Raw genomic sequence first — 112,183 nt, 5'->3', positions numbered from 1 at the left:
GGACGACGACGATCTGGTACGCCAGCACTCCCGCCTGATGTCGCCGCTGGTGTGGGACCTGGCCCACATCGGTAACCAGGAGGAGCTGTGGCTGGTCCGCGACGTGGGCGGCCGCGAGCCGGTACGCCGCGACATCGACGAGCTGTACGACGCGTTCCAGCACGCCCGCGCCGACCGTCCCGCGCTGCCGCTGCTGGGCCCCGCCGAGGCCCGTGCGTACGTGTCCACGGTGCGCGACAAGGCGCTCGACGTGCTCGGCGCGGTACGCCTGGACGGCCGCCCGCTGGTGGCGGACGGGTTCGCGTTCGGGATGATCGTCCAGCACGAGCAGCAGCACGACGAGACGATGCTGGCCACCCATCAGTTGCGCGTGGGCGCGCCGGTGCTGCAGGCCGATCCGCCGCCGCCCGCGCGGGTCAGCGCCGCCGGTGAGGTGTTCATCCCGGGCGGGCCGTTCACGATGGGCACGGACACCGAGGCGTGGGCGCTGGACAACGAGCGTCCCGCGCACGTGGTGGACGTGCCCGCGTTCCACCTCGACGTCGCCCCGGTCACCAACGCCCGGTATGCGGAGTTCATCGACGCGGGCGGTTACGACGACGCCCGGTGGTGGAGCGAGGAGGGCTGGGCGTACCGGCACAAGGCCGGGCTGGGGGCGCCGTTGCACTGGCGCCGCGACGGCGGCGACTGGGTGTACACCCGGTTCGGCCGGACCGCGCGGGTGGCGGGCGACGAGCCGGTGGTGCATGTGTGTTTCCACGAGGCGCAGGCGTTCGCGAGCTGGGCGGGGCGGCGGCTGCCCACGGAGGCCGAGTGGGAGAAGGCGGCCCGCCACGACCCGGTGTCCGGCCGGTCGCGCCGCTACCCGTGGGGTGACGAGGATCCGCAGGAGCGGCACGCGAACCTGGGCCAGCGGCACCTGTCGCCGGCCGCGGCCGGTGCCTACCCGGACGGGGTGTCCCCGCACGGCGTGCACCAGCTGATCGGCGACGTCTGGGAGTGGACCAGCACGGACTTCCACGGCTATCCCGGGTTCCGGGCGTTCCCGTACCGGGAGTACTCGGAGGTGTTCTTCGGCCCGGAGTACAAGGTGCTGCGTGGTGGCTCGTTCGGCACGGACCGCTCGGCGTGCCGGGGCACGTTCCGCAACTGGGACTATCCGATCCGGCGGCAGATCTTCGCCGGCTTCCGGTGTGCCCGTGACGCGGAGCCGGGCGAGTCCGCCTGATGTGCCGGCACCTGGCCTACCTGGGGCCGCCGCTGCCGCTGTCGCGGCTGCTGTTCGAGGCGCCGCACGCGCTGGCACGCCAGTCGTGGGCGCCGAAGGACATGCGCGGCGGCGGCACGATCAACGCGGACGGCTTCGGCGTGGGCTGGTATCCGGCGGACGGGCCGCCCGTACGGTTCCGGTCCGAGCGGCCGATGTGGTCGGATCCGTCCCTGCCCGGCCTGGCCGCGGTCACCGCCGCGGGTGCGGTGCTGGCCGCGGTGCGTTCGGCCACCGAGTCGATGCCGGTGACCTCGGCCGCTGCCGCCCCGTTCGCGGAGGGGCCGTGGCTGTTCAGCCACAACGGCGTGGTGGCGGGCTGGCCGGACGCGGTGACCGCCCTGGCCGCCCGGCTGCCCACCCGTGACCTGCTCACCTTGGACGCGCCCACGGATTCCGCGCTGCTGTGGGCGCTCGTGCGGCACCGCCTGCGCGCGGGCGAGCCGCCGGAGCAGGCCGTGGCGGCCACGGTCGCCGAGGTGGGCGCCGCCGCGCCCGGCTCCCGGCTGAATCTGCTGCTGACCGACGGCGCACGCATCGTCGCCAGCACCGGGGGCCACGCCCTGTCGGTGCGCGGCGGCGACGGGTGCGTGCTGGTCAGCTCCGAACCGTTGGACGACGACCCCGGCTGGCGGGCGGTCCCGGACGGGCACCTGCTCGTCGCCGACGCCGCCGGGCCCCACCTCACACCACTAGGGAGAGCGTGAGCGTGTTCGATCTGGAAATCCATCTCGATGAGCAGGATCTGTCGCGGGCGCTGCGCGCCGACGCCGCCGCCGGGCTGAGCGCGAGCCCGAAGTGGCTGCCGCCGAAGTGGTTCTACGACGCGCGGGGCAGTGACCTGTTCGAGCAGATCACCCGGCTGCCGGAGTACTACCCGACGCGGACCGAACGGCACATCCTGGCCGCGCACGCGGCCGACGTCGCCCGCCTGACCGGCGCGAAGACGCTGGTGGAGCTGGGTTCGGGTTCGTCGGAGAAGACCCGGCTGCTGCTGGACGCGCTCACCGCTCACGGCACGCTGGGCGGGTTCGTGGCTCTGGACGTCTCCCCGGCCGCGTTGCGCGACGCCGCGGCGAAGCTGAACGCGGAGTACCCGGGCCTGAGCGTGCGCGGTCTGGTCGCCGACTTCTCCCGGCATCTGGGCGTGGTGCCGCGCGGCGGGGACCGGCTGGTCGCGTTCCTGGGCGGCACGATCGGCAACCTGCTGCCCGCCGAGCGCGCCGACTTCCTGCGTGACCTGCGTGCGGTCCTGGACGAGGGGGAGTACCTGCTGCTCGGGACGGATCTGGTGAAGGATCCGGCGGTCCTGGTGCCGGCGTACGACGACGCGGCCGGGGTGACCGCCGCGTTCAACCGCAATGTGTTGCGGGTGCTGAACCGGGAGTTGCACGCCGGGTTCGACGAGGACGATTTCACGCATGTCGCGCTGTGGGACCCGGTGAACGAGTGGATCGAGATGCGGTTGCAGGCCCGCCGCGACCTTCAGGTGCCGGTTCGGGACCTGGACCTGGTGGTCGATTTCGCCGCGGGTGAGCAGATGCGTACGGAGGTGTCCGCGAAGTTCCGCCGCGCCGGGGTGGAACGGGAGCTGGCCGCGGCCGGTTTCGCGCTGCAGCACTGGTGGACCGACCCGCAGGAGCGTTTCGCGCTGTCACTGGCCCGCGCCACGGCGAAGCCTTAACGGCTGGCATGCCCATGACGGCGGGTCGCCGGGATTCGCCCGGCTGGGGCTGGACCGGGCGACCCGCCCGTTTCGCGAATGTTTCTTGCGTAAGGCGCTGGCGTTACCTGACAGTTATTGCAAACTCTTGCACATATCGATGACACGGGATTAGCGTGCGTCCACACCAGCCCACAGGAAGGCTCCGATGTGGATGCAGCGCACCGTCGCGACCTCGTCCCAGGCCCCGACACCCTCCCGCGCCGGCCTGTGAACCGGCGCCGCATCGCTCGCCTCGCGCTGGCCGCAGCGCTGGTCACGAGCCTGATCGCCCCGCCCGCCGGCGCCGTTGCGGCCCCGGTGCAGCGCCTCGCCGCCGAGCCGAGCGCCGCGGTCGTGGCCCAGTGGGGCTCCGACAAGGCCGCGCCTTCCGAGCAGTACTACTTCGTCCTGCCGGACCGCTTCGCCAATGGCGACACCCGCAACGACAAGGGCAAACTGTCCGGTGACCGGCTGAGCACCGGGTACGACCCCACGGACAAGGGCTTCTACCACGGCGGCGACATCCAGGGCATCATCGACCGGCTCGACTACATCCAGGGGCTGGGCACCACCGCGATCTGGCTCGCCCCGGTGTTCAAGAACCGCCCGGTGCAGATCAACGGCGCCGACACTTCGGCGGGCTACCACGGCTACTGGATCACCGACTTCACCCAGGTCGACCCGCACTTCGGCACGAACGCCGACCTCAAGCGGCTGGTCGGGCTCGCGCACAAGCGCGGCATGAAGATCTTCCTGGACATCATCGTCAACCACACCGCGGACGTCATCAAGTACTCCGGCGCCAAGTACGACTACGTCGACAAGGCCACCACCCCGTACCGCGACGCGCAGGGGCGCGCGTTCGAGGACCGCAACTACACCGACGGCGGATTCCCGGCGGTGAACCTGAAGTCGTTCCCGTACACCCCGGTGTTCGCGAACCCCCAGGACGCGAACGTCAAGGTCCCGGCCTGGCTGAACGACCCGACGATGTACCACAATCGGGGCAACTCCAGCTTCACCGGCGAGAACAGCGAGTACGGCGACTTCGGCGGCCTCGACGACCTGTGGACCGAGCGTCCCGAGGTGGTCCGCGGCATGACGAAGATCTACGCCGACTGGATCTCCGAGGCGGGCATCGACGGGTACCGCATCGACACGGTCAAGCACACCGACCTGCCGTTCTGGACGCAGTTCTCGCGCAGCATCACGCAGGCCGCGCAGAAGGCAGGCAAGCCCGGCTTCTTCATGTTCGGCGAGGTGTACAGCGGCGACCAGGAGGTCGAGTCCACGTACGTGCGCCGCGGCGGGCTGCCCGCGACCCTGGACTTCTCGTTCCAGTCCGCGGCGTCCGGTTTCGCCAAGGGCGACGGCTCCGCCAAGGCCCTCGCCGACGTGTACGCCAAGGACGACCTGTACACCGCACGCGACACCGGAGCCGACCGGCTGCCCACCTTCCTCGGCAACCACGACATGGGCCGCATCGGCTCGTTCATCGAGAAGAGCGGCGCCGACCCGTCCACCTACCTGCGCCGCGACGAGCTCGCCCACGAGCTGATGTTCCTCACCCGCGGCCAGCCGGTGGTGTACTCCGGCGACGAGCAGGGCTTCACCGGCCCCGGCGGGGACAAGGACGCCCGGCAGGACATGTTCGCCAGCAAGACCAAGGACTACCTGGACGACGACCTGATCGGCACGGACCGCACCCACGCGGTCGACAACTACGACACCAACCACCCGCTGTACAAGACGATCGCCGCGCTGGCCGCGCTGCGCAAGGCCAACCCCGCGCTGCGCGACGGCGTCCAGATCCCCCGGTACGCCGCCGACGGCCCCGGAATCTTCGCCACCTCCCGCATCGACCGCGGCACCCGCACCGAGTACGTGGTGGCGGCGAACAACGCCACCACCGCGCAGACCGTCACCGTGGACACCTGGACCCCGTCCGCGAGCTTCGCCGCCGTGTACGGCGCGACCGGCACGCTCGCCTCGGCGGCCGACGGCAAACTCACCGTCACGGTCCCCGCGCTGTCCACGGTGGTGTACAAGGCCGGCACCCCGGTCGCGGTCCCCACGGCCGGGCCCACGGTCGCCTTCACCGCCCCGGCCGCCGACGCGCTCGTGCCCTCGCGTACCGAGCTGGTGGCGCAGACCACCGGCGACCCCGACGCGACGGTGACGTTCGCCGCGCAGGCGGGCACCGGCCCGTGGCAGCTGCTCGGCACCGCCCGGCGGGCCCCGTACCGGGCGTACCACGACCTGACCGGCCTGGCCGGCGGGACACCGCTGCGTTACAAGGCGGTCGTGCGCGACAGCAAGGGCCGCACCGCGTCCACGACGACGACCGCCCGGGTCGGCACCCCGGTCACCACGGCCGGTCCCGGCTACGCGCTGGTGCACTACCAGCGCCCCGCCGGCGGCTACGACAACTACGGCCTGTACGCCTTCGGCGACATCGACGCGTCCGCGCAGACCACCTGGCCGGCCGGGCAGCCGTTCGCGGGCGAGGACTCGTACGGCCGGTTCGCGTGGGTGAAGCTCAAGCCCGGCGGCACCAAGGTCGGGTTCATCGTGGTCAGCAAGGACGGCCAGAAGGACGTCGAGCAGGATCGCTTCCTCGACCCCACCAAGGACGCCGAGGTGTGGCTGAAGCAGGGCGACGCCACGGTGTACGCGACCCGGCAGGCCGCCACCGGCAAGCCCGACCCGGCGCAGGAGGAGAACACCGCGATCCTGCACTACCGGCGCGCCGACGGCGACTACTCCGGCTGGGGCCTGCACGTGTGGGACGGCGCGGCCACCGGCACCGACTGGGGCAGCCCGCTGCAGCCGTCCGGCACGGACGCGTTCGGCGCGGTGTTCCGGGTGCCGCTGGCCGCCGGTGCCAAGGGGCTCAGCTACATCCTGCATAAAGGCGACACCAAGGACCTGCCCGCCGACCAGCGCCTCGACTTCGGCACGGCCGGGCGTGAGGTGTGGCTGCTCGCGGGTGAGGCGCACCGGCTGCTGCCGCAGGAGGCGGTCGCCGGTGGCGGCGAGATCGACCTGACCAAGAGCCGGGCGGTGTGGCTGGACCGGTCCACGATCGCGTGGAAGACCGGCACGGCCGGTTCCCTCGATACGATCGGCGCGGGCACCGACGGCCGCGTCTACGACCTCGTGTACGCCCCCGCGGGCGGTCTGGGCGTCACCGACGGCGACCTGACCGGCGCCCGCCAGAGCCTGCGGCTGACCGCGGTCCGCACCGGGCTCACCGAGGCGCAACGCGCGAAGTTCCCGCACCTGTGGCAGTACACCGCGTTCCACCTCGGCCAGCGCGACCAGCGGCGCGTCGCCGAGGCGCTGCGCGGGCAGGTCGCGGTCACCGAACGCGACGCGGACGGCAGACTGCGCTCCGCCACCGGCGTCCAGGTCGCGGGCGCGCTCGACGACCTGTACGCCGACGCCACGGCCGCCCGCCTCGGTCCCACGTTCGACGGCGGCCGTCCCACCCTCGCGGTGTGGGCGCCCACCGCGCAGGACGTGACGCTGGAACTGTCCGGCACCCTGGCCGCCGCCCCGCGTACGGTCGCGATGATCCGCGACGACCGCACCGGTGTGTGGTCGGCGACCGGCGGACGGGACTGGATCGGCAAGTACTACCGGTACCGGGTGACGGCGTGGCAGCCCGCCGCGCAGAAGGTGGTCACCGCGACGGTCACCGATCCGTACTCGCTGGCGCTGTCGACGGACTCCACGTACAGCCAGGTCGCCGACCTCGCCGACCCGAAGCTCGCTCCCGCGGGCTGGCCGGGGCTGCGCAAGCCGGCCGCGGTGCCGCCCGCACGGATCCAGGTGTCGGAGCTGAGCGTGCGGGACTTCTCGATCGCCGACGGCACCGTGCCGGAGGCCGAGCGCGGCACGTACGAGGCGTTCACCCACCCGGACGCCGCGGGCATGACCCACCTGAAGCAGCTGGCCCAGGCGGGCACGACCCACGTGCACCTGCTGCCGGTGTTCGACTTCGCGTCCACGCCTGAGAAGCGGGCCGACCAGAAGCAGCCCGCGTGTGACCTGCCGAAACTGCCCGCCGACTCGGACGAGCAGCAGAAGTGCGTCACCGCGGTCGCGGACGCCGACGGCTACAACTGGGGCTACGACCCGCTGCACTACACGACCCCCGAGGGCGGGTACGCGACGGACCCGTCCGCGCGGACCCGGGAGTTCCGCCAGATGGTGGCCGGGCTCAACGGGGCCGGGCTACGCGTGGTCATGGACGTGGTCTACAACCACACCGCGGCCGCGGGCACCGACCCGCACTCCGTGCTGGACCAGATCGTGCCCGGCTACTACCAGCGCCTGCTGGACGACGGCTCCATCGCCAACTCCACCTGCTGCGCGAACACCGCCCCGGAGAACGCGATGATGAGCAAGCTCGTCGTCGACTCCATCGTCACCTGGGCCAAGGCGTACAAGGTGGACGGCTTCCGGTTCGACCTGATGGGTCACCACCCCAAGGCGAACATCCTCGCGGTGCGCGCCGCCCTGGACCGGCTCACCCCGGCCAAGGACGGCGTCGACGGCCGGAGCATCTACCTGTACGGCGAGGGCTGGAACTTCGGCGAGGTCGCCAACGACGCCCGTTTCGTACAGGCCACCCAGGCCAACATGGCGGGCACCGGGGTCGGCACGTTCAACGACCGGCTGCGTGACGCGGTCCGCGGCGGCGGCCCGTTCGACGGCAACCCGCGGATCCAGGGCTTCGCCTCCGGCCTGTTCACCGCACCGAACGGGGACCCGGTCAACGGCAGCGCGGCGGACCAGAAGGCCCGGCTGCTGCACTACCAGGATCTCATCAAGGTCGGCTTGACCGGCAACCTGGCCGGATACCGGTTCACCGATACCGCGGGCAACCAGGTGACCGGCGCGCAGGTCGACTACAACGGCGCCCCGGCCGGCTACACCGCAGCGCCGGGCGAGGCGATCACGTACGTCGACGCGCACGACAACGAGATCCTGTACGACGCCCTGGCGTACAAGCTGCCGCAGGGCACCTCGGCGGCGGACCGGGCCCGGATGCAGACCGTGGCGCTGGCCACCACCGCGCTCGGGCAGGGGGTCGGGTTCGTCACCGCGGGCAGTGAGCGGCTGCGTTCCAAGTCGCTGGACCGCAACTCGTTCAATTCCGGCGACTGGTTCAACGAGATCCTGTGGGACTGCCCGAGCGGCAACGGCTTCCGCAAGGGCCTGCCACCGGCCAAGGACAATCAGGACAAGTGGCCGTACGCCCGGCCTTTGCTGGCCGACGCGAAGCTGGTGCCGGACTGCGCCGCGATCCAGCTCGCCGACGCCCGCTACGCGGAGCTGCTGAAGATCCGGCAGTCGTCGCCGGTCTTCGGGCTACCGACCGCGGCCGAGGTGAGCCAGCGGCTGTCGTTCCCGCTGTCGGGCACCGCGGAGACCCCGGGCGTCCTGGTCATGCGGCTCGACGGGCGCGGCCTGGACAAGCACTGGTCGTCGGTGACCGTGGTGTTCAACGCCACCGCGGCAACCACGACCCAGACCGTGCCCGGTCTCAAGGGTGCCGCCGTCTCGCTGCACCCGGTGCTGCGCAACTCCGCCGATCCGACGTTGCGCACGGCGTCGTTCGACAAGGCGACGGGTACGTTCAGTGTCCCGGCCCGCGGGGTCGCGGTGTTCGTCCAGAACTGACCCGCGGCACGACGTGAAGCACCCCGGCAGCCCCCCGCCGGGGTGCTTCGCCTTTCCGGCGGCTCCGCGGTCAGCCCGGGTGTGGCAGCCACGTGTCGCCGAGCGCGCCGCGCAGCAGCACCACCGCCACGCTGATCACGAGCGCGGACAGGAGGCCGACGCCGAGGCCGAGGAAGCCGCGGTCGCGCCGCGGCGTCCCGTCGGGCGCCAATTCCACGGCGGCCGAACGTGACCACGGGTGTTCCCGGGCCACCCAGACCAGCAGCCCGAGCCCGTACGGCACGACGGTGATCACCCAGAACCAGTACCACCGGGTGCCCAGCCGCGGGGCCGGCCCGGCGATGAGCACGCCGAGCAACAGCAGCCCGAGAACGGTCGCGATCGCGACGACGGCCGTCGGAAGCACCACGTCGCTGTCGGCGTCGTCCAGCCCCGCGGCCTTCAGTTCCCGCGTCAGGGCGGCGGCACCGGGCCCGGCGTACTGCTGGTCGTCGGCGGCGTCCGTGGCGTCGACCGGGACGACGACACCGCCGGTGTCCGTCCAGTGCCATCGCGCATCCGGGGTGCGCCACGCGAAAATCGGACCGGGCGTGCCGGAGGACTGCAGGCTGTAGTCACCGAACCATCGCTGTGCGCTGCCGTCGTCCCAGTGGTCGCCCCACTGGTATGCGGTCACGCGGCCGGCGGTCACGGCCGCGGTGGCCTGCTCGTAGCTCTGCTGGCGCGGTGCCGTCCACCAGGCGGTCGCCGCGGCCAGCAGCCACAGCAGGACAACGGCGATCCGCAGCACGGCCCACACCGGCCGGGCCGAGCCGGCTGGTGCGGCAGCGAAAGCCGTCAATCGACGCGCGAACGAACGCACACGGTCCTCCCCGGGGTGTGCCGACAGTGATCACTGTCGGCGGATGGGGATCTTACTGTCGGGTACGCCGGTCTCGCCTGCCTGTCGCGGCCGCCCCCGAGTTCGTGCGGGCACGAAGCGGGCACGCGCGGTGAACCGAATTCGTGCAGAAGACGTATCACCGGACGTGCGCCGCTCCGGGCGCCACCGCATCGCCCGCTCCGCGCGGAACTTTCCGTGCGCCGGACAAAGGATCTTCGGGTTGTCGCTGCTCACGCGCCTTCGTCCCCGGCTCGACCAGGAACACGCGACCCCCGAGGCTTCGCCGGCCACGCGCCCGTGGCGCACCGTCGCCGGCCGCTCGCTCACGGTGGCCGCGGCGGTGCTGGTGTTTCTCGCCCTGGTCGTGCCGGAGGGGATTCTGCGGCACCGCCCGGACGTGTGGTTGCCGGGCGCGTTCCTGCGCATCCCGATCGAGGGCATCCTCGGGGCCGCGTTGCTGATCGCGGCCCCGCAGCGGGCGCGACGGCCCTTGGCGGCCGTCATCGGTGCCGGTCTCGGCGTGCTCACGGTCCTGAAGCTGGCCAACATCGGCTTCCTGGCGGTGCTCGGGCGCCGCTTCAACCTTGTGCTGGACTGGCCGCTGTTCGGTGACGGCTACCGGGCGCTGGCTGAGACCTCGGGCCGCACCGGCGCGATCGGCGCTGCGGTCGCTGCGGTGCTCGCCGCCGTCGGCCTGCTCGCCGGGCTCACCCTGGCGGTCCTGCGGCTGTCCCGGCTCGCCGCCCGGCACCGCAACCGGGCGCGGGTGACGACCACCGCCCTGCTCGCCGCGTGGATGGTGTTCGCCCTGACCGGCACGGAGCTGTTCCCGGCTTCGCCGGTCGCCTCCGACAGCACTGCGGAGCTGGCCAAACGGGCCGTGGTCACGGTGCCCGCCGCGCTGCACGACCGCGCCGCGTTCGCCGCCGAGGCCAAGGTCGACGCGTTCGCGAACACGCCGCCCAGCGAGCTGCTCGCCGGGCTGCGCGGCAAGGACGTCGTGGTCGGGGTGGTGGAGAGCTACGGCCGGTCCGCGCTGTCCGACCCGCTGATGGCCGGCATCGTCGGGCCTGCGCTCGCCGACGGCGACCGGCAGCTCGCGGCGGCGGGTTTCGCCGCCCGCAGCGGCTACCTCACCTCATCGACGTACGGCGGGGGAAGCTGGCTTGCGCACGCGTCGTTCCAGTCCGGCCTGTGGATCAACAACCAGGGGCGGTACCGGCAGCTCGTCTCCACCAAGCGGCTCACCCTGACCAACGCGTTCCAGCGGGCGGGCTGGCGTACCGTCGGCGTCGAGCCCGGCAACACGGTCGCCTGGCCGGAGGCCAAGTTCTACGGGTACGACGAGGTCTGGGACTCCCGTAACCTCGGCTACCGCGGCCCCCGTTTCGGCTGGTCCCGGATGCCGGACCAGTTCACGCTGGCCTCCTTCCAGCAGCAGGTGTACGGCCGCCGGCACGCCCCGATGATGGCCGAGGTCACGCTCACCTCCAGCCACGAGCCGTGGACGCCGGTCCCGGACATGGTCGACTGGAACGCGGTCGGCGACGGCACGATCTACGGCCCGATGGCCGAGCGCGGCGAGGAGCGTTCCGTGCTGTGGCAGAACTCGAAGCAGGTGCGCACCGAGTACGCCCGGTCGATCAAGTACTCGGTGGGCAGCCTCGTGTCGTGGGCCCAGCGGTACGGCGACAAGGACCTGGTGCTGGTCATCTTCGGCGACCATCAGCCGATTTCACTGGTCAGCGGCCACGGCGCCAGCCACGACGTGCCGGTCACCATCGTCGCCAAGGACCCGGCGGTGCTCGACCGCATCGCGGGCTGGGGATGGAGCACCGGACTCAACCCGGGCCCGTCCGCGCCGGTGTGGAAGATGAGCGACTTCCGCGACCGGTTCCTGACCGCGTACGGTTCGCGCGACGAGCCGACCCGCTCGCCGCACTGATCACGCGAACGCGCCGCCGTGCTCGGCTGAGCACGGCGGCGTCGTCGCGATCGGACTGATCAGTCCACGAAGATGATGTGCTCGTCGATTCCCCTGCCGGTGCCGACCTGCTCGCAGGCCCGGGCGGCGATCAGCCGGATGGGCTCGTCGAACAGCGCCTGCGCGCCCGCGTCGTCGCCGATCGGCCGCGTCCCGAGCAGGCGCTCGCCGCGGGCCGCGATGTCCTCGGCGAGCCCGGGGAAGTCGCAGTAGGTGGCGCGGTTCTCCGCCGATCCGAGGTACGCGAACGGGCCGGAGCCGGCCAGCGGCTGCAGGTTGATGCCGAGCATCGCCATGTTGCGGTACGCGCGGCGGTCCAGCATGGTCACCACGTGCCGGACCCCGGCGCGTGCACCGGCGACCAGGAACGTGCGGTGCATCAGGGAGCTGACCGTGAGCTGCGACTGGCCGCCGCGGTACTGCGGCAGCACCGCGACCGTGGTGTAGTCCCACGCCTTCGCGCCGGTCATGCCGTGTGCGGCGAGGATGGCCTCGGCGTCGACGCCGATGTGTGCCGGGGCGTCATCGACGGTCTTCAGGCCGATGCCGGTGCCCTCGATGATCCGCCCGGCGCCCGCCGGGACGCCTTCGTCGCCGTCGATGATGACGAAGAACAGGCTGCGGTCCTCGTACCGTCGGTACTCGGCGACCATCACGGACACGTCGTTGCCGAACGCCTCCTCGAAGATCAGCCGTTCGACCGTGCGGCCGACGTTGGCCAGCGGGTGGTCGTTGCCGACGACCGCGGAGATGAACCGGCCGGTGCGGCCCGGGTGGGCGGCGAGGAACGCGGCGACACGGCGCTGCACCTCGGCGTGGTCGAGGTCGTAGCGGGCTTCGGTGGTCGTCGGCACGGCTCAGAACTCCTTGGCCACGATCTCGGTGGTGCGGAAGTACTCCCGGGTGAACTCGATGACGGCCTCGGGGTCGAAGGCCTTGCAGGTGTAGATGTCGACGCTGAAGAACTGGATCGGGCGCTCCCACGAGTAGAAGTGCGCGCCGGAGGTCTCCCAGTGGATCCAGCCGGCCCAGCCGTACAGGTCGCTGATGTGGGTGACCGGCTCGATGAGCGTGATCATGTCGGTCACGACCGAGAGCTTCTGCAGGTACTCCTTGATGTGCTCATCGGTGATCACGAATGTCGGGTACCCCTCGACGACCAGCCGCTGGCGGGTGATGGACGGGGCGAGGTCCTTGAACTCGAGCACGGGGGAGCCTTTCGGGTGGGGGAGCGCGAGCTCCGGCGAAGCCATCTGCATCACCTCACGTGACGGCAAGCCATCACCGAAAGTGGCGGCCTGGCGCGCGGAGGGGGTCATCTGAATTCCCTGGGAGCTTATCGAATCTGGTGTAAAGCCGCGTAGCTGGCTTATGCACCAAATCTAGCAAACCACTACGCAACGTCAACCTGCTCCGAAAGGCGACTACGAAGAGTGATTGCGGCATTGCGATGACCCGGCCGGTGGGAGGGTGCACAGAAGTCCCACCGGTCCCGGCCCCTCACGGGTTCCACACCGGTTTAGGGTTACCCGCCAGTAACCGAGCAAACCGTGCAGGATCGGATTAAGGAACATGTAACGGTACGAACCTGCAGGAAATTTGGTGCCGAGTTACCGGGATCACCAACGTGCGACATCACGGAGCGCTGCGCCACCGCGGTTTCCGCGGGTCCGGTCAGCAGGCGACGGGACCGGGACGGCCGCGGGAGAGGGCCCGGCGGGACGACGATGCGTCAGGTCACGGCAGGACCGGGTGATGCACGTACGGTGCTGAAGCGCGGGTCAGCCCGCGCGGTCGACCGTGACGGTGCCCAGGCCCGCCGCCGCGTCGATGTCCACCCGGTTCCCGGCCGCCGCGAAGTCGGTCGTGCTGACCGCCTCGCCGCGGGGCACACCGTCGACGGTCCGCCCGTCGATGACGATGCGGTTCGCGCCGCCGCCCGCCCGAATGCGCAGCGGCACTGCAGCCGGGGCGTGCACGCGCAGCTCGTTGACGCCCGCGCCGATGCGGATCGGCAGGGTGCCGTTCGGGCGGGGCAGGGTCAGCTCGACGCGGGCCGCGCCGCCGGCCAGGTCGACCGCGGACACGCGCGCCGCACTCAGGTCGAGCACGCCCTCGGTGATCCCGGAGGTGGTCCGTACCGTCCACCGGACCTCGGCGTTGAGCGTGACCTCCACCGCCGCGACGCCGGGGTCGGGCGCCAGCCGCACTGCGGTGCCCGTGGCGTCGGTACGGGCCTGCCCGCCGCGGACGCGCACCAGGTCGCGCCCGGTGTCGCCGGCCCGGATCCGGAGGGAGGTCGTGGAGTCGAGCAGTTCGAGCCGGGCCGCGCGGGCCGGGGCGGTGGTGGCGGAGGGTGAGGCGGTGGCGGAGGGCGTGGCCGGCGTCGTGGTCGGGGCGGCGGCCGTGGCCGTGGCCGGCGACGCCGGGGGATCGCCGGGACCGACCGCGATAGGGGGCAGGTCGGGTTCGGTGTTGCTGGTCAGCGCCGCGAGCACGACCGCGCTGCCGACCAGCAGGGCCAGAGCCAGGGCGCCGCCGAGCAGCACGACGATGCGCCGCGGCTTGGGTGGCGCCGCGATGATCCGCGGCCCCTCGTCGTCCGCCGCGCCGCCGTCGGACCGTCCCGCCGCCGCGGCCGTGTCCGCCGCGACCTCCGCCGGACGCTCGACGGTCGAGGTGGGCGCGGGCTCACCCGGGCCGGGGCCGGTCGGGGCGGAACTGTCCACGGATTCTCCTGGCGTGCGGCGGGGCGCGGCGGCCCGCCACGCTCACCCGCAGAGTACGGACCACGCGGACGGATGGATCACCGTGCTCCGCCGGTGCTGCCGCCACGGCTCCAGGCGGACAGCGTTCTCGCAGGTGGAGGGAACCCTCGATATTTCGTTCCGGCCCGCCGGGCCGGGTAATGGTTGGTGCATGCCCGCATCTGCGTCGCCGGCCCCGCCGTCCTGGCGGGCGCGCCGGTTCGACCGGGACGCCTCCGACGGGCTGCGGCTCACCCTGGCCGGCGTGGCGGCGTTCCTGGCCTTGGGCCCGTTCGCGGTGCTCGCGGCGCTGGTGGTCGGCGGGTGGGGGCCGCTGCGGTCCGCCGACGTGTCGGTCACCGGCGCGCTGCACACCTACGCTGCCGGGCACCCGGGCTGGGTACGTCTGATGGCCGGGGTCAGCGCGGCGTTCGCGCCGAACCCGCTGCGCGCCGCGACCGCCCTGCTCGCGGTATGGCTGCTGGCACGCGGGCGCCGCCGCGCGGCGCTGTGGGTGGCCGTCACGATGACAGCCGGGGGGCTGCTCGGGGGGTTGCTCAAGCTGCTCGCCCAGCGTCGCCGTCCCGACCTGCCCCACCCGGTGGCGCATGCCGGCGGGTACGCGTTCCCGTCCGGGCACGCGCTCACCGCCGGGCTCGCAGCCGGGGTTTTTCTGGTCGTCCTGCTGCCGGCCACGCGGGGGCGGCCGGTGCGGCGGGCGCTGCTGTGCACCGCGGCGGTCACGCTCGCAGCCGTCACCGGGGTGAGCCGGGTCGCGCTCGGCGTGCACTGGAGCAGCGACGTGGTGGCCGGATGGCTGCTGGCGGTCGCGGCGCTGGCGGGCACCGCGGCCGCCTGCGCGTTCTGGCGCCCCACGGCCGTCACATGTACAGGTCGACGCCCTGACCGTCGCTGAGCGTGGCCTGCACCATCCTCATCGGCAGGTTGTTCGTGCTCAGCACCGCCTGCAGCAGGTCGGCCTGGGCGTTGACCTGGGCCTGTTGCTGGTACGGGTCACGTTGCTGGCCGGCCGCGACGACCGCGAACGGCGTGGATCCGATGGCACCGACCGACATGACAACACCTCCGCGACGGGAACAAGGTGATCTCAGTTATCGCCCGGGGCCGGGCGTTCTTGAAGAAAACCTGAGGTCGTTTTGCGGGGCCGGGAGCGGCGCAGCTCACGCGGGGTCATCCCGAACCAGCGCCGGGCGGCCCGGCTCAGCGCGGACTGCTCGGTCAGGCTGACCATCGCGGTCACCTGCGACAGCGGCAGGTCCGTGCGCGCGATGAGCTGGTACGCGGCGCTGCGCCGTACGTCGTCGAGCAGCCCGGCGAACGTGGAGCCCTCCACGGCCAGGCGCCGCTGCAGGGTGCGCGGGTGGGTCTGCATCGACCGGGCGATCGTCGCGATGTCGACTCCGGCGGTGCCCAGCGACTGGGCCAGCAGGTGCTGCACCCGGGCGCTGACGGTCTGGTCCGGGGCGGGGAAGTGGTGGGTGAGGTAGTCCAGGGCGATGTCGCGCAGCACCTGGTCGCCGCCGGGCACCGGGGTCGCGGCCAGGTGCGCGGGCACCCGCAGGACCGCGGCGGGCTTGCCGAAACGCACGTCGGCGCCGAAGAACCCGGTGTAGCGGGCCACCGGCGCGAGCGGCGGGTGCGGCAGGTGCACCGAGCGCAGCCCGTACGGGCCGCCGTGCAGCAGCACGATGATCCGGTGGAACAGGCCCACGCCCAGGTCGAGTGCCTGCGGTGGCAGGTGTTCCGGGTCGGTGCCGGCGTACCGCAGGCCGATCACGCCGGGCTGGCCGGCGGGGTCGGGGACCTGGGAGACCGCCAGGGCGGGGCTGTGCACGAACAGGTAGCGCGACGCGCAGTCGAGTGCGTCGCCGAACGTGGGGGAGTTCTCGATCGCGACCGCGAGCGGTCCCAGCACGGTCACGTCCTGCTGCCCGGCCAGCCGCAGGCCCAGGTCGGGACAGGACAGTTCGGCGGCCGCGGTCTCCAGCATCCGATCGGCCGTGGCGGCGCCGATCACCGTGTCGTCGCTGTCGAGGGCGGCCCGGGCCACCCGGAACCGGGCCAGCAGTGCGCCGCCGTCGCCGCCGAGGTCGTCCACGAGCTCGGGCAGCCCGCGCAGGCCGGCGGCGCGAACCATCGACTTCATGTCGCCTAAGGTTAAATGAGTGTCGCGCAAAGGCAAGTTCCGCGCGGGCGGGTGCCCGAGACTGAGCGGAACCCAGGATCGAAGGAGCCCGATGTGGTGACGCAACACGTCGACGTCCTCGTCATCGGCGCCGGCCTGTCCGGGATCGGTGCGGCGTGGCGGCTGCAGCAGGCACGCCCCGGAATCCGGTACGCAATCCTCGAGGCCCGCGCCGCGATCGGCGGCACCTGGGACCTGTTCCGGTACCCGGGCGTGCGCTCCGACTCGGACATGTACACGCTCAGCTATCCGTTCCGGCCGTGGCATGGCAGCGAGAGCCTGGCCTCGGGCCCCAGCATCCGCCAGTACATCCGCGACACCGCGGACGAGGCGGGCATCACCGGCCACATCAGGTTCCACACCCGCGTCGTGGCCGCCGAGTGGTCCTCGGACACGGCCCGCTGGACCGTCCACGCGGTCACCGGCGACGACGCGCAGCCGCAGACGTACACGTGCAACTTCCTGTACGCCTGCGCCGGCTACTACAACTACGCGCACGGCCACGAGCCGGACTTTCCCGGCCTGTCCGCCTTCACCGGCCGGTTCGTGCACCCGCAGTTCTGGCCGGAAGATCTCGACCACACCGGCAAGCGGGTCGTGGTCATCGGCAGCGGCGCGACCGCGGTCACGATCGTGCCGGCGATGGCCCCGTCCGCCGCGCACGTGACGATGCTGCAGCGCTCCCCGTCGTACCTGACCCCGCTGCCCGGTACGGACGTGGTGGCCAACGGCCTGCGCCGGGTACTGCCGGCCGGGGCCGCGCACCGCGCCGCCCGGGCCAAGAACATCCTGCTGTCGCAGGGTTTCTACCAGCTCGCCCGCCGCCGTCCGGACCGGGTCCGACGGATCCTGCGCCGCTTCGCGCTGCGCCACCTCGACGACCCCGCGTACGTCGACGAGCACTTCACCCCCACCTACCAGCCATGGGACCAGCGGCTGTGCATCGTGCCCGACGGTGACCTGTTCGAGGAGGTCCGCAAGGGCCGCGCGTCCGTGGTCACCGACCACATCGACCGGTTCGTCCCCGAGGGGATCCGCCTGGTGTCGGGCCGGGTGCTGGAAGCCGACATCGTCGTGTCCGCCACCGGGCTGTCGCTGCTGGCGATCGGCGGCATCACGCTCACGGTCGACGGCGATCCCGTCGACATCGGCGCGGGCCTGACCTACCGGGGCGTGATGCTCGGCGGGGTGCCGAACTTCGCCTACTGCATCGGCTACACCAACGCCTCCTGGACGCTGCGCGCCGACCTGTCCTCCCGCTTCGTCTGCCGGCTGCTCACCCACCTGGACCGGCACGGGTACGCCAGCGCCACCCCGGTCGCGCCGCGCGGCGGTGCCCGCCGCCCGCTGCTGGACCTCACGTCCGGCTACGTGCGGCGCGACGTGCACCGGTTCCCGTCCCAGGGTGAGCGTGACCCGTGGGTCGTGCGGCAGAACCACCTGCGCGAGGCGTTCACCACGCCGCGCGCCGACCTGACCCGCGACATGAGGTTCACCCGGCGCGCCGCTCCCGCCGCCAGGCCCGACTCCACGCTGGAGGACATCGCCACATGACCCGCCTCAGCCCGTACCGTTTCGCCGGGCGCACCGCCGTGCTCACCGGCGCCGCCAGCGGCATCGGCGAGCAGCTCGCCCACGGCCTGGCCACCCGCGGCAGCAACCTGGTCCTGCTGGACCGCGACTCGCTGCGCCTCGACGCGGTCGCCGAGACGCTGCGCACCGCGTACCCCGGCATCACGGTGCAGGCGCACGTCGTGGACCTGGCCGACCGGGCCGCCGCGGTGGCCGCCGCCGACCGCATCCGCGCCGAGCATCCCGCTATCCACCTGCTCGTCAACAACGCGGGTGTGGCGCTGGGCGGCCGGTTCGAGCAGCTCACCCTCGAGGAGTTCGAGTGGGTGATGGCGGTCAACTTCAGCGCCCCGCTCGTGCTCACCCACCACCTGCTGCCCGCGCTGGCCGCCGCCCCGGGCAGCCACCTGGTCAACGTCTCCAGCCTGTACGGCCTGATCGCCCCGGCCGGGCAGTCCGCGTACAGCTCCAGCAAGTTCGCACTGCGCGGGCTCAGCGAGGTCCTGCGCAGTGAGCTGCGCGAGCGGGGGATCGGCGTGACCACGGTGCATCCCGGCGGCATCCGCACCCGGATCGCCGAGTCCGCGAGGATCGGGGTGAACGTGTCCGCCGAGGAGTCCGAGCAGGGCAAGCGGGCGTTCGGGGCGTTGCTGACCTACCCGCCGGAGAAGGCGGCCGAGCAGATCCTCGACGGGGTGCAGCGCCGCCGGGCGCGGGTGCTCATCGGTGCCAGCGCGAAACTGCCCGACATCCTGGCCCGCATCACCCCGGCACACCACATGCGGGTCATCCAGGCGGTCGCCGCGGTGGCGGTCCGGGCCGCCGCCCGCCGGGCCCCCCGCCCGGCCGGCCAGGCCACGGCCGGACAGGAGATCGCCCGATGACCGCGACCGTCGACGCCCCCGGCACCAGCTTCGTCACCGTCCGCGGGGTCCGCATCCGCGTCCGGGAGACCGGCGACCCGGCCGGCCGTCCCGTCGTGCTGTTGCACGGCATCGGGCGCAGCCTGGAGGACTGGGCTCCCCAGCACGACCGCTTCGCCGGCGACCTGCGGGTGTTGAGTGTGGACCTGCCCGGCTACGGGCTGTCCCAGCGGATGCCCGAGACCACCACCCTGGCCACGCTCGCCGACGGTGTCGCCGCCACGCTGGACGAGCTCGGCGAGCACCGGCCGATCCACCTGATGGGCAACTCGCTCGGCGGCGCGGTCGCGTTGCAGATGCTGGCCCGAGACCCCGCCCGGGTGGCGACGCTGGCGCTGGTGAACAGCGCCGGGTTCGGCCGCGGCGTCACCACCATGCTGCGGGTGCTGGCCGTGCCCGGGCTCGGCAAGGTGCTGCTGAGCCGCACCGACCACCGTACGGCCCGGCACGTCGAGCGCCAGCAGTTCCACGACCGCGCGTTCGCCACCGAGGCGCGTATCGCGCACGCCCTGCGGGTCGCCGCCCAGCCCGACCGGGTGCCGGTGTTCCTGGAGACCGCCCGCGCCCTGGGCACGTTCCGCGGCGTACGGCCGGCCTGGCGCACGACGCTGCTGCGGCAGGTGGCCGCGCATCCGCGTCCCACCCTGATCGTGTGGGGGGACCGCGACCTCATCCTGCCCGCCACCCAGCTCGCCGCGGCGCGTACGGCGCTGCCGCACGCGCGTTCACACATGTTCGCCGACACCGGGCACATGCCCCAGATCGAGCGGGCCGACGAGTTCGCCGAGCTGGCGCAGCGGTTCCTCGCCGAGGCAGAGACGCAGACGCCGGCCTGAGCCTGCGCCCTCGGGGCGCTGGCACGACATCGTTAACATCGACCCGTGTCAAGATCTTTGACCGGTGAGGACGCCGGGCCGACCGCAGCCGCGGACGAGCGTGCGGCGCGGCTGCGGCAGTTCCTGCGGTGGCTCGGGTCGGTGCTCGACCAGGTACGGCTCCCCGGGGCCGCACTCGCGGTGTTCATCGCCGCCCTGATCGTGCCCGCCATCTACCACGACATGACCAGCACCGTCCTGCTGGAGTATCAGGAGGACGGCCGCCCGATGAAGCTGCGTGCCGACGACGGCTGCCTGGAGTTGCAGCGCAGCCGCCGGGAGCGGGTGACGTACTGCCCGGCGCTCATGCCGGTGGGTGCGGACGGCTGGGCACCGCAGCTGATGGACTACTACGCGGTCGACGCCGCCCAGCGCAGCGCGACCGAGGTGGTGCAGTTCGGCATCGTGCCGGACCAGGTGGTGCGGGTCCGGTCCACGTTGCCCGGCGGGCACGCGCTCGAGGCGGACGCCCGCCGCGTTCCCGGCATCGACCACCCCGTGGTGCTGCTGCACCTGAGCGGCGTCGCGTACCCGGTCGACATGGCGCAGACCGAGGGCCGCCGTGTGTTCGTCCGGCAGCAGATGTTCGACGCCGCCGGCCGGGAGGTGCCCCTTGTCTGAGTCGGAGCCCGGCGTCACCGCCGACGGTCCGCCACGGCCGTGGTGGCGGCTCACCTTGCGCGACGCCATCCTGCTGCCGCTGTTGGCCCTGGTCATCGCGTTCTGGTACTGGCCGCTCCCGCCGGCCGCCCCGGTCGAGGTGCTCCAGCAGGGCACCGTCGGCGGCGCCTCGTGGAGTGTCCTGGTGCAGCGGGCCGACGCGCGAACCGCCTGCTTGCAGGTCCGCGTCGGCGGTGCCCGCCGCGCGCGCATGTGCGACCAGCACTGGGACCGCGACGTGCACCGGCTCTGGCACGGCGCGCGGCCGTCGTCGGCCGGCGCGGAGATCGGGCCGCCGTCGCTGCTGCGCGTCGCGTTCCCCGGCACCGACCGCATGCTGGTCGTCTCGGTCCTGTACGGCGAGATCGCCACGCTGAGCCCCCCGCCGCGGGACGGGTCCGGGCCGGTGGTGCTGCACACGGTGCCGCTGCTCGACACCGAGTTTCACTACGTCGTCGCGGTGATCGCCGCCGCCGACGCCAAGGATCTGGAGGCGTACGCCGCGGACGGCGAGGAGCTGTTCTACCACTACGTGGAAGGCCCGCCACCGGGCTGAGGCTCCCCGGGCCGTTCGGGCGGCCGGTGACGCGCAGGCCGGATGCGATCGACCGCCGCGCCTAACGACCGTTAAGCTAGGGTCGTGACGGTCGATCGCATACTTCCCACGGACGAGGCGTACGAGCTGCTCGGGCTGGCCCAGGAGATCGCCGATGGCGAGCTGGCGCCCCGGGTCGACGACTTCGAGGCGCGCGGCGAGTTTCCGCGCGACGTGCTGCGTACGGTGGGGCGCGCCGGGCTGCTGGGCCTGCCGTACCCGGAGGCCGACGGCGGCGCCGCCCAGCCGTACGAGGTGTATCTGCAGGTCCTTGAGGTGCTGGCCGGCTCCTGGACGGCGATCGCCGAGGCGGTCAGCGTGCACACCCTGTCGTGCTTCCCGGTCGCCGCGTACGGCAGCGAACGGCAGCGCAAGATGCTGCCGGACATGCTGGGCGGCGACCTGCTCGGCGCGTACTGCCTATCGGAGCCGCACGGCGGTTCCGATGCGGCGGGCCTGGCCACCCGCGCGGAGCGCGACGGCGATCAGTGGGTGCTGACCGGTACCAAGGCGTGGATCACCCACGGCGGCCACGCGGACTTCTACAACATCTTCTGCCGTACGGGCGGGCCGGGCGCCGCGGGCATCTCCTGCGTGCTGGCCGACTCGGACACCCCGGGCCTGCTGCCGCAGAAGCCGGAACGGACGATGGGCCTGCGTTCCTCGCCGCCGGCGCAGATCGTCCTGGAGGGTGCCCGGGTGCCTGCGGACCGCCTCGTCGGCGTCGAGAACGGCGGCTTCCGGATCGCGATGGAGGCCCTCGACGCGGGACGGCTGGGGATCGCGGCCTGCTCGGTGGGGCTGGCCCAGGCGGCGGTGGACTACGCGGCCTCGTACGCCCGCGAGCGTGAGCAGTTCGGCCGCCCGATCGCGCATTTCCAGGGGCTGAGCTTCATGCTGGCGGACATGGCCACCCAGGTGTCGGCGGCGCGGGCACTGATGTTGGCGGCGGCGCGGCTCAAGGACGCGGGCCGGCCGTACTCGGTGGAGGCGGCCAAGGCGAAGCTGTTCGCCACGGACGTCGCGATGCGCGTGACCACGGACGCGGTGCAGGTGCTCGGCGGGTACGGGTTCGTCGCTGATCATCCGGTGGAGCGGTGGTTCCGCGAGGCCAAGGTGATGCAGATCGTCGAGGGCACCAACCAGATCCAGCGGCTCGTGATCGGACGGGCCCTGACGCGCGGGTGACGTCCGACGTTCCAGCTTCGACCGGTATCTTGACGCCGTGGAAGAGATCGACCGAGCGATCGTCGCGGCACTGACCGTAGACGGGCGGCTGTCCTACACAGACCTGGCCGAGCGGGTGGGCCTGAGCGTGTCTGCGGTGCACCAGCGTGTGCGGCGGCTGGAGCAGCGCGGCGTCATCGACGGGTACACGGCCCGCGTGTCGTACGAGGCGCTGGACCTGCCATTGACCGCCTTCGTGGCGATCCGGCCCTTCGATCCGTCGCAGCCGGACGATGCGCCGGAGCGGCTGGCCCACCTGGCGGAGATCGACTCGTGTTACTCGGTGGCGGGGGAGGACTTCTACCTGCTGCTGGTGCGGGTGGCCAGCCCGGCAGACCTGGAGCGGCTGCTGCAGGAGATCCGTACGGCGGCGAACGTCACCACGCGCACCACAGTGGTGCTGTCCACGCCGTACGAGAACCGGCCGCCGAAGATCTCCCCCAGCGGCCCACCTTCCACCTAGCCTCCTAGGACGACCTACGGGTCGTGCCCGCCCTCACCCGGGGACGATCCCGTTCACGGCAGGTCCGCCCGGGCACAGAACGTGACGTACGGCAGTTCGACAGTGTCCCGCCCGGCCAGCGCCGGATGGGTGCGGAGCAAATCGCGCACCTGATCCAGCAGGGAACGCCGCTCGTCGTCCGGCATGAGGATGACCGCGCTGCGGGAGGCGACCAGGTCGAGCAGGGTTTCCGACCGCAACCGGTGGGTCCAGGGCACGCTGTGTGTCTCGACCGGTCCGAACGGCGGCCCGATGACGTGCGGCCGGTTCTGTTCGGGGGCGCGGATGATCTGGCCGAGGCTCCTCACCCAGTCCTCGGTCTCGTCGCGGAGATTCCACACCAGGCCGAGCCGGCCTCCGGGGGCGAGGACCCGGGCGATCTCGGGTACGGCGGCGTGCGGGTCGACCCAGTGCCAGGCCTGGGCGACGACGACGACGTCCACGGCCCGGTCGGGCAGGGGGATGTGTTCGGCGCTGCCGTGGTGTGCCGGGATCTCGGGAAGGACGCGGCGCAGTTCGGACAGCATGCCGTCTGCCGGGTCGACCGCGGTGACCGGCAGGCGGCGGGCGTGCAGTTGGCGGGTGAGCTTTCCGGTGCCCGCGCCCAGGTCGAGGACGTTCGGCTGCCCGGTGGGCAGGAGCCAGTCGAGGGCGGCCTCGGGATAGGGCGGCCGTCCTCGCTCGTACGTGGCGGCGGCCTGCCCGAAGCTGGTCGACTCATGATCGGCATGGCTGTCCATGCCGATCATTCTCCTATCGCAGGATCCTAGGACGCCGTTACGGGCAGTGCCCCCGGTCACCCCGCTCATCCGGTCCCGGTTTCAAGTCGGAGCCCTTCGGGCACTGAATCTCCTCGAAAGGCACCAATTTCCGTTCGAGTCGCCACTGGAGGTCGACGATGAGCGCCACCGACAAGATGAAGAACAAGGCCGAGGAGCTCACCGGCAAGGCGAAGCAGGGGATCGGTGACGCCACGGACAACGAGCGCCTGCAGGCGGAGGGCCAGGCTCAGGAGAGTGCCGCGCACGCGAAGCAGGCCGGCGAGCACGTGAAGGATGCTGGCCGGGATGTGCGGGACGCGTTCAGCTAGGCCCCGCTGACGACGAACGGCCCCCGGGATTCCCGGGGGCCGTTCGTCGTGCGCTCACCTCAGGCGGTCGGGGTGCCGTCCTCCTGCTGCTTACGCCACCACTGCTGGCCGGATTCGGGCAGCGTGTCGATCGGGTCGTAGTACGCGTACAGCTTGCTGAGTGCCTCGGAGTCCTCGGCCTCGATCGAGGTCCGGTAGTTCTTGGTCCAGTACGAGATGCCGTGCTCGCGGTCGTACTCGGCGACCATGTGCACCCAGCGCTTGCCGACGAACGGCACGTCGCAGACGATCCGCGGGGTGGCGTAGCCGGGGAGGTAGCCCATCATGTCGTGCTGCAGCTGCTGGGCGTACCAGACCGGGACGCGCCAGTGCTCCGCGTTGGGGATCATGTCGCACATGTAGAAGTAGTACGGCAGGATGCCGGCCTCGCCCTGCAGCCCGAAGCACAGGTCGAGCAGGTCCTCGGTGGTGGCGTTGACGCCGCGCATGAGCACGCCCTGGTTGCGCACGTCGCGGACGCCGATCTCGATCAGCGTACGGGCGGCCTGGGCGACCAGCGGGGTCAGCGAGTTGACGTGGTTGACGTGGGTGTGCACCGCGAGGTTGACGCCGCGGCGTTCCGCGGTGATCGCGACGCGGTGCAGGCCCTCGACGACGTCGGACTGCAGCCAGTGCTGGGGCAGGCCCATGAGGGCCTTGGTGGCGAGCCGGATGTCGCGGACGGTGGGCACGGACAGCAGGCCCATGAGGTAGGTCTCGAGCTGCTTCCAGGGCACGTTGGCGACGTCGCCGCCGGAGACGACCACGTCACGGACGCCGGGGTGGGCCTTGAGGTAGGCGAGGTGGGCGTCGTAGCGGTCGACGGGCTTGAGGGTGAGCTTGAGCTTGTCGACCGTGGGGGTGCTGTTGCCGACCAGGTCCATGCGGGTGCAGTGGCCGCAGTACTGGGGGCAGGTGGAGAGCAGCTCGGCCAGGACCTTGGTGGGGTAGCGGTGGGTGAGGCCCTCGGCGACCCACATGTCGTGCTCGTGCAGGGAGTCACGGGTGGCGTGGGGGTGTGACGGCCAGTCGAGGTGCCGGTCGGTGGCGACGGGGATCATGTAGCGCCGGATGGGGTCGGCGTAGAACGACTCCGTGTCGGGGGTCTTGTCCGGCACCATGGTGTTGAGCATCTGCGGCGGCACCAGCATGGACATGGTGGCCAGGCGCGTCATGTCGGTTTCGAGGTCGGTGTAGAAGCGCTCGTCGAGCAGGTCGCCCATGACCGCGCGCAGCTGCTTGATGTTCTTGACGCAGTTGACGCGCTGCCATTGGGCGTTTTCCCACTGGGCGGCGGTGACGTCGCGCCAGCCGGGGAAGCGGGTCCAGTCCGGTTCGACCAGGGTGCGGCGCTGGTACTCGTAGGGCTGCCCGGTGTTGGGGGTGGCAGCGCCCGTGGGGAGCTGAGTCAACGGGTCCTCCTGGGTCGGGTGTTCGGACGGCTCGACCATACTGGAGAATCTTCGGTCTAGAAACCGTCGGTCCGTAGGATTTACGGTAGTGCAGTCTTCCAGCGGGTTTGTTTCAGGTGAGGGTGGTGGGAATGTCGTTTCCAGTGGGTTTGTCGCGGGTTGTCGAGCCGGCCGGTGTGCTGCCCCAGGCGGCGTGGCGGCTGGATCCCCGCCCGGAGCTGGGCGCCGATGAGGTGCGTATCCGGGTGGAGCGGCTGAATCTGGACGCGGCGAGCTTCCGGCAGCTGGCGGAAAAGCACGGCGGTGACGGGTCGGCGGTCCGGGCCGAGGTGCTGGAGATCGTCGGTACGCGCGGGAAGATGCACAACCCGGTGACCGGTTCGGGCGGGATGCTGATCGGCACGGTCGACGAGGTGGGTCCGGAGTCGCAGTTACCGGTGAAGGTGGGTGACCGGGTGGCGACGTTGGTGTCGCTGACTCTGACCCCGTTGGCGATCACGGACGGGCTGGCGTCCTGGGACGGGCGCAGTGAGCAGGTGCCGGCGCAGGGGCACGCGATTTTGTTCGGGCGTTCCGTGGTGGCGGTGCTGCCCGACGACATGCCCGGGGAGCTGGCGTTGGCGGTGTTCGACGTGTGTGGCGCTCCGGCGTTGACCGACCGGGTGGTGCGGGGGCATGCGGCGAGTGGCCCGGTGACGGTGGCGGTGCTGGGTGGGGCGGGTAAGAGCGGGTCGCTGGCGTTGACGGCGGCGCGGCTGGCGGGTGCCCGTACGGTCGGGGTGGTCGTGTCGGAGGCGGAGCGGGCGACGCTTTCGGAGGCCGGTCTGGCGGACGAGGTGGCGATCGCGGACGCGCGGAATCCGGTGGCGGTGTCGTCGGCGGTGGCGCAGGCGCTGGGTGGCCCGGCGACGGTGACCGTGGTGTGCGTGGACGTGCCGGGTTGTGAGCACGGGGCGATCTTGGCCACGGCGAACGGCGGCACGGTGATCTTCTTCTCGATGGCGACGAGTTTCTCGGCGGCGGCGTTGGGCGCGGAGGGGCTGGCGGCGGACGTGACGATGCTGGTGGGCAACGGGTACGTGCCGGGTCATGCGGAGTTTGCGGTGGATCTGGTGCGGCGTACCCCGGCGGTCCGTGCCTTGTTCGAGGCGCGGGTCGCGGGACACTGACATCCATGACTGATTCCCCCTCGGTGCGGTATGTCAACGGCAGGTTCTATTCGGCGGCGGAGCCGCGGGCCACGGCGATGTTGGTGCGTGATGGCCGGGTCGTGTGGCTGGGTGCGGCGGAGCAGGCTCCGGTGGCGGACGTGACGGTGGAGTTGGGCGGGGCGCTGGTGACGCCGGCGTTCGTGGATGCGCATCAGCACGCCACGGACACGGGGCTGGTGGCGGGCGGTCTGGACTTGTCCGGGGTGCGTTCGGCGGGTGAGTTGCTGGATGCGGTGGCGGTGTTCGCGGGGTCGCGTCCGGGTGATGCGGTGGTGCACGGGCATGGCTGGGACGAGTCGACGTGGGCGGAGCAGGTTCCGCCGTCGGCGGCGGAGCTGGATCGGGCCGCGGGTGGGCGGCGGGTGTATCTGTCGCAGGCGTCGGTGCATTCGGCGTTGTGTTCGTCGGCGTTGTTGGTGTTGGCGCAGGGTGTGGCTGGGTTCGACCCGTCCGGGTGGGTGCGGGAGCAGGCGCATCACGCGGTGCGGGCGGTGGCGTTGGGGTCGTTGAGTGCGGCGCAGCGTTCGGCGGCGCAGCGGGCTGCGTTGGTGCAGGCGGCGTCGCGGGGGGTGGCGGCGGTGCACGAGTGTGGTGGGCCGGGCACGTCCAGTGAGGCGGATTTCTTGTCGGTGCTGGCGTTGTCGGGTGCCGGGTTGCCGCTGGTGTTCGGGTATTGGGGTGAGTTGGGCGGAGCTGCGCGGGCGCGGGAGTTGGGTGCGCTGGGGGCGGCGGGTGATCTGTACGCGGATGGTGCGTTGGGGTCGCGGACGGCGTCGTTGCGGGCGCCGTACGTGGATGGGCCGGGGTGTGGTGAGGCGTTTGTCTCCGCGGAGCAGGCCGGGGAGCACATCCTGGATTGTGTGCGGGTGGGGGTGCAGGCGGGGTTCCATGCGATCGGGGATGCGGCGATCGAGGCGGTGTTGGACGGTTTCGCGCTGGCGGCGAAGCAGGTCGGGGTGGACCGGTTGCGGGAGGGCCGCCATCGGGTGGAGCACGTGGAGCTGGCGGACAAGGCGATGATCGCCCGGTTCGTGGAGTTCGGTCTGGTGGCGAGTGTGCAGCCGTCGTTCGATGCGTTGTGGGGTGGCCCGGATCGGATGTATGCGCAGCGGTTGGGGGTGGCGCGGGCGATGGCGTCGAATCCGATCGGGGCGATGCATGCGACGGGGGTGGCGTTGGCGTTCGGGTCGGATGCGCCGGTGACGGTGCCGGATCCGTGGGCGATGGTGGCGGCTGCGGCGGCGCCGCGTAATCCGGTGTTCCGGATGGGGGTGCGTTCGGCGTTCGCGGCCAGTACCCGGGGCGGGTGGCGGGCGGCCGGGGTGGATGACGCGGGGGTGCTGGTGCCGGGTGCGGCGGCGACGTTCGCGGTGTGGGACACCCCGGGTGGGGTGGACGGTGGTCTGCCGGCGGTGCTGGCGGACGCCGAGGGTGTGGTGCCGGCGCGGCCGGTGTGCCGGCGCACGGTGTTGCGCGGCGAGACGATCTTCGAAGGTTGACGGGCGTGCCCCGCAATGTGGCGGGGTGAGACAAGGAGTACGGGCGTGGCCGGGAAGTTGAAGCTGGATCCGCGGGTGGTGCGCCGGGCGCGTGCGCTGGCGGCGCGGGCGGGGCAGCCGGTGGTGGATCTGGCGCGTTCGCACACGACGGTGTCGGTGGAGCGTGCGGTGCTGCGGCTGGCCGGGGTGCACGGGGCGGATTCCGATGGGATTCCGTGGGTGAACCGGCTGGTGGACGCGGTGGTCGCGGATGTGGGGTTGGGGCACGGGGTGGCGGTTCCCGTGTTCCATGCCCTGGCCGCTGAGGGCATCGACGATGTGACGGTGCTGGCGCAGAAGGCGGCTGCGGGGTCGGTGCGGTTCGCCGTTCCGGAGACGAAGGCCGCGGTGGGTGCGGCGCGGCGGGCGGCGAAGCGGGCGACCGGTGCCGGGGTGAAGTTGATCGACAAGCGTCGCGTGGAGCGGGATCGGCTGGTGCGGCGGTTCGGGGATCCGAAGCAGCGGCCGTGGATTTATCTGATTGTGGCGACCGGTGACATCTACGAGGACATTCCGCAGGCGCAGGCGGCGGCGCGGGCGGGTGCGGATGTGATCGCGGTGATCCGGTCGACGGGTCAGTCGTTGCTGGACTATGTGCCGGAGGGGGCGACCCGGGAGGGTTTCGCGGGCACGTATGCGACGCAGGAGAATTTCCGGTTGATGCGGGCGGCGTTGGATGAGACGTCGCGGGAGCTGGGCCGGTATGTGCGGTTGACAAATTATGCGAGCGGGTTGTGTATGCCGGAGATCGCGGCTTTGGCCGGGATGGAACGGCTGGACATGATGCTCAACGATTCGATGTACGGGATCCTGTTCCGCGACATCAATCCGATCCGGACGTTCGTGGACCAGCGGTTCAGCCGGCAGGTGCATGCGCGGGCCGGGATCATCATCAACACCGGTGAGGACAACTATCTGACCACCGCGGATGCGGTGGAGGCGGCGCACACGGTGACGGTGTCGCAGTTGTTGAACGAGTTCTTCGCGCATGAGGCGGGTCTGGAGAACTGGCAGCTGGGGCTGGGGCACGCGTTCGAGATCAATCCGGATCTGCCGGATTCGTTCCGGATGGAGCTGGCGCATGCGTTGCTGGCGCGGGAGTTGTTCCCGGATGCGCCGTTGAAGTGGATGCCGCCGACCAAGCACATGACCGGTGACGTGTTCCGCGGCAATTTGCTGGACGGTTTCTTCAATCTGGTGGGTGCGCTGACCGGGCAGGGGATTCTGCTGGTGGGGATGATGACCGAGGCGGTGGTGACGCCGTGGCTGTCCGACCGCGACATCGCGTTGCAGAACGTGCGGTACGTGCTGAACGGTGCCGGGAATCTGCATGAGGATTTCGTGCCGGCGCCGGGCGGGTTCATTCAGCAGCGGGGCCGGCAGGTTCTCGCGGAGGCGGTGGAGCTGCTGGAGGAGATCGTGGACGACACGTTGTTGAACGCGATCGCGGACGGCACTTTCGGGATCATGAAGCGGCCCGCGGACCGGGGTAAGGGCCTGGACGGGGTGGCGAAGCACGAGGACGACTACTACAACCCGGTGACCGAGGCGCTGGAGTCCGCGCCGGTTTCCGAGGGCAAGGGGGCCCGGCGGTGACGATCATCCGGCCGTATGGGGACACGACCGGTGACGGGATGGTGCAGTTGTCGTTCACGCTGCCGATCCCGCACGACAAGCGGGCCGAGGGCGCCGCGATTCAGTTGGCGAACAAGATGGGCATGGATCCGGCGCTGCTGGTGCACGCGAAGCAGATGGGTGACGGGTTCACGTTCTTCGTCGTGTATGGGCGGGTGCATCACCTGGTGGACACCGAGAAGGTGCAGGTGGTGGAGCGTGACTTCCCGTTGCTGTCCGCCAAGGAGGTCAACGCGACGATCAAGCGGCGGCTGCGGCGGCGCCTGAACGTGGTGGGCGCGTGCATCGGTACGGATGCGCACACGGTGGGCATCGACGCGATCCTCAATGTCAAGGGGATCGCGGGGGAGAAGGGCCTGGAGTACTACCGGGAACTGTCGGTGACGAACATGGGTGCGCAGGTGAGCGTGCCGGATCTGGTGGAGACGGCGCGGGCCAACAAGGCGGATGCGGTGCTGGTGTCGCAGGTGGTGACGCAGCGGGATGCGCATCTGCACAACACGCGGGCGATGTCGGCGGCGTTCCGGGAGGCGTTGCCGGCGGGGAAACGGCCGTTGCTGATCGTGGGTGGGCCGCGTTTCGACGAGTTGATGACGGATGAGCTGGGCGTCGACCGGATTTTCGGCCGGGGCACGACGCCCGGTGAGGTGGCGTCGTATCTCGTGCATGCCCTGTTGTCGCGCAAGGAGAAGGAGACCGCCCAGTGATCACTGTGGTGCACCGCCGGTATGTCCCGTACGCGCACGCTCACTACGCCGGGAATCTGGTGGATGGGGCGTATTCGCTGGGGTTGTTCGGGGATGTGGCGACGGAGGTGTGCATCCAGCTGGACGGGGACGAGGGGTTGTTCGCGTCGTACTCGGATGTGCAGTTCAAGGCGCCGGTGCAGGCGGGTGACGTGTTGGAGGTGACCGCGACGGTGACCCGGATGGGTACCCGGTCGCGGACGATCGAGTTCGCGTCGACGGTGGTGTGCCGGGGCACGGGTGGTTCGGGTGCGCGGGTGCTGGCGGAGCCGATCGTGGCGGTGACGGCGACGGGCACCGTGGTCGTTCCCGCGAAGGCGTGAGTACGGGGGCGGTCTGCGTCGACGTGGGGTCGACGTACACGAAGGCGTGTCTGGTGGATGTGGACTCGGGCACGCTGGTGCGTCGGGTGGAGGTGCCGACGACCGCGGATTCGGATGTGCTGGTCGGCCTGGACGCGGCCGTGGCGCAGCTGGGTGCGGATGCGCCGTTGTACGTGTGTTCGTCGGCCGGTGGCGGGCTGCGCCTGGCGGTGGTCGGGTACGAGTCGCTGGTCACGGCGGAGGCCGGGCACCGCGTGGGGTTGTCGGCGGGTGCGCAGGTGGTGCATGTGGCGGCCGGGCCGTTGGACGGGCGTGCGGTGGCGGCGCTGCGTGCGGCCCGCCCGGACGTGATCCTGCTGGTGGGTGGCACCGACGGCGGTGACGCGTCGGTGCTGTTGCACAACGCGGGCCGGTTGGCGACTTCCCGGGTGCGGGTGCCGGTGGTGGTGGCGGGCAACGCGGACGCGCGCGAGGAGGCGGCCGTGGTGCTGTCGGCGCGCGGTGTGCCGGTGACCGTGACGGGCAACGTGTTGCCGCGGATCGGGGTGCTGGATCCGGGGCCGGCGCGGGCGGCGATCCGGCAGATGTTCCTCCAGCATGTGATCGGCGGCAAGCGGTTGTCGCGGGGCGCCCGGTTCGCGTCGCTGGTGCAGGCGGCGACGCCGGATGCGGTGCTGGCGGCGGTGGAGTTGCTGGCGGACCGCACCGGTGCCGGGGTGCTGGTGGTGGACGTGGGCGGGGCGACGACGGACGTGTATTCGGCGTTGCTGCCGGATGCGGAGGCGGAGTCGGGGCCGCGACGGGATGTGGCGGGCACGTTGTGGCGTTCGCGGACGGTCGAGGGTGACCTGGGGGTGCGTGCGGGCGCGGCGGGGGTGGTAGCGGCCGCGGCGGTGGAGAAGCTGGAGGCGCCGGACATCACGGGTGGGCCGCCGTTCGACACGGCCACGGATCGGGGTTTGGCGGCGGTGGCGGCGATGGTGGCGTTGCGCCGGCATGCGCGGGGGCACGCGCCGGGGCCGGGGCTGCCGCGTACGGGCGGGCGGGACCTGCGGGACGTGCGGCTGGTGGTGGGTTCGGGCGGGGTGTTGCGGCACGGCGGTGGCCCGGCGGTGCTGGATGCGGTGCTGGGGGACACGGCCGGGGGGTGGGCGGCGCCGGCCGGGGCGCGGCGCACGGTCGATTCGGCGTACGTGCTGGCGGCGGCGGGGCTGCTGGCGACGGAGCATCCGCGGGCGGCAGCCGGGCTGCTGGACACGCTGTCGTGAGGGTGGGCGCGTTCGCCGGCCGCGACGGTTCCGTGACCGGGTGCGGTTAGCATTCCGCGGGTGGAGATGACCCTGCAGAGCCCCGCGCCGCCGGTGAGGGCCGCGGCGGTGGTGCCGGCGGGGCCGGTGCGGCTGCCGGTGGCGGTGCTGCTGTCGGTGCTGGCCGGTGCGGCGTTGCTGGGGTCGTTCCCGCCGTACGGGTGGTGGTGGCTGGCCCCGGTGGGGGTGGGGTTGCTGGCGGTGGCGGCGCATCGGCGGCGGCTGCGCTCGGGCGCCGGGGTGGGGATGCTCGCCGGGCTGGTGTTCTTCCTGCCGCTGTTGGCGTGGACGAATCTGAACACGGGCTGGCTGCCGTGGGTGCTGTTGTCGGTGGCGCAGGCGGCGTTCCTGGCGTTGCTGGGCTGGGCGAGTGCGTGGTGTTCGCCGCTGCTGGACCGGTGGCCGGCGTGGTGGCCGCTGGTGTGCGGGTTGTTGTGGACGGCGCAGGAGGCGTTGCGGGACCGGCAGCCGTTCGGCGGGTTCCCGTGGGGGCGGCTGGCGTTCAGTCAGGCGGACGGGCCGGTGCTGCGGCTGGCGGTGCTCGGCGGGGCGCCGCTGGTGACGTTCGCGGTGGCCGCGGCGGGCGGTGCCCTCGCAGGGGTGTGGTGGTGCCGGGGCCGCGGGTGGCGGCGGGTGCCGGTGGCCGCGGGTTTCGTGGCGGTGGCGGCGCTGGCGGTGGTGGGCCCGGCCGCGGTGCCGGTCGCGGCGGCGGGTTCGCAGCGGGCGACGGTGGCGATCGTGCAGGGCAACGTGCCGCGGCTGGGGTTGGACTTCAACGCGCAGCGGCGGGCGGTGCTGGACAATCACGTGCGCGGCACGCTGCAGCTGGCGCAGCAGGTGGCGGCGGGCCGGGTGGCGCGCCCGGATCTGGTGGTGTGGCCGGAGAATTCCTCCGACATCGACCCGTTGCGCAATGCGGATGCCGGGCAGCAGATCACGTTGGCGGCGCAGGCGATCGGTGTGCCGATCCTGGTGGGGGCGGTGCTGCACGGTGACGTGCCGGGGCAGATCCGCAATGCGGGGATTCTGTGGCGGCCGGGTACGGGCCCGGACATGGATCAGCTGTACGTCAAGCGGCACCCCGTCCCGTTTGCGGAGTTCATGCCGTTGCGGCCGGTGGCGCGGCTGGTCAGCGACAAGGTGGACCTGGTGAAGAACATGGTCGCCGGCCGGTCCCCGGGGGTGGTGCGGACCGGTGCGGTGACGGTGGGTGACGTCATCTGTTTCGAGGTGGCGTACGACCCGATCGTGCGGGACACGGTGACCGGCGGGGCGCAGATCCTGGCGGTGCAGACGAACAACGCGACCTTCGATGTGGCCGAGGCCCGTCAGCAGCTGGCGATGGTGCGGTTGCGGGCGGTGGAGCACGGCCGGCAGGCGTTGATGATCTCGACGGTCGGTGTGTCCGGTTTCGTGGACACCGCCGGTGGGGTGCACCAGCCGACCGGGTTCAACACGGCCGCGGTGGTGGTGGGTGAGATGCGATTGGGTGGACCGGCTACGCTGGCCACTCGCCTGGGCCGGTGGCCGGAGCTGGCGGCCTCGGCGGCCGCGCTCGCGGTGCTGGTGTGGGCGGTGCCGGGGCGGCTGCGCCGTCGGCGTGCAGCGGCGATCGACGACAGTGTGGCGACGGAGGAACGGTGAGCGAGGCGGTGCAGGAGTACCCGGGGGTGGGCCGGGTCCTCGTGGTCATTCCGACCTACGACGAGGCCGACAACATCCGGCAGATCACCGGGCGGGTGCGCAAGGCGGTGCCGTCCGTGGACATCCTGGTCGCCGATGACAACTCCCCGGACGGTACGGGCGCGATCGCCGATGAGCTGAGCGTGGCCGACGACCACATCTTCGTGTTGCACCGGCCCGGCAAGCAGGGGCTGGGCGCCGCGTACGTGGCGGGGTTCGCGTGGGCCAAGGACAAGGGTTACGACGCGGTCGTGGAGATGGACGCGGACGGCTCGCACGCTCCGGAGGAGTTGCCGAAGCTGCTCGATGCGCTGCGTGACCACGATGCGGTGCTCGGTACCCGGTACATTCCGGGCGGCAGTGTGCACAACTGGCCGCTGCACCGGCTGCTGCTGTCGCGGGGCGGCAACATCTACATCAAGATGGCGTTGGGGATGCCGTTCCGGGACGCGACCGGCGGCTACCGGGCGTACCGGATGCCGGTGCTGGACCGCATCGACGTGGGCACGGTCGCGTCGCAGGGGTATTCGTTCCAGGTCGAGCTGGCGTGGCGGACGTTCCGGCACGGGTTCCGGATGACCGAGGTACCGATCACGTTCACCGAGCGTGAGCGCGGTAAGAGCAAGATGAGCGGGAACATCTTCAAGGAGCAGCTGCTGCGGGTGACCCGGTGGGGGGTGCAGGCGCGTACGGACGCGCTGAGGCACCGGCTGGGCCGGTCCCCGAAACCGGATTCGACCTGGCCGTGATCGTGCGCCTGCGTGTCATGCTGGAACGGTCAGCGTGGACACCGCAGGGTGGGGGTGCGTGATGCGCCGAGGCTGGGCGCTGCTGCCGGTGGCGATGCTGCTGCTGGCGGTCGCGGAGATCGTCGTGTTCGTGGCGGTGGCACACGCGCTGGGTGCCGGCTGGGCGGTGGTCCTGCTCGCCGCGGCCAGCGCCGCCGGTGTGGTGCTGCTGCGCCGTGAGGGCGTACGCGGGTGGCGGGTGTTGCGTACCGCGGGGGCGGACGGGCCCGCCGGGGCGCAGATGTCGCATGCCCTGATCGGTGTGTTGGGGGCGTTGCTGCTGGCGGTGCCGGGTTTCCTGACGGCGGTGGCGGGCCTGGTGCTGATCCTGCCGCCGGGACGGGGACTGGCCCGGCGCGCGGTGCGGCACGCCACGGAGCGGCGGGTGTCGTCCGCGATGGCGGGGGATCTGTTCGGGCCGCGGCGGGTACGGGTGCGCCGTGGCCAGCCCACGACCGCGCAGGCGGAGCCTGCCGCCGGCGGTGAGGCCGTGGACGGCGGGGTCGTCGAGGGCGAAGTGGTCGAGGGCGAGATCGTCCGCTGAGCGCAGCGAAACGCCGCCCCCACCGGTGGGGGCGGCGTTTCGGGTGGCCGGGTGCGGGGCTCAGCGACCCCGGCGGGTACGGACCTCCTGGAGCCGCTCGTTGAGGATGTCCTCCAGCTCCGAGATGGAACGGCGTTCCAGCAGCATGTCCCAGTGGGTGCGCGGCGGCTTGGCCTTCTTCTGCTCGGGCTCGTTGCCGTCGACCAGCCGGGCGACGCTGCCGTCGAACTTGCACTCCCAGGTGATCGGGACCTCGGCGTCGACGGCGAACGGCACCTCGAACTGGTGGCCCTTGACGCACAGGTACTCGCGGGTCTGCCGGGGGGCCAGCTCGGTGTTGCGGTCGGACTCGTAGCTGACTGCGCCAAGACGGCTGCCGCGCAGCATGCGTTCGCCCATGATCGGCTTCCCCTCGCTCGTGGTGCTCTCGTTGGTGTAACGAAAGGGTCGGTCGTCAGATTCCTGCCGGACCGCCGCATGTGTCGGCGGTGTTAACGCTACGAGCGTAGCGGCCTGCGGCCCTTACCGTTCGGCACGCTCGGACCCTCAACTGGACCTTGGTCCGGTTTACGGCCGTTTGGCCATTCTGCGCCGGTGCGATGTACGTCACCGTCGCGCCGTCACGGGCGCCTCACCGTCCGCTTGTGCCCCGGCACGCGCACCGCCCAGCGCCGCCAGCGCCGACGCCAGGTCACTGACCTGCGCCGACAACTGTGCGATGCGGCCCTGAGCGGTCTGGGCGTCGGCCTGGGACGCGTCGAGCCGGCGTCGCAGCTGCGCAAGCTCATCGTCGGCCGCGGCCCGCGCCTGCTCGGCCGCCCGCTGCGCCTGGTCGCGTTCGAACGCTAGGGCCTGCCGGTCCCCGTGGGCCTGTTCGGCCGACGCCGCCGCCTGCTCCGCCTGCTCGCGGGCGGCCACCAGCTCCGTCCGCGCCTGGTCCGCCTCACCGCGCGCGGCCTGCGCGTCCTGCCGTGTCTGCGCGGCGTCGGCGCGGGCCCGTTGCGCCTCGCCGCGTGCCGCCTGGGTGTCGTGCTCCGCCCGGGCCTGGGCGGCCTGCGCCGCGTCGACGGCCTGTGTGGCCTCACGCCGCGCCAGCTGGGCCTGCTGGGCAGCGTCGGCGGCGGCCCGCTCCGCGTCGGCGCGGGCCCGCTGCGCCTGCTGCAGGTCGCGGTGAAGCTGCTCGGCGTCCGCGCGGGCCTGCGCCGCGTCGCGGCGGGCCGCGTCCCGGTCGGTTTCGGCCTGCTCCTGCCGGGCGGTGGCCGCGCCGGTCGCCTGCCGGGCCTCGTCACACGCCGCCTGCGCGGTGCGGGCCTGCGCGGACGCGGTCTGCGTCGCACGCCGGGCCGTGTCGGCGTCTGCGCGCGCGGCGTCGCGTTCAGCGACCGCCGCGGCGGCCTCCTGCACGGCGTGCGCCGCGGCGGCGGCGGCCCGCTCCGCGTCACGGCGGGCCTCGTCACGTTCGGTGTGCGCGGCGGCGACCTGCCGGGACGTCTCGGCCCGCACCTCGGCGACCTGACGGTCCACCCCGGCCGGGCTGAGCTCGGCGTGCAGGGCCTCGCTGAGCGTGCCGACGAGCTGGTCGAGGCGGTCGACCGCCTCCCACGTGCGGGCGACCTGCCCGGCCAGGCCGGGCGCGGCCCGCTGCCGCATCCGCACGGTCCGCGAGGCCCGCTGGCACTCGCCGTCGTTGTCGCGGCAGTACCGGAACGGACGGCCGGCCGCGGCCCGCTGCGGCACGGGCCGGCCACAGTGCCCGCACGGGCGGGTCTCGGCGTTCGTTTCCATCGCCGCGGATTCTATCGACGCCGGGGTGCTCCGCTCGACACAGCGCGCCGATCTCGCGGGCATCCTGGGTGCCCAGCGGGCCATCCCCCTTGGTTGCGTCGGTGTGGACACTCAGCCGGCGGCGGGCAGGTGCAGATGCCATCGGCCCGCCCGCCAGGTCAGCCGGGCCAGGGCCAGCGGCGCCACGTCGAGACGCCACACCGCGGCGGCGGGCAGCCCCAGTGCGTGGGCCAGCGCGGCCCGGACCACGACCGGGTGGGCGACCGCGACCACCGGCAGGTCCGGGTGAACGTCCAGCCATGCACCGACCCGGGTGGACACTGCGGACAGTGACTCGCCGCCGTGCGGGGCGGCTGCGGGGTCGGTCAGCCACGCCTGCACGGCGGCGGGTTCGCGTTGCGCGACGTGGTGCAGCGCGGCCCCGGACCAGCGCCCGAAGTCGGGGTCGGCCAGGTCGGGTACGGCGGTGGCCGAGCGGCCCAGCGCGCGGGCGGTGGCGGTGGCGGCCCGGGAGCCGCCGCTGACCCACGGTACGGCCGCGCGCAGGCCACGCCGCCCGGTCAGCGACGAGGCGGCGCGCAGGCCTGCCTCGTCGGGTTCGTCGTCGCCGCCGAACGCAGCGGCCCGCAGCGCCGGGGTGGGCGCGCAGGCCAGCAGCCGCACCCCGCTCACCCGGCTGCCCCGCCGCCGGGGCCCGCGTCGTTTCGGTCGCCGGTTCTCACGGCCGGGCGGCCGAATTCGCGCGCGGTACCGGCGCCGGGGCATCGGCTCACGCGGTGACGGCCGCCCGGTCCGCCCGGCGGGCGGCGAGGCGGGCCAGCAGCGTCGCGAAGCCGAGGCCGAGCGTCACCCACAGGACCGCCTGGGTGCCCAGCGACGCGAGCCGGAAGTTCCACAGCAGGCTCGCCGGGAACGTCGCCGGGACCTCGTCGATGCGGGGCAGCATCACATACCCCACCGTCACCACGGCGACGAAGCCGAGCACGGCGGTGGCCGCCCGCAGCGACTCCGGTGCGGCGGCGCGCGGGGCCCGGTAGGCGACCACGCCCGCCCACACCGCGACGAGCCCGATCACCACGACCGCCAAGTAGCTGATCGTGCGCTGATCGATCGTCGCGGGATCGCCCACCGCGGGCGGATTGGGTGGATACTTCACGAACGGTACGAGGACGACACCGAGCAGTGCGGCGCCGGCCAGCCCGAGTGCCGCCCGGGTGTCGGACGTGGTGCGCAGCCGGCGCCGCAGCAGCGTGTACGCGGTCGCCAGCAGCCCACCCATCGCCGCGCCGAACAGGGCCGTGGCCAGGAACAGCCCGCCCTTCTGCCCGGTGCGGCTGACCAGTTCCTCGTCGTGGTGGCCGGCGTCGGCCGGCTCGCCCGCCGCGTGCGCGGACTGCTCCTCGATCGTGATCGCGGCGTCGACCCGCGGCTCGCCCGCCACGTAGCCGAACACGCCGGCCAGCAGACCGGCGATCAGGCCCGCGAGCAGGCCGCGCAGCAGGACAGCGGAGTAGCCGGGGGCGCCGTCGGCCGTCAGTGGCACGGGACGCCGAGCAGGTGCCGCCCGTCGTGCATGAGCTCGTGCAGGTACATGCCGCTGCGCGACACCGCACCCTGGTCGAACGCGACCAGGTACGCCATGAGCAGCAGCAGCGCGACGACCGCGAGTGCGGTCCACAGCACCCGGGTGGACACTGCGGGTGAGATCGCGGGGTGAACAGACTGGACCTTCGGCATGGCGGGCCAGAACCTCCTACTCGGGATGACGCGTCCCGGACGTGGGGCTGCAGCGCGTGAGCGTCCTGACTCACCGACACCACCAGGCAGTGCCGGGGGGTGTCCGTTCACAGTGGCGCGACCGTACCGGAATCTCACCGGTTTCCCTCGCGACGCCGCAGATCGGTGCTCATAACCTAACGGCACGGCCATGAACAGGTCAATTCGGGTGCCCCGGCGCGCCTCGGTACCATGGCCGCGAACCGGGGGGAGGCGGTGTGCGCGCGGCGGTGTCGGCGGTGGCCGTGATGCTCGGTGCGCTGGCGGCCGCTCCCGCCCCGGCGTACGCGGTGGCCTGCGCGGGGGCGGGGCGCCCGAGCCGTGCGCTGCCGTACGAGGAGCGGCTGTACGACCTGGACCGGCTGCGCCCGCTGGCCGACGGCTCCGGGGTGCGCGTCGCGGTGCTCGACTCCGGTGTCGACAGCACGAACCCGCAACTGCGCGGGCGGGTCAGCGCCGGACGCGACCTGCTGGGCGGCGGTCCCGACGGCCGGCACGACTGCGTCGGGCACGGTACCGGCGTGGCCAGCATCATCGCCGCCCGCCCGGTCGACGGGGTGGCGTTCCGCGGCCTTGCGCCCGGCGCCACGGTCGTGCCGGTACGGGTCAGCGAGCCGGAGACGATCGGTGGGCGCTCCGCCGCGCCGCAGCAGTTCGCGCAGGCCATCGACTGGGCTGCCGACCCGGCCGGTGGCGGCGCGCAGGTGCTCAACCTGTCGCTGGTGATGACCGCCGACGACCCGCGGGTGCGCCGGGCCGTGGCGCGGGCGCTGCAGCGCGGGGTGGTGGTGGTCGCCGCGGTCGGCAACGCCGCCACCGACGGCAACCCGACCCCGTATCCGGCGGCGTACCCGGGGGTCATCGGGGTCGGCGCGATCGGCGTGGACGGTCAGCGGGCCGGCTACTCGCAGCACGGCGCGTACGTCGATGTCATGGCCGCCGGTGAGGCCGTCACCGTGGCGGCGCCCGGCGGAGGGCACGTCACCGGGCGCGGCACCAGTTACGCGGTGCCGTTCGTGGCGGCCACGGCGGTCCTGCTGCGGCAGCGGTTCCCCGCGATGACCCCGGCGCAGGTGAGCCGGCAGATCCTCGGCACCGCCGACCCCGCCCCGGGCGGGGTGCGCAGCGACGAGTACGGCTACGGCCTGCTCAACCCGTACCGTGCCCTGACCGAGACGCTGCCGGGGCAGCGGCCGCCACCGCCGCCGCCGGCGCCGGCGGCCCGTGCCGACCCGGCGGTGGCCGCCCGGCTGGCCCGCCGCTGGCAGGCGCAGGACCGGGCGCTGCGGGTGGCCGCCGCCGGTGCCGCGGCGGCGGTGCTGCTGGGCGCCGGCGCGGCCGTGGTGCGCCGGGGGCGGCGCCGCGGCTGGCGCCCGGGCACCGGCTGAGCGCCCGGTCCGCCCCGCGCGGGGGCCGGCGCAGGCGCGGTGGCCGGCCTTCGGGTACGGCCCGGGGCGGGCGGCCCGGTGTCAGCCGAACAGGGCCGTGCCGTACTTGCCGACGATGATCAGGATCAGGATCAGCAGCCAGATCGTCACGACGATGACGTCGTAGTCCGCGTCGATGAACCGGGCCGCGGCCTGCTGCGCCCGCGCGGGCAGGAACAGGTTGTCGTCGCGGATGTTGACGTGGGTCAGCGTCGCGAACACCAGCGTCGTGGAGACCGTGACCAGCAGGCACCACGGGCACAACGCGCCGATGTTGACCAGCGCCTCGTAGAACAGCCAGTACGCGAAGACGACGCCGATGGTGTAGACGACCTGGGCGGCGAACATGAACCCGCGGGGGAAACGCACTCCGGCCAGGCTCGCCACCGCGATGGTGATCACGACGGGTTCGGCGACCAGGCCGAGGAACGCGTTCGGGAAGCCGAACAGCTGCGCCTGCCAGCTCTGCGCGACCGTGCCGCAGCTGATCACGGCGTTGATGTCGCAGGACAGTTCGAGGTTCGGGTTCGCGGCGATCTTCACGGCGTCGATCGACAGCACGAACGAGGCGAGCAGGCTCAGGCACGCCGAGAACAGCATCGTGCCGTAGATCCAGGCGTCGGCGTGGCGCAGCCGGCGGAACCACCCCAGGGGGTTGGCCATTACTTGGCCGCCGCGGTGATGGCGTCGGTGAGCGGGCCGACCGTGTACAGGTCACCATGGAAGGGCACACCGTTGATCTTGACGGTGGGGGTGCCCTGCAGGCCGGCCGCGAACGCCGCCTGGGTCGAGGAGGTGACCCACGGTTCGAAGATGCGCTTGGTGAAGGTTTCCACGACCGCCTGCGGCACCCCCGCCTGGCGGGCCAGGTCGGCGATCTGGGCGTCGGACAGGCCGCTGCTGCCCTCGGCGGGCTGGTGCGCGAACAGCGCGGTGTTGAACGGGGCCAGCTTGTCCGGGGCCCGGTCGTACACGGTCGCGGCGGCGTTCGCGGCGCGGGTCGAGTACCGGGTGCCGTCGGACATCTGGTCGAGGAACGCCAGCGGGTACAGGTACTGGCGGGCGGTGCCGTCGCTGACCAGGCGGGTGATCTCCGCCCCGTTGGCGCGTTCGAACCGGCCGCAGTACGGGCACATGTAGTCCGCGTAGATCTCCAATTTGACCGGGGCGTCGGCTTTGCCGCTGACCAGTGCCCCGCCGTCCGCGCCGCTGGGCGGCACCACCGGGCCGGACGCGGTCGGCTGCGCGGTGGAGTCGTGGCCGGCGGCCTTCACGATCGTGAACACGATCGCGATGAGCAGGCCCACGATGACCACCATGCCCGCGATCGCCGGCCACCGCGATCGGTGCCCCGCCTGCGCGGCGACCGCCGCCTTGCCTTTGCGGAGCTGACGGGACTCCTCGCGTGCCTGCTTGCCCACCGTTTTCCCCCGCGCTCACGCGCCTGTTGATCTGAGCTTCTCCCAGGCTAGGAGCATTCGGCGGGCCAGACGGGCGGAACGCCCGCTGATCACGAATCGGATACGCCGGAACTTTGCGCCGCACGGCGGCGACTAACCCGCCGCAATCCCCTCACCGAAAGGCACCCTGATGCTGCGTTCTGTCCTGGCCCGCGCGACCGTTGTCGCCGGCGTCGCCGCCGTCACCACCCTCGCCCTTGCGGGTCCGGCGTCCGCGCACGTCACGGTCAACCCCAACAGCGCCACCCAGGGCGGCTACACGAAGGTCGCGTTCCGCGTGCCCAACGAGAAGGACACCGCGAACACCACCGCGGTCGAGGTCAACCTGCCCGTGGAGACCCCGATCGCGTCGGTGTCGCTCAAGCCGCTGCCCGGCTGGACCGCCGCGACCGTCAAGACCAAGCTGGCCACCCCGATCAAGAAGCACGACCGGGAGATCACCGAAGCCGTCACGAAGATCACCTGGACGGCGGTGGACGCGAACAGCCAGGTCAAGCCGGGCCAGTTCCAGGAGTTCGAGGTGTCGCTGGGCCCGCTGCCCGAGACCGGCCAGATCGTGTTCAAGGCCCTGCAGACGTACTCCGACGGCGACATCGTGCGCTGGATCGACGTGCCGGCCCCGGGCCAGGAGGAGCCGGAGCACCCGGCGCCGGTCCTCAAGCTCGCCGCCGGTTCCGGCGACGCCCACGGCGCGGCCGCCCCGGCCGCCTCCTCGGCCGGGCACAAGGACGAGGACGGCAGCACCGACTGGCTGGGGCTGGCCGGCGTCGTGCTCGGCCTGGCCGGGCTGGCCGCGGGGCTGCTCGCGTACCGGCGGGCCACGCCGCGGGCCTGACCGCGGACGTTCCCGGCTGCCGCACCGCAGCCGGGAACGACCGAGGGCTCAGCGCTGCAGCGTCCGGTGGGCCAGATCGACCGTACGCAGGGCGGCGCCGCCCGATTCGGCCGCCAGCGTGGTGGCCGGCTGCGGCCCGCACAGCGCCGTGATGACGAACCGGGTGATGGCCTCGTCGATCGGGTTCGGCGCGGTCGGCGACGTCTGGTAGAACGCCGTGCTGTGCGCGTACGTCATCTGACGCCGGCCGTCCGCGCTGTGCAGGCTCAGCGTCTGGTGACCGATCGTGCCGCCGTCGTGGCCCCAGAACACGCCGCACGGCAGCGGAATCGCGAAGATCCCGAGCCCGTACCGGCCGGCGCCGGGATTCTGCGGGTCCTGCGGCACGGTGGTCTGCATCTGGGCGAGCAGCGCTCTGGTCAGCAGCCTGCCGCCGAGCAGGGCGCGGAAGAACGTGTTCACGTCGTGGGCGGTGGAGACGATCTCCCCGGCCCCGTATGCCCATGACATGTTGTAGCTGGTGAAGTCGCGCAGCCTCCCGTACGTCCACGGCACGTACGCGTGCATGTGCGGTCCGCGGATCTGCGGGTCGCTGCCCTCGAAGTAGGTGTCGCGCAGCCCGAGCGGGCGCAGGACGCGGCGGCTGATCTCGGCCCGGTAGCTGTGCCCGGTGACCCGCTCGACGATCAGCGCGGCCAGCACGTAGTTGGTGTTGGAGTACGAGAACGCCGCACCCGGGGCGTTGGTGGGCGCCGCCGCCAGCCCGATGCGGGCCAGCTGCTCGGGGCGGTAGACGGTCATGCCCAGCTTGACGAGGTCCTGCCGCGTCTTGATGATCTCGGTGTCGTAGTCGCCGATCCCGCTGGTGTGGTTCAGCAGCATCCGTACGGTGACCTGGCGGCCCAGCGCGGCCGGCACCAGTGCCGGCAGGTAGCGCCCGATCGGGGTGTCCAGTCCGATCTTGTGCTCGCCGGTCAGTTGCAACACGGTGGTGGCCAGGAACGTCTTGCTGATGCTGCCGATGCGGTGCCGCAGCCCCGGACGGACCGGCTCACCGGTGGCGATGTCGATCACCCCGGCGGCCGGGGTCCAGGTGCGGCTGCCGTCGCGGACCTCGGCGAACGCGCCGGGCATCCCCGCCGCGTGCACCGCGTCGAGCTGTTCCTGCAGCAACTGGCCGAATGGGTCGGTGCCGGTCCGGGCGGCGCTGGCGGCGCCTGCCGGGACGGTCACGACAGCGGCGGCGATCAGGGCGACGAATGCCCGACGTAGCACGGTGCCTCCTTCATTGGTGACGGCATCGCCCATCTTGGTCCATTTGCGGCAGTCGTGGGCCTGATTCCGATGTGTCCCCCGGACGGGTGCGCGCAATCCCTCGTGGAGGGTCACCCTGCGCCTTCCGCGAGCGTCGCCCCGCTCAGCTCGGGACGGCACCCGTGCCCGCATCGTGGGGTGCCGGCGGCTGTTTGACCGCCAGCACGATGCCCTGCGGTGTCTTGTCGATGCCCTCGGGCTGCTTGACCAGCGTGGACCACAACCCGAAATCGGCAGCGGTCAGCAGCGCGGCCACGTCGTCGGGCTGCTGACGGTGGAAGACGAGGTCGACGGACTTGCCGAACGCCTCGTCGCGGTGCAGCCGCTCGTCGCCGATCTGGAACGCCACCATCAACTGCCCGCCCGGCGCGAGCACCCGATGGAACTCGGCGAACACGTCGCGACGCTGCTCCCACGGCACGTGAATGATCGAGTAGTAGGACAGCACACCGCCCAGGCTCTCGTCGGGCAGCGGCAGGCCCAGCATGGAACCCACCTCGAAGTCCAGGCCCGGATACGTACGGCGGGCCAGCGCGACCATGCCCGGGGACAGGTCGATGCCGAACGCGTCCAACCCCAGGCGTTCCAGCAGGACGGTCACCCGGCCGGGGCCGCAGCCCACGTCGGCGACGCGCGGATTGCCGGTGCCGCGGACCCGCTCGGCGAACGCGCCCAGCAGCGCCCGGTCCAGTGGCCGCTCGTCCATGTCCGTGCGCAGCCAGTCGGCGTAGTCGGCGGCGATGGCGTCGTAGGAGTCCCGGGTGGCGGCGAGGAACGAACGTTGCGACATGGCGTCGCAGCCTAACGGGGTTTTGCCGGCCGACGGCCCGGGTAAGGTCAGCGGCGTGCAGCCCGCCGACAACCGTACGGTCGCCCGCCACACGATGATCGTCATCGGCCTCGTGCTCGCGACGACACTGCTGTTGCTGCTGGCGTACCAGACCCGTCAGGTGCTGACGTGGATCCTCATCGCGGTCTTCTTCGCCGTGGCGCTGCACCCGACGGTGAGCTGGCTGGAGCGCCGCATCCCGTGGTGCCGGCGCTGGCTCGCCACGCTGATCGTGTTCCTGTTCGCGTTCGCGTTCATCAGCGCGCTGATCGCGGTGTTCGTCGTCCCGCTGGCCCACGAGGGCGCCCAGCTGGCCGCGGACCTGCCGAAACTGATCGCGGACATCCGGGCCGGGAAGGGCCCGATCGGTGAGGTGGCGCTGCGCTTCCATGTGTTGGACTACCTGCAGAGCCACGCCGCGCAGCTGCGCGGCTACGCCGCCGGGCTCGGCGCGCCCACCCTGGCGGTGCTGCGCGGCGTCGCCACCAGCGCGGCAGCCGCCGTCACGATCTTCGTCCTCGCGTACCTGATGGTGCTGGAGGCTCCGAAGGTCGTCGACGGGTTTCTGGCCCTGTTCCCGGCGCCGCGTGCCGCGCGGATCCACCGGGTCGGTCAGGACTGCGCCAAGACGGTGACCGGCTACCTCACCGGCAACCTGCTCATCAGCGTCATCTGCGGCCTGCTCACCTACCTCGTCCTGAGGATCATCGGGGTTCCGTTCGCCGGGCTGATCGCCCTGTTCGTCGGGCTCGCAGACCTGATCCCGCTGGTCGGTGCGACGCTGGGGGCCGTGGTGGGTATCGTCGCGGCGTTCACCCAGTCGGTGACCGCCGGCATCGTGGTCATCGTCTTCTTCGTGGTCTACCAGCAGCTGGAGAACCACCTGCTGCAGCCGCTGATCTTCGCCCGTACGGTGAAACTGAACCCGCTGACGGTGCTGCTCGCCATCCTGATCGCGGTGAATCTGGCGGGCATCCTGGGTGCGCTGCTGGCCATCCCCGCCGCCGGGATCATCCAGATCATCGTCCGGGACATCCGCAGCGGCCGGGCCCGGCCGGCACCGAGCGAACCGCCCGCCGACGCGCCGGTCTCGCCGCCTCCCGCAACGTCGTGACGCCCACGGTGGCGGGCCGGCCGTAGGGTGCGTACCCATGACGGATCGGATCTTGATCACCGGAGCCACCGGTCACCTCGGGTCGCGGCTCGCCCAGCGGGCAGCAGAGGCGGGCTGGTCGGTCGTCGGTACCTACCTGCGCGCGGCCGGCCCGACGGCCGACGAGCGGGTGGACATCCGCGACGCCGCGGCCGTCCGTGAGCTGGTGCGGCGGGTACGCCCGCAGGTGGTGGTGCACACCGCCGCCGGGCGCGACGACTGGCGGGTCATCGCCGATGGCGCCGCGCACGTCGCCGCGGCCGCCGCCGCGCAGGGCAGCCGACTGGTCCACGTCTCGACCGACGCGGTGTTCTCCGGGCGGGAGGTCGACTACGACGAGTCCGCGCCGCCCGACCCGCTCTACCGGTACGGCGCGGCGAAGGCGGCAGCGGAGACCGCGGTCGCCGCGGTCGACCCTGGCGCCGCCGTGGTGCGGACCTCTCTGATCCTCGGTCACGGTCGAGGGCAGCACGAGACCCTCACCCGCGACCTGATTGCCGGCCGGGTGCAGGGTGCACTGTTCACCGACATGATCCGCAAGCCGGTGCACGTCGACGATCTGGCCGACGCGCTGCTCGAACTGGCAGTGAACGACTACCGGGGTGTCCTCAACGTCGCCGGCCCCGAAGCGATCAGCCGCTACGACCTCGGCGTGCTGGTCGCGCGCCGCGAGGGCCTTGACGCGGATCGGGTACCCGCGGCGGCGATCGCGGATTCGGGCCTGCGCATGGCGGCGGACGTGCGGCTGAGCACCGACCGGGCCGTGGCGATCCTGAGTACGCGGCTCCGGGGCGTTCACCAGTTCATGGCTGGCTAGGTGGATGTCGCACCTTGACGCCGGCCATGAGTGGCCGGCGACTACGCGGCGAAGAAACGGCATCAGTCGTGCAGCCCCGCCGCCGCACGGCAAACCATCGAGACGTACCGACTTATTGGTGAATCAGTCGGCTTCGGTCATCAGTGAAGGGTGGAGCGTCGGGTGGGGCAGAGGCGGAGGTTGTCGGTCTTCACCACTTGCGTGGGGACGTCTGCCTGCAGGGGTGATCGGCTGAGCAAGACCAGCGCGTGTTCATCGCGGACGGGTAGTTGCGGGAAGTCGTTCTCGGCGTACTCGGTGCGTAGCACGGCCAGGGTCTCGTCCGCGCTCGGAACGGAATCGGGGAAAGGGCAGGCCGAGTACCAGATCGTCGCGTGCAGGACCGTTGCCGGGTGGGCCGCGCCGCGGTCGAATACCGGCAGCGGGACGATCTCGCGGAGCAGCAGGACATCGTCGGAGTCGAGCATTGTCGCGTTCGCCGCGGGCCCGTGCTTCGCCCAGACGCGGCCGGAATAGAAGGCCGTCAGGCCGGCCCGGCGTGACGACATGTCGGTGAATCCGCGCAGCCACACGAATTGGTCGGGCCGGTCGAGGTCGCGGAACTGGCCCAGCACGGCCATCCCCAGCGCTTCCTGGGTTTCCACGAACTCGCGGTCGAAAAGGTCGATCAACTCGTCGCGGCGTCCGTCGCGCAGGGTGTAACGGCGTAGTTCGACGATCATGCCAGGATCCTTTCCAGAACGTCGCTGACGGTCCGGCGCGCCAGCGTCGTCTGGAATGCGTCGGTTGCCTCGTCGTACACGTCGGTGAGCACTGGACGGATTCCGCGGCCGACCGGGCACTCCAGGTTCGGCTCGGAGTGGTGCAGGGCGAGCAGCGGCTCGGGCGAGACGGCCAGCCAGATGTCCAGCAATGTGATCTCTGTTGCCGGTCGCCCGAGGGAGAAGCCGGCGCCGTTGCCGCGGCGCGCCGTCACCAGACCGGCCCGCTGTAAATCACCCAGGCTGCGCCGCACGATGACCGCGTTCGTCTTGACGCTGGCGGCCACCTCCTCGGAGGTCAGCACCTCGCGGCCGCCCCGCCTTGCCAACTCCAGCCACGCCAAGGCGTGCGCCGCAATCGTCACCCTCTGTTGGCCGCCACTGCGACAGTCTCGCGGACATCAACCTCAGAAGCAACAGTTTTTGTTACGTTCAACCGCGTACGCCGACGGTTCGGGCAGGCCGTTGCGACGTCACACGGGACACTCATCGGCATGATCGAATGCGCTGTCATGCGGGCAGGGGCCGTCGAGCTATCACCGGGCGTAGTGAAGCATTGAGGGTTGGCACGCCCGCACGTGGCAGGTGAGTCTCGGACGATCAGCGGTTCGATGGAAGAACGGAGAACACCAACGCGTCCGCGGGCCGGCGGCCGTCGGTGAGGAAATTTCGGAGACGTCCCTCCAGCTGGAATCCCACGCTGGTAAGGACATGTTGCGAAGCCAGGTTGTCAGGCTCGACCCAGGCCTCCAGGCGCTGCAGGTCCAGTGTCTCCAGTGCCCATGGGACAGCCAGGCGGACCGCGGCCGTCGCCACGCCCTGTCGCCGCGCGGAGGGGATGACCCAGTAGCCCAGCCCACAGACGCGAGGTTGCGGCCGCAGTGCCACCCAGAGCAGTCCCACGGCACGATCGTCATCAACGTCGACGATGGCCTGCGACACGCCCTCACCGTTCTCCAGGCGTGCCCACTGTCGATGGATGAACGCGAGGCCCCCGGCTTGTGTGAAGTTGGCCGGGACTGTCGTGCCTTTCGGTATCCGAGGATCTGTACCGGCAAGGCGGATGCAGTCGATGTCGGCCTCGCGCCACATCCGGAGGCCGATGCGCCTGTCGCTCAGGGCCGGATCCGGGTATGACAGCGGCCTGACCAGCACAGACCCATTCTGTCACGGTGACGACCCGGCCAGGCAAGCCTCGATGACTCACACGCGGACTGGAGTGACTTCGAAATCACAGGCACCGAATTCGAGCGGACCTGGCGCTCGGGTGCCGGTTGACACCTCTTCCGGTCAGCGACGCCCGGAAAGCGCATAAGCTGACGCAGGGCCAGCAAGGGGGAGCAGCACCCGGCCCCGAAACTGACTAGCGCTTTGGCCCGTCGGCACCGAGAGTAGGCGCGAGGATCGGCACGAAGGTCGAGGTGTGCACGCGTGCAAGACGAACAGCCGGGAGGACATTTCCAGATCCCGCTCTCGGAGCATGACGACTCCCCGCGTGCCTTCATCGAGCCAACGGAGCACATCGCACGTCTCGACGCCCCGGAGGCCTGCGTCGTTACGTTCTTCGGGGACGTGGCTGAGCGTTTGATGAGCCGCCGAGATGCCCGCGTGCTGAGTGAGAACCGATGGGAAGACGGCCCCCATCCCCTTCTGGAGATCGAGCATGAGGGCCAGCGATTGGCGGTCCTACGCTCTGGAGTGGGGGCGCCGCTGGCGGGGGCTCTCCTGGAGGAAACCATCGCTATGGGATGCACGCACTTCGTCGTCTGCGGAGGTGCCGGAGCATTGCGTCGCGATCTGACTCTCGGACATCTTGTGGTCTTGTCCGCGGCGATCCGAGATGAGGGGACCTCGTTTCACTACCTACCGCCGGCGCGACGCATCGAGTTCCACCCTGGAGCTCGCCAGGTTCTTCAAGACGCCCTGGAGAAGCGCGGCGCGCCGTACGTGGTCGGCAAGACCTGGACCACTGATGCGCCGTATCGGGAAACACCGCGGAAGATCGCGGCCCGCAGGGACGAGGGTTGCCTGACCGTCGAGATGGAGGCATCGGCTCTGGCTGCCGTCGCGGCATTCCGAGGGGTTCCCCTTGCCCAGGTTGTCTACTGCGGAGACGACCTGGCAGGCGAGTCCTGGGATCACCGGTCGTGGCAGAGCCTCGCCGACGTCCGGGAGGATCTTTTCGACCTTGCCGCGACCGCAGCGTTGGCGCTCGCCCAGATCGACCAGGTGGCGGATTCCGTATCCCTGAGGACGACCAGATGAGCCGTTAGCGATGACGGACCCAAACGTTGGGTTCAACATAGGTTCCCAGGTCGGCATCCCGGTCTAATCGCAGGACGCTCATGCCCTGCGGAATGACGTACTCTCCGGATGCGGGCATCGCCAATCCCGCCCATTTCTCCCACTCGCCGACCGTCGCTGTCATCGTCTGAGCTTCGGGCGCCATGGCGATGACGTTGGCACCCAATCGAGCGTGCAGTCGTAGCCATGGGTCGAACGGCAGTCCGTCCGGGCGCGACCATGAGGCGTACTCCTCTATGGAGAACAGCGGATACTGATGTTTGCGGGTCGGGCGCACCGGGGCCAGGACCCGTAAGAGACCGTGCGTCTCCGCGGTGCCGCACAAGGATGTGATGAGTTCCTCGGCCACACCAGTGCCCTTGCGCCCGGGATGAACGATGCCGCCGCAAATGACGAACGTGTCCGCCCCGGAGCCGGTCTGGTGAACCTCCACGGCACGGCGCAGCACATCAGCGAAGGAAACCGGCAGATTCTCGACCTCGCCGGACCATGAGATGGGCACTCCCCAGCCTGTGGCGACCGGCTCGCCCTTCTCGTCATCCACCAGCATCACGTCGAGGTGCGGGAAGTACTCCCGCACGAGTCCGATGTACTTTTTTACCTCCTGATCCGCGGTGATGAACGCTGGAAAGCCTTCCGCAAAGAGAGCATCCAACTGCGCGTCCGACCACGAATGAGCCTTTGATGCTTCAACTCGGTATGACACTGCGCGCCGCCCTCCACACGCCGTCACCTCGGTGGCTGCGTTGCAGCCACGACGGAGATTATGCCTGCCGACGATCACCATCAAGCGCAACGCACCATGGCGTCCGGATAGGGGTTCCGCCAGCGGAACGACACGCGGAACACCGTTACAGAACACCGCTGGGCTTGGCCGGCGTCGTCGTTGGCGGTGTTCCGCTGACCGATCCCCTAACGGAACATCAACGATGCTGTGCTGGGCCCGGGGGCCGGCCTCAACGGCCGGCCCGACTATGCCGGGCAGTCCGCGATCGAGGCCGCAGCCTGATGGTGGAGTGGTTAAGCGACAGCCGGCAACAGCGAGGGATGATGGCCGGATGATCGTCGAACTGCGGTCGGTGCCGGATTGCCCGAACCTGGACGCTACCCGGAGCACGTTGGCGGCTTGCCTGGCCGAGGCTGGCCTGACGGTGCCGATCATCGAACGCGTCGGGGACTACCGGTCGCCGTCGATCCTGATCAACGGCGCCGATGTCACTGGTGCCGATCCGAGCGGCCCGCCCGCCTGTGTGCTGCGGCCGCCCACTGCCCCGCAGATCCGAGCCGCGTTGCACAGCGCCATTCGATCCGCGCCCGCGTCCTAGGGTGCGTCTCTCGGATCAGGATCGTTCGTTGACCGTACGTGCCGGTTCGTCGATGGATCTCTGATGACATGTGGGCTCGGGTGGAGCCGTATCTGCCGGACCGGTCGCCGCAGCGCGGCGGCCGGTGGTCCGATCACCGTGAGGTGATCGAGGCGATCGCGTGGAAGTACCGCACCGGCTCGCCCTGGCGTGATCTGCCCGATGAGCTGGGTTCGTGGAAGGGCGCATACTCCAGGTTTCGCCGCTGGACCCTCGATGGCACCTGGCAGAAGGTGTTGACCGCGGTGCAGGCCGACGCCGACGCGGCCGGTGAGCTCGACTGGCTGGCGGTGGCGGTGGACTCGACCGTGGTGCGGGCGCATCAGCACGCTGCCGGGCTGCGACCGGGAAAAGACCACGACGGTACGAGCCGGCCGACCATTGCCTCGGCCGGTCCCGTGGCGGCCTGAGCACCAAGGTTCACCTCGCGGCGGAGTCGCGTTGCCGGCCGATGAGCCTGCTCGTCACCGCCGGGCAGGTCGGTGACGCACCCCAGTTCACCGCGGTCATGGACGCGATTGCGGTGCCCCGCCGCGGACCTGGCCGGCCTCGGCGACGCCCGGAGCGGGTACTCGCGGATAAGGCGTACTCGTCTCGGGCGATCCGCGCATGGCTGCGCCGGCGCGGGATTCGGGCCACGATCCCGCAGCCGTGCGATCAGAAGGCCCACCGCCTGCGGCGCGGCAGCCGTGGTGGCCGCCCACCCGCGTTCGACAAGCAGGGCTACCGGCAGCGCAACGTCGCGGAACGCTGCATCAACCGGCTCAAACAATGGCGTGGCCTGGCCATGCGCACCGACAAACTCGCCGTGCATTACCAGGCCGCGCTCACCCTTGCCGGGATCCTGCTCTGGACCAAACCATGATCCGAGAGACGCTTCCTAGCCGGGGCGCGCGCGACGGCCTTCCAGAGAACTTCAGCCGTTGTGCTGGGCGCGTTTCCAGTCCGCCGAGCCGGCCGATGTGTGCGGTAGGCCGAACCACCGGCCCGGGAACCACCACCGCATCGCCCGGCCGAGCGCGGTGCGCCGGCACCAGCACTGCGGATCACAGCCGCAGGTCCGGTTGCGCGGATTGTGGATCCGCTGCAACACCGTGCGTTCCATTAGCCGAGCGTACGTCTTCTAGCTGGTGACGGCCCGATGCCGGCTTCGCCATGCGTGGCGGTCACGCCGGCGGCGGTTCAAGGGTGAGTTGCGCCCGGTGGAAGTCGTAGTGCTGGGTGCCGTTGTGGTAGATGTCGGCGACGGTCATCGTGTCGGCGAAGAAGGGGTCCCAGTCGACGGGGAAATGCATCTGCCTGGCCAGGGATTCTTCGGTCTCCGCGTCGAGACGGCGGTGGAGTCGGTTCATGATCCGGTCGAGTTGGCGGGTCAGGCGGGGGCCGTGGAACACGAGCGCGCCGCCGCGACCACCGAGATAGTTGATCAGGTGGAAGGGGCGTGTGCTGGCGTTCAGCGCTGCGGCGAAGCGACGGCTGTACCCGTCGGGTAGCCGCCCGCACAGGCGGACGCCGGGGAGAAGTCGCCACACGATGAGGTAGCCGAAGACCATGTGCCAGAGCATCTGTCCATTGGTCCACTTGGTCCCGTCGGTACGGCGGCGAAGCTGCGATGCCGTCGCCCGTTCCACAAGCTGGTGGAGGTCGAGTCGGACGCGTTCCAGATCGTCGTGAATCGGTTGCCGGTCGAACCCCTGCGACACCAGCACATTGTCGCAGGGTACGACCGGCAGGCCCGTGGTGATCAGCGGGTTGGCCGCTGGTCGCAAGATCGTTTACTAAACCCCGACGGACGGACCCGGGTCGATCCACACGCCGGGGCCGCGGGCCGCGTCACGCGACTGTTCGCGGCCTTGGAACCACGGTTCTTTCGCACGCGGCCCATCTGGACGTCGAACGGCCGGCGCCGGGGCGCTCCGATGACGCTCAGGCCCGATCCAGCACCGCGCACACGGCTGGCGGTCGGCGGCAGCGCGAACCAGTAGTTCACCACCGGTCCCTGCCTGCGAGCCCCGCTCCCATGGCTTCGTAGAGACGCTGGGCGGGCGAGTTGTCCCGCGCGGTCGTGAGGAGCATCGTGCCCTGAACCTCGTGCCGCGCGCGGCGACGAACGCGATCGTGACACGTCTCCTGCCAGCGCCCCGAGTGGCGAACGCCGGAGCGACGTCCGGGCCCGGCCGGCATCTCGCCAATTATCGTATTGCCATTACCGGTAATCCGATAATCGAGATCGCGCTACACCATAATGACAGTTATGGTGTAGCGCGCAGCGTCCGTCACCATGACGCCCCCCGATCGGCGGCCCCGCCGCAGGACCGGCGCGATCTACAGTCGTCCCATGAGCGACGAAGACGACACCCCCTGGGAGCCTCCCCTCGCGGGCACCGAGGCGGAACACCTGCTCGGTGCTCTCGACCGGCTGCGCACGACCTTCCGGTGGAAGGCCGACGACCTTGATGCTGCCGGGCTGCAGACCCGCCTCGGCGTCTCCTCCCTGACGCTGGGCGGGCTGCTCAAGCACCTCGCGCTGGTCGAGGAGCACACGTGCGGCACCAAGCTCGACGGGACGCCGCTGGGCGCGCCGTGGGACAGCGCGGACTGGGACGCCGATCCGGATTGGGAATTCACCTCGGCGGCCGCCGACACCTCGGAACAGCTCTACCTGCTGTGGGACGACGCCGTCGAACGTTCCCGCGCGCGGCTCGGCGCGGCCCTGGCCGCCGCGGGACCGGACCAAAGCGTCCACATCGCCGGGTCCGACGGCCGTCATCCGAACCTGCGCCGGCTGCTCTGCGACCTGATCGAGGAGTACGGCCGGCATACCGGCCACGCCGACCTGCTCCGCGAGGCCGTCGACGGGCTGACCGGTGAGGACCCCCCGCCCGGATGGCACGCGAGATCAGGGCGGTTCCTCGGCGGCTGACCGCCGCCCGCCAGGTCGGGTGTCGAACGCTGGCCCGCCAACTACTCCCTTGTGCCCGGCGCGGCCTGCGCGGCGAGAAGCCGGCCCTTGAGGAACATCGGAACGGAAACCTGCGTTAATGATGATCTTGGTGAGCCGCGCTTCCCGCACGGGCATGGAGGAGCGACTACTCGAGCCGGTCGAGGGGCGCTCCTGGATTCGCGCGGCCAGCTCGGGGTTGGGGTCGAGCACGCGGGCAGGCCGGGGGCGCACGATCGCGGGGAGGTCGTCGCCAACGCGCTGCGCTTGACAGCTTGATCACGGGAGGTTTTCACCGTGCCCGGCCATCACGCCGCGGGGCTCAGGGAGTGAAGATCTCGTTGATGGAGACGGCGGCGCCGTTGTGGACCACGAGGTCGGCTTTGCGCTGGTACTGCTTGGTCATGGCCGCGAACTGGGTGATCGTGCGGACGCAGCTGGGCCGCGGTGCGGTTCTGTCGCATACGCCGGTGTCGTCCATGGCGGCGGTGAAGGTGGCGCCGGAAGCGATCGGCAGCGTCGTCCTACCCGCGAGAATCTTGATCCGGTAGTCGTCCGTGCAGGTGGGCTGCCCGGCACAGGAAACCATCTTTATGGGCTTGAGCGTGGCGATGCGGTGCGCCGGGTCGATCGAGATGACGAACGCCTGGGACTTGCCGTCCAGGATGCGGCCGGCCGGCGCCGTGGAGTGCGGCACGCTCGGCGGCGCCGAAGCGGGTCGGGTCGTGGGCGCGGTCGCCGACGCCCCGGGAGCCGGGTCCGCGGTAGTGGCGGACGGCGACGGGTGCGCGGTAGTGGCGGACGGCGACGGGTGCGCGGCAGCGGCGGGCTTGCCGGCGCCGGACTGGCAGGCCGCCAGGGCGAGCGCGGGCGCCACGACGAGCGCGACGCCGAACGCGCGAAGGATCTGAGGGCCGGTGGGGACCTGCATTGCGAACTCCTGAAGCGTGCGGCGATCTGGTGCTCGAGAGTCTGCCCGTGCCGGACCTCTGCGACGGTCGTCGGTGGAACCGTGGCACGAAGCCATGACCGTCGTGGGTGATCGAGAGCTGGGCCAACTACGTCCCTGGCGATCACGGACCGTGAGAATCCGACTCGATCCTCGTGCCTTGCGGGGAGAACTGGCGACGGTTGAACAAGCGATCTCACCAGTACCAAGCGCCCAGCCGCAGCCATGTGTCGGGATTGGTCACCGGTCGCCGCGGATGCGGGCGTGCAGGTGCATGTCGTGGCGGCCGTCGGAGTGGATGGCGTCGCTGCGTTTGGTGCCCTCCAGCCGGAATCCGGCCTTGACGGCGACCCGGCAGGAGGCCGGGTTGCGGGTCGAGTGGTCCAGGTGCAGGCGGTGGAAACCGGCCGCGCCGAGCGCCCACGTGCTCACCGCCGCCAGCGCGCGCGACGCCACCCCGGCGCCCCGGGCGGCCGGGAGCACCCAGTACCCGCACCCCGCGACGCCGTCGTCGAGGTTCAGGCTGCCCATCGCCATGCGCCCGAGGACCTGATCGCCGCCGCGGGTCACCGCCCAGCTCGCGCCCGTTTCCTGCGCCCAGTCCTGCTGATATTGCGCGAACCATTGCCGGACCTGGTCCTCGGATGCGGGCTGGCGGGTGTGCCAGTGCCGGATCGCCGGGTCCTGATAGGCGGCGTGGAAGGCCGGGGCGTCCGCAGGGTCCCAGGGCCGCAGGACCAGGTCGCCCGCCGCGGTCAGGACCGGTTGCGCAGCGGCGGCAAGGGCTCCGGCGGGGATGGCGGGCGGGGTGGACAGCGGTGATCGCATCCCCCCATTCTTCCTTGTCGGGCGGCACCGGCAGGCGTCACGGACCCGGGCGGACAGTGTGACTGATCGAGCACACGGCGCCGCATGTTCATCGGCGCGCCGGGCCCGCGTTCAGCTGGGGATGCAGGCCGTCGAGCAGGCGGGCAAGACCGAACTCGACCAGCGCGTCCACGTCCAGGTCGAAGCCGCTGCGCAGGACCGTGTGCAGCGGCGACTGCGGTGGCAGCAGCTCACCCAGCCGGGCCTGTTGGGCCTGCATCCACTCGTCGCTGGTGAGCCCGGTCTCGCGCCGCGCCTCGGCCTCCAGGTCCAGGCCCGCGGCCACGCCGCGGATGAAACTGAACAGGCTCAGATGTACGTGCATCTGCTCGTGGGGGCTCAGCCGGGTGCCGGCCAGCGCGCCCAGGACGTCGTCGGCGATGGACAGGGTGTGGGGCGAGAGCTGGGGCCGGGTCAGTGACATGGCGGGCGCCAGCCACGGGTGGCGGCGGAACACCTGCCAGACGGTGCGGCCCAGGTGCATCAGCCGGGCCCGGCGGTCGCCGCGCGGTCCTGGCCGGTCGCGTTCGGCCAGGACCGCGTCGACCATGTGCAGGACGAGGTCTTCCTTGCCGGGCAGGTGCCGGTAGAGCGACATGGTCGCCACGCCCAGCTCGGCGGCGATGCGTCGCATCGACACTTCGGCGAGGCCTTCGGTGTCGGCGATGTGCACCGCGGTGCGCACGATCCGGGCCCGGTCGATGTCCGCGGCCGGGGGGCGGGGCCGGTCCCCGTGCGCGGAAACCGGCTCTCCGGGCGGCGCGCCGCCCGGAGAGGGGCTGCGCCGCGCAGTGGGTGCCGGGGGTCCGGCCACCACGGTGCCCACCCCGGGTACGGCCCGGGTCAGGCCGTCGCGGCGCAGGGCGGCGTGCACTTTGGTGGCAGTCGCGATGGCCACCCCCCACTGCCGGTGGATCTCGCGGGCCGACGGGACCGGGTCGCCGGCCCGCAGCTCTGCGTCCGCGATACGGCGCCGGATGTCGGCCACGATCCGCAGGTACGGCGGGTCGCTCATCGGCCCGACCGGGGGTGGGGCACACCGCAGCGTACTAGTACGCGCATGTCGCTCACGTCACTCCTTACCCGGGTCGCGTGCTGGTCCACTCGGTCCGCCCGACGCCCGAGTGTACTAGTACGCACGATGTCTTCTTGCCCCGTTCTTCATGGCATGTATACCGTCCCGGCCAACTCGTGTACAGCGTACTCACTTCCGCGGGAGGATCGATGGGCAGCGTTCTGATCTCCGGCGCCGGCATCGCCGGCACGACCCTGGCGTACTGGCTGCACCGGTACGGCTTCACCCCGACCGTCGTGGAGACCGCACCCGGCCCGCGGCCCGGCGGGCAGGCGGTCGACGTACGCGGTGTCGCCCGCCAGGTGATCGAGCTGATGGACCTCATGCCGCAGGTGCGCCGCCACCGGGTCGACGAACGGGGCATGGCCTACGTGGACGCCCGCGGCCGGTACCGGGCCCGCATGCCGGCCGAGATGTTCGGCGGCGAAGGCATCGTCGCCGAGATCGAAATCATGCGCGGTGACCTGGTGTCCATCCTGTACGAGGCCACCCGCGACCACACCGAATACCTGTTCGGCGAACGCATCACCGCGCTGAGCCAGGACACCGGCGGGGTCACCGCGGAACTGGCCGGCGGGGCGACACGCCGCTTCGACCTGGTCGTCGGCGCCGACGGTGTGCACTCCGGGGTGCGCCGGCTGGCGTTCGGCCCCGCCGCGCAGTTCGTGCGGCCGCTCGGGGCGTACACGGCGTACTTCACCGTGCCGGACCCGGGGGATCTGCACGCCTGGTTCCTCATGCACAACGCGCCCGGCGGCCGGGTCGCCGGGCTTCGCCCGGAGCGCGGCGGCACGGCCAAGGCGATGCTCAGCTTCACTTCCGGCCCGCTGCGCCACGACCGCGGCGACGTCACCGCGCAACGGCAGCTGCTGGAACGCACGTTCGCCGGAGTGGGCTGGCGGGTGCCGGCGATGCTGGCGGCGATGCCGGACGCCGACGACTTCTACTTCGACAGCATCTGCCAGGTCCACACCGCGGACTGGTCGCGCGGCCGGGTCACCCTGCTCGGCGACGCCGGCTACTGCGCCTCCCCGCTGTCCGGGCTGGGCACCAGCCTGGCGCTTGTCGGCGCGTACGTCCTGGCCGGCGAGCTGGCCACTACCGGCGGGGAACACGGCCGGGCGTTCGGGCGCTACCAGCAGCTGCTGGGCGGGTACGTCACGCAGTGCCAGCAGTTGCCGCCCGGCGGGGTGAAAGGTTTCGCGCCGCGGACCCGGTTGATGATCGCGGCCCGGAACGCGTCGATGCAGATGATGAACCACTGGCCGATGCGCCAGATCCTGGCAGGCCAGTTCGGCAAGGCCGACGCGATCGACCTGCCCGCGTACGCGGGATGAGCCGCCCCGCGGGCCAAACGGTGGAGCCGCCCCGCGGGCCGGAAAACGGTGGAGCGGCCCCGCGCCCGCCCCTATGGTCGCCTGGTGAGCTCTCGACCTTTACGCATCACCGTCCGCGGCGCCTTCGCCGACCTGACCGACGCCCAGCGCGCCGGACTGCTCGCCGACGCCGCCGCGCACGACGTCCTGCGCGCCGAGCACACCCGCGAGGGGCACCTGACCTACGACGTGGCGGCGCGCCCGTTCTTCACGTTCCGGTTCGCCGACGAGGTGGACGCCGAACAGGACATCCCGGCAGCGACGGAGCGGGCCGTGGCCGCAGCGCAGTCCTGGCTGACCGGACACGGGTACGGCTTCCGGGACCTCACCGCGCAGACCGTGGACCTGTCACAGATCCCCATGGGCAGCCGCGGACGCAAGGAGGAGGCCCGCCGCGCCCGTCAGCCGTAGGCCGGCGCGGCGACGGGGATCATCTGACCGGCGCCGTCGAACACCTGCATGCCGGCGAAGCCGGCCCGCCCGCCGGTCGTCCGCAGGTCGACGGGCAGCTGCACTCCGTCCAGGTGGATCCAGTACGCGGGGTGGTCGAGGTCGTCGCGGTGCTGGGCCGCCGCCTCGACCACTTCACCGCCCGGCAGGATGTACCGGACCCGCTGCGCATCGTCGGGCAGCATCCCGAACGCGACCACTTCCACCGCGTGCTGCTGCTGCGCGTCGAGCCGCAGGAACTCCTTGGTCGCCGGCACCCAGGCGGCCCCGCCCGCGGCGCGGCTCCACCCGCAGTACGAGCGGTAGTCGGAGCGCTTGCGCACGGTGTGGCCCTGCCGGCGTTGCCAGTCCGCCAGGCAGCCGTCGACCGGGTCCACCTCGAACCGGGTCTCGCCGACCCGGTAGCTGATCAGCGGGGGATTGAGCCAGCGGCCGATCTGATCGGAGAAACCCACGCCGACCATCAAGGCGAGCACGGCAGCGGCCCCGAGCCCGGTCTTCACACCCGGCGACAACGGCCACCACGACCACAGCAACCGGCCGGCGAGGCCACCGCGGCCGTCGATGTCGCGCATGCCCCGATCGTAGGGGCGGCCCACCACCGCCCCTGACGAATGTCATGGCCGCATCGTGACGCCCGGGCCACGCCCGGCGAGCGCCCGCCGGTCAGGATGAACCCATGACCCTCACCGCCGCACCCGCGGACACGCCCGCCGTGTCCGCCCAGCGCGCCGTCGAACTCGACGGCGTCGTCAAACGCTTCGGCCCCGTCACCGCCGTCGACGGCATCGACCTGAGCATCCGTCCCGGCGAGGTGGTGGCGCTGCTGGGCCCGAACGGGGCCGGCAAGACCAGCACCGTCGACATGCTGCTCGGGCTGTCGCGCCCCGACGCCGGCACGGTCCGCGTGTACGGCCGGGCCCCGCAGGAAGCGGTCGCGCTGGGCCTGGTGTCCGCGGTCATGCAGACCGGCGGGCTGCTCAAGGACTACACCGTGGCCGAGACGGTACGGCTGGCCGCCGCCCTGTTCGGCCGTTCCCGCGCCGAGGCCGAAGACGCCCTGACACGCGCCGGGATCGCCGACATCGGCGCCCGGCTGGTCGGCAAATGCTCCGGCGGGCAGCAGCAGCGGCTGCGCTTCGCCATGGCGCTGCTGCCCGACCCGGACCTGCTGATCCTCGACGAACCCACCACCGGCATGGACGTGGCCGGCCGCCACGACTTCTGGGCCGCCATCCGCGACGACGCGCGCCGCGGCCGTACGGTCATCTTCGCCACCCACTACCTGGAGGAAGCCGACGCGCACGCCGACCGGGTGGTGTTCGTACGCCGCGGCCGGATCGTCGCCGACGGCACCGCCGCCGAGGTCAAGGCCCTCGCGGCCGGCCGTACCGTGCGCGCCACCTGGCCCGGCGCGGACCGCGACGCCCTGGCCGCGCTGCCCGGTGTGGACCGGGTGGAGGTCCGCGGCGACACCGTGCGGGTGCACGGCCGCGACACCGACGCGGTGGCCCGGCACCTGCTGACCGCCACACCCGCCCGCGACCTGGAGATCACCTCCCGGAACCTGGAGGACGCGTTCCTCGCCCTGACCGCCGACGACACCACCGGGAGCCCCCGATGACCGCCACCACCGTGACCCGCCGGCTGCCCCGCTTCGGCGGGTTCAGCCTGGCCGTACTCGGCCTGGAACTGCGCCGCACCCTGCGCAACAAACGCACCATCATCTTCACGCTGGTCATGCCCGCAGTGTTCTTCCTGCTGTTCGGCACGAACGACAACCTGCGCACCCAGCGCGTCGGCGGCGGAAACGCCACCGGCGTCGTGCTGATCAGCATGGCCGTGTACGGGGCGATGCTCGCCACCACCAGCGGCGGGGCGATGGTCAGCGTGGAACGCGCCGCCGGGTGGAGCCGCCAGCTGCGCCTGACCCCGCTGCGGCCCCTGGCGTACGTGGCGATCAAACTCGTCCTCGCCATGCTGATCGGCGGGGTGTCGGTGGCTGTCGCGTTCACCGTCGGCGCGTTCTCCGGCGCGCAGCTGCCCGCTGCCGTCTGGATCGAAAGCGGCCTGCTCGCCTGGGTGTGCGCCCTGGTGTTCGCCGCGTTCGGGCTGTTCATGGGCTACCTGCTGCCCAGCGAGAACGTCATGCAGATCCTCGGCCCGGTCCTGGCGGTGCTGGCGTTCGCCGGTGGGCTGTTCATGCCCGCCGACATGCTCGGCCACACGTTCGCCACGATCGCGAAATTCACCCCCGCGTACGGCGTCGGCGCGATCGCCCGCTACCCGCTGGTCCATGACGGCAACCTGGCGGTGGCCATCGTCAACGTGGCCGCGTGGACGGCCCTGTTCGCGGCCGGCGCGATGTGGCGGTTCCGCCGCGACACCGCCCGCGTCTGAGCGCGCCGGTAGCGTGAGGGCGATGACGGCGGCGCACCCGGCGGACCGCGGCAGCCGCTACGGCTGGGCCTTCGCCGCGATCTGGATGTTCTACCTCGGCGAGAACCTGCACGCCCTGCTGCACCACCCCGGCGGCTGGGCCCGCACCGTGGGCCTGGCCGCCCTCGCCGGGTTCGCCGTGCTGTACCTGGTCGCCGTGTCCGCCCTGCGGGTGCTGCGCCGCGACATGCCGTCCCGGCTGGTCCAGGACCCGCCCGCCCCGGCGCCGCACCAGAACGCCCGCCTGTGGGCGTACCTGATCGCCCTGCTCGTCCTGGCCGCCCTGCAGATCCCCGGCGCCGGGCACCACGCCCTGACCTGCTCGGTGTACATCGCCGCCGTCGCCATGATGGGGCTGCCCCTGGCCCAGGCCGTCCCGTTCGCCGCGGTCCTCGCCCTGGTCACCGAACTGTCGTCGCGGCTCGTGCCCGGCTGGGAGGACAACGGGTACGGCCTGGCCGTGCTGTTCGCCTGCGTCGCCACCTACGGCATCCGGCTCGCCGCCGAACGCCAGCGGCGGCTGCACGCCGCCCAGCAGGAACTGGCCAACCTCGCGGTCGCCACGGAACGCGCCCGCATCGCCGCCGACCTGCACGACATCCTCGGCCACTCCCTGACCGTCGTGGCGGTCAAAGCGGAACTCGCGCAACGGCTGCTCGACGTCGACCTCGACAAAGCCCGCACCGAACTGCACGACCTCGAAAAGCTGGCCCGCGACGCCCTGTCCGACGTACGGGCCACCGCGCTGGGCGTACGCGGAATCTCCCTGCCCGGCGAGATCGCCGCCGCCCGCCAGGCCCTGGCCGCCGCGCACGTCGCCGCGGACCTGCCCGGCGCCGCCGACGAGGTCCCCAGCAACTACCGCGAACTGTTCGCCTGGACGATCCGCGAAGCGGTCACCAACGTCGTGCGCCACGCCCACGCCGGGCACGTCGAGGTCCGCCTCACCCCGGCCAGCGTCGAGATCCTCGACGACGGCGTCGGCGGCCAGGCCCCGCCCGCCGACGGCCAGGGCCTGCGCGGCCTGCGCCGCCGCGCCGAAGCCCTCGGCGCCACCGTCACCGTCGGCCGGCGCGAAGACACCCCGGGATTCCGGGTACGGGTGGAGGTACCCACGTGATCCGACTGCTGCTCGCCGACGACCAGGCCCTGGTCCGCGGCGCCATGGCCGCCCTGCTGAACATGGAACCCGACCTGGACGTGGTCGCCGAGGTCTGCCGCGGCGACGAAGTCCTCGCCGCCGCCCGCGACCACCACGCCGACGTCGCCCTGCTGGACGTGGAGATGCCCGGCCTCGACGGCGTCGCCGCCGCCCGGGAACTGCACCGGCACCTGCCCGCCTGCCGGGTCCTCATCGTCACCACGTTCGGCCGCGCCGGTTACCTGCGCCAGGCCATGGCCGCCGGCGCCGCCGGGTTCATCGTCAAGGACACCCCGGCCCGGCAGCTCGCCGACGCGGTCCGCCGCGTCCACGAGGGCCTGCGGGTCGTCGACCCGGCGCTGGCCGCCCAGTCGCTGGCGTTCGGCGACTCGCCACTGACCGAACGCGAGACCGACGTGCTGCGCGCCGCCCGTACCGGCGGCACGGTCGCCGACATCGCCCGGGAACTGCACCTGTCCGAAGGCACCGTCCGCAACCACCTGTCGTCCGCGATCGGCAAAACCGGCACCCGCACCCGCGCCGAGGCGGTGCTGATGGCCCAGGACAACGGCTGGCTGCTGAACTGACCCCGGCCCGCCGTGACGCCTCAGCCGCGCAGCACGGCCGCCTCCACCTGCGGGTCCAAACCCACCACCGGCCGGTCCGGGCGCTGCGGCGCCACCCCGCCCACGCCCTGCAGCCACGCCCACGTATCGGCCACCGTCTCCGCGACCGGACGCACCCGCAACCCCGCCGCCACCGCCCGGCGCACATCACTGCCGTGCAGCATCGTGTGCAACGCTCCGGGCGGCAACCACACCGGCAACTGCGTCCACGGCTCGATGCCCGCCGCCACGATCACCTCAGGGTCGGTCCAGCACAGCTCGGCGCGCCCACCGGTGACCGCGTTCGCGGCCTGCAACAACCCCTCCATCGTGGTGTGCCCGGACGGGCTGACCACGTCGTACACCCCGGTACGCCCCTGCGCGGCCGCGTCCAGCACGAACGCCGCCAGATCACGGGCGTCCACGTACTGCAACGGCAGCTCCCGCGGCCCCGGCGCCAGCGTCGGCCCGCCCCGGGCCAGGCGGGCCAGCCACCACGGCAACCGCCCGATGTCCTCGTACGGGCCGAGGATCAGCCCCGGCCGCACCAGCAGCACCCCCGCACCGAAGCGCGACGCACCCAGCTCCCCGCCCCGCTTGAGCGCCGCATAGTCCACGTCACCACCGGCGTCGGCGCTGCCGTCGACCACCGCGGTGTCCTCCGTGAACGGTGCCGCCGCATCCGGGCGGTACACCGAGCGGCTCGACACGTACGTGAAATGCGCGGCCCGGCCGGACAGCGCCTGCGCCGCGTCGCGGACCGCGGCCGGCGCACCCGACCACGTGTCCACCACCGCATCCCACGCCCCGCCCTCCAGCGCCGCCAGCCCACCCGGGCGGGCCCGGTCGCCGGTCAACGCCCGCACCCCCGGCGGCGCGCCGCGGTGACCCCGGTTGAACACGGTGACCTCATGGCCGCGAACGAGGGCGGCCTCCACGACGGCCCGGCCGACGAAACCGGTACCTCCCAGCACGAGCAGTCTCATCCCGCGACCATGCCGGTTGCCGCGGCCCGCGGGAAGATCTGCTCGCTGTCGGCGGAATCGCTGACAGCGAAACCCGCCCGCGGCGCGGCTCAGCCCGCGGCCAGGTGCGCCTCGACCGCCTCCACCACCAGCGCATGATCGTCGGCCTGCGGCAGCCCCGACACCGTGACCACCCCGACCACCCCCACGTCGGGCACCCGCACCGGGAACGCACCACCGTGCGCCGCGAACCGGGCCGCATCGACGCCGTACGCCGCGTCCAACGCCACGCCCTTGGCCGCCAGACGCCGCCCCACCAGGTACGACGAGGCCGCGAACCGGTACACCACCCGCACCTTGCGCCTGATCCACGCATCGTTGTCCGCGCTGCTGCCCGGCAACGCCGCATGGAACAGCTGCTGCGGGCCCCGCCGGATGTCCACCGCCACCGGCAGACCCCGGGCCGTTGCCAGATCGACCAGCCGGCAACCCAGCCGCCACGCGTCGGCGTTGTCGAACCGGGTGAAGACCAGCCGCTGCTCCTGCTCCTGCAACCGGGCCAGCAGCCCGGCGTCGTCGTCGCTCATGGCTGCCATTGTCGCTGCCGCTACCTGCCCCGGCGCCGCCGCACCGCGATCCCCAACGCCCCGAACAGCACGAACACCGTCATCGCGCAGCACACCGCCTTGGCGAACACATCCACCTCCGCCGCCGATTAGGGTCGAGCGCGTGCGCCTGGCCACCTTCAACCTGCTGCACGGCAGAACACTGTCCGACGGCACCGTACACGCCGGGCGCCTCGCCGACGCCGTCGCCGCCCTGCACGCCGACGTGCTCGGCCTGCAGGAGGTCGACCGGGAACAGCCCCGCAGCGGCCACCTCGACCTGACCGCGATCGCCGCCGACGCTCTCGGCGCACATACCCACCGCTTCGCCGCCACCCTCACCGGCACCCCCGGCCGGCACTGGCAGCCGTGGCATCCCGGCACCGACGACACCGCACCCCAGTACGGCATCGCCCTGATCAGCCGCTACCGCGCCCGCCACTGGCGGCTCATCCGGCTGCCCGCCGCACCGATGCGCTCCCCGCTGTGGGTGCCCGGCCCCGGCGGGGGACCGGTACTGGCCCGCGACGAACCCCGCGCGCTGCTCGCCGCCGTACTCGACACCCCCGCCGGGCCGGTCACCGTCGCGACCACCCACCTGTCGTTCGTGCCCGGCTGGAACCTGCGCCAGCTGCGCGTCGCCGTACGGGCGCTGCGCGCACTGCCCGCACCCCGGGTACTGCTGGGCGACCTGAACCTGCCCGCCGCACCCACCCGCGCCCTGTCGAGGTGGCGGCTGCTCGGACGCGCCGCCACCTATCCGAGCCCGGCCCCGCGCATCCAGCTCGACCACGTACTCGCCGACCCGCACGGCGCGGACCGGCTCGGCCCGGTGGTGCAGGTCAGCACCCCCGCGGTGGCGGTGTCGGACCACCGGCCGCTGGTCGTGCACCTCGACCCGCCCCGGTGAGTCGTCAGGCGGGGCGCAGGAACACCAGCTCCAGGCCGTCCTCCTGGTCCCACTGTTCGCCGGCCCGGGTGAACCCGTGGCCCGCCAGCGTCGCCAGCGACGCCGCGTTGTCCGGGCGGATGCTGGCCCGCACGGCCGTCACCGCCGGATCGGCGTCGGCGCGGCGCAGCAACTCCCGCAGGATGGCCCGGCCGTAGCCGCGCCGCCGGTACTCCGGATCCACCGAGTACGCCACCTCGACCACGCCGTCGCAGTCGGGCGGTCCGTGGAACCCGCCGTGGCCCACCACGACCTCCTCACCGACCGCGACCGCGGCGCGGGCGATCCAGTCCGCGCTGGCCGGTTCCGCGAGGATCTGCTCGTGCCGGATCCGCCACAGCCAGGCTTCGCTGACCAGGTAGTCCGACAGCGGGTGCCCGGCGGCGGTGCTCGCCGCGGCCAGGTCACCGTCGATCAGCGCGCTGAGCGCGGCAGGGGAGAGCTGCACAAATCGGATGGCCGCCACCGAGGGATGATCACATGGTGGCGGTGACCCCCGCCACCATTCAGTTGTGCACAACTGAATTGCGTACTAGGTTTCTGGTCATGGGTGAGACCACCGGCCTCGAACGCATGATCTGCTTCAACCTCTACGCCGCCTCCCGCGCCGTCACCTCCCTCTACCGCCCCGCCCTCGACGCCCACGGCATCACCTACCCCCAATACGTCGCCCTCTGCGTCATCTGGCACCGCGGTGACATCACCGTCCGCGACCTCGGCCACGCCCTCGCCCTCGACAGCGGCACCCTCTCACCCCTGCTCAAACGACTCGAAACCCAAGGCCTCATCACCCGCCGCCGCGGCACCGACGACGAACGCACCGTCTGGATCACCCCCACCGACCGCGGCCACGAACTCCACCACCAGCTCACCGACCTCCCCGAACGACTCGCCTGCGCCGTCGACCTCACGCCCGAGGAATTCCGGCAACTGCACCACCTGCTCAGCCGCGTCCGCGGCTCCGCAGCCACCCACACCATCTGAAAGGACCCCCCAACCATGCAGGTCCTCTACACCGCGGCCGCCACCGCCACCGGCGACGGCCGCAGCGGACACGTCCGCTCCAGCGACGGCGTCCTCGACCACAGCCTCACCGTCCCCAAGGAACTCGGCGGACCCGGCGGCGAGCGCACCAACCCCGAACAACTCTTCGCCGCCGGCTACGCCGCCTGCTTCCACAGCGCCCTCAAAACCGTCGCCCGCACCCAGAAAATCATCCTCAGCGACACCGCCATCACCGTCGACATCGGCATCGGCCCCAACGGCGACGGCGGCTACGGCCTGACCGCCACCATCGAAGCCGAACTACCCGGCCTCGACGAAGCCACCGCCCTCGCCCTGCTCACCCAGGCCCACAAGGTCTGCCCCTACTCCAACGCCACCCGCGGCAACGTCGACGTCACCATCAACCTCGCCTGACACCCTGCCCAGCGCGCGGTTCGTGCGGTTCGCCCGCACGGCCGCGCGCTGCTGCGCCGCCGTCACCTCGATGTACGCCTGCGACGTCGTCAACGACGCATGCCCCAGCAACCGCATGATCTCCGACGCATTCGCCCCGTCCTCCGCCAACCGCGTCGCAAACGTGTGCCGCAACGCATGCAACCGCGCCCCCCGCGGCACCCGATCCGTGATACCCGCCCGCCGGAAACACGACTCCACCAGATACTGCAAACCACCACGCCGCAACGGCTCACCCCGCCGATCCACCAGCAACGGCGCCGACGGCACCACCCACTGACGACCGAACCGCGCCCGCACACTGGCCACATAGCCCACCACCACTGCATCCAGCTCCGGCTCCACCGGCACCGCACGCGGCCGCCCACCCTTGCCCACCACCTCCAGGCGCCGCTCCCCGGCACGCCCACCCAGCGCACCCACCCGCAACGCCAGCAGCTCCGAAAGCCGCAACCCCGCACACAGCGCCAGGCCCAGCACCGCCACGTCGCGCTGCGGCCACGGATCACGCTGCCGCTCATCCGGGCGTCGTACCGCCTCCAGCAGCCGCTCCGGGGTGTCCTCACCGCGCAACGGCTTGGGGGAGGGCGTCACCAGGCGCGGCTTGTCCACCGCAGGCATGGGATTGCCCACCGCCACGCCGTCGGCCACCAGGAACCGGAAGAACGAATTCCAGCTCGACCAGCCGCGGTACACCGACGCGGGCGCCCGGCCCGCCGCGAACGCCGCGAACGCGGCCCGCAACACGCGAGGGGAGAGGTCGGCGAGCACGACCTGGCCGGGGGAGACCGCGCACTGCGCGGCGGCGATGGCCAGCACGGCGGTCAGATCCCGACGGTACGCGGCGAGAGTGTGCGCGGAGGGCTTGCTGGTGGCCCGGGCGGCGAGGAACTCGTCGATCAGCGTTCGTACCGTAATGTCAGATTCGTCATGCATAAGACATATTATGCATCTTTCATGGGCTTTGGCCATGAACTGAGGCCCGCGGAACATCGCCCGGCCGCCGCGGGGAAGGGCCGGCCTCGGCTACCCGCACGGTTGATGTCGTAGCCCCACGGACGGCCCTCCCAGGCCTGTGACCTGCGTCGATCGGCCGGCGCGGACCTGCCCTGGACCCTTGACGGCCGGCCTCCTTATCGACTATCAATACATCGAATTTCGATAAGGAGACGATGATGAAAGACCTGTGGGCACGCCTGCGCCACCGCGGCTACCTGGCGGAGCTGCAGTTGCTCCTTACCGTGGGGCTGGCCGGCGGCGCCGCGACGGCTGGGGTGACCCTGTACCGGCCATCACCCGCGAACCGATCACCGTGACCATCGACGGGACCGGGCTGGACGGCCCGGACAGCATCGCCGGTCTGCGCCCGGGGATACACCTCGCACGTGGGACCGGCCTGCGCGCCGTCGTGGATCACCCCACCACCCGGCAGGTCGTCTGGCATGTCGGCCAGCGACTGCCGTGGTTCCTGCTCGCCATGTTCACGCTCGCGGCACTGCTGCTCGTGGTCCGCGCGGCCCGCCGCGGTGACCCGTTCTCCGTCGCCAACGTGCGCCGTCTCCAGGCCCTCGGTTGGGTCCTGACCGTCGGCAGCGTCGTGGCGGCCGGCGTCGAACTGCTCGCCGCGTTCGCGTTGTCCAGCACCATCACGACCGGGGCGCCGAACGCCACCGCGTCACTGCCGATCTTCTGGGCCTTCGGCGGACTCTGCGTCCTGGCCCTGTCGGAGGTGGTCAAGCGGGGACTCGCGCTTCGCGAGGACCTGGCCACGGTCATCTGATGCCGGCAGCCGACGACCACCGCGTCGAAGTCCACATCGACCGGTTGCTCACCGACCGCGGCCTGACCCTGACCGACCTGGCCACGCGGGTGGGGATCACCCTTGCCAACCTGTCGGTGCTCAAGAACGGCCACGCCCGCGCGATCCGGTTCAGCACCCTCACCGCGCTGTGCCAGGCCCTCGACTGCCAACCGGGGGACCTTTTCACCGTTCTGCCGGACGGCGCGGCCACCAGCCTCGCGACATCCGCAGTGGACGTCCGGGGTAGTGCGACCGCTAGATTTACATAATGTGCATTATCGACCAGATGAGTTCGGGCCGAGTTGCGCCTGGCTGACGGGAATCTGCACCGGGCCATCTTGGTTGATCTTGGACTCCCCTGCCAGTCGTTGAAAATGCGCGGGTCGTCCCGGCCGCGCCGCGCGCCGCGGCCGGACCCTCGCCGGCGCCGCGCCGGACACACGGGGATGCGGTGCGAGGTTCTGTCGGGGTGTGCTGGTAGAAACGACGGCATTCAAACATGCGTACGAATGGCGAGGGGGCGGGTATGGCGGCGACCGCGGTGCGTGGCTTGAGCGAGCAGGATCTGCTGGTGATCCGGGAGGCGGTGGCGGCGGGCCGACGCCCGAAGGTGGTGTTCACCGAGGCGGCCGGGCAGATGGCGGGTCAGCTGGGGCAGGTGGTCGGGCTGACGGATCCGGCGGTGTCGGACGAGTGGCTGGTGGTGCGGTTCGGCCGGGACGAGTTGCCCTTCTCCCCCGCCGATCTTCAGGTGGCGCCGCGTGGTGCCGGGCGTCGTGCCGCGGCAGCCGTGCAGCCGGCTCCGGCCGAGCCGGTGGTGGTGCGGGCGGAGCCGGAGTTCGTGATCGACAAGCCGGTGCCGGTGCGCCCCTCCCCTGCCCTGGCGCCGGCTGCGTCTCCTGCGCCGGCGCCCCGTAAGGCGGCGGGCAAGGCGGCGGCGCGGGTGAAGGGTCCGGCGGGGTTGACGGTGACGTTGGCGTATGCCGACGGCGAGTGGACGGTGGCGGCGCAGCAGGGGGCGAAGGCGCTGGCCCGGCCGTATGTGGTGCGCCCCGCGGAGGCGTTGCGGATGGTGGCGTTGGTGGATGTGCCGGGCGTGCAGGAGGCGGTGGAGCAGATTCTGGCGGCGGAGCGGGCTCAGGCGGAGCAGCAGGCGCAGCGGTTGCGGGAGCAGTTGGCGGAGGTGGAGGCGCGGCTGGCGGAGTTGCGGGATGCCGGTTGAGGTGCGGCGGCGCGGTTCCGGGTCGTGGGATCATGGTGGCCTGATGGAGACGTCGTGGCGGGCGCCGTGGCTGTGGCGGGCGCTGTTGTGGGTGTCGCGGCCGTTGGCTGCCGTGGTGTGCCGGCTGCGGGTGTCCGGTGAGGTGCCGCAGGCGTTGCGGGGTGGCCCGCTGATTCTGGCGGCGAATCATGTGAGTCCGGTGGATCCGGTGGTGTTGGCGGCGGCGTGTCAGGTGCTGGGGTTGGTGCCGCGGATCATGGCGACGGGTGGGATTTTCCGGGCTCCGGTGGTGGGTGCGGTGATGCGCGCGTGTGGGCATATCCGGGTGGATCGGCGTACGGCGCAGGTGGCGCAGGCGTTGCCGGATGCGGTGGCGGCGTTGGCGGCGGGTTCGACGGTGTTGGTGTATCCGGAGGGTCGGATCGGGCTGGATCCGTGGATGTGGCCGGAGCGGGGTAAGACCGGCGTGGCGCGGATGGCGGCGATGTCGGGGGCGGTGGTGGTGCCGGTGGCGCAGTGGGGGGCGCATGCGGTGTTGCCGTACACGTCGCCGAAGGGTTTGGTGGGTTCGGTGTTGCGGGCGGTCGTGCGTCGGCCGGTGGTGTGGGTGCGTTTCGGGGAGCCGGTGGATCTGTCGGGCTTGAGTGGGTCGGCGGGTGCGCAGGCGATGCGGGCGACGGATCGGATCATGGAGGGGATCACGGTGACGTTGGCGCCGTTGCGGTCCGGTGAGCCGCGGGTGCCGCGGTTCGTGGATCCGACGCGGCCGGTGGAGGTGTCGCGGGTGCGGCGGCGGTGGGATCGGTCGGGGTGAGCGGGGTGGGTCGTGGGGTGTGGGGATATTCGGTGTGCGGGTGGTGGTGGCGGCCGTAGGGTCGGGCGTTTGTGAGCGGGTTCGTGGAGTCTGTGGTGCCGGCCCGGTGGGGTGCGGCGTTTCGGTGGTTGCTGGCGTCGGCGTGGGTGACGAATCTGGGTGATGGTGTCGCGGCTGCGGCGGGGCCGTTGCTGGTGGCGTCGTTGACCTCGGATGCGTTTCTGGTGTCGTTGGCGGCGTTGTTGCGGTGGGCGCCGCCGTTGGTGTTCGGGTTGTGGGCGGGTGTGTTGTCGGATCGCTGGGATCGTCGGCGGATCGTGGTGGTGGCGGACGGGTTGCGGGCGGTGGTGTTGGCGGCGCTGGTGGCGGCGTTGGCGGGTGGGGTGTTGTCGGTGGCGGGTGCGTTGGTGGCGTTGGGGGTGTTGGCGAGTGCGGAGGTGTTTGCGGACAACACGGTGGCGACGTTGACGCCGATGTTGGTGGGCCGTGACGATCTTGTGGTGGCGAATGCCCGGTTGCAGACGGGTTTCATCACGTTGAATCAGTTGGTGGGTCCGCCGGTGGGGGCGGTGTTGTTCGCGGTGGGCCGGGTCTGGCCGTTCGTGGCGGAGACGGTGTTGGTGGTGGCGGGTGTGCTGCTGGTGTGGCGGGTCGTGTTGCCGGCGCCGGTGCGGGTGGGTGGTTCCGGTGGGGTGGGTCGTGACATGGTGGAGGGTTTCCGGTGGACGGTGCGGCATGCGGCGGTGCGGACGTTGGCGTTGACGATTCTGGTGTTCAACGTGACGTTCGGGGCGGCGTGGTCGGTGCTGGTGTTGTATGCGGGGCGTCGGCTGGGGTTGGGGGCGGTGGGGTTCGGGCTGTTGACGACGGTGTCGGCGGTGGGTGGGCTGGTGGGTACGGGTGTGTATGGGTGGCTGACGCGGCGGGTGAGTTTGGGCAATGTGATGCGGGCTGGTTTGGTGATTGAGACGTTGACTCATCTGGTGTTGGCGGTGACGCGGTCGGCGTGGGTGGCGTCGGCGGTGTTTTTCGTGTTCGGGGCGCATGCGTTCGTCTGGGGTACGACGTCGATCACGGTGCGGCAGCGGGCGGTGCCGGAGCAGTTGCAGGGCCGGGTGGGCAGTGTGAACACGGTGTGTACGTACGGTGGGTTGGTGGTGGGTTCGGTGGTGGGTGGTGTGCTGGCGGATCGGTGGGGGGTGGCGGCGCCGTTCTGGTTCGCGTTCGTGGGTTCGGCGGTGTTCCTGGTGCTGTTGTGGGGGGAGCTGACGCGGATCGCGCATGCGGATGAGGCGGGTGCCGCGGTGTAGCCGCGGGTGGTGGTTATCGGGGTTCCGGGCGGGCGAGGCGGAATCCGAGGTCTTCGATCTGGAGGGTGGGGTGGCTGCGGCGGCGTACGGAGGCGCGGCAGCTCCAGGGTTCGTCGAACCATCCGCCGCCGCGCAGGACGCGGTAGTTGCCGTAGACGGTGGTGTCGTAGAGGTCCCAGCACCATTCCCAGACGTTGCCGAGCATGTCGTGCAGGCCCCACGGGTTGGGTTGTTTGCCGCCGACGGGGTGGGGTTGTTCGTGTGAGTTGCCGCGGTGCCAGGCGATGTCGTCGAGTGGGCCGTAGCGGGGGCCGGTGGTGCCGGCGCGGCAGGCGTGTTCCCATTCGGCTTCGGTGGGTAGCCGGTATCCGTCGGCGGCCGTGTCGGTGTCGGTGTGGTCGCCGTTGAGGTGGTATGCGGGGGTCAGGCCCTCGTGGTGGGACAGGGCGTTGCAGAAGCGGACGGCGTCCAGCCAGGACACGTGGGTGACGGGCAGTCGGCCGTCCGGTGTGGGTGCGGGTGCCCTGCGGTGATTCGGGTGTGCAGCGCGCGGGTGACCGGGTGTGCGGCGAGTCGGTACGGCGCGAGCTCGACCGTCCAGTGTGTTTGTGTCCGCCGGTCCGACAGGGTGATCTGGCCTGCGGGGATGGAGATCATGTCGAGGTTCATCGGCAGGTGATTCTATCGACCGTCGGCTGACCGGGTTCGGGCTAGTCGTTGCGGCGTTGCCGCAGGTAGGCGAGGACGGCTTCGCGGGTGGTGCGGACGCCGAACAGGGCGCGTGCTTCGGCGATGCGCCGGTTGGCGGTGCGTAGGGACAGGAATTCGGCGGCGGCTGCGGCGGCGATGGTGTCGCCGGCGGCGAGCCGGTCGAGCAGGGCGCGTTGTTCGGGCACGAGGTCGGCGACGGTGTCGTCGTCGCCGGTGCTGGTGCCGTGGTGCAGGGGGCCGAGGCGGGCGAGGTCGTCGGCGAGGGCGCGGCCGACGGGGGTGTCGGTGTCGCTGACGGCGACGATGCCGGCGCCGCGGGCGGCGGCGAGCACGGCCAGTTGCAGGGTGTCGGTGTCGGTGATGCGGCCGTGCAGGACGAGGCGGGCTGCGGTGACGTCCCAGGTGGGGTCGGGCAGGGCGAAGCCGGGCCGGGGGGTCCAGCCGGCGCGGGTGAGGCGGCGGAGCACGGTGTCGGCGTCGGCGCTGGTGGCGACGATGTGTCGTGGGGCGTCGGTTGGTCGGGTCACCGGCGGTCCTCCCGCGGGGGTTGGGCGTCGGGGTGGGTGAAGGCGAGCGCGGCCGCTTCGGTGCGGGTGCGGGCGCCGAGTTTGCGCATGGCGGCGCGGATGTGGGTGTCGACGGTTTCGGTGGAGATGCCGAGTTGCCCGGCGATGCGGCGGGTGGGTTCGCCGGCGGCGACCAGGCGCAGGACGTCGGTTTCGCGTCCGGTGAGGTGGGTGCCGGAGCGGGGGCCGCGGGTGTCGCGGTGGATGTGGTGGCGGCGTAGTCCGCGGCGGGCGCGGCCGGCGAGGACGGTGAGTCCGGCGGTGTCGGCGAGTTGTTCGGCGGCGAGCAGGGCGGCGACGGCGCGGGCGGGGTCGGGTTCGTGGGTGCCGGCGGCGAGCAGGCAGCGGACTTGTTCGCGGATGGCGGTGCCGGCCCAGGTGTCGGCGGCGGCGGTGAAGCCGGTGCCGGTGGCCCAGGCGGTGAGGGTGCGGCGGGCGGCGGCGGGGACGCCGGTGGGGATGGCGGCGGGTGCGGTGGTGCCGCGGTCGTGGGCGGCCCAGCGGGCGGTGATGTGGTGCAGGCCGGTGAGCAGTCCCCCGCGGCCGGTGCCGGGTGGTGCGGTGCGGTCGGGTTGCCCGTCGAGCCAGGCGGCTTCGCGGGCGACCCAGGCGGCGGCGGGGTGGTCGGTGAGGTCGGTGAGGCGGGCGCGGGCGGCGGCGAGCAGCCCGGCGTCGGCTTCGAGCAGGGCGGTGGCGGCGGCGGCGTAGCCGTGGGCGTCGGGGGGCAGGGTGCGGTCGGTGAGGTCGGCGGCGCGGCGGTGCAGGGTGTCGGCGGGTTCGGGGCGGGTTTCGGGGGTGCGGGGGTCGGTGGTGGCGGGGAATGCGTACGGGTCGGGGTCGGGTTCGGGTTCGCCGATGGCGGTGGTGCCGGCGAGGGCGGCGGCGAAGTCGGCGGCGGCGGTGAACCGGGTTTGCCAGCTGTAGGCGAGGTCGGCGGCGCAGGTGGTGGCGGCGGCGCGGGCGGCGGCTGCGGATTCGGTGAGGCGGGCGTCGGCGGTGAGGTGTTCGACGAGTTGCCAGGCGCTCCACCGGGCGATCAGGGGGTCGCTGTGGTCGGCGGCGGCGCAGGCGAGGTCGTCTTCCCAGCCGGGGGTGCGGTGTGCGGCGCGGACGGCGGCGAGGGCGGCGGCGAGCCCGGGTGTGGGGCGCGGATGCCGGGCGTTGATCTTGTCGGCGGTGTCGGTGGCGAGGTCGGGGTCGGTGGCGAGGTCGGCGAGCAGCAGGACCCGGTCGCGGGCGGCGGTGACGGCCGGGGCGGCGGCGTCGGGGATGGGTTGGACGGCGTGGCGGGCGGCGGCGGGGTCGCCGGCTTGGAGCAGCGCTTCGCCGCGCAGCACGTCTGCTTCGACGCCGAGGGGGCCGCCGGTGCTCAGGACGCGGGCGGCGGCGTGGGGGCGGCCGGCGGCCAGGGCGGCGTCGGCGGCGGCGAGGCGGACCCGCGCGTCGGCGGTGATGCCGGGCAGGTCGCAGGCGAACAGCAGCAGGGCGGCGCGTTCGGCGCCGGTGGTGCGGTCGGCGGCCTGCAGGGCGGCGCGGTGGGCGGCGGGGTGGTCACCGGCGGCGGCGAGGTGGTGGGCGGCTTCGGCGGGTGCGGTCAGTTGCGCGAGGCGTCGGTGCAGGTCGGTACGGGCGGCGGCGTCGAGCAGCCCGGCGGCGGTTTCCGCGACGTAGGTGGAGGTGGGTTGCAGGCCGGCGTCGGTGTCGGCGGCCAGCCCGGCGGCCAGCAGGTCGGCGGAGCCGGGGCCGAGCAGGGCGGCGGGGGCGGGTCGGCCGAGCAGGCCGAGCGCGGCCAGGGCGGTGCGGGCGGGGCGGGGCAGGTCGGCGAGGGCGGCGGCGATCGCGTACGCGACCTGGTCGATGTCGGCGCCGGCGGCGCTGCGGCCGGTGCCGGCGTGGCGGGCCAGCGCGACGATGGCCAGGGGGTTGCCGCCGGCGCGGGTGACGACCGCGTCGAGGGTGCCCGGGTCGAGGGTGGCGGTGCGGCGGGCCAGGTCGGCGGCGTCGGCGGGGTCGAGTGGCGGCACGGTCAGCCAGGCGGTGGCGGCGTTGCGCAGCGCCGCCTCGGTGGCGTCGCCGAGCCGGTGCGGGGTGCGCAGGGCGACCGCGATGCGGCAGTGCGCGGCCAGCGGGGGCAGCGCGGCGAGGGTGGCCGGGTCGGCGTACTGCAGGTCGTCGAGGATGAGCAGGCCGCCGCGGACCCGGGAGCGGACCGCTTCGGCGAGCAGGGCGGCGTCGTGGCCGGGCAGGCGGGCCCGCACGGCCCGCGACAGCGCCAGGGCGGGTACGGCGGTGAGCATGGCCAGTCCCCCGCCGGTGTGCACGGCGCCGGGGGCGGTGGCGGCGAGGCGCTGCAGCACGGTGCTGCGGCCGGAGCCGGGCGCTCCGGCGACGACGACCAGGCCCGGGCGGCGCAGGTGCCGCTCGGCCACGGCGGCCAGGTCTTGCGGCACCGCGCCCTCCCCGATGCGTGGCCGGTGTCCGTGCCGGTGGTGGCACGAACACGGGATCCAGGCGCGCGGCCCGATCCGTAGTGTGTGTGCTGCGGCAGGCGTCCCGTCCTGCCGGTGGCACGGAAGGACGTACCGGATCATGGTGGTGGACGACGGTCGCGGCCAGCATATTGTCGCTGACGGCCGGCGGCGCTGACGAGTCGTGGTGACCGGTCCCCTCTGCACCCGCGCGGCGACCCTGTGTGACGACATCGTGGCACGGGTCGGTCCGGACGTCGGTGGCCAGGTACAACAGATCCGTGAGCGGCTCGGTGAGCCGCTGCGGGTGGCGATCGCCGGGCGGTTGAAAGCCGGAAAGTCGACACTCGTCAACGCGCTCATCGGCCGGCGGGTCGCGCCGACCGCTGCGGGTGAGTGCACCCGGGTGGTGACCCGGTTCCGGTACGGCAGCGCGGACCGCGTCGACGTGGTGGGCCGCGACGGTTCGCGGCGCTGCCTGCCGCTGGACGACACCGGGATGATCCCGCAACGGCTCGGTGTCAGCGCGGAGCAGGTCGCATATCTGGATGTGGTGTTGACCAGTGAGCGGCTGCGGGAGCTGACCGTGGTCGACACACCGGGCCTGGCGTCGACCGACGCGCGGGTCAGTGCCCGCGCCGCGGCGGTGGTGCAGGCCCCGTTCGACGCCGGCATCGACTCCGGCAGTGTCGGGGAGGTCGCCGCCGCCGAGGCGGTCGTGTACGTGTTCACCCAGGCGGTGCGTGCCGACGACGTGCAGACCCTGGAGGCGTTCCGGGCGGCGACGGCGCAGCTGGCCAGCAGCCCGATCAACGCGCTGGGCGTGTTCGCGAAGATCGACACGCTGGCCGGTGGGGCCGCCGACCCGTGGCCGGTCGCGCAGCCCCTCGCCGCCCGGCAGGCGCAGCTGCTTGCCCGTACGGTCGCCGACGTGGTCCCCGTGGTGGGGTTGCTGGCCGAGACGACGCAGGCGGGCCGGCTCACCGCCGCCGACTGCGCCGCGCTGCGGGAGCTTTCGGTGCTGCCGGCCGGGGAGCTGGCGGTGCTGCTGGCGTCGGTGGACCTGTTCCGTACCCGGCCGGGCCCGCTGGCCGCGGCGCAGCGGGAGCGGCTGCTGGGGCTGCTCGACCTGTACGGGATCGGGTTCGCGGTGGCGCATCTGGCGGCGCAGCCGCACCTGGGCACCGGGGAGCTGGTGCGCCGCCTCGCGCAGGCGTCCGGTTTCGGCCGGGTCCGCGACACTGTGGAGCAGACGCTGCGGTGGCGTTCCGACGCGATCAAGGCGGGGTGGGCGCTGAGCCGGCTGGACCGCCTCGCCGGGCGCGCGGGCGCCGGCGCGGACCGGGATACGCTGCGCGACGCGGTGGAGGAGTTGCTGCGTGACCCTGCGTATCACCGGCTGCGGCTGCTGGCCGCGGCGCAGCGGGTCGCGGCGGGGGTGGTGGCGTTGCCGCAGCCGTGGGAGCAGGAGCTGATCGCGCTGGCCACCGCCGAGGATCCGCGGGTGATCCTGGGGATGCCGCAGGCGGGTGCGGCGGAGCTGGCCGATGCGGCGGTGCGGGCGGCGCACCGGTGGCGGGCGTACGCGGTGGCCGGTGCCGGACCGGCGCAGGCCCGGGTGGCGCAGGTGGCGCACCGCGGTTTCCACCTGCTCGCCCAGGCCCTGCGCGGCGGCGCCGCCCCCCTGCCCGCAACGACCGGGCCGGAATCGGGCACGAGCGGGCAGGTGGGCCCGTGACCGGCCGGGCGCTGGCCGCCGCCTTGGACACCGCGGTCCGCGACACCCTCGCGTTCGTCCGCGTCGCCGACCCGGACGCCGGTGCGGAACTGGCCGAGCTGCGCCGCGAACGGCTCACCCGCCCGTCGGTGGTGGTCGTCGGCGAAACAAAACGCGGCAAGAGTTCCCTGGTCAACGCGCTGCTCGGGGTGCCCGGCCTGTCCCCCGTCGACGCCGGGACCGCGACCAGCGCGTACCTGCACATCGGGCCCGGGCCGTGGGCGGTGCGGGCGTGGCCGCCGGGCGCGAGCGAACCGGTCGACGTGGACCCGGCCGAGCTGCCCGCGTGGGCGGCCGGCGACGGCCGGGCCCGCCGCATCGAGGTCACCCACCCGGCACCTTTGCTGCAGTACGTCAGCCTGGTCGACACCCCCGGCGTCGGCGGGTTGGACCCGGCGCACGCCACGGTGGCGCTCGACGCGGTGCAGCGGGCCACCGCGCTGCTGTTCACCGTGGACGCGTCCGCGCCGCTGTCGCAGCCGGAACTGGCTTTCCTCGGCGCGGCCAGCGAACGCGTCGACGCCGTCGTGTTCGCCCTCACCAAGATCGACGCGTTTGCGGGGTGGCGGCGGATCCTCGCCGACAACCGGGCGTTGCTGCGCGCCCACGCCCCCCGCTTCGCCGACGCCGGCTGGTACCCGGTGTCGGCGCGGCTGGCCGAGACGGCGCTGGCCACGCCGCAAGCCGCGCCCGCCCTGGTGGAGGCGTCCCGCATCGCCGAACTGCAACACGCCCTGATCGACCTGGCCGGGCGGGGGCATCAGCTGCAGCAGGCCAACGTGTTGCGCGCGGCCCGCGGCGAACTGACCCGGCTGGACGCCGCCGCGCACGCCCGGCTGCAGGCCACCGAGGCCGACCCGGCGCAACTGGCCGCGGTCCGCGCGCAACGCGCGGCGCTGGCCGCCCGTAAACGCACCGAGTCGCGGCAGTGGGCGCTGCTGCTCAACACCGAGACGCAGCGGGCCCGCATCGAGGTCGTCGGATCTTTGCGTACGCAGGTCGCCGAAGTGCAGCAACGCGTCGGCGAGCGCATCGACCGGTCGCGTCGTGACGCGCTGGCCACGCTGCCGCAGACCGTCGACACGGAGTTGCAGGCCGTCGCGGTGCGCCTGTCGCAGGACCTGCACGACACGTTCCGGCAGGTCGGCGCGGCCGTGCTGGCGCAGGTGTTCGACGACGCGGAACTGGAACAGGTGCTGGCGCGCCTCAACGCCACCCTGCGGCACGCCCTGTCGGCCGGGCCGCCCCGCGACGCCTCCGGCGACAACCTGCTGATCGCGTTGTCCGCGGGCGGGATCGCGTTCATGGCCGGACGCGGCGCCATCTTCGGCGCCAGCGTGCTCGGCGCGGGCGGCCTGGCCGCCGGTGGGCTGCTCATCCCGGTCGCCGGGATCGGGTTGGGCCTGGCCGCCGGCGGGTACGTGCTGTACCGGCGGCGGGTGCAGACCGACCGGCAGCAGGCCCGCGCGTGGCTGCGTGACGTGCTCGCCGAGGCCCGCGCCGCGCTCACCGACGAGATCTCGTTCCGTTTCACCGACCTGCAGTACGCGCTCAGCGTCGCCGTCGACGAGGCGGTCGAGCGGCGGCTGCGGGAACTGGACGCGCACATCGCCGACATCGATGCGGCCGCCGCGACCGACGCGGCGGGCCGGGCCCGGCGCCGCGCCGCCGCCCAGGCCGAACTCGACGCGATCCGGGGCCGCCTGGCCACGGTCGACGACGTGCTGACCCGGGCGCGGACCCTGACCCCCACCCCGGCCGACCCCGAGGAGACGATCGCGTGAGCGAGTGCACCGAGCGCAGCGAGGGCCGCGAGCGCACGCCCGACCGGCACCGCGTGAGCGAGTGCACCGAGCGCAGCGAGGGCCGCGAGCGCACGCGAAAGGGAGACATCGATGAGTGACCACCTGTGGCCCGATTTTCCCGACGACCCCGGCCACCACGATCCGGGCCTGCCCGGCGAGCACCACGACGACGCCGGCCTGCCGGATGTGTTCGACCCCGGCTTCGACCACGGCCACGACAGCGGGTGGGGCCTGGACGACGGGCACGACCACGACCCGGGCTACGACGACGCGCACGATCTCGGCCATGATCCCGGCCACGAGCACCATGCGGGCCACGACCACGACACTGCGGCCCCCGAGCCCGGCGACCATCACGACGCCGGGCAGGAGAATGTGGACCCGCCCGCGGACCCGCACCTGCTGGGGCACGTCGGCACCGACCCGGACGCGTGGGACGACACCGGCGCCGACCCGGCCGGGGTGTTCCCGCCCGCGCTCGACGTGGGCCCGCTGCCCGAACCGGTCGACGGGTTCCCGTGGATCGACACCGGCAGCCTCGGCCTGGTCGACCCGGCCGCCGTGCACCTGCCCGTGGAGCATCCCGACGCGGCGGGCCTGGCCGCGTACGCGGGCGCGGACCTGCCGCCCGGGGCGGACCCGTGGCAGGCGCTGGCCGACTCCGACGACCCGGCCACCAGCGCGCTGGCCCGATGGTGGCGCCACGACACGTGAGAACCGGCGCTGCAGGTGACATCATGGGCGCTCACCACCGCCCGGATGAGCTGGAGCGCACGTCATGGCCGCTACCGACACCTTCGCCGCCCCCGCCGCGGGGCGCCGCGAACGCACCGGCTGGTACTTCTACGACTGGGCCAACTCGGCGTTCTCCACCACGGTCATCACCGTGTTCCTGGGGCCGTTCCTGACCACCGTCACCGAGCAGGCGGCGGGGTGCGCGCTGGGCGCCGACGAATGCCACGGCCGGGTGCACCCGCTGGGCATCACGGTCGCCGCCGGTTCCTACTTCCCGTACCTGGTGTCGCTGTCGGTGCTGCTCACCGTCGTCGTCCTGCCGGTGATGGGTGCGGTCGCCGACCGCAGCAGCCGCAAGAAGCCGCTGCTGGCCGCGGCCGCGTTCACCGGCGCCGCGGCCACCGCCGGGTTCGCGTTCGTGACCGGGCAGCGGTACCTGCTCGGCGGGGTGCTGTTCCTGATCGCCAACATCGCGTTCGGCGCGTCCGTGGTGGTGTACAACTCGTTCCTGCCGGCGCTGGCCGGCCCGGACGAACGCGACCGGGTGTCGTCGCGTGGCTGGGCCATCGGCTACCTCGGCGGCGGGCTGCTGCTGCTGGCCAACCTCGTCGTCGTGCAGATGCTCAGCGTCGACGGCGACCACCAGCGCACCTTGGACCTGGCCCGCTGGTGCATCGTGTCGGCCGGGCTGTGGTGGGGCGGATTCACCCTGCTGCCGCTGCGCTGGCTGCGCGAGCACCCCGCCGCGGCAGCCACGCACCACGGCGGCAACGTGCTGCTGGACGGGTTCCGGCAGCTCGGGCGGACCCTGCGCGGGCTGCGCGCATACCCGCTGACGTTGTTCTTCCTGCTCGCCTACCTGGTCTACAACGACGGCATCCAGACCGTCATCGCCCTGGCCAGCCAGTACGGCACGGAGGAGTTGCGGCTGCAGCAGAGCGACCTGATCGTCACGATCCTGCTGGTGCAGTTCCTCGCGTTCGGTGGGGCGTTGCTGCTCGGCGCGCTGGCCGAACGCATCGGCGCCCGCAAAACCATCCTGATCAGCCTCGCCCTGTGGCTGGGGGTGATGCTGGCCGCGTACTGGCTGCCCGCGGGCGAACCGCTGCCGTTCATGCTGCTGGGCGTCGCGATCGGGCTGGTGCTGGGCGGCAGCCAGGCGCTGAGCCGGTCACTGTTCAGCCAGCTCATCCCGGCCGGCCGCGAAGGCGAGTACTACGGCTTCTACGAGATCAGCGACAAGGGCACCAGCTGGCTCGGCCCGCTCGCGTTCGGGCTGGTGTATCAGCTGACCAACAGCTACCGGATCGGGATCGTGTCGCTGATCGTGTTCTTCGTCGCCGGTGGCATCCTGCTGGCGATGGTGCCGATGCGCCGCGCCATCCTCGCCGCCGGCAACACCCCGCCGCGGCTGATCTGAGCGCAGGCTGATCCGAACGCAGGGGGCCCCGCCCATGGACATCGTCATCGACGCCGCGTCGGCCGTCCCGCCGTACGAGCAGGTGCGCACCCGGATCGCGGCGCTGGCCGCCACCGGTGCCCTGCCCGCCGGGACGAGGCTGCCGCCGGTACGGCAGCTCGCCGCCGAGCTGGGCCTGGCCGCGAACACGGTGGCCCGGGCGTACCGGGAGTTGGAACAGGCCGGGCTGGTGCAGACCCGCGGCCGGCTCGGCACCCTGGTCACGGCCCGCGCCGCGGGGGTGCCCGAGCAGGCACGGCAGCTGGCGCAGCGTTACGCCGCCGACACGGCCGCGCTGGGGGTGGCGCCGCAGGCCGCCCTGGACCTGGTCCGGGCCGCCCTGCACCTGCCCGGCTGACCGGCCGGACGCCGCGTTGTCCGGCCGGATGCCGGCCCGCTCGGCGGAAAAGGCCGCCCGGCGGCCGCGGCCGCCGGGCGTTGTCGATCGGGGTCGCCGCGGTCGCGAGGTCAGGCCGCGGCGGCGGCGTCCTCGGTGTCGGGCTCGGCCTCCGGTGTGACCCGCAGCAGCGACGCCCGCCGGGAACGGTTCGCCAGCGCATTGGTGACCAGCACCAGCACGATGCCGACACCCGCGTACAAGCTCAGGACTAGGACCGGGCGGGTGACCGGCGCGGCGGGAAAGTACAGGATGTCGCGGACCAGGGTGGCGCCGGCGCCGGTGGGCAGCACCTGCCCCAGCACACGGGCAACCGGCGGCAGGAACTCCGGCAGCACGGTCGCGCCGGAGATCGGCACACCGAACAGGAAGTACGCGGTGCCCAGGAACGAACCGGCCGCGCCGATCAACGCGACCAGACCGGCGACGGACCCGGTGATCGCCACGGACACCAGCAGGAACGCCCGGAACAGGTGCGCGTCGGTGCCGGCCGCCACGATCCCGAACGCGTGCGCAGCCACCAGCACCGCCGCGGCAGACGCGGCCGCGTACGCAAGAAGTGTCGCGGTGTGCCCGACGCCGCGCCACACCGACGGTTTCGTGCGGGCACCGATGCGGCCCAGCCCGATCGACGCGACGGTGGCGCCGATGGCCAGCGCCTGCACCAGCAGCCCGATGGACGCGCCGGTACGGTCGTCGGCCGGCAACGGCACCACATCGGTGATGGCCGGTGGGGTGGTCAGCTGTTGCACCGTGGCCGGCGGCACCGGCCGGCCCGCCGCGGTGAGCTGCTGCACCTGATCGGCGGTCTGCTTCTGCACGACCGTGGTGAACGCGGTCTTCAGCGCGTTGGCGGCCGCGGTGCCGGCGGCCGACGCGATGTACAGGTGCGGCGGGGCCGCGGTGACGTCGAGCCCGCCGAAGATCTGTTTGGCGGTGATGGCCGCGGTCATCGCGTCGACCGACGAGTACGGACGCGACGCGAACTGGCCGCCCTGGTCGATGGCGGCCTGGACCCGGGCGGCGTCGGCGGGGGCGGCGACGTACCCGACGGGCAGGTCGTGGGGTTGCGGAGCGTGGGCCACGCTGAGGTAGTAGGCGGACATGACGATTTGGATGATCCCGCCCGCCACGATCAGGCCCAGCACGGCCCACCGCAGCAACCACGGCCGATCCTGACTCGTGTTCACTGACGCCTCCCCCTGTCGGCTCTCCGCCCGGCTACCCGCTTTGTACCGTATCCGGCCGGGTGGGAAATATCCGGCCGGATACGGGACATGAAACCGGCCGGCATGCGGGGGCATGCCGGCCGGTCAGGGGTGTGGTGTGCGGGTCAGCGCCAGCCGAACTCCTGGGAGTAGTACGGGGTCCCGTTCTTGGCGTAGTACACGCCGACCGCGAACGCCTTGGCGCGGCAGTCGAGGATGTTGGCGCGGTGCCCGGGGCTGGCCATCCACGCCTTCATGGTCTCCGAGGCGGTGCGGTAGCCGTACGCGACGTTCTCGCTCATCGGCCACGCGTAGCCGGCGGTGTGCGCGCGGGTGACGAACGTGGAACCGTGCGAACCGATGTGGCTCATACGGTTCGTGGAAGCCTGGTACGCGGAGTGGCCGCGCGCCGCGAGCAGCAGACGGGAGTCGACCCGCATCGGCCGGCAGCCCGCACGCACCCGGGTGTTGTTGGTGTACGTGACGAGCTGGCTCTGCAGAGTGGCCGTGGAGACTCCGGCGGCCTGGGCGGCAGTCGCGGTGACCGCGGTGGTGGCGGTCAGCGCCGCGCCGGTACCGGCGAGCAGGACGCTGATGGTGGTGACGGCTTTGCGCAGCTGCTTGCGGGCCACTTCTGATCTCCCCCGGTCTGACGGCTGCAGGTGCAGCCGCTCACGGGAAAGAGAGTCGAGGTCGCCAGGTGCGCCCCCCGGTCACGGACGGTTGCCCCCGGGTTGCACCTCATACTTTCGGCGGCCAGCCACCGGCCGATCAGCCGCCGCAGCGCGGCGGCTGATGTCCACACCGGAGACCGATCAGTGACCCGCGTCACCCAGCCGGCACACTGATGCTCAGCCTCGGCGTCGCCGCCTGAACCCCACCCGGACTCAGCCGGCCACGGCCCCGATCACTTCGGCGCGATCACGCTCGTCGCCAGCAGCACCGTCAGCAACGCCCCCAGCAGCAACCGGTACGCGATGAAGATGCTGTACGAATGCTTCGAAATGAACTTCAACAGCCACGCCACCGCCGCGTAACCCACCACGAAACTCGTGACAGTCGCAACGATCGTGGGCCCCCAGCCCACCCCCGCCGAGATGTTCCCGGCCTCCTTCACGACCTCCAACGCGGTCGCCCCCAGCAACGCCGGGATCGACAGGAAGAACGACAACTTCGTCACCGTCACCCGGTCGAAGTCACGCAACAGACCCGCGCACATCGTCGCCCCCGACCGCGACACCCCCGGAACCAGCGCCAGACACTGCGCCACCCCGATGATCAGCGTGTCCTTCCACGTCACGTCGTCCTCGTGACGCACCTGCGTCGCCGCCCGGTCCGCGAACCACATCACCCCGCTGAACAGGATCAGCGACGCCGCCACGAACCACAGACTCCGAAACGTCGTCTCGATCGTGTCCTTGAACGCCAGCCCCACGATCGCGATCGGGATCGACCCCAGGATCACCGCCCACCCGAACCGGTAATCCGCGTCGTCGCGCCGCTGCGCACTGAACACGCCCCGCACCCACGCCGGCACGATCCGGGCGATGTCACGCCGCAGGAAAATCGTCGTCGCCAGCACCGCACCCGACTGAATGATCGCCGTGAACGCCGTGATGTCCGGATCGTCGATCTGGTACCCCAGCACCTTTTCCATGATCGTCAGGTGGCCCGTGCTCGAGACCGGCAGGAACTCCGTGATGCCCTCGACCGCGCCGAGCAGCACCGCCTCGAAGATGTTCAACCCGAACCCCGTCTCCCGAACCCGACCGGCAACCGGTCGAGAATAGGGGGTCGGTCAAAACCCGGCACGCCGGACCCGCGCGGCCGCCAAAGTGTACGCAGGATCACGGTCCAGGTTGTGCCGGTCCCGGTCGTAACGGCGGGTCGTCCGCGGATCCGCATGCCCCATCGCGTCCTGCACATCCTCCAACGCCACCCCCTCGGCCCGCGCCGAGGTCGCGAACGCGTGCCGCAGCGAATGCGGCGACAACCGCTGCCAACCCGCGATCCCCGCATCCCGGGCCAGCCGCCGCACCAGCCGGAACACCGCATGCCGATCCACCCGGGCACCCGAAGCCGTCACGAACAACGGCCCGTCGGCCCCCGCCGGCCGCACCCCCAGGTACGCATCCAGCGCCGCACCCGCAGCCGCCGTCAACACCCGCCGCCGCGCCCGCCCGCCCTTGCCCACGAACCGCACCGTACGGTGGCCCCGCTCAGCACCCACATCCCCCACGTCCAGCCCGACAAGCTCACCCACCCGCAACCCCAGATCGGCCAGCAACGCCACCATCGCCCGATGCCGCAACGCCGCCGGGCCCTCATCCGCCTGCGCCGCCGCCAGCAACGCATCCACCTGCTCCGCGGACAACCCCACGGTCGCCGAATGATCCCGCGACACGTACGGGCGGTCCGCTCCCCCGACCGGGTTCGCCGCCACCGCCCGCAACTTCACCAGAAAGTCGTACCAACTCGACAAACCCGACAGCTTGCGGGCCACCGTCGCCGCCGACAACCGCCGCCCCGACCGCGGATCCACCCGCGACTCCAACTCCCGCGCATACGCATTCACATCCAGAAACGACGCCCGCAACGGATCCAGCTCCCGGCCCGCACACCACCCCAACCACCCCGCCACATCCCGCCGGTACGCCACCCGGGTGTGCTCCGACAACCGCCGATTCGCCAGCCACGCCTCCGTGACCTGCTCCGCCCCACCCCCGACGGCCACCACACCCGCCTGCCGCGGCACCACAGACATACGCCCATGCTGCCAAAGCACCCCACCCGCAACACCACCAGACACGCCGGCCGCCACCACACCCCACAAACGACGGCGGCCGCCGCGCCCCCACCCCGGGACGCGACGGCCGACACCGCCGAACCACCTTGCTCAGGCAGCCGCGGCAACCTTCATACCCTGCACATCCGTCACGGCCAGCCGCGACGCCATCGTGCTACGACCCGCGATCTGCGCCGCGTACGCCGCCCGCCGACGCGCCACACAGCCATCCTTCGCCGCCACCGTCGCCTGCTGCTCCATGTGCGTGCTCAAACCATCACGCAGCAGCGCCAGCGCCTCGGTCCGCAACTGCGACACCCGCGACTCGGTCACACCCAGCTCCGCCGCAACCTCCGACAGCGGCCGCTCCTGCAGGAACGACGACTCCACCACGAAGCGCAGACGCTCCGGCAGCACCGACACCGCATCGTGCAGGTAGCCGATCCGCTCCCGGTGCAACAGCACCTCCTCCGGGTTCGGCGCCGCGTCGGTCACCATGTCCTCGGCAGTACCCGCCGCGAACCCCTGCAGCGACAGCACCGCCGCCCGCTGCACGTCGTCCTCGATGTGCGCCAGCTCGCTCACGCCCACACCCAGCAGCTCCGCCAGCTCCGGCGCGCTCGGCGTACGCCCCAGCTGCGTCGTCAACTCCTGCCGCGCCACATCCGCCTTACGCGCCCGGGCCCGCACCGACCGGCTCGCCCAGTCCATGCTGCGCAGCTCGTCCAGCAGCGCCCCCCGGACCCGCACCGCCGCGAACCGGCCGAACGGGATGCCCCGGCTCGCGTCGAACGCCTGGGCGGCGGTCACGAGTGCGGCGTATCCCGCCGACGCCAGATCGTCACGGTGCACATGCGCCGGAACCTTGAACAGCATCTCGCGGACCATGTGGCCCACCAGCGGCATGTTCTCGCGGATCATCAGTTCCTGCTCGCGGGTGACGGTCTTGGTCGTGGTCGCTGCAGTCATTGCGTTTCCCCTCCGGTCGTCGCCGTGACGGCTCAGCGGCTGACGAGGGAAACTTTTCGGGACGCTGGGTGCAGCAATCGGTCGCTGTCGGTTGCGGCCGGGTTGCGGACGTCAAGCACAGCTCAAGCAAGCTCAAGGACGGCTCAAGCAGGCCGATCGCGAGCACTCCGCGCGGCACACACCCGCGCCGCACATCACCACAGGTCGGCAGTCCGCGTGCCGCCCCTAAGGGTTCACAACCCTCCGAGCCCCGCCGGCGGCGTGGCGTACGCCACATCAAGCCCGATCCGGGCGCCGCGGCGCCCGGATGCGGCTACACCGCCCGGCCGTCCCTGAGCGGCCGTGACGGCGCAGGGGCCGACGGTGGCCAGGCGAAAAGTCCTTGGGTAGTCGGTGTTGTTCCGATTTTGGTTTGGCCGGGCGTTCGCGCGGGTGCGAGGCCGCACACCCTGTAGGCCGTCCTAGGATGTTTGTGGTGGGGTGCGCCGAGCGCGCCATGCGCCCGACCGCGACAATGAGCGGGTGCCCCAGCCGACGAACCGGCCCGCCGCCCCCAGCGCCGACCCGGCGCACACCCGCGACACCCTGACGCAGCTGCGACCCGACCTGCTCGACGCGTACGACACCGCACTGCCCGCCGCCCGCGCCGCCGTGCTGGCCCGGCTGCTCGGCGCCCTCGACCGCGAACATCTGCCCGGCGTGCGCCCCGCCCCCGGACCGGCCGGGCACCTGCACCGGCTGCTCGACGACGGGCGCCTGCTGCGCGCCCCCGCGGCCGCAGCAGCGGCGTTCGCCGACGCCGCGCCCGGACTCACCGTGCACGTCGGCGACGACGCCCACACCGACCCCGGCAATCTGCTGCGCGCCCTGCGCCTGCCCGGCGCCGGCCCGCTCGCCGCCGAACTCGACGACAGCGTCGCCAACCTCGCCCTGGCCCGCGCGGACACACCCGCCCCGCACGGCGGCACCGGCGCCCTCAAGGCCGCCGCCGGCGACCCCGGCGGGCTCGGCCGCCTCGAACAGGCCGTCACCGACGGCCACCCCCTGCACCCCTGCTGCCGCACCCGCACCGGCCTGACCACCGCGCAGGTCCTCGCGTACGCCCCCGAGCACCGGCCCGTGATCCGGCTACGCCGCCTGCGCGTACCCCCCGACAGGTGGCACGGCGACGCCCCGCCCGTCCTGTACGCCCACCCGTGGCAGGCCGAACGGCTGCGCGCCGAACACCCGTGGCTCGCCGACGACGGCGAAACCGGCCCCGCCCGGCCCCTGATGTCGCTGCGTACGGTCGCCCCCCTCGACGGCGGCGACCACCTCAAGACCGCGGTCGACGTGCAGATGACCTCCGCGGTCCGCACCGTGTCCCCCGCCGCGGTGCACAACGGGCCGCTGCTGTCCACACTGCTCACCGAACTCACCCGGGACCTGCCGCTGACCGTGCTCGCCGAGACCGCCGCCGGCGCCGTGCTCGTCGACGGCGCCCCCGACCGGCGCCTGGCGTACCTGCGCCGCCGCGCCCCGCACCTACGCCCCGGCGAGACCGTGCTGCCGCTGGCCGCGCTCGCCGCCGCCTCCCCCGCCGACGGGCAGCCGCTGCTCAGCGAAGCGGTCCGCGACCACGGCGCCGACCCGTACGCATGGCTCACCGCCCTGGCCGCCGTCCTGGTGGCGCCGCTGCTGACCGTGCTCGACCGCGGCGTCGCGCTGGAAGCGCACGGGCAGAACACCCTCGTCGTGCTGCGGGCCGGGCACCCCATCCGGCTCGTCTACCGCGACCTCGGCGGCGTCCGGGTCAGCGCGCGCCGGCTGCACACGGCGGGCGTGGGCTGTCCCCCGCTGCACGGCGACCTGCCCAGCGACGACCCCGGCGTGCTGCGCACGAAACTGTTCGCCGCGCTGGGCACGGTCCTGGGGGAACTGGTGGCCGTGCTGGCCCGCCACCACGACGCCGAACCGGCCCGGCTGTGGGCCGGGCTCGCCGCCGCCGTCCGCGCCGCCGGCACACCCGACGCCGCCCGGCTGCTGCACGACCCGCTGCCGGTCAAGGCGACCACCGCGATGCGGCTCGCCGCCGACCCGCTGGACGACCAGTGGGCGTACCTGCCCAACCCGCTGGCGGCGGCGCCGTGACCCGCAGCCTGTCCGGCGCCGCGCTCGCCGTCGCCGCCGCGCACGCCGAAGCCGCCCTGGCCGTGCACGCCCCCGGCCTGGTCGACGCGTACCTGGCCGCGCTGCCCGCCGCCGCCGACACGGTCGGGCGGCGGCTGCGCGCCGCGCTCGTGCGCGAAGGCCTCACCGACGACACCGGCGGCGGACGCCGCCATGGCTTCGGCCGCGTCGAGTACGACCGGGCCGGCGCCGACGACCCCGCCGACCTGCTGCCCGCCGGGCTGCCCGGCAACGCCGCGGGTTTCGCCGCCGAACTGCGCAACGCCGTGGTCAACCTGGCCATCGCCCAGGCCCGCGCCACCACCCGCCCGGTGCAGGCGCACCCGGGCGACGACCCCGACGCGGACGCGCTGCGCCTCGAACGGCTCGCCGTGGCCGGCCACAACCTGCACCCGTGCGGACGCACCCGCCTGGGCTGGGACACCACCGACGTGCTCGCCCACGATCTGGAGGCCGGACACACCACCGTCGGGTTCGTGGCCGTACGCGCCGACGCGCACCTCGGCGACGACCTCGGCGACCACCTGACCCGCGCCTACCCGCAGCTACCCGCAGCCCCGCCCGGCTACCGGCTGCAGCCGGTCCACCCGTGGCAACGCGACACCGTCCTGCCCGGCCGCTACGCCCCGCTGCTGCGCGACGGCACGCTGCGGATCCTCGACGCCGAACTGGACGCCGCCCCGACCGCCGCCTTGCGCACCCTGCTCCTGCCCGCCGACGCCGCCGGGCGCCGCCACTACGCCAAGGTGTCCCTGGACATCCAGGTCACCTCCACCCGGCGCAGCATCAGCGTGGCCAGCACCCGCAACGGCCCGGCCATCGCCCGGCTGCTGGCCGCGCTGCTCGCCGACGACCCCGACGGGGCGCGGCTGCTGCTGATGGCCGAGACCGCCGGCGCCGCCGTACCCGCAGGCTCCGGCCGTGACGCCTCCGCGATCCTGCGCGACGGGCTCACCGGCGCTCTGGCCCCCGGCGAACATGTCGTGCCCGGCGGGGCGCTGCCCGAACTGGCCGGGCGGCTCGCCGCCACCTCCGGGCTGGGGGTACACGGATGGCTGTCGGCGTACGCGCGGCTGCTGCTGCCACCGCTGCTGCGGCTGGCCGCCCGCGGCGCCGCCCTGGAAGCACACCTGCAGAACTGCCTGCCCACGTTCGTCGGCGGGCGGCCCCACCGGCTCGCCGTCCGCGACTTCGCCGGGCTGCGGCTGCACCCGGGCCGGCTGGCCGCCGCCGGGCACACCGTCACGCTGTGGCCCGGCTCGGTGATCGCCACCGCCGACCCGGACGTGCTGCGCGCCAAACTCGGCTACACCGCGCTGCAGGCCCACCTCGGCGAACTGATCATCCGGCTGGGCGCGCACGGGCTGGACGAGGACACCGCGTGGCGCGAGGTCCGCGCGGTTGTCGACGACACGTACGCGGGGCTCGGCGCCGACGCCCGCGCCGACCACGCCGCGTTCACCGCCCCGCTCACCGCCCACAAGGCGCTCGTGCGGATGCGGCTGCTCGGCGACGGCGACACGTACGTGCCCGTACCGAACGCGTTGCATGCGCCCGCCTGAGCCGGTCGCCGCCGCGCTGCGGGCCCTGCCCCGGCCGGTGTGCGCGTACGTCTACGACACCGCCGCGTTGCGCGGGCGCGCCGCCGCCGTCCGCGCCGCGCTGCCCCCCGCCGCGACGCTGCTGTACGCGGTGAAGGCCAACGGCCACCCCGACGTGGTACGCACCCTCGCCGCGGCCTGCGACGGCCTGGAGGTCGCCAGCGGCGGCGAACTGGCGCTGGCCGTGGCCGCCGGTGCCCGCCGGATCGTCTTCGGCGGCCCGGCCAAGACCGACGCGGAACTGGCCGCCGCGCTCGCCGCCCGCGCGCAACTCAACGTCGAAAGCGGACACGAGCTGCGCCGCGTCGACGTGGCCGCCCGCGCCGCGGGCACCACCGCCGCCGTCACGGTACGGGTCAACCGGGCGGGCGCCGCACTGCCCGGCAGCCACGCCATGACCGGCACGGCCACCCCGTTCGGCGTCGACGAGAAGGACCTGCCCGCCGTGCTCGCGCTGGCCGCCACCCTGCCCGCCGTGCAGGTCACCGGGTTCCACCTGCACGCGGTCTCCAACAACCTCGACGCGACCGCGCACGCCGCGTTCGTCGCCGACGCGCTCACCTGGTCCCGGCAGTGCGCCGCCGCCCACGGCATCGACCTGCACGTGGTCAACGTCGGCGGCGGCCTCGGCGTCGACTACACCGGCGACGCCACCATCGACCTGGGCGCGCTGCGCAGCGGCCTGGCCGGGCTCGACCTCACCGGCGTCGACCTGATCGTCGAACCCGGGCGGATCCTGGCCGCCGACGCCGGCTGGTACGCCGCCGAAGTGCTCGACCTCAAACACACCCACGGCCGCTGGTTCGCGGTGCTGCGCGGCGGCACCCACCACTTCCGGCTGCCCGCCGCGTGGGGCTACAGCCACCCGTTCACCGTGCTGCCGGTCGACGCCTGGCCGTACGACTGGGCCCGCCCCGAGATCGGCAACACCGCCGTGGACGCGGTCGGGGAACTGTGCACCCCCCGCGACGTTCTCGCCCGCGACCACCCGGTCGACCGGCTCCGCGTCGGCGACATCCTGGTGTTCGCCCGCACCGGCGCGTACGGCTGGGACATCTCCCACCACGACTTCCTGCACCACCCCCACCCGCGGTTCGTGGTGCTGTAGCCCGCTCAGCCGCGGGCCACCACCGCGAGCTGCCGCAACTCCGACAACCGCACCAGCCGGCCCGCCGCGGCGTACCCGGCGGCGCCGGCCGCACCCGCCACCACCACCGTGACCAGCGCCCCCGGCCAGCCCGGCGCGACCACCGGCGCCAGCGCCCGGACCGCAGCCCACGCACCACCCGCCCCCGCACCCGCGGCCACCAGCACCCGCACATGCGTCCGCACCAGAGCCCGCCCGTCGATGCGGCCCAGCCGCGCCCGCAACGCCAGCGCCGTCGCCACCAGACCCACGGCGTACGCGACCGCATACGCGACCGGCACCGCAACCACCACCGCGGCCGGGGGCAGCAACCGCACCGCGGCCAGACACAACGCCGCCCCGGCCGCCGACACCCCCGTGGTGATCAACGCCGGGGTCCGGGTGTCCTGCAACGCGAAGAAACCCCGCTGCAACACCATGTAGCCGGTGAACGGCACGAGCGCGACACCGAACGCCGACAGCACCACACCCAGCTGCGCCACCGTCGGCCCGGCACTGCGGCCGTGCGCGAACAACAACACCGAGATCTGCGGACCCAGCAGCATCAACGCCACCGCGAACGGCGCCACCGCCACCACCGCAACCCGCGCCGCCAACGACAGGTCACCGATCACCCGCTCATGGTCGCGGCGCGCCGCGCTACGGCTCAACCGCGGCAGCAACACCGTCATCAACGACACCGCCACCACCGCGAACGGCACCTGGAACACCGTCAACGCATGCTGGTACGCGCTGAGCCCGCCCGGCCCGCTGCGCGACGCCACCCGGGTGGCCACCGCGAGCAGCACCTGCGCCGCGACCACCGACAGCAGCGCCCACCCGCCGATCCGCGCGATCCGCCGCACCGCCACACCCCGCGGATCAGCCCGCAGCCGCACCGGGAAACCGCTGCGCGACAACGACCACACCACGAACGCCGCCTGCGCCAGCACCCCGGCGCTCGTACCGACCCCCAGCAGCGCGAGCTCTGCCGCGCTCAGGTCGGCGAACCGGGTGGTGCCGCCCACGGCGAGATAACCCAACCCCACCACGATCACCACCACGCTGTTGGCCAGCGGCGCCCACATCGGCGCGGCGAACCGCCCCCGTACGGTCAGCACCGCACCCGCCACCGCGCTGACGCCGTAGAACAGGATTTGCGGCAGGAAGAAACGGCTCAGCACGACCGTCAGCTCCCGCTGCGGCGCGGTGAAGCCGGGCCCGTACAGCCGAACCAGCCACGGCGCCGCCACCACCGCGAGCAGGGTCAGCGCCGTCAGCGCGCACACCGTCAGCGACAGCAGCCGCTGCGCATACGCCACCCCGGCGTCGCCGTCATCGGCCACGGCCCGGGTCAACAACGGCACCAGCACACCGGCCAGCACACCCCCGGCCACCACCTCGTAGACCGCATTGGGCAGCGTGTTCGCCACGTTGTAGCTGTCCAGCAGCCGGCTGCCCAGCCCCAGCGCCGCCGTGAGCACCAGGATCCGGACGAACCCGGCAGCCCGCGACGCGGCGGTCGCCACCGCCGTCGCCCGCCCGGCACGCCCCAACGACGATCGATCCTGCACCCCGACCTTCCTAGCGCACCCGCGCACCCCGCAACTGCCGGGCTCAGCAGCAGGCACCGCCCGGCCGATGGTGTCGCCGACCCCCTCTGGCCGACGGGAAGGCAACCGCGTGATCCGCCCCACGTTCGCTGTCTGCGCCCTGCTCACGCTCGCCGCAGGCGGCTGCGCCTCCACGGCCGGCACCGGCCAGGACGTCGCCACCCCGGCGACACCCGCGGCGCAGAGCTGGATCGTCGTGGCCACCGGCGCCACCCCGACCGCATCGCCGGCCCCGACCACACGTACGACACCCACGGCGTCGCCCGCGGTGCCGTCCGCGTCCGCCTCCGCAACGCCGACGCCGACCGCCAGCGCGAGCCACGCCTACGCCACCTGCGTCGGCGCCCACAAGGCCGGCCAGATCACGGTCGCCGACGTGCAGCCCGGCCGCACCAGCGCGGTCGTGCGCTGGAACAACCCCGGCGACGAATCCGTCGTCGCCTACCGCGTCACGGCGATCTCCCAGGACCTCGTGGGCGGATCCCAGCCGCAGCTGCCCTGGACCGTCGTCGACCCCGGCCACGGCTGCCACACCGTCACCGCCACCGTGCCCGGCCTGCAGCCGCACACCCGGTACGTCTTCCCCGTCAACGCGATCCGCACGGCGCTCTCCCAGGACGGCACGACCCAGAGCCTGACCGTCGCGCGTTCCCGGGTCGTCACCACCGGCTGACCGGCTCAGCGGCGCGCCGCAAACGTACGCCGCAGCTCCCGCAACGCCTGACGGCGGACATCGCCGGTCAGGACGTCCAGATACAGCCGGCCGTCGAGATGGTCGGTCTCGTGCTGCAACGCCCGCGCCAGCAGACCCGTGCCGTGGATCGTCACCGGCTCGCCGCGCCGGTCCACGCCCCGCACGGTGACCGCCGCCGCCCGCCGGGTCACGAACCCCAGCCCCGGCAGCGACAGGCAGCCCTCCTCGTCGTCGCTGACCCCGGACGCCTCCGACAGCACCGGGTTCACCACATGCCCGACCCGCCCGCCGACGTTGAACGAGAACACCCGCAGACCCACCCCGATCTGCGGGGCGGCGACCCCGGCCCGCCCCGGCTCGCGCACCGTGTCCTCCAGGTCGGTGACCAGAGCGTGCAGGTCGTCGTCGAACACGGTCACCGGCTGCGCCGGCGCACGCAACACCGGGTCGCCGTACCGGCGGATCGGACGTACGGTCATGCCCGCAAGGCTAACCGGCAGTCACGGATCACCCGGCGCTCAGCGCCGCACGGATCGGGGCCGCCTTCGCCGCGGCCTCGTCCACCTCCGCCACCGGGTCACTGCCCCAGGTGATGCCGCCACCGGCCCACACGTGCACCCGCGCCCCGTCCACCGCGACCGTACGGATGCTCAGACCCAGATCCACATGATCCGTGCCGACCCAGCCCAGCGCCCCCATGCTCACCCCGCGCCCCACCGGCTCCCACTGCGCGATCTGCGCCAGGGCCGCCAGCTTCGGCGCCCCGGTCACCGACCCGCCCGGGCACACCGCCCGCAACAACTGCGCCAGGTCCAGCCGCCCGGTCACCGGCGCCGAGATCACCGACTCGGCCTGCCACAACCCGCACCAGCGGCGCACCGCGAACAGCTCGTCCACCCGCACCGGGCCCACCCCGGGCAGCCGGGACAGGTCGTTGCGTTCCAGGTCGACGATCATCACGTGCTCGGCGCGTTCCTTCGCCGAATTCCGCAGCTCCTGACGGCCCGCCTCGGTCGCCGGACGGGTCCCCTTGATCGGGCGGGTGATCACCCGGCCGTCGCGCACCTCCACCAGCGTCTCCGGCGACGCACACGCGATCGCCCACCCGTCGCCGGCCAGCACCCCGCCGTACCGGGCCCCCGGCAACGCCGCCACCCGCGCCAGCGCGGGACCTGGATCCCCGGTGTACGGGGCGCTGGCCTGTCCCACGAGATTCACCTGGTACACGTCACCGCACGCGATCGCCTCCCGCACCCCGGAAACCGCCGCGGCGTGCTGCGCCCGGGACCAGCCCGGCGCCCACTCACCCACCGCGAACCCCGGACCGGGTGGGGGCGGCGACGCCGCCGGCCCGTGGGTGTACACCACCGCGACCACGTCCGGGATACCCGGTACGGGGCTGGGCGTCCCGGCCGGTCCCCCGGCCATCGCCGCACCGGCCGCCGCGGACACGTACAGGGCCGCTCCGCACGGTGTGCCGGTTGCGTCCGGATGCGCACCCTGCGCGGCACGCCCGAGGTCTCGCACGGGCAGTCCGTTGGCCGCGAGGTACGCGGTAACAAGCTCAGCAGGGTCACCCCCGTCACCCAGGTGCCACCCGAACATCTGTGACGGAGCGTGACGGCCCCGGCAACCCGCCGGAGTGCCCGGCGGCGAACTGGCCGGAGGTGTCGGAAAGTGGTCAACGACCCCACTTCCGTGGACCATCGGTACCGAGGACTCTGTCAATGGGACGCCGTCACTTCCCCGATCCGGCCTCGTTCGGATTGAGGTAATCTTCCTCACCGTCCTTGTGAATCATCACACAGCACCGACCGGAGAACCTTCGATGTGCCAGCACCAACCCCCCTGCCCGACCGCGGACGCGGTCGATCGCGACGCCGCCCGCATCATCGCCACCTTCTGCGAGCAAGGCTGGAGCCTGCTCTGCAACGGCGTGATCACCTTCGAGGACACCGGCGAGATCCTGCCGGACGGCACCATGATCGAACCGCACCGGGGACCCGCCTGGCACGCCCTCGCGGCGTGACCCGGCACCACCCCGGCGCGCACCCGCGCCAACACACAGCGTAACCAGCACGACCGCATCGGCGAGACACACGCGACCCGCACCGCAGCGGCCACCGCGCACGCCGACCGTACGGCCCACCGACCCCCGCGAGCGCACCACCGGCTCCGCGCGGGGCCGGCGAGCCGTCACCACACCGGCCCCGGCCCGTACCCGGATCAGTCCTCGAACGCCTCCGGCGCAGGACACGCACACACCAGATTCCGGTCCCCGTACGCGCCGTCGATCCGCCGCACCGGCGGCCAGTACTTCGCCGTCCGGTCCACCCCCCGCGGAAACCCCGCCACCGACCGCGGATACACGTGCGACCACTCGTCCGCCGACACACACGACGCCGTGTGCGGCGCATTCACCAGCGGATTGTCGTCGCCGGGCCACCGGCCCGCCGCCACCGCGCCGATCTCCTCCCGGATCGCGATCATCGCCTCGCAGAACCGGTCCAGCTCCTCCAGGTCCTCGCTCTCGGTCGGCTCCACCATCAGCGTCCCCGCCACCGGGAACGACATCGTCGGCGCGTGGAACCCGTAGTCGATCAGCCGCTTCGCCACATCGTCGACACTGATCCCGGTCGCCTTCGTCAACGGCCGAAGATCCAGGATGCACTCGTGCGCGACCAGCCCGTCGTTACCCGCATACAACACCGGGTAATGCTCCCGCAGCCGCGCCGCCACATAGTTCGCCGACAACACCGCCACCGCCGTCGCCGCCGCCAGCCCGTCCGGACCCATCATCCGCAGATACGCCCACGAGATCGGCAGGATCCCCGCCGACCCGTGCGCCGCCGACGACACCGCATGCTCCCCCGACACCGACAACGGATCGCCCGGCAGGAACTCCGCCAGATGCGCCCGCACCGCCACCGGACCCACCCCGGGACCACCACCACCGTGCGGAATGCAGAACGTCTTGTGCAGATTCAGATGCGACACGTCCGCCCCGAACTTGCCCGGCTTGGCGAACCCCACCAGCGCATTCAGGTTCGCACCGTCCACATACACCTGACCACCCGCGTCGTGCACCTTCGCACACAGATCCGCGATACCGGTCTCGTACACCCCGTGCGTCGACGGATACGTCACCATGATCGCCGCCAGGTCGTCGCGATGCGCGGCGATCTTCCGGTCCAGGTCCGCGGCGTCCACATTGCCGTCCGCGTCACACGCCACCACCGCGACCCGCATACCCGCCATCACCGCGCTCGCCGCGTTCGTCCCGTGCGCACTCGACGGGATCAGGCACACGTCCCGGTGCACCTGCCCCCGCTGACGGTGGTACCCGCGAATCGCCAGCAGACCCGCCAGCTCACCCTGCGAACCCGCGTTCGGCTGCACACTCACCGCGTCATAACCGGTAAGCTCCGCCAGCCACGACTCCAACTGCGCCACCAGAGCCTCGTAGCCCGCGGTCTGCGAACGCGGCGCAAACGGGTGAATGTCCGCGAACTCCGGCCACGTCACCGGCTCCATCTCGGTCGTCGCGTTCAGCTTCATCGTGCACGACCCCAGCGGGATCATGCCCCGGTCCAGCGCATAGTCACGATCCGACAACCGGCGCAGATACCGCAGCATCCCGGTCTCCGAATGATGCGTACGGAACACCGGATGCGTCAGGAAGTCACCCTCGCGCCGCAACGACGCCGGAATCGCCGCCGACACCGACCCGACCGGCACCGCACCGAACGCGGCCAGCACCACGGACACGTGCGCCTCGGTCGTCGTCTCGTCACACGCCACCGACACCCGGTCCGCGTCCACCCGCCACACATCCACACCCGCCGCCGCGGCCGCAGCCACCACCGCATCCGCCCGGCCCGGCACCACCGCCGTCACCGTGTCGAAGAACTCCGCATGCGCCACCGCCACCCCGGCCGCAGCCAGACCCGCCGCGATCGCCGCCGCCCGCTCATGGGTACGCCGCGCGATCGCCCGCAACCCCTCCGGGCCGTGGTACACCGCGTACATGCTGGCCATCACCGCCAGCAGCACCTGCGCCGTACAGATGTTGCTGGTCGCCTTCTCCCGGCGGATGTGCTGCTCCCGCGTCTGCAACGCCAGCCGATACGCGGGCGCCCCGTCCGCGTCCTTCGACACCCCGACCAGGCGCCCCGGCAGCGACCGCTCCAACCCGGCACGCACCGCCAGATAACCCGCATGCGGCCCGCCGAAACCCAACGGCACCCCGAACCGCTGCGTCGTGCCCGCCGCGATGTCCGCCCCGATCTCGCCGGGCGCCCGCAGCAACGTCAACGCCAGCAGATCCGCCGCCACCGTCACCAGAGCACCACTCGCATGCGCCGCCGCCACCAGCGCGGCATGATCGCGCACCGCCCCCGACGCCCCCGGATACTGCAGATGCAGCCCGAAGAACTCCTCCGGCAGTGCCTCCCCGGCCTCCAGATCCACCAGCCGGACCTCGATACCCAGCGGTTCCGCCCGGGTCCGCAGCACCGACAGCGTCTGCGGCAGCGTGTCCGCGTCCACCACGTACACGCTGCTCTTGCTCTTGGACGCACGCCGCGCCAGCGTCATCGCCTCGGCAACCGCGGTGCCCTCGTCCAGCATCGACGCGTTCGCGGTCGTCAACCCGGTCAAGTCCGTGACCATCGTCTGGAAGTTCAGCAGCGCCTCCAGCCGGCCCTGACTGATCTCCGGCTGGTACGGCGTGTACGCCGTGTACCACGCCGGGTTCTCCAGCACGTTGCGGCGGATCACCGCCGGCGTGAACGTGCCGTAGTAGCCCAGGCCGATCATCGGGGTCGCCACGGTGTTGCGCGCCGCGATCGCCCGCAACTCGGCGATCGTCTCCTCCTCGGAGGCCGCCTCCGGCAACGCGAGCCGCCCGTGCCAGCGGATCGACTCGGGGATCGCGGCGTCCATCAGCTGCTCCATCGAGCCGTACCCGATGACCTTGAGCATCTGGTCCTGCTCGTCCGGATCCGGACCGATGTGGCGGGCTGCGAACGTCATGGCGGGCTCCTACGGCAGAGAAGAAGGTCGACGAAGCAACCTCCCCCTCTGTCGTACCCCACAGGGCACTCCAGAGCGCCTGCCCCCGCGGTCCTTTTGCCTGAGAGGTTCCGGGGAGGATTTGCCCCTTCGGCGCCGCCGGGACCGCGAACGGCCCGATGGTCTCTCCCGCGTGGGTGGTGCCGGCTGGCCACCAAACTACCAGCGCCGACACGCGGCGCACGGTTCCCCCGGCCGGGATGTGACCTACCCGCCAGCCCGGCCGGGGCGCAACACCAGCGCAAACTTCGCGCAAGAACCCGTCAAGATCCGGCCCCGGCCACCGATCAGTTCCGGAACCGAACCGGGCCGTCCGGTTCCGATCCCGGGGGCACCATGCCACATCGCACCGCCACCTCCGCCGGCCTCCTCGCGGCCGCCACCGCCGGCCTGATCACCGCAGCGTTGCTGCCCGCGCTGCCGGCCGCCGCCAGCGACACCTGGCCGGTCTGCGCCGACGCCGCCGCGACGCAATGCATCGCCGAGGCCACCCTCACCCCGGTCGGCGGCCAGCTGGCACCCCTGTCCCAGTACGGCCTGAGCGCGTCCGCCGCGCTGACCAACGACCGGCTGGACTGGGCGGTGAACGGCTGGGCCGGCAAGCCCGGCACCGTCACCGGCGGACGGCTCACCCTCAAGATCCGTACGGGGTCGTGGGCGGCGGGCTTCACCACCGCGGTCGCCGGCGGACTCACCGTCACCCCCGGCGGCGACGGCAGCACCCGCACGGTGACCATCACCGGCCGCGCCACCCACGTCGACTGGGTCGGCGGCGACATCACGGGCGGCGCCGACGAGATGGCCGACCCGGCCGCCAGCGGCACACACTTCAGCGGCACCACCGCCGCGAAGAACCCCAACGGCGTCCCCACCAACAGCTTCGGCGACGGCGCGTACCTCACCACCGACGCCCAGTACGGCCCCTCGGGCATGGACTACAACGACGGGGGCGACTCTCCGTTCCTGCACCTGCAGGGCATGATGCGCAACCCGCACCTCGACGCGGACGGCCGGCCCGTCCACGGCGCCCTCACCGTCTGGCTTCCCGCCGCCTGGTTCACCGCCCGCGGCACCACCGCCCAGCAGGCCGCGGATACCGGCTTCGACCTTGTCGACACCTCCCGCAGCCAGGCCAGCCTGCCCGTCATCGCCACCGTGCGCGAGGGCGGCATCGAACTGCACGCGGACGATCTCGACTACGGCATGCCGTACCTGTTGATCTACCTGCGGCCCAGCGGCGCCGAAGGCCTGAGCCGGCCCGCCGCACCGCAGGACGTCGACGCCGTCGGCGACCACGGCACGCTCACCGCGTCGTGGAGCGAGCCGGACAGCGACGGCGGCTCCCTGCTGACCGGCTACACCGCGCGGGCGTTCACCGAACCCACCGGCGGCACGGTCGCCGGACGCTGCACCGTGGCACTCGCCGCCCCGACCGACACCCCGGACGGCGACACGCCCGGCGACGACACCACCTGCACCATCGGTGACCTCACCGACGGCCGGACGTACTACCTCGGCGTCACCGCGAGCAACGCGCTCGGCGAGGGCGACGCCCAGGACGAACGCGTCGCGGTCACCGCAACTCCGCCCAGCGTGCCGTCGGCGCCGACCGAGGTGCGGGTCCGCGCGGGCCGCGGCGCCCTGACCGCCACCTGGCAGGAACCGGAGTCCGACCACGGCGCCCCGATCACCGGCTACACCGCCTACGCCTACCGCAGCGCGACCGGCGGGGAGCCCGTGGCCCGCTGCACCGCCGACGGGTCGGACGACGCGTGCGAGCTGCCCCGCCTGGCGAACGGCGTCACCTACTACGTCGGTGTCACCGCGACCAACGACGCCGGACAGGGCCCGGCGAACGCGGTCCGGGTCGCCGGTACGCCCCGGACCACACCCGGGACGCCGCGCGCCGTGAACGTGTCGTCCCGCGGGAAGAAGGCCCGGGTCGGCTGGGCGGCCCCGGCGAACACGGGCGGCGCACCGGTGACCGGCTACCGGGCGCGGGTGTACGGCGGCCGCGCCGGCGGTTCCGCGGTCGCCCAGTGCACGACGAAGGGCGGCGGGCGCGACTGCACCGTGTCCGGGCTCAAGGCGGGCCGGACGTACTGGGTGAGCGTCGCCGCGCAGAACGGGGCCGGCTCCTCGGCCGAGACGGGCCGCGTCAAGGTCGTGGTCCGGCGCTGAGTTCGTCGCCCGGCGCCCGTCTCTCCCCGGGACGGTGCGCCGGGCGACGGCGCGGGACACACCCCGTAGGGTGTCCTAGGATTCTAGGAATTGTCCCTCCGGGCCGGAGGCGGTCTACCCTGGCCCCATGCCCGCCACCGCGCGCGACACCCCCGTCGCCCACCTGGCCCGGCCCCACCGCCCGGTCCTCGTGACCGGCACCCTGGGTGAACTCACCGGGCCGCAGCACGGCCTCGTCGAGCTGCCCCTGCGGCTGTGGTGGAACCCGCACCGCACGTTCGACCTCGACCAGCCCACCATGCGGCTCTGGCTGTACGAGAACGTGCTGCGCGAAGCGGTCCGCGTCGACGAGCTGCGCCGGCACCTGCACGGCCCCACCCTGATCCGGCTGTGGCCGGAACTGAATCTGCCCCGCGGCGTCCGCGCCGCCTGGGAGGCCCGCCACCCGGCACTGCGCCGCGCCACCGCCCGCTGACGTGCCCGTCGACGACTTCTACGCCGACGTCGCGCGCGTCGCCCTGGCGGTCGCGGACAAACACGGCTTCGTCCTCGGCGGCGGTGTGGCCTGGCTGCTCACCGGCCTCGTGCAACGCCCCACCGAAGACATCGACCTGTTCACCGACACCGACGGCGCGGTCGCTGCCGCGGCCGGCGAGGTCTGCGCGGCGCTCACCCGCGCCGGATACGCGGTACATCGCGAGGCGGCCGACGAACTGTTCGACGGCATGGACGCAAACCTGCGCGAGTTCACCGTCACCGGACGCGGCGGAGCACTGCGGCTGACCCTGTGCCGGCTGGACCGCCGCCACGCCCCGGTGGTCATGGACCTCGGGCCGGTCATGCACCTCGACGATCTCGTCGCCACCAAGGTCGCCGCGCTGGTGAACCGGCGTGAGGTCCGCGACTACATCGACGTCGCCGCCGCGCTGGGCCGCTACCCGCTGCACCGGGTGCTGACGCTCGCCCGCGCCGCCGACCCGGCGCTGGACGACGCCGACATCGCGGCCGCCGGCCGCTACCTCGACCGCCTCGACGACGCCCGGTTCGCCGTGTACGGGCTGAGCCCCACCGACGTCCGCGCCGTCCGGGACCGCCTCGCCGACTGGCCGCGATAGCCCGGCGTAATCGCCCAGTCGCCGTGGGTGGATGTTAACGGCCGTTCCGGGCCGCACCTGAGGTCTGCAACCGTCCTGCACCCGAGGCCGCACCGCTCCGCAACCCGCCGCACCGAATCTGAAACCTCAGCAAGGTCCCCCCGACACCCAAGGAGCTCCCCCCATGCGCGTGCGGATCGCTACCACCCTCGCCGTCGTCGCGGCGACCGTCGGCCTGGCGGTCACCACCGCCGGCCCGGTCGTGTCCGCGTTCGGCGGCCACTCCTCCGCGTCCTCCGCCGACCACGTCGACGCCGCCAAGGGCCGCATCATGCGGGAAACCCCGCCGGCCACCGCGACGACGACGCCGGCCACCGCCGCGACGCCGGCGGCCAGCCCGTCCCCCACCGCGACCCCGGCGTCGACCCCGGCGCCCGCCGCGACGACCTCGGCCGCGAAGAAGGACAAGGCTGGGAAGTGACGCCGGACGCCGTGGCCGGACCCGTCCCAGGTCCGGCCACGGCGCTGTCGCGCCCGGCCAGGGCCGCGGTGTCTCGGCGACCCTGGATAGGGTGACGTCATCATGACGCTCACCGACCTGCTGCCCGGCACCGCCGACCCCGACTCCGTCTTCACCGCGTTCGGCGACTGGGTGAACGGGCAGGGCCTGACGCTCTACCCGCACCAGGAAGAGGCGCTCATCGAGATCGCCACCGGGTCGAACGTCATCCTCAACACCCCCACCGGCTCCGGCAAGAGCCTGGTCGCGATGGGCGCACACTTCGCCGCGCTCGCCGACGGCCGCACCACCTTCTACACCGCGCCCATCAAAGCCCTGGTCAGCGAGAAGTTCTTCGCCCTGTGCGCCGCGTTCGGCGCCAAGAACGTCGGCATGCTCACCGGCGACGCCAGCGTGAACGCCGACGCGCCGATCATCTGCTGCACCGCCGAGGTGCTGGCCAACCTGGCCCTGCGCGAGGGCGCCGACGCCGACGTCGGCCAGGTCGTCATGGACGAGTTCCACTTCTACGCCGAACCCGACCGCGGCTGGGCGTGGCAGGTGCCGCTCATCGAGCTGCCGCAGGCCCAGTTCCTGCTCATGTCCGCCACCCTCGGCGACGTCACCCGCTTCGTCGACGACCTGACCCGGCGCACCGGCCGCGCCACCGCGGTGGTCAGCAACGCCGAGCGGCCCGTGCCGCTGCTGTTCTCGTACGCGATGACACCGCTGCACGAGACCATCGAGGAGCTGCTCAGCACCCGCCAGTCGCCGGTCTACATCGTGCACTTCACCCAGGCCGCCGCGCTGGAACGCGCCCAGTCGCTGATGAGCATCAACATGTGCACCCGCGCCGAGAAGGACGCCATCGCCGCGGCCATCGGTGGTTTCCGCTTCACCGCCGGGTTCGGGCGTACGCTCAGCCGGCTGGTCCGGCACGGCATCGGCGTGCACCACGCCGGGATGCTGCCCAAATACCGGCGGCTCGTGGAGACGCTCGCCCAGGCCGGCCTGCTGAAAGTCATCTGCGGCACGGACACCCTCGGCGTCGGCATCAACGTGCCGATCCGTACGGTGCTGTTCACCGGTCTGTCCAAGTACGACGGTGTGAAGACGCGGCTGCTCAAGGCGCGCGAGTTCCACCAGATCGCCGGCCGGGCGGGGCGCGCCGGCTTCGACACCGTCGGCACCGTGCTCGTGCAGGCCCCCGAGCACGTCATCGACAACGAACGGGCCCTCGCCAAGGCCGGCGACGACCCGAAGAAACGCCGCAAGGTGGTCCGCAAGAAGCCACCCGAGGGCACCATCGGCTGGGGGCAGCCCACCTTCGACCGGCTGGTCGCCGCCGACCCCGAACCACTCACCTCGTCGTTCCAGGTCAGCCACGCCATGCTGCTCAACGTGCTCGCCCGGGGCGGCGACCCGTTCGCCGCCATGCGGCACCTGCTCACCGACAACCACGAGGAACCCGCCGCGCAGCGCCGCCACATCCGGCGCGCCGTCGCAATCGCCCGGGCCCTGCTCGCCGGCGGCGTCATCGAACGCGCCGACGGCACGTTCCGGCTCGTCGACGACCTGCAACTCGACTTCGCGCTCAACCAGGCGCTGTCGCCGTTCGCCCTGGCCAGCCTCGAACTGCTGGACCGCGAATCGCCCGACTACCCGCTGGACGTCGTCAGCGTCATCGAGTCCACCCTGGAGGATCCGCGGCAGGTGCTCTCCGCGCAACGGCAACGCGCCCGCGGCGAGGCGGTCAACGCGATGAAGGCCGAGGGCATCGAGTACGAGCAGCGCATGGAACTGCTGGAGGAGGTCACCCACCCGCAGCCGCTGCGCGAACTGCTGGAGGCCGCGTACGAGACGTACCGGCGGGGACACCCGTGGGTGGCCGACCACGAACTGCGCCCCAAGAGCGTCGTGCGCGACATGTACGAGCGGGCCATGACATTCACCGAGTACGTCGGCTTCTACGGGCTGTCCCGGTCCGAGGGGCTGGTGCTGCGCTACCTGGCCGACGCGTACCGGGCGTTGCGGCAGACCGTGCCCGAGGACGCCCGTACCGAAGAACTGACCGACCTCATCGAATGGCTCGGTGAACTGGTCCGCCAGGTCGACTCCAGCCTGCTCGACGAGTGGGAGCGGTTGCGCAACCCCGGTGCCGAGCCGGCCGAGGTCCGGCTGGACGACAAGCCGCCCGCGGTGACCCGCAATACCCGCGCGTTCCGGGTCCTGGTGCGCAACGCGCTGTTCCGCCGGGTCGAGCTGGCCGCGCTGCGCCGCCACGCCGAGCTGGGCGAGCTGGACGGCGAGTCGGGCTGGAACGCGGACCGTTGGGCCGAGGCACTGGACGACTACTTCGCCGAGTACGGCGAGATCGGCACCGGGCCGGCCGCCCGCGGCCCCGCACTGCTGCACATCGACGCCGGGGCGCAGACGTGGCGGGTCCGGCAGGTCTTCGACGACCCCGACGGCGACCACGACTGGGGCATCGACGCCGAGGTGGACCTGGAGGCCAGCGACGCCGCGGGCGCCGCAATGGTGCGGGTCATCGCGGTCGGCCCGCACTGATCACCGCGTAATTGGCGAGCACCCGCGGGCGTCGCTGCCCATACTGGTCGGCATGAAAATCGCCGAGGCGCTTGCGCTGCGCGCGGACGCGGCGCGCCGCGCCGAACAGCTGCGCTCCCGCATCACCGCCAACGCCCGCTACCAGGAAGGCGAGGCGCCCGCCGAGGACGCCGCCGCGCTGCTGGCCGAAGCCGGCGAGGTCCTCGCGGGACTGGAAACGCTGATCCGCCGGATCAACCGCACCAACGCCGCCACCGCCCTCGAGGGCGGCGGCACGCTCACCGACGCGCTCGCCCGACGCGACGTGCTACGGCTGCGGCACGGCCTGGTCGCCGCCGCCGCGGACGCCGCCGCCGGGGGCGGCCAGCACGGGTACCGTCAGCTGCGCTCAGAACTGAAGATGCTGCCGGCGCTGCCGGTCGCGGAGCTGCGCGGCCGGGCCGACGACCTCGCCCGGCAGCTCCGCGAGGTCGACACCGTCATCCAGCGGACCAACTGGGAGGTCGACCTGCTGGACTGACGGCGCGGTGCGGAGCAGGTAGCCATCGTGGAGGCGTGCACGACCCGAGAGCCGGCGGATTCCGGCTCACTTCCTGGAGCGCCCAGGGCAGGCGCTGGGGTTCGACTCCCCAGTTCACCTCGCAGGCCCAGCACCACGCACAGGTGACGGCGCACAGGGCACGGCACACCACCGGGTGCAGATCCACGACGGCGAGGGTGGGATCGGGGCTTTCCGCACCGTACCGGCAACGCTCAGGCCCGGGCGAACGGCCCGGCGTGATCTCGCGGACGGCCGCCACGTCACCGGGGGTCTCGCGACGAATCAACCCGCCAGCGCTGTCCCCGGTTCCGGGGCGCGCGGTGGAAGAGGCCGCGGGACCCCGTCAGGCCCCGGCGGATCCGTCCGGCGTACCGGGGCGTGGCCCGCGGCGCAGCACCGCATTCCCGGCACGAAGCACCGCGGCGCGGTGCTCGCGGGCGGTGAACCGGCGGCTGCGCGACACCGCCACCCCGGCCAGGCACAACGCCCCGCCGGCCAGCGTCAGGGCACCGGGCAGCTCACCCAGCAGCAGCCACGACAGCAACACCACCAGCGCGGGCACCACGTACGTCGTGGCACCCATGCGGCCCGCGGTGGTACGCGCCAGCGCGTACGCCCACGTGGTGAACGCCAGCGCGGTCGGGAACACCCCCAGATACACCACGTTGAGGGTGGCCGGCACCGGTGCCCGCGCCACCTGCGACACCAGCTGACCGGCGAACGGCAGGCACGCCACCGCACCCACCAGGCAGCCGTACGTGGTGACCTGCAACGCGCTCGCATGCCGCAACGCCGGCTTCTGCGCGACCACCCCCGACGCGTACGCGATCGCCGCGAGCAGGCACAACAGCACCCCCAGCACCGAGGAGCCGCCCCCTCCCGACATCGACATGCCCACCACTACGGCACCGGCGAACGACACCGCGAGCCCCGCGACCAGCGACACCGGCAGGCCCTCGCCCAGCAGCCGGCTGCTCAGCAACGCGATCAGGATCGGCCCCACGTTGACCACCATCGCGGCGGTGCCCGCGTCGACCGCCCGCTCGCCCCAGTTCAGCAGCACCATGTACCCGCCGAACCACAGCACCCCGGACAGCAGGATGCCGGGCCACGCGTGGCGCGGCGGCAACCCTTCGCGGCGCACCACCGAGAACGCGACCAGCACCAGCGCGCCGACAAGCAGCCGGCCCAACGCGAGCGCGCCCGGCGAGTACGCCGCCCCGGCACTGCGGATGGAGACGAACGCGGACGCCCACAGCACCACCGTGGCCGAGGCCGCGACCAGCGCGGGACGGGAAACAGTCATGATTGACAACCTCGCCGACCGGGCCCGGCTCGGGCAAGCGGCTTTCGGACCTGGCGATCGCTGATCGACGGAGACCCGGTCGCGGCGAGCGCCGCCGCAGGGCAGGAAACGACACGGCCCCGGCCGCGGCCCCTCGTGCGGGGCCACGGCCGGGGCCGGAACGTGTTCGGTCAGAGCCGGTAGCGGCCGACCGCCGACTGCAGCGCCACACCCGCGGACTTCAGTTCGCTCGCGACCGCGCCGGTCTCCTCCATCGTCGCCGTCGCGGACGTACGGGTCTGCGCGATGACCGCCATGGCGTCGGCGATCTCACCGGCCCGGGCGCTCGCGGCCACGATGCTCTCGGTCATCATCCCGGCCGTGGCGTGCTGCTGCTCGACGGCGCTGGCGATGGTGGTCTGGTACCCGTTGACCCGGTCGATGACCTCGCCGATCTCGGTGATGGACGAAACCACCCCGGAGGTGTCGGCCTGGATCGTGCCGACCCGGGCGGTGATGTCCTCGGTGGCCTTCGCGGTCTCCTGGGCGAGGTCCTTGACCTCGCTGGCCACGACCGCGAAGCCCTTGCCCATCTCCCCGGCGCGGGCCGCCTCGATGGTGGCGTTCAGGGCCAGCAGGTTGGTCTGCTCCGCGATCGACGTGATGACCTGGACCACGTCGCCGATCTGCGCGGACGACTCACCCAGCTTGGTCATGATGCGGCTCGCGTCGGCCGACGCGGCCATGGCGGCGGCGGCGACGGTCACGGCCTCGGACGCGCTGCGGGAGATCTCCTGGATGCTGGCGCCCATCTCCTCCGAACCGGAGGCGAGCGTGGAGATGTTCTCCGACACATCCTGCGAGGCGCGCAGGATGTTCCCGGACGCCTGCACCGAGTCCTGCGTACCGCTGACCAGTTCGGCGACCAGCTCACCCAGCCGCACCGCCGCGCCCGAGAGCCGGGTCGTCTCGTCGCCCGCCTCGCGGACCACCGCAGCGAACGCGTCCAGGACCCCGTTGACCGCCGCGGTCGCCCGCGCGGCCTCGCCGCGGCCCCGCTCCTCGGCGCGCACCGCGAGATCGCCGCCGGCCGCCCGCTCCAGAACCTCAGCGGTGTGCTTGAGCACGGCGCGACGCTGCCGGTCCCCGCGGACCACCACAGCCAGACCGACAAGGGCGAGTGCCGCCACCGAAGCCAACAACACGACAGCCATGGAACACTCCCGGATTCGCGGCCGGCACTACCTCGTGGCCGACTCCGGGGTGAACATCGGCCACCACCGGTGCCGCCATGAGCGTTTCGGGCCGCTGATCACCCACTGATCATCAGTCGTCGAAGTCCACGATCACCTTGGCCGCGGTCGGCGTCGACTGGCAGGTCAGGACGTACCCGGCGGCGACCTCGGCGGGCTCCAGCGCGAAGTTGCGCCGCATCTGCACCTCGCCCTCCACCACCCGGGCCCGGCAGGTGCCGCACACGCCGCCCTTGCAGGCGAACGGCAGGTCGGGCCGGGACCGCTGGGCCCCCTCGAGGATGGTGGCGTCCTCGGCCACCGTCACCGTGGTGGCGCGGCCGTCCAGTACGACCGTGACCTCACTGCTGGCGCCCGCGACCACCGCATCGCCGCGCACCGGTTCCGGCGGCGCCTCGTCCACCCAGAACAGCTCCCGGTGCACCTGCTCGGAGGCCACCCCGAGCTCGCCGAGCACATGCTGCGCGTCGCTGACCATGCCGAACGGCCCGCACAACCACCAGTGGTCCACGCCGAGCACGTCGATGAGCAACGGCAGCAGCGTACGCAGCTTCGCCGCGTCCAGCCGGCCGGTCAGCAGATCCACCTCACGGGCCTCGCGGGACAGCAGGTGAATGAGCTCCAGCCGGGACGGGTTGGCATCCTTCAGGTCCGCCAGCTCCTCGGCGAACATCACCGTCTCGGCGCGGCGGTTGCCGTACAGGATGCTGACCTGGGCGTCGGAGTGACGCAGCAGCGACGCGGCGATGGACAACAGCGGGGTGATGCCCGACCCGGCGCCGATCAGGACGTGTCGCCCGCCGGCCTCGACGTCGGGTGTGAACGTGCCCGACGGCGGGGCGACCTCCACCTCGTCGCCGGCGCGCACCTGATGCACCAGCCAGCTCGACACCAGGCCACCCGGCACCTCCCGCACCCCGATGCGGGGTGCGGCCCCGACCGGCGCGCAGATGGAGTACGTGCGGCGCTCGTCGGCCCGGCCCGCGGGGTGGCGCACGGTCAGCGCCTGCCCCGGACGGAACGCGTACGCGTCCGCCAGCTCCGCCGGAACCTCGAAGGTGACCGCCACCGCGTCGGAGCACAACCGCTCCACGGCCGCCACCCGCAGCGGGTGGAACGCGCCCCCGGCCACGTCAGATCTCCTTCACGTGCTCGAACGGTTCCCGGCAGGCCGGGCAGCGACGCAGTTCCCGGCACGCGGTCGCGCTGAACGCCGACACCTGCTCGGTGTCGGCGTGCCCGCACCGGGGGCAGTGCACCGCGGGGCGGTGCGGGCCCAGCACCAGCGGGACCGGGCCGCGGGGCCGCCGGGGCGCCGGGCCCGGCGGGGCGATGCCCGCCGCGGCGAGTTTGCGCCGCCCCGACTCGGTGATCCAGTCGGTGGTCCAGGCCGGGGTCAGCACCGTGCGCACCGCCACGTCGGCGAAGCCCGCAGCGTGCAGCGCGGCACGCAGGTCGGCGTGGATCGCCTCCATGGCCGGGCAACCCGAATACGTCGGCGTGACCGTCACCAGCACCCGGCCCTGCGCCTCGTCGACGGCGCGCAAGATGCCGAGGTCGGCGAGCGTGAGCTGGGGCAGCTCCGGGTCGGTCACGGTGGCCGCCACCGCCGCGGCGGTGACCGTGGGGGCGCTCACCACGCACCGCCGGGCACGGATCGGGCCACCGCCTGCAGTTCGTCGAGGATCTCCGCCAGCGCCGGGGAGTGTTCGCCGTCGCGCCCGCCGCCCGCTCCGGGTGCGGCACCGCCCGCCCCGGATGCGGCGCCGGCCCCAGCGGCATCGGTCGCCGCGACGGCCGGGCCGGTCCCCGCGGTCGCGGAACCAGCCACCGTGCCGAAGCCGGGCGCCGCGCTCAGGGTTGCGGCCGCCAGCACCTGATCGAGGACCGCGTCGTACTCGGCGCGCAGCCCGGCCGGGTCGACCGCGATCCCGCCCGCAACCAGGTCCCGCTCGACCGGATGCGACCGGAACAACTCGCCGGTCAGCGGCCCGACCGCGTCCAGGGCCGCCTGCATGCGCTCGTGCGACACCGAGGTGCCGTCGCCCAGCCGCACCACCCACTGCGCCGCCCACTCACGGTGGTACGTCAGCTCCTTCACGCCCTTGGCGGCGATCGCGGCCAGCATCGGGTCGCGGCTGGCGGCAAGCCGGTCGAACAGCGCGAGCCGCCACGTCGCAAACACCAGCAGCCGCGCCAGCAGGTGCGCGAAGTCGGCGTCCGCCCGCTCGGCCAGGCACACGTTGCGGAACTCCCCCGCCTCGCGCAGATACGCCAGCGCGTCCTCGTCGCGCCCGGCCGCCTCGACCTCCCCCGCCCGGGCGAGCAGCAGCCGCGCCTGGCCCAGCAGGTCCAGCCCGATATTGGCCAGCGCCAGCTCGTCCTCCAGCTCCGGCGCGCGGGTGACCCACTGCTGCAACCGGTGGGACATGATCAGCGCATCGTCGCCGAGCATGAGGCAGTACTGCGCGAGCCGCCCGCGGTCGACACCCTCGGGAACAGCGGTGTCCACCCCGGACAGCGGGTCGGCGAACCCCGTACCGTACGCCCAGCGGGCATCGTCGTCATGATCGGTGAGCGCCTCGTAGGCCGCGTCGAAACCCATGGTTGCCTCAGATGTGCGGAACGGACTCGGGAATGGCGTAGTACGTCGGGTGCCGGTACGCCTTGTCGCCGCTGGGCGCGAAGAACGCATCCTTCTCCCCCGGCTGCGACGCGGCGATCTGGTCGGCCCGCACCACCCAGATGCTGACGCCCTCGTTGCGGCGGGTGTAGAGGTCCCGCGCGTGGTGCAGGGCCATCTCGTGGTCGGCGGCCCGCAGCGAACCGACATGCACGTGGTTCAGGCCCCGCTTGGCGCGCACGAACACCTCGAACAGCGGCCACTCGTGCCGGATCTCGTCGCTCACCGGTCCGCTCCCTCGTTCTGCTGGGCCCGCTGCGCCACCTTGACCGCGTGCGCGGCGGCGGCCTCACGCACCCAGGCGCCGTCCTCGTGTGCCTGGCGGCGGCGGGCGATGCGCTGCCGGTTGAGCGGGCCGTCGCCGGAGATCACCCGCTTGAGCTCCGACCAGTCGATCTCGCCGAAGTCGTAGTGCTCCCGCTCCGGGTTCCACCGCAGGTCCGGGTCGGGCAGCGTGACGCCGAGCGCCTCGGCCTGCGGCACCGACATGTCGACGAAGCGCTGCCGCAACTCGTCGTTGGTGTGCCGCTTGATCTTCCAGGCCATCGACTGGGCGGTGTTGGGTGACTCCGCATCCGGTGGGCCGAACATCATCAGCGACGGCCACCACCACCGGTCCACCGCGTCCTGCACCATGGCCTGCTGCGCCGGCGTGCCGCCCATCATGGTCAGCAGCAGCTCATAGCCCTGCCGCTGGTGGAACGACTCCTCCTTGCAGATCCGGATCATGGCCCGCGCGTACGGCCCGTACGAGCTGCGGCACAGCGGCACCTGGTTGCAGATCGCCGCGCCGTCGACGAGCCAGCCGATGACGCCGACGTCGGCGTAGCTCAGGGTCGGGTAGTTGAAGATCGACGAGTACTTCTGGCGGCCCTCGATCAGTCGTACGGTGAGATCGCCGCGGTCGGCGCCGAGCGTCTCCGCCGCCGAGTACAGGTACAACCCGTGCCCGGCCTCGTCCTGCACCTTGGCCAGCAG

General features: G+C 72.4%; 110 protein-coding genes, 3 pseudogenes and 2 riboswitches (2 of these 115 only partly in view). Of the genes and pseudogenes, 63 read left to right on the top strand and 50 right to left on the bottom strand.

The window, feature by feature from the left end:
- The 4 genes from egtB to pulA form a co-directional block, all read left to right on the top strand.
- A protein-coding gene (gene egtB, locus ACMCNK_RS04645) for an ergothioneine biosynthesis protein EgtB (protein WP_412735145.1) crosses the window boundary here: on the top strand, positions 1-1,228 show its 3' portion. 89 nt of this gene lie to the left of the window's left edge; only the last 1,228 of its 1,317 coding nucleotides appear in the window; its start codon lies off the left edge, out of view; its stop codon occupies positions 1,226-1,228.
- Positions 1,228-1,974: an ergothioneine biosynthesis protein EgtC gene (gene egtC, locus ACMCNK_RS04640; protein WP_412735144.1), complete on the top strand. Its 747-nt coding sequence runs from the start codon at positions 1,228-1,230 to the stop codon at positions 1,972-1,974. Before egtB ends, egtC begins: the two co-directional genes overlap by 1 nt.
- Positions 1,971-2,951 (top strand): L-histidine N(alpha)-methyltransferase, encoded by a 981-nt coding sequence (egtD, locus tag ACMCNK_RS04635; RefSeq protein ID WP_412735143.1) that lies wholly within the window; start codon positions 1,971-1,973, stop codon positions 2,949-2,951. Before egtC ends, egtD begins: the two co-directional genes overlap by 4 nt.
- Positions 2,952-3,200: 249 nt before the next feature.
- The gene (gene pulA, locus ACMCNK_RS04630; protein WP_412735142.1) at positions 3,201-8,663 is read left to right on the top strand and encodes a pullulanase-type alpha-1,6-glucosidase; all 5,463 of its coding nucleotides are present in this window, start codon (positions 3,201-3,203) and stop codon (positions 8,661-8,663) included.
- 70 nt (positions 8,664-8,733) lie between these two features.
- Here pulA and ACMCNK_RS04625 read toward each other — a convergent pair whose 3' ends face one another.
- Positions 8,734-9,453 carry a hypothetical protein gene (locus tag ACMCNK_RS04625; protein WP_412735141.1) on the bottom strand — a complete coding sequence of 240 codons (720 nt, stop codon included), beginning with the start codon at positions 9,451-9,453 and terminating at the stop codon, positions 8,734-8,736.
- 313 nt (positions 9,454-9,766) lie between these two features.
- Between ACMCNK_RS04625 and ACMCNK_RS04620 the strand changes: the two genes are divergently transcribed.
- Positions 9,767-11,491, top strand: coding sequence for a sulfatase-like hydrolase/transferase (locus ACMCNK_RS04620; protein WP_412735140.1), 1,725 nt, complete (start codon positions 9,767-9,769; stop codon positions 11,489-11,491).
- A gap of 59 nt (positions 11,492-11,550) precedes the next feature.
- Here the strand turns inward: ACMCNK_RS04620 and ACMCNK_RS04615 are convergent, their stop codons facing one another.
- The 3 genes from ACMCNK_RS04615 to ACMCNK_RS04605 form a co-directional block, all read right to left on the bottom strand.
- A complete protein-coding gene (locus ACMCNK_RS04615) occupies positions 11,551-12,384 on the bottom strand; it encodes a hypothetical protein (RefSeq protein ID WP_412735139.1) in 834 nt (277 codons plus the stop codon).
- Between the two features lie 3 nt (positions 12,385-12,387).
- Entirely contained in the window at positions 12,388-12,783 is a 396-nt protein-coding gene (locus ACMCNK_RS04610) for an S-adenosylmethionine decarboxylase (RefSeq protein WP_412735138.1), read from the bottom strand.
- A 528-nt stretch (positions 12,784-13,311) separates the two neighbouring features.
- Positions 13,312-14,259, bottom strand: a complete 948-nt coding sequence (locus ACMCNK_RS04605) for a hypothetical protein (protein ID WP_412735137.1) — start codon at positions 14,257-14,259, stop codon at positions 13,312-13,314.
- Positions 14,260-14,449: 190 nt separating this feature from the next.
- Between ACMCNK_RS04605 and ACMCNK_RS04600 the strand changes: the two genes are divergently transcribed.
- Positions 14,450-15,193: a phosphatase PAP2 family protein gene (locus ACMCNK_RS04600; protein WP_412735136.1), complete on the top strand. Its 744-nt coding sequence runs from the start codon at positions 14,450-14,452 to the stop codon at positions 15,191-15,193.
- On the opposite strand, the gene ACMCNK_RS04595 is transcribed toward ACMCNK_RS04600, so the two are convergent.
- Together ACMCNK_RS04595 and ACMCNK_RS04590 are read right to left on the bottom strand one after the other, a co-directional pair.
- Positions 15,159-15,353 (bottom strand): hypothetical protein, encoded by a 195-nt coding sequence (locus ACMCNK_RS04595; protein ID WP_412735135.1) that lies wholly within the window; start codon positions 15,351-15,353, stop codon positions 15,159-15,161. The two genes, ACMCNK_RS04600 and ACMCNK_RS04595, sit on opposite strands and share 35 nt — an antisense overlap.
- Positions 15,354-15,385: 32 nt before the next feature.
- Positions 15,386-16,444, bottom strand: coding sequence for an AraC family transcriptional regulator (locus tag ACMCNK_RS04590; RefSeq protein WP_412735134.1), 1,059 nt, complete (start codon positions 16,442-16,444; stop codon positions 15,386-15,388).
- 96 nt (positions 16,445-16,540) lie between these two features.
- Between ACMCNK_RS04590 and ACMCNK_RS04585 the strand changes: the two genes are divergently transcribed.
- From ACMCNK_RS04585 to ACMCNK_RS04555, 7 genes are all read left to right on the top strand, one after another.
- The gene (locus ACMCNK_RS04585) at positions 16,541-18,037 is read left to right on the top strand and encodes a flavin-containing monooxygenase (protein ID WP_412740749.1); all 1,497 of its coding nucleotides are present in this window, start codon (positions 16,541-16,543) and stop codon (positions 18,035-18,037) included.
- Positions 18,034-18,939, top strand: coding sequence for an SDR family NAD(P)-dependent oxidoreductase (locus tag ACMCNK_RS04580; protein ID WP_412735133.1), 906 nt, complete (start codon positions 18,034-18,036; stop codon positions 18,937-18,939). Before ACMCNK_RS04585 ends, ACMCNK_RS04580 begins: the two co-directional genes overlap by 4 nt.
- Complete coding sequence (locus ACMCNK_RS04575) at positions 18,936-19,814, top strand: alpha/beta fold hydrolase (protein ID WP_412735132.1); 879 nt, start codon at positions 18,936-18,938, stop codon at positions 19,812-19,814. The genes ACMCNK_RS04580 and ACMCNK_RS04575 overlap by 4 nt, the downstream gene beginning before the upstream one ends.
- Positions 19,815-19,859: 45 nt before the next feature.
- Positions 19,860-20,474 carry a hypothetical protein gene (locus ACMCNK_RS04570; RefSeq protein WP_412735131.1) on the top strand — a complete coding sequence of 205 codons (615 nt, stop codon included), beginning with the start codon at positions 19,860-19,862 and terminating at the stop codon, positions 20,472-20,474.
- Complete coding sequence (locus ACMCNK_RS04565; protein ID WP_412735130.1) at positions 20,467-21,069, top strand: hypothetical protein; 603 nt, start codon at positions 20,467-20,469, stop codon at positions 21,067-21,069. The genes ACMCNK_RS04570 and ACMCNK_RS04565 overlap by 8 nt, the downstream gene beginning before the upstream one ends.
- An 84-nt stretch (positions 21,070-21,153) precedes the next feature.
- Positions 21,154-22,296, top strand: a complete 1,143-nt coding sequence (locus ACMCNK_RS04560; RefSeq protein ID WP_412735129.1) for an acyl-CoA dehydrogenase family protein — start codon at positions 21,154-21,156, stop codon at positions 22,294-22,296.
- A 37-nt stretch (positions 22,297-22,333) separates the two neighbouring features.
- On the top strand, positions 22,334-22,798 hold the full coding sequence (locus tag ACMCNK_RS04555; protein ID WP_412735128.1) for an Lrp/AsnC family transcriptional regulator: 465 nt from the start codon (positions 22,334-22,336) through the stop codon (positions 22,796-22,798).
- A gap of 53 nt (positions 22,799-22,851) precedes the next feature.
- Here ACMCNK_RS04555 and ACMCNK_RS04550 read toward each other — a convergent pair whose 3' ends face one another.
- Entirely contained in the window at positions 22,852-23,577 is a 726-nt protein-coding gene (locus ACMCNK_RS04550) for a class I SAM-dependent methyltransferase (protein ID WP_412735127.1), read from the bottom strand.
- Positions 23,578-23,735: 158 nt separating this feature from the next.
- On the opposite strand from ACMCNK_RS04550, the gene ACMCNK_RS04545 reads away from it, so the two are divergent.
- Positions 23,736-23,927, top strand: a complete 192-nt coding sequence (locus tag ACMCNK_RS04545) for a CsbD family protein (protein WP_412735126.1) — start codon at positions 23,736-23,738, stop codon at positions 23,925-23,927.
- 59 nt (positions 23,928-23,986) lie between these two features.
- Here ACMCNK_RS04545 and ACMCNK_RS04540 read toward each other — a convergent pair whose 3' ends face one another.
- Complete coding sequence (locus ACMCNK_RS04540) at positions 23,987-25,417, bottom strand: KamA family radical SAM protein (RefSeq protein WP_412735125.1); 1,431 nt, start codon at positions 25,415-25,417, stop codon at positions 23,987-23,989.
- Between the two features lie 92 nt (positions 25,418-25,509).
- Between ACMCNK_RS04540 and ACMCNK_RS04535 the strand changes: the two genes are divergently transcribed.
- The 9 genes from ACMCNK_RS04535 (at position 25,510) to ACMCNK_RS04495 (ending at position 35,153) form a co-directional block, all read left to right on the top strand.
- On the top strand, positions 25,510-26,547 hold the full coding sequence (locus tag ACMCNK_RS04535; protein ID WP_412735124.1) for an L-erythro-3,5-diaminohexanoate dehydrogenase: 1,038 nt from the start codon (positions 25,510-25,512) through the stop codon (positions 26,545-26,547).
- Positions 26,548-26,552: 5 nt separating this feature from the next.
- Positions 26,553-28,088, top strand: a complete 1,536-nt coding sequence (locus ACMCNK_RS04530; protein ID WP_412735123.1) for an amidohydrolase — start codon at positions 26,553-26,555, stop codon at positions 28,086-28,088.
- A 45-nt stretch (positions 28,089-28,133) separates the two neighbouring features.
- Positions 28,134-29,723 (top strand): lysine 5,6-aminomutase subunit alpha, encoded by a 1,590-nt coding sequence (locus tag ACMCNK_RS04525; RefSeq protein WP_412735122.1) that lies wholly within the window; start codon positions 28,134-28,136, stop codon positions 29,721-29,723.
- Positions 29,720-30,469, top strand: a complete 750-nt coding sequence (locus ACMCNK_RS04520; RefSeq protein ID WP_412735121.1) for an OAM dimerization domain-containing protein — start codon at positions 29,720-29,722, stop codon at positions 30,467-30,469. Before ACMCNK_RS04525 ends, ACMCNK_RS04520 begins: the two co-directional genes overlap by 4 nt.
- Positions 30,466-30,831 carry a hotdog domain-containing protein gene (locus ACMCNK_RS04515; protein ID WP_412735120.1) on the top strand — a complete coding sequence of 122 codons (366 nt, stop codon included), beginning with the start codon at positions 30,466-30,468 and terminating at the stop codon, positions 30,829-30,831. Before ACMCNK_RS04520 ends, ACMCNK_RS04515 begins: the two co-directional genes overlap by 4 nt.
- Positions 30,828-32,099, top strand: a complete 1,272-nt coding sequence (locus ACMCNK_RS04510) for a glutamate mutase L (protein WP_412735119.1) — start codon at positions 30,828-30,830, stop codon at positions 32,097-32,099. Before ACMCNK_RS04515 ends, ACMCNK_RS04510 begins: the two co-directional genes overlap by 4 nt.
- Before the next feature lie 66 nt (positions 32,100-32,165).
- On the top strand, positions 32,166-33,782 hold the full coding sequence (lnt, locus tag ACMCNK_RS04505; protein WP_412740748.1) for an apolipoprotein N-acyltransferase: 1,617 nt from the start codon (positions 32,166-32,168) through the stop codon (positions 33,780-33,782).
- On the top strand, positions 33,779-34,570 hold the full coding sequence (locus ACMCNK_RS04500; RefSeq protein WP_412735118.1) for a polyprenol monophosphomannose synthase: 792 nt from the start codon (positions 33,779-33,781) through the stop codon (positions 34,568-34,570). Before lnt ends, ACMCNK_RS04500 begins: the two co-directional genes overlap by 4 nt.
- Positions 34,571-34,631: 61 nt before the next feature.
- Entirely contained in the window at positions 34,632-35,153 is a 522-nt protein-coding gene (locus tag ACMCNK_RS04495) for an FxsA family protein (RefSeq protein ID WP_412740747.1), read from the top strand.
- A 60-nt stretch (positions 35,154-35,213) separates the two neighbouring features.
- Here ACMCNK_RS04495 and ACMCNK_RS04490 read toward each other — a convergent pair whose 3' ends face one another.
- The 5 genes from ACMCNK_RS04490 to ACMCNK_RS04470 all read right to left on the bottom strand — a co-directional run bounded on the left by ACMCNK_RS04490 (position 35,214) and on the right by ACMCNK_RS04470 (position 38,675).
- Positions 35,214-35,552, bottom strand: a complete 339-nt coding sequence (locus tag ACMCNK_RS04490) for an RNA polymerase-binding protein RbpA (RefSeq protein WP_015622005.1) — start codon at positions 35,550-35,552, stop codon at positions 35,214-35,216.
- A 207-nt stretch (positions 35,553-35,759) separates the two neighbouring features.
- Positions 35,760-36,938, bottom strand: a complete 1,179-nt coding sequence (locus ACMCNK_RS04485; RefSeq protein WP_412735117.1) for a serine/threonine protein kinase — start codon at positions 36,936-36,938, stop codon at positions 35,760-35,762.
- 111 nt (positions 36,939-37,049) lie between these two features.
- Entirely contained in the window at positions 37,050-37,610 is a 561-nt protein-coding gene (locus ACMCNK_RS04480) for a histidine phosphatase family protein (RefSeq protein ID WP_412735116.1), read from the bottom strand.
- A gap of 97 nt (positions 37,611-37,707) precedes the next feature.
- A complete protein-coding gene (locus tag ACMCNK_RS04475; protein WP_412735115.1) occupies positions 37,708-38,481 on the bottom strand; it encodes a CbtA family protein in 774 nt (257 codons plus the stop codon).
- Positions 38,472-38,675, bottom strand: coding sequence for a CbtB domain-containing protein (locus ACMCNK_RS04470; RefSeq protein ID WP_412735114.1), 204 nt, complete (start codon positions 38,673-38,675; stop codon positions 38,472-38,474). Before ACMCNK_RS04470 ends, ACMCNK_RS04475 begins: the two co-directional genes overlap by 10 nt.
- 60 nt (positions 38,676-38,735) lie before the next feature.
- A riboswitch (cobalamin riboswitch) is annotated at positions 38,736-38,821 on the bottom strand.
- A gap of 141 nt (positions 38,822-38,962) precedes the next feature.
- Between ACMCNK_RS04470 and mycP the strand changes: the two genes are divergently transcribed.
- Positions 38,963-40,102, top strand: coding sequence for a type VII secretion-associated serine protease mycosin (gene mycP, locus ACMCNK_RS04465; protein WP_412740746.1), 1,140 nt, complete (start codon positions 38,963-38,965; stop codon positions 40,100-40,102).
- An 81-nt stretch (positions 40,103-40,183) separates the two neighbouring features.
- On the opposite strand, the gene ACMCNK_RS04460 is transcribed toward mycP, so the two are convergent.
- Both ACMCNK_RS04460 and ACMCNK_RS04455 read right to left on the bottom strand, forming a co-directional pair.
- Complete coding sequence (locus ACMCNK_RS04460) at positions 40,184-40,804, bottom strand: vitamin K epoxide reductase family protein (protein ID WP_412735113.1); 621 nt, start codon at positions 40,802-40,804, stop codon at positions 40,184-40,186.
- Entirely contained in the window at positions 40,804-41,562 is a 759-nt protein-coding gene (locus tag ACMCNK_RS04455) for a DsbA family protein (protein WP_412735112.1), read from the bottom strand. Before ACMCNK_RS04455 ends, ACMCNK_RS04460 begins: the two co-directional genes overlap by 1 nt.
- Positions 41,563-41,731: 169 nt before the next feature.
- Between ACMCNK_RS04455 and ACMCNK_RS04450 the strand changes: the two genes are divergently transcribed.
- Positions 41,732-42,436, top strand: a complete 705-nt coding sequence (locus tag ACMCNK_RS04450; RefSeq protein WP_412735111.1) for a YcnI family protein — start codon at positions 41,732-41,734, stop codon at positions 42,434-42,436.
- Positions 42,437-42,484: 48 nt separating this feature from the next.
- On the opposite strand, the gene ACMCNK_RS04445 is transcribed toward ACMCNK_RS04450, so the two are convergent.
- The gene (locus tag ACMCNK_RS04445) at positions 42,485-43,711 is read right to left on the bottom strand and encodes a serine hydrolase domain-containing protein (protein ID WP_412735110.1); all 1,227 of its coding nucleotides are present in this window, start codon (positions 43,709-43,711) and stop codon (positions 42,485-42,487) included.
- A gap of 142 nt (positions 43,712-43,853) precedes the next feature.
- Entirely contained in the window at positions 43,854-44,540 is a 687-nt protein-coding gene (locus ACMCNK_RS04440) for a class I SAM-dependent methyltransferase (RefSeq protein WP_412735109.1), read from the bottom strand.
- Between ACMCNK_RS04440 and ACMCNK_RS04435 the strand changes: the two genes are divergently transcribed.
- A complete protein-coding gene (locus tag ACMCNK_RS04435; RefSeq protein WP_412735108.1) occupies positions 44,539-45,693 on the top strand; it encodes an AI-2E family transporter in 1,155 nt (384 codons plus the stop codon). The genes ACMCNK_RS04440 and ACMCNK_RS04435 overlap by 2 nt on opposite strands.
- Before the next feature lie 37 nt (positions 45,694-45,730).
- Positions 45,731-46,549, top strand: a complete 819-nt coding sequence (locus ACMCNK_RS04430) for a sugar nucleotide-binding protein (RefSeq protein ID WP_412735107.1) — start codon at positions 45,731-45,733, stop codon at positions 46,547-46,549.
- Positions 46,550-46,689: 140 nt separating this feature from the next.
- On the opposite strand, the gene ACMCNK_RS04425 is transcribed toward ACMCNK_RS04430, so the two are convergent.
- From ACMCNK_RS04425 to ACMCNK_RS04415, 3 genes are all read right to left on the bottom strand, one after another.
- Positions 46,690-47,271, bottom strand: coding sequence for an NIPSNAP family protein (locus ACMCNK_RS04425; RefSeq protein WP_412735106.1), 582 nt, complete (start codon positions 47,269-47,271; stop codon positions 46,690-46,692).
- The gene (locus tag ACMCNK_RS04420; RefSeq protein WP_412735105.1) at positions 47,268-47,675 is read right to left on the bottom strand and encodes an Rrf2 family transcriptional regulator; all 408 of its coding nucleotides are present in this window, start codon (positions 47,673-47,675) and stop codon (positions 47,268-47,270) included. Before ACMCNK_RS04420 ends, ACMCNK_RS04425 begins: the two co-directional genes overlap by 4 nt.
- 235 nt (positions 47,676-47,910) lie before the next feature.
- On the bottom strand, positions 47,911-48,465 hold the full coding sequence (locus ACMCNK_RS04415) for a GNAT family N-acetyltransferase (RefSeq protein WP_412735104.1): 555 nt from the start codon (positions 48,463-48,465) through the stop codon (positions 47,911-47,913).
- 276 nt (positions 48,466-48,741) lie between these two features.
- Between ACMCNK_RS04415 and ACMCNK_RS04410 the strand changes: the two genes are divergently transcribed.
- Positions 48,742-49,575, top strand: a complete 834-nt coding sequence (locus ACMCNK_RS04410) for a nucleoside phosphorylase (RefSeq protein WP_412735103.1) — start codon at positions 48,742-48,744, stop codon at positions 49,573-49,575.
- A gap of 4 nt (positions 49,576-49,579) precedes the next feature.
- Here the strand turns inward: ACMCNK_RS04410 and ACMCNK_RS04405 are convergent, their stop codons facing one another.
- Positions 49,580-50,401 carry a hypothetical protein gene (locus tag ACMCNK_RS04405; RefSeq protein ID WP_412735102.1) on the bottom strand — a complete coding sequence of 274 codons (822 nt, stop codon included), beginning with the start codon at positions 50,399-50,401 and terminating at the stop codon, positions 49,580-49,582.
- A gap of 271 nt (positions 50,402-50,672) precedes the next feature.
- Between ACMCNK_RS04405 and ACMCNK_RS04400 the strand changes: the two genes are divergently transcribed.
- Together ACMCNK_RS04400 and ACMCNK_RS04395 are read left to right on the top strand one after the other, a co-directional pair.
- Positions 50,673-50,939: an alkylmercury lyase gene (locus tag ACMCNK_RS04400; RefSeq protein ID WP_412735101.1), complete on the top strand. Its 267-nt coding sequence runs from the start codon at positions 50,673-50,675 to the stop codon at positions 50,937-50,939.
- Between the two features lie 68 nt (positions 50,940-51,007).
- Positions 51,008-51,843, top strand: a pseudogene (locus ACMCNK_RS04395) (IS5 family transposase).
- 51 nt (positions 51,844-51,894) lie between these two features.
- Here ACMCNK_RS04395 and ACMCNK_RS04390 read toward each other — a convergent pair.
- Positions 51,895-52,083: a hypothetical protein gene (locus ACMCNK_RS04390; protein ID WP_412735100.1), complete on the bottom strand. Its 189-nt coding sequence runs from the start codon at positions 52,081-52,083 to the stop codon at positions 51,895-51,897.
- A 61-nt stretch (positions 52,084-52,144) separates the two neighbouring features.
- Positions 52,145-52,747 (bottom strand): DinB family protein, encoded by a 603-nt coding sequence (locus ACMCNK_RS04385; RefSeq protein WP_412735099.1) that lies wholly within the window; start codon positions 52,745-52,747, stop codon positions 52,145-52,147.
- Positions 52,748-53,316: 569 nt separating this feature from the next.
- Between ACMCNK_RS04385 and ACMCNK_RS04380 the strand changes: the two genes are divergently transcribed.
- Entirely contained in the window at positions 53,317-53,901 is a 585-nt protein-coding gene (locus ACMCNK_RS04380; protein WP_412735098.1) for a DUF664 domain-containing protein, read from the top strand.
- Positions 53,902-54,241: 340 nt separating this feature from the next.
- On the opposite strand, the gene ACMCNK_RS04375 is transcribed toward ACMCNK_RS04380, so the two are convergent.
- The 3 genes from ACMCNK_RS04375 to ACMCNK_RS04365 all read right to left on the bottom strand — a co-directional run bounded on the left by ACMCNK_RS04375 (position 54,242) and on the right by ACMCNK_RS04365 (position 56,750).
- Complete coding sequence (locus tag ACMCNK_RS04375; protein ID WP_412735097.1) at positions 54,242-54,850, bottom strand: hypothetical protein; 609 nt, start codon at positions 54,848-54,850, stop codon at positions 54,242-54,244.
- 258 nt (positions 54,851-55,108) lie between these two features.
- Complete coding sequence (locus tag ACMCNK_RS04370; RefSeq protein WP_412735096.1) at positions 55,109-55,696, bottom strand: GNAT family N-acetyltransferase; 588 nt, start codon at positions 55,694-55,696, stop codon at positions 55,109-55,111.
- Between the two features lie 88 nt (positions 55,697-55,784).
- Positions 55,785-56,750, bottom strand: coding sequence for a TetR/AcrR family transcriptional regulator C-terminal domain-containing protein (locus ACMCNK_RS04365; RefSeq protein WP_412735095.1), 966 nt, complete (start codon positions 56,748-56,750; stop codon positions 55,785-55,787).
- Between the two features lie 209 nt (positions 56,751-56,959).
- On the opposite strand from ACMCNK_RS04365, the gene ACMCNK_RS04360 reads away from it, so the two are divergent.
- Both ACMCNK_RS04360 and ACMCNK_RS04355 read left to right on the top strand, forming a co-directional pair.
- Positions 56,960-58,147, top strand: a complete 1,188-nt coding sequence (locus tag ACMCNK_RS04360; protein WP_412735094.1) for an FAD-dependent monooxygenase — start codon at positions 56,960-56,962, stop codon at positions 58,145-58,147.
- Between the two features lie 84 nt (positions 58,148-58,231).
- Positions 58,232-58,597 (top strand): DUF6204 family protein, encoded by a 366-nt coding sequence (locus ACMCNK_RS04355; protein WP_412735093.1) that lies wholly within the window; start codon positions 58,232-58,234, stop codon positions 58,595-58,597.
- Here the strand turns inward: ACMCNK_RS04355 and ACMCNK_RS04350 are convergent.
- Positions 58,588-59,211, bottom strand: coding sequence for a hypothetical protein (locus ACMCNK_RS04350; RefSeq protein WP_412735092.1), 624 nt, complete (start codon positions 59,209-59,211; stop codon positions 58,588-58,590). The two genes, ACMCNK_RS04355 and ACMCNK_RS04350, sit on opposite strands and share 10 nt — an antisense overlap.
- A 104-nt stretch (positions 59,212-59,315) precedes the next feature.
- On the opposite strand from ACMCNK_RS04350, the gene ACMCNK_RS04345 reads away from it, so the two are divergent.
- From ACMCNK_RS04345 to ACMCNK_RS04330, 4 genes are read left to right on the top strand one after another with little or no spacing between them, the layout of a single operon-like run.
- Positions 59,316-60,260 (top strand): ABC transporter ATP-binding protein, encoded by a 945-nt coding sequence (locus tag ACMCNK_RS04345; RefSeq protein WP_412735091.1) that lies wholly within the window; start codon positions 59,316-59,318, stop codon positions 60,258-60,260.
- A complete protein-coding gene (locus ACMCNK_RS04340; protein ID WP_412735090.1) occupies positions 60,257-61,036 on the top strand; it encodes an ABC transporter permease in 780 nt (259 codons plus the stop codon). Before ACMCNK_RS04345 ends, ACMCNK_RS04340 begins: the two co-directional genes overlap by 4 nt.
- A 22-nt stretch (positions 61,037-61,058) precedes the next feature.
- Entirely contained in the window at positions 61,059-62,195 is a 1,137-nt protein-coding gene (locus ACMCNK_RS04335; RefSeq protein ID WP_412735089.1) for a sensor histidine kinase, read from the top strand.
- The gene (locus tag ACMCNK_RS04330; protein ID WP_412735088.1) at positions 62,192-62,803 is read left to right on the top strand and encodes a response regulator; all 612 of its coding nucleotides are present in this window, start codon (positions 62,192-62,194) and stop codon (positions 62,801-62,803) included. The genes ACMCNK_RS04335 and ACMCNK_RS04330 overlap by 4 nt, the downstream gene beginning before the upstream one ends.
- A gap of 20 nt (positions 62,804-62,823) precedes the next feature.
- On the opposite strand, the gene ACMCNK_RS04325 is transcribed toward ACMCNK_RS04330, so the two are convergent.
- On the bottom strand, positions 62,824-63,807 hold the full coding sequence (locus ACMCNK_RS04325; RefSeq protein ID WP_412735087.1) for an NAD-dependent epimerase/dehydratase family protein: 984 nt from the start codon (positions 63,805-63,807) through the stop codon (positions 62,824-62,826).
- Between the two features lie 89 nt (positions 63,808-63,896).
- The gene (locus tag ACMCNK_RS04320) at positions 63,897-64,373 is read right to left on the bottom strand and encodes a heme-degrading domain-containing protein (RefSeq protein WP_412735086.1); all 477 of its coding nucleotides are present in this window, start codon (positions 64,371-64,373) and stop codon (positions 63,897-63,899) included.
- 142 nt (positions 64,374-64,515) lie between these two features.
- Here ACMCNK_RS04320 and ACMCNK_RS04315 point away from each other — a divergent pair, with 142 nt between their 5' ends.
- Entirely contained in the window at positions 64,516-65,301 is a 786-nt protein-coding gene (locus ACMCNK_RS04315) for an endonuclease/exonuclease/phosphatase family protein (protein ID WP_412735085.1), read from the top strand.
- A 4-nt stretch (positions 65,302-65,305) separates the two neighbouring features.
- Here ACMCNK_RS04315 and ACMCNK_RS04310 read toward each other — a convergent pair whose 3' ends face one another.
- On the bottom strand, positions 65,306-65,806 hold the full coding sequence (locus ACMCNK_RS04310) for a GNAT family N-acetyltransferase (protein WP_412735084.1): 501 nt from the start codon (positions 65,804-65,806) through the stop codon (positions 65,306-65,308).
- An 80-nt stretch (positions 65,807-65,886) separates the two neighbouring features.
- On the opposite strand from ACMCNK_RS04310, the gene ACMCNK_RS04305 reads away from it, so the two are divergent.
- Both ACMCNK_RS04305 and ACMCNK_RS04300 read left to right on the top strand, forming a co-directional pair.
- A complete protein-coding gene (locus ACMCNK_RS04305; RefSeq protein ID WP_412735083.1) occupies positions 65,887-66,324 on the top strand; it encodes a MarR family winged helix-turn-helix transcriptional regulator in 438 nt (145 codons plus the stop codon).
- Positions 66,325-66,339: 15 nt separating this feature from the next.
- Complete coding sequence (locus tag ACMCNK_RS04300; RefSeq protein WP_412735082.1) at positions 66,340-66,759, top strand: organic hydroperoxide resistance protein; 420 nt, start codon at positions 66,340-66,342, stop codon at positions 66,757-66,759.
- Here ACMCNK_RS04300 and ACMCNK_RS04295 read toward each other — a convergent pair.
- Positions 66,754-67,734: pseudogene (locus ACMCNK_RS04295) on the bottom strand (tyrosine-type recombinase/integrase); the annotation flags it as partial. The gene ACMCNK_RS04300 and the pseudogene ACMCNK_RS04295 overlap by 6 nt on opposite strands.
- 239 nt (positions 67,735-67,973) lie before the next feature.
- Here ACMCNK_RS04295 and ACMCNK_RS04290 point away from each other — a divergent pair.
- The 6 genes from ACMCNK_RS04290 to ACMCNK_RS04265 all read left to right on the top strand — a co-directional run bounded on the left by ACMCNK_RS04290 (position 67,974) and on the right by ACMCNK_RS04265 (position 71,945).
- Positions 67,974-68,114: a hypothetical protein gene (locus tag ACMCNK_RS04290; protein WP_412735081.1), complete on the top strand. Its 141-nt coding sequence runs from the start codon at positions 67,974-67,976 to the stop codon at positions 68,112-68,114.
- The gene (locus ACMCNK_RS04285) at positions 68,111-68,578 is read left to right on the top strand and encodes a DUF2975 domain-containing protein (RefSeq protein WP_412735080.1); all 468 of its coding nucleotides are present in this window, start codon (positions 68,111-68,113) and stop codon (positions 68,576-68,578) included. The genes ACMCNK_RS04290 and ACMCNK_RS04285 overlap by 4 nt, the downstream gene beginning before the upstream one ends.
- Positions 68,578-68,868, top strand: coding sequence for a helix-turn-helix domain-containing protein (locus ACMCNK_RS04280; RefSeq protein ID WP_412735079.1), 291 nt, complete (start codon positions 68,578-68,580; stop codon positions 68,866-68,868). The genes ACMCNK_RS04285 and ACMCNK_RS04280 overlap by 1 nt, the downstream gene beginning before the upstream one ends.
- Positions 68,869-69,098: 230 nt before the next feature.
- Positions 69,099-69,821 carry a hypothetical protein gene (locus ACMCNK_RS04275; protein ID WP_412735078.1) on the top strand — a complete coding sequence of 241 codons (723 nt, stop codon included), beginning with the start codon at positions 69,099-69,101 and terminating at the stop codon, positions 69,819-69,821.
- A 43-nt stretch (positions 69,822-69,864) separates the two neighbouring features.
- Positions 69,865-70,635 carry a lysophospholipid acyltransferase family protein gene (locus tag ACMCNK_RS04270; RefSeq protein WP_412735077.1) on the top strand — a complete coding sequence of 257 codons (771 nt, stop codon included), beginning with the start codon at positions 69,865-69,867 and terminating at the stop codon, positions 70,633-70,635.
- 71 nt (positions 70,636-70,706) lie between these two features.
- Positions 70,707-71,945 carry an MFS transporter gene (locus ACMCNK_RS04265; protein WP_412735076.1) on the top strand — a complete coding sequence of 413 codons (1,239 nt, stop codon included), beginning with the start codon at positions 70,707-70,709 and terminating at the stop codon, positions 71,943-71,945.
- A gap of 13 nt (positions 71,946-71,958) precedes the next feature.
- On the opposite strand, the pseudogene ACMCNK_RS04260 reads toward ACMCNK_RS04265, so the two are convergent.
- The 3 genes and pseudogenes from ACMCNK_RS04260 to ACMCNK_RS04250 form a co-directional block, all read right to left on the bottom strand.
- A pseudogene (locus tag ACMCNK_RS04260) lies at positions 71,959-72,614 on the bottom strand (formylglycine-generating enzyme family protein).
- A gap of 41 nt (positions 72,615-72,655) precedes the next feature.
- On the bottom strand, positions 72,656-73,183 hold the full coding sequence (locus ACMCNK_RS04255) for a LuxR family transcriptional regulator (RefSeq protein WP_412735075.1): 528 nt from the start codon (positions 73,181-73,183) through the stop codon (positions 72,656-72,658).
- Positions 73,180-75,672 carry a LuxR C-terminal-related transcriptional regulator gene (locus ACMCNK_RS04250; RefSeq protein ID WP_412735074.1) on the bottom strand — a complete coding sequence of 831 codons (2,493 nt, stop codon included), beginning with the start codon at positions 75,670-75,672 and terminating at the stop codon, positions 73,180-73,182. Before ACMCNK_RS04250 ends, ACMCNK_RS04255 begins: the two co-directional genes overlap by 4 nt.
- A gap of 205 nt (positions 75,673-75,877) precedes the next feature.
- Between ACMCNK_RS04250 and ACMCNK_RS04245 the strand changes: the two genes are divergently transcribed.
- The 6 genes from ACMCNK_RS04245 (at position 75,878) to ACMCNK_RS04220 (ending at position 81,824) form a co-directional block, all read left to right on the top strand.
- Positions 75,878-77,428 (top strand): dynamin family protein, encoded by a 1,551-nt coding sequence (locus tag ACMCNK_RS04245; protein ID WP_412735073.1) that lies wholly within the window; start codon positions 75,878-75,880, stop codon positions 77,426-77,428.
- On the top strand, positions 77,425-79,251 hold the full coding sequence (locus ACMCNK_RS04240) for a dynamin family protein (protein WP_412735072.1): 1,827 nt from the start codon (positions 77,425-77,427) through the stop codon (positions 79,249-79,251). Before ACMCNK_RS04245 ends, ACMCNK_RS04240 begins: the two co-directional genes overlap by 4 nt.
- Positions 79,248-79,370, top strand: coding sequence for a hypothetical protein (locus ACMCNK_RS04235; protein ID WP_412735071.1), 123 nt, complete (start codon positions 79,248-79,250; stop codon positions 79,368-79,370). The genes ACMCNK_RS04240 and ACMCNK_RS04235 overlap by 4 nt, the downstream gene beginning before the upstream one ends.
- Complete coding sequence (locus ACMCNK_RS04230) at positions 79,363-79,986, top strand: hypothetical protein (protein ID WP_412735070.1); 624 nt, start codon at positions 79,363-79,365, stop codon at positions 79,984-79,986. The genes ACMCNK_RS04235 and ACMCNK_RS04230 overlap by 8 nt, the downstream gene beginning before the upstream one ends.
- Positions 79,987-80,050: 64 nt before the next feature.
- Entirely contained in the window at positions 80,051-81,427 is a 1,377-nt protein-coding gene (locus tag ACMCNK_RS04225; protein WP_412735069.1) for an MFS transporter, read from the top strand.
- Positions 81,428-81,461: 34 nt separating this feature from the next.
- On the top strand, positions 81,462-81,824 hold the full coding sequence (locus ACMCNK_RS04220) for a GntR family transcriptional regulator (RefSeq protein WP_412735068.1): 363 nt from the start codon (positions 81,462-81,464) through the stop codon (positions 81,822-81,824).
- A 110-nt stretch (positions 81,825-81,934) separates the two neighbouring features.
- Here the strand turns inward: ACMCNK_RS04220 and ACMCNK_RS04215 are convergent, their stop codons facing one another.
- The 5 genes from ACMCNK_RS04215 to ACMCNK_RS04195 all read right to left on the bottom strand — a co-directional run bounded on the left by ACMCNK_RS04215 (position 81,935) and on the right by ACMCNK_RS04195 (position 86,825).
- Positions 81,935-83,053, bottom strand: coding sequence for a hypothetical protein (locus tag ACMCNK_RS04215; RefSeq protein WP_412735067.1), 1,119 nt, complete (start codon positions 83,051-83,053; stop codon positions 81,935-81,937).
- 143 nt (positions 83,054-83,196) lie between these two features.
- Positions 83,197-83,703, bottom strand: a complete 507-nt coding sequence (locus ACMCNK_RS04210) for a CAP domain-containing protein (protein WP_412735066.1) — start codon at positions 83,701-83,703, stop codon at positions 83,197-83,199.
- 275 nt (positions 83,704-83,978) lie between these two features.
- Positions 83,979-84,815, bottom strand: a complete 837-nt coding sequence (locus ACMCNK_RS04205) for an undecaprenyl-diphosphate phosphatase (RefSeq protein ID WP_412735065.1) — start codon at positions 84,813-84,815, stop codon at positions 83,979-83,981.
- A gap of 54 nt (positions 84,816-84,869) precedes the next feature.
- The gene (locus tag ACMCNK_RS04200) at positions 84,870-85,835 is read right to left on the bottom strand and encodes a tyrosine-type recombinase/integrase (protein WP_412735064.1); all 966 of its coding nucleotides are present in this window, start codon (positions 85,833-85,835) and stop codon (positions 84,870-84,872) included.
- A gap of 132 nt (positions 85,836-85,967) precedes the next feature.
- Complete coding sequence (locus ACMCNK_RS04195) at positions 85,968-86,825, bottom strand: sigma-70 family RNA polymerase sigma factor (RefSeq protein WP_412735063.1); 858 nt, start codon at positions 86,823-86,825, stop codon at positions 85,968-85,970.
- Between the two features lie 522 nt (positions 86,826-87,347).
- Here ACMCNK_RS04195 and ACMCNK_RS04190 point away from each other — a divergent pair.
- The 3 genes from ACMCNK_RS04190 to ACMCNK_RS04180 are packed head-to-tail and all read left to right on the top strand — an operon-like array spanning position 87,348 to position 91,703.
- Positions 87,348-88,955, top strand: coding sequence for an IucA/IucC family protein (locus ACMCNK_RS04190; RefSeq protein ID WP_412735062.1), 1,608 nt, complete (start codon positions 87,348-87,350; stop codon positions 88,953-88,955).
- Positions 88,952-90,556: an IucA/IucC family protein gene (locus ACMCNK_RS04185; RefSeq protein ID WP_412735061.1), complete on the top strand. Its 1,605-nt coding sequence runs from the start codon at positions 88,952-88,954 to the stop codon at positions 90,554-90,556. The genes ACMCNK_RS04190 and ACMCNK_RS04185 overlap by 4 nt, the downstream gene beginning before the upstream one ends.
- Positions 90,543-91,703, top strand: coding sequence for an alanine racemase (locus ACMCNK_RS04180; RefSeq protein ID WP_412735060.1), 1,161 nt, complete (start codon positions 90,543-90,545; stop codon positions 91,701-91,703). Before ACMCNK_RS04185 ends, ACMCNK_RS04180 begins: the two co-directional genes overlap by 14 nt.
- 5 nt (positions 91,704-91,708) lie before the next feature.
- On the opposite strand, the gene murJ is transcribed toward ACMCNK_RS04180, so the two are convergent.
- The gene (murJ, locus tag ACMCNK_RS04175) at positions 91,709-93,295 is read right to left on the bottom strand and encodes a murein biosynthesis integral membrane protein MurJ (RefSeq protein WP_412735059.1); all 1,587 of its coding nucleotides are present in this window, start codon (positions 93,293-93,295) and stop codon (positions 91,709-91,711) included.
- A 109-nt stretch (positions 93,296-93,404) separates the two neighbouring features.
- Here murJ and ACMCNK_RS04170 point away from each other — a divergent pair, with 109 nt between their 5' ends.
- Positions 93,405-94,007 carry a fibronectin type III domain-containing protein gene (locus ACMCNK_RS04170; RefSeq protein ID WP_412735058.1) on the top strand — a complete coding sequence of 201 codons (603 nt, stop codon included), beginning with the start codon at positions 93,405-93,407 and terminating at the stop codon, positions 94,005-94,007.
- Between the two features lie 5 nt (positions 94,008-94,012).
- On the opposite strand, the gene def is transcribed toward ACMCNK_RS04170, so the two are convergent.
- The gene (def, locus tag ACMCNK_RS04165; protein WP_412735057.1) at positions 94,013-94,507 is read right to left on the bottom strand and encodes a peptide deformylase; all 495 of its coding nucleotides are present in this window, start codon (positions 94,505-94,507) and stop codon (positions 94,013-94,015) included.
- Between the two features lie 28 nt (positions 94,508-94,535).
- Positions 94,536-95,735, bottom strand: a complete 1,200-nt coding sequence (locus ACMCNK_RS04160; protein WP_412735056.1) for a chorismate-binding protein — start codon at positions 95,733-95,735, stop codon at positions 94,536-94,538.
- Positions 95,736-95,856: 121 nt separating this feature from the next.
- Between ACMCNK_RS04160 and ACMCNK_RS04155 the strand changes: the two genes are divergently transcribed.
- Complete coding sequence (locus ACMCNK_RS04155; RefSeq protein ID WP_412735055.1) at positions 95,857-96,057, top strand: DUF5999 family protein; 201 nt, start codon at positions 95,857-95,859, stop codon at positions 96,055-96,057.
- Between the two features lie 197 nt (positions 96,058-96,254).
- Here the strand turns inward: ACMCNK_RS04155 and gcvP are convergent, their stop codons facing one another.
- Positions 96,255-99,062 carry an aminomethyl-transferring glycine dehydrogenase gene (gcvP, locus tag ACMCNK_RS04150; protein ID WP_412735054.1) on the bottom strand — a complete coding sequence of 936 codons (2,808 nt, stop codon included), beginning with the start codon at positions 99,060-99,062 and terminating at the stop codon, positions 96,255-96,257.
- A 78-nt stretch (positions 99,063-99,140) separates the two neighbouring features.
- Positions 99,141-99,243: riboswitch (glycine riboswitch) on the bottom strand.
- A gap of 194 nt (positions 99,244-99,437) precedes the next feature.
- On the opposite strand from gcvP, the gene ACMCNK_RS04145 reads away from it, so the two are divergent.
- From ACMCNK_RS04145 to ACMCNK_RS04120, 6 genes are all read left to right on the top strand, one after another.
- Positions 99,438-101,282 carry a fibronectin type III domain-containing protein gene (locus tag ACMCNK_RS04145; protein WP_412735053.1) on the top strand — a complete coding sequence of 615 codons (1,845 nt, stop codon included), beginning with the start codon at positions 99,438-99,440 and terminating at the stop codon, positions 101,280-101,282.
- 127 nt (positions 101,283-101,409) lie between these two features.
- Entirely contained in the window at positions 101,410-101,757 is a 348-nt protein-coding gene (locus ACMCNK_RS04140) for a hypothetical protein (RefSeq protein WP_412735052.1), read from the top strand.
- A gap of 1 nt (position 101,758) precedes the next feature.
- Positions 101,759-102,397: a nucleotidyl transferase AbiEii/AbiGii toxin family protein gene (locus ACMCNK_RS04135; protein WP_412735051.1), complete on the top strand. Its 639-nt coding sequence runs from the start codon at positions 101,759-101,761 to the stop codon at positions 102,395-102,397.
- 163 nt (positions 102,398-102,560) lie between these two features.
- Positions 102,561-102,857, top strand: coding sequence for a hypothetical protein (locus ACMCNK_RS04130; protein WP_412735050.1), 297 nt, complete (start codon positions 102,561-102,563; stop codon positions 102,855-102,857).
- 102 nt (positions 102,858-102,959) lie between these two features.
- Positions 102,960-105,443, top strand: a complete 2,484-nt coding sequence (locus ACMCNK_RS04125) for a DEAD/DEAH box helicase (RefSeq protein WP_412735049.1) — start codon at positions 102,960-102,962, stop codon at positions 105,441-105,443.
- Between the two features lie 52 nt (positions 105,444-105,495).
- The gene (locus tag ACMCNK_RS04120) at positions 105,496-105,963 is read left to right on the top strand and encodes a DIP1984 family protein (protein ID WP_412735048.1); all 468 of its coding nucleotides are present in this window, start codon (positions 105,496-105,498) and stop codon (positions 105,961-105,963) included.
- A gap of 364 nt (positions 105,964-106,327) precedes the next feature.
- Here the strand turns inward: ACMCNK_RS04120 and ACMCNK_RS04115 are convergent, their stop codons facing one another.
- The 7 genes from ACMCNK_RS04115 to paaA all read right to left on the bottom strand — a co-directional run.
- Positions 106,328-107,290, bottom strand: a complete 963-nt coding sequence (locus ACMCNK_RS04115; RefSeq protein ID WP_412735047.1) for a DMT family transporter — start codon at positions 107,288-107,290, stop codon at positions 106,328-106,330.
- A 170-nt stretch (positions 107,291-107,460) separates the two neighbouring features.
- A complete protein-coding gene (locus ACMCNK_RS04110; RefSeq protein ID WP_412735046.1) occupies positions 107,461-108,483 on the bottom strand; it encodes a methyl-accepting chemotaxis protein in 1,023 nt (340 codons plus the stop codon).
- A 112-nt stretch (positions 108,484-108,595) separates the two neighbouring features.
- On the bottom strand, positions 108,596-109,654 hold the full coding sequence (gene paaE, locus ACMCNK_RS04105; RefSeq protein WP_412735045.1) for a 1,2-phenylacetyl-CoA epoxidase subunit PaaE: 1,059 nt from the start codon (positions 109,652-109,654) through the stop codon (positions 108,596-108,598).
- Position 109,655: 1 nt separating this feature from the next.
- Complete coding sequence (gene paaD / locus ACMCNK_RS04100) at positions 109,656-110,159, bottom strand: 1,2-phenylacetyl-CoA epoxidase subunit PaaD (RefSeq protein WP_412735044.1); 504 nt, start codon at positions 110,157-110,159, stop codon at positions 109,656-109,658.
- Positions 110,156-111,127: a 1,2-phenylacetyl-CoA epoxidase subunit PaaC gene (paaC, locus tag ACMCNK_RS04095; protein WP_412735043.1), complete on the bottom strand. Its 972-nt coding sequence runs from the start codon at positions 111,125-111,127 to the stop codon at positions 110,156-110,158. Before paaC ends, paaD begins: the two co-directional genes overlap by 4 nt.
- Before the next feature lie 7 nt (positions 111,128-111,134).
- Positions 111,135-111,431, bottom strand: coding sequence for a 1,2-phenylacetyl-CoA epoxidase subunit PaaB (gene paaB, locus ACMCNK_RS04090; protein ID WP_412735042.1), 297 nt, complete (start codon positions 111,429-111,431; stop codon positions 111,135-111,137).
- Positions 111,428-112,183: the 3' portion of a 1,2-phenylacetyl-CoA epoxidase subunit PaaA gene (gene paaA, locus ACMCNK_RS04085; protein WP_412735041.1), read on the bottom strand. The gene runs 201 nt beyond the window's last position; only the last 756 of its 957 coding nucleotides appear in the window; its start codon lies beyond the right edge, outside the window; the stop codon is at positions 111,428-111,430. Before paaA ends, paaB begins: the two co-directional genes overlap by 4 nt.

The organism is Krasilnikovia sp. MM14-A1259, assembly GCF_047159535.1.
Classification (GTDB): domain Bacteria; phylum Actinomycetota; class Actinomycetes; order Mycobacteriales; family Micromonosporaceae; genus Actinoplanes.
Note: the sequence above shows the minus strand (reverse complement) of the source record. Positions and strands in the feature narration are given on the sequence as shown.

Excerpts from the sequence above, each read along its gene's own strand:
- egtC (WP_412735144.1), top strand. The coding sequence starts at position 1,228 with ATGTGCCGGCACCTGGCCTACCTGGGGCCGCCGCTGCCGCTGTCGCGG.
- ACMCNK_RS04610 (WP_412735138.1), bottom strand. The coding sequence starts at position 12,783 with ATGGCTTCGCCGGAGCTCGCGCTCCCCCACCCGAAAGGCTCCCCCGTG.
- ACMCNK_RS04600 (WP_412735136.1), top strand. The coding sequence starts at position 14,450 with ATGCCCGCATCTGCGTCGCCGGCCCCGCCGTCCTGGCGGGCGCGCCGG.
- ACMCNK_RS04595 (WP_412735135.1), bottom strand. The coding sequence starts at position 15,353 with ATGTCGGTCGGTGCCATCGGATCCACGCCGTTCGCGGTCGTCGCGGCC.
- ACMCNK_RS04590 (WP_412735134.1), bottom strand. The coding sequence starts at position 16,444 with ATGAAGTCGATGGTTCGCGCCGCCGGCCTGCGCGGGCTGCCCGAGCTC.
- ACMCNK_RS04580 (WP_412735133.1), top strand. The coding sequence starts at position 18,034 with ATGACCCGCCTCAGCCCGTACCGTTTCGCCGGGCGCACCGCCGTGCTC.
- ACMCNK_RS04575 (WP_412735132.1), top strand. The coding sequence starts at position 18,936 with ATGACCGCGACCGTCGACGCCCCCGGCACCAGCTTCGTCACCGTCCGC.
- ACMCNK_RS04550 (WP_412735127.1), bottom strand. The coding sequence starts at position 23,577 with ATGGACAGCCATGCCGATCATGAGTCGACCAGCTTCGGGCAGGCCGCC.
- ACMCNK_RS04545 (WP_412735126.1), top strand. The coding sequence starts at position 23,736 with ATGAGCGCCACCGACAAGATGAAGAACAAGGCCGAGGAGCTCACCGGC.
- ACMCNK_RS04540 (WP_412735125.1), bottom strand. The coding sequence starts at position 25,417 with ATGGTCGAGCCGTCCGAACACCCGACCCAGGAGGACCCGTTGACTCAG.
- ACMCNK_RS04535 (WP_412735124.1), top strand. The coding sequence starts at position 25,510 with ATGTCGTTTCCAGTGGGTTTGTCGCGGGTTGTCGAGCCGGCCGGTGTG.
- ACMCNK_RS04530 (WP_412735123.1), top strand. The coding sequence starts at position 26,553 with ATGACTGATTCCCCCTCGGTGCGGTATGTCAACGGCAGGTTCTATTCG.
- lnt (WP_412740748.1), top strand. The coding sequence starts at position 32,166 with ATGACCCTGCAGAGCCCCGCGCCGCCGGTGAGGGCCGCGGCGGTGGTG.
- ACMCNK_RS04495 (WP_412740747.1), top strand. The coding sequence starts at position 34,632 with ATGCGCCGAGGCTGGGCGCTGCTGCCGGTGGCGATGCTGCTGCTGGCG.
- ACMCNK_RS04490 (WP_015622005.1), bottom strand. The coding sequence starts at position 35,552 with ATGGGCGAACGCATGCTGCGCGGCAGCCGTCTTGGCGCAGTCAGCTAC.
- ACMCNK_RS04485 (WP_412735117.1), bottom strand. The coding sequence starts at position 36,938 with ATGGAAACGAACGCCGAGACCCGCCCGTGCGGGCACTGTGGCCGGCCC.
- ACMCNK_RS04470 (WP_412735114.1), bottom strand. The coding sequence starts at position 38,675 with ATGCCGAAGGTCCAGTCTGTTCACCCCGCGATCTCACCCGCAGTGTCC.
- mycP (WP_412740746.1), top strand. The coding sequence starts at position 38,963 with ATGCTCGGTGCGCTGGCGGCCGCTCCCGCCCCGGCGTACGCGGTGGCC.
- ACMCNK_RS04460 (WP_412735113.1), bottom strand. The coding sequence starts at position 40,804 with ATGGCCAACCCCCTGGGGTGGTTCCGCCGGCTGCGCCACGCCGACGCC.
- ACMCNK_RS04450 (WP_412735111.1), top strand. The coding sequence starts at position 41,732 with ATGCTGCGTTCTGTCCTGGCCCGCGCGACCGTTGTCGCCGGCGTCGCC.
- ACMCNK_RS04435 (WP_412735108.1), top strand. The coding sequence starts at position 44,539 with ATGGCGTCGCAGCCTAACGGGGTTTTGCCGGCCGACGGCCCGGGTAAG.
- ACMCNK_RS04440 (WP_412735109.1), bottom strand. The coding sequence starts at position 44,540 with ATGTCGCAACGTTCGTTCCTCGCCGCCACCCGGGACTCCTACGACGCC.
- ACMCNK_RS04430 (WP_412735107.1), top strand. The coding sequence starts at position 45,731 with ATGACGGATCGGATCTTGATCACCGGAGCCACCGGTCACCTCGGGTCG.
- ACMCNK_RS04425 (WP_412735106.1), bottom strand. The coding sequence starts at position 47,271 with ATGATCGTCGAACTACGCCGTTACACCCTGCGCGACGGACGCCGCGAC.
- ACMCNK_RS04405 (WP_412735102.1), bottom strand. The coding sequence starts at position 50,401 with ATGGTGATCGTCGGCAGGCATAATCTCCGTCGTGGCTGCAACGCAGCC.
- ACMCNK_RS04400 (WP_412735101.1), top strand. The coding sequence starts at position 50,673 with ATGATCGTCGAACTGCGGTCGGTGCCGGATTGCCCGAACCTGGACGCT.
- ACMCNK_RS04390 (WP_412735100.1), bottom strand. The coding sequence starts at position 52,083 with ATGGAACGCACGGTGTTGCAGCGGATCCACAATCCGCGCAACCGGACC.
- ACMCNK_RS04380 (WP_412735098.1), top strand. The coding sequence starts at position 53,317 with ATGAGCGACGAAGACGACACCCCCTGGGAGCCTCCCCTCGCGGGCACC.
- ACMCNK_RS04375 (WP_412735097.1), bottom strand. The coding sequence starts at position 54,850 with ATGCAGGTCCCCACCGGCCCTCAGATCCTTCGCGCGTTCGGCGTCGCG.
- ACMCNK_RS04370 (WP_412735096.1), bottom strand. The coding sequence starts at position 55,696 with ATGCGATCACCGCTGTCCACCCCGCCCGCCATCCCCGCCGGAGCCCTT.
- ACMCNK_RS04365 (WP_412735095.1), bottom strand. The coding sequence starts at position 56,750 with ATGAGCGACCCGCCGTACCTGCGGATCGTGGCCGACATCCGGCGCCGT.
- ACMCNK_RS04360 (WP_412735094.1), top strand. The coding sequence starts at position 56,960 with ATGGGCAGCGTTCTGATCTCCGGCGCCGGCATCGCCGGCACGACCCTG.
- ACMCNK_RS04350 (WP_412735092.1), bottom strand. The coding sequence starts at position 59,211 with ATGCGCGACATCGACGGCCGCGGTGGCCTCGCCGGCCGGTTGCTGTGG.
- ACMCNK_RS04345 (WP_412735091.1), top strand. The coding sequence starts at position 59,316 with ATGACCCTCACCGCCGCACCCGCGGACACGCCCGCCGTGTCCGCCCAG.
- ACMCNK_RS04340 (WP_412735090.1), top strand. The coding sequence starts at position 60,257 with ATGACCGCCACCACCGTGACCCGCCGGCTGCCCCGCTTCGGCGGGTTC.
- ACMCNK_RS04335 (WP_412735089.1), top strand. The coding sequence starts at position 61,059 with ATGACGGCGGCGCACCCGGCGGACCGCGGCAGCCGCTACGGCTGGGCC.
- ACMCNK_RS04325 (WP_412735087.1), bottom strand. The coding sequence starts at position 63,807 with ATGAGACTGCTCGTGCTGGGAGGTACCGGTTTCGTCGGCCGGGCCGTC.
- ACMCNK_RS04320 (WP_412735086.1), bottom strand. The coding sequence starts at position 64,373 with ATGAGCGACGACGACGCCGGGCTGCTGGCCCGGTTGCAGGAGCAGGAG.
- ACMCNK_RS04305 (WP_412735083.1), top strand. The coding sequence starts at position 65,887 with ATGGGTGAGACCACCGGCCTCGAACGCATGATCTGCTTCAACCTCTAC.
- ACMCNK_RS04300 (WP_412735082.1), top strand. The coding sequence starts at position 66,340 with ATGCAGGTCCTCTACACCGCGGCCGCCACCGCCACCGGCGACGGCCGC.
- ACMCNK_RS04290 (WP_412735081.1), top strand. The coding sequence starts at position 67,974 with ATGAAAGACCTGTGGGCACGCCTGCGCCACCGCGGCTACCTGGCGGAG.
- ACMCNK_RS04280 (WP_412735079.1), top strand. The coding sequence starts at position 68,578 with ATGCCGGCAGCCGACGACCACCGCGTCGAAGTCCACATCGACCGGTTG.
- ACMCNK_RS04275 (WP_412735078.1), top strand. The coding sequence starts at position 69,099 with ATGCGTACGAATGGCGAGGGGGCGGGTATGGCGGCGACCGCGGTGCGT.
- ACMCNK_RS04270 (WP_412735077.1), top strand. The coding sequence starts at position 69,865 with ATGGAGACGTCGTGGCGGGCGCCGTGGCTGTGGCGGGCGCTGTTGTGG.
- ACMCNK_RS04230 (WP_412735070.1), top strand. The coding sequence starts at position 79,363 with ATGAGTGACCACCTGTGGCCCGATTTTCCCGACGACCCCGGCCACCAC.
- ACMCNK_RS04225 (WP_412735069.1), top strand. The coding sequence starts at position 80,051 with ATGGCCGCTACCGACACCTTCGCCGCCCCCGCCGCGGGGCGCCGCGAA.
- ACMCNK_RS04220 (WP_412735068.1), top strand. The coding sequence starts at position 81,462 with ATGGACATCGTCATCGACGCCGCGTCGGCCGTCCCGCCGTACGAGCAG.
- ACMCNK_RS04200 (WP_412735064.1), bottom strand. The coding sequence starts at position 85,835 with ATGTCTGTGGTGCCGCGGCAGGCGGGTGTGGTGGCCGTCGGGGGTGGG.
- ACMCNK_RS04195 (WP_412735063.1), bottom strand. The coding sequence starts at position 86,825 with ATGACTGCAGCGACCACGACCAAGACCGTCACCCGCGAGCAGGAACTG.
- ACMCNK_RS04180 (WP_412735060.1), top strand. The coding sequence starts at position 90,543 with ATGCGCCCGCCTGAGCCGGTCGCCGCCGCGCTGCGGGCCCTGCCCCGG.
- def (WP_412735057.1), bottom strand. The coding sequence starts at position 94,507 with ATGACCGTACGTCCGATCCGCCGGTACGGCGACCCGGTGTTGCGTGCG.
- ACMCNK_RS04160 (WP_412735056.1), bottom strand. The coding sequence starts at position 95,735 with ATGGTCCACGGAAGTGGGGTCGTTGACCACTTTCCGACACCTCCGGCC.
- ACMCNK_RS04155 (WP_412735055.1), top strand. The coding sequence starts at position 95,857 with ATGTGCCAGCACCAACCCCCCTGCCCGACCGCGGACGCGGTCGATCGC.
- gcvP (WP_412735054.1), bottom strand. The coding sequence starts at position 99,062 with ATGACGTTCGCAGCCCGCCACATCGGTCCGGATCCGGACGAGCAGGAC.
- ACMCNK_RS04145 (WP_412735053.1), top strand. The coding sequence starts at position 99,438 with ATGCCACATCGCACCGCCACCTCCGCCGGCCTCCTCGCGGCCGCCACC.
- ACMCNK_RS04140 (WP_412735052.1), top strand. The coding sequence starts at position 101,410 with ATGCCCGCCACCGCGCGCGACACCCCCGTCGCCCACCTGGCCCGGCCC.
- ACMCNK_RS04130 (WP_412735050.1), top strand. The coding sequence starts at position 102,561 with ATGCGCGTGCGGATCGCTACCACCCTCGCCGTCGTCGCGGCGACCGTC.
- ACMCNK_RS04125 (WP_412735049.1), top strand. The coding sequence starts at position 102,960 with ATGACGCTCACCGACCTGCTGCCCGGCACCGCCGACCCCGACTCCGTC.
- ACMCNK_RS04120 (WP_412735048.1), top strand. The coding sequence starts at position 105,496 with ATGAAAATCGCCGAGGCGCTTGCGCTGCGCGCGGACGCGGCGCGCCGC.
- ACMCNK_RS04115 (WP_412735047.1), bottom strand. The coding sequence starts at position 107,290 with ATGACTGTTTCCCGTCCCGCGCTGGTCGCGGCCTCGGCCACGGTGGTG.
- ACMCNK_RS04110 (WP_412735046.1), bottom strand. The coding sequence starts at position 108,483 with ATGGCTGTCGTGTTGTTGGCTTCGGTGGCGGCACTCGCCCTTGTCGGT.
- paaC (WP_412735043.1), bottom strand. The coding sequence starts at position 111,127 with ATGGGTTTCGACGCGGCCTACGAGGCGCTCACCGATCATGACGACGAT.